General features: G+C 41.7%; 96 protein-coding genes. 59 read left to right on the forward strand and 37 right to left on the reverse strand.

The window, feature by feature from the left end; all coding sequences use genetic code 11:
• Window positions 1–365 precede the first annotated feature (365 nt).
• The 4 genes from IEW76_RS16740 to IEW76_RS16755 form a co-directional block, all read right to left on the reverse strand.
• Window positions 366–875 (reverse strand): GNAT family N-acetyltransferase, encoded by a 510-nt coding sequence (locus IEW76_RS16740; RefSeq protein ID WP_188655579.1) that lies wholly within the window; start codon window positions 873–875, stop codon window positions 366–368.
• 671 nt (window positions 876–1,546) lie between these two features.
• The gene (locus IEW76_RS16745; protein WP_188655580.1) at window positions 1,547–3,187 is read right to left on the reverse strand and encodes a putative ABC transporter permease subunit; all 1,641 of its coding nucleotides are present in this window, start codon (window positions 3,185–3,187) and stop codon (window positions 1,547–1,549) included.
• Window positions 3,180–3,905: an ABC transporter ATP-binding protein gene (locus IEW76_RS16750; protein ID WP_188655581.1), complete on the reverse strand. Its 726-nt coding sequence runs from the start codon at window positions 3,903–3,905 to the stop codon at window positions 3,180–3,182. The genes IEW76_RS16745 and IEW76_RS16750 overlap by 8 nt, the downstream gene beginning before the upstream one ends.
• A 106-nt stretch (window positions 3,906–4,011) precedes the next feature.
• Window positions 4,012–4,713, reverse strand: a complete 702-nt coding sequence (locus tag IEW76_RS16755; RefSeq protein WP_188655582.1) for a Type 1 glutamine amidotransferase-like domain-containing protein — start codon at window positions 4,711–4,713, stop codon at window positions 4,012–4,014.
• Window positions 4,714–4,994: 281 nt separating this feature from the next.
• Between IEW76_RS16755 and IEW76_RS16760 the strand changes: the two genes are divergently transcribed.
• Both IEW76_RS16760 and IEW76_RS16765 read left to right on the forward strand, forming a co-directional pair.
• Complete coding sequence (locus IEW76_RS16760; RefSeq protein WP_188655583.1) at window positions 4,995–5,819, forward strand: cobalamin-binding protein; 825 nt, start codon at window positions 4,995–4,997, stop codon at window positions 5,817–5,819.
• Between the two features lie 41 nt (window positions 5,820–5,860).
• Window positions 5,861–7,012: a thiolase family protein gene (locus tag IEW76_RS16765; protein ID WP_188655584.1), complete on the forward strand. Its 1,152-nt coding sequence runs from the start codon at window positions 5,861–5,863 to the stop codon at window positions 7,010–7,012.
• Between the two features lie 64 nt (window positions 7,013–7,076).
• Here the strand turns inward: IEW76_RS16765 and IEW76_RS16770 are convergent, their stop codons facing one another.
• Window positions 7,077–7,532 (reverse strand): hypothetical protein, encoded by a 456-nt coding sequence (locus IEW76_RS16770; RefSeq protein ID WP_188655585.1) that lies wholly within the window; start codon window positions 7,530–7,532, stop codon window positions 7,077–7,079.
• A gap of 131 nt (window positions 7,533–7,663) precedes the next feature.
• On the opposite strand from IEW76_RS16770, the gene IEW76_RS16775 reads away from it, so the two are divergent.
• The 4 genes from IEW76_RS16775 to IEW76_RS16790 all read left to right on the forward strand — a co-directional run bounded on the left by IEW76_RS16775 (window position 7,664) and on the right by IEW76_RS16790 (window position 9,868).
• On the forward strand, window positions 7,664–8,404 hold the full coding sequence (locus IEW76_RS16775) for an AzlC family ABC transporter permease (RefSeq protein ID WP_188655586.1): 741 nt from the start codon (window positions 7,664–7,666) through the stop codon (window positions 8,402–8,404).
• Window positions 8,401–8,694, forward strand: coding sequence for an AzlD domain-containing protein (locus tag IEW76_RS16780; protein ID WP_188655587.1), 294 nt, complete (start codon window positions 8,401–8,403; stop codon window positions 8,692–8,694). Before IEW76_RS16775 ends, IEW76_RS16780 begins: the two co-directional genes overlap by 4 nt.
• Before the next feature lie 72 nt (window positions 8,695–8,766).
• Window positions 8,767–9,219, forward strand: a complete 453-nt coding sequence (locus IEW76_RS16785; RefSeq protein WP_188655588.1) for a hypothetical protein — start codon at window positions 8,767–8,769, stop codon at window positions 9,217–9,219.
• A 106-nt stretch (window positions 9,220–9,325) separates the two neighbouring features.
• The gene (locus tag IEW76_RS16790; RefSeq protein ID WP_188655589.1) at window positions 9,326–9,868 is read left to right on the forward strand and encodes a GNAT family N-acetyltransferase; all 543 of its coding nucleotides are present in this window, start codon (window positions 9,326–9,328) and stop codon (window positions 9,866–9,868) included.
• Between the two features lie 154 nt (window positions 9,869–10,022).
• Here the strand turns inward: IEW76_RS16790 and IEW76_RS16795 are convergent, their stop codons facing one another.
• Window positions 10,023–10,901 (reverse strand): cation diffusion facilitator family transporter, encoded by an 879-nt coding sequence (locus IEW76_RS16795; protein ID WP_188655590.1) that lies wholly within the window; start codon window positions 10,899–10,901, stop codon window positions 10,023–10,025.
• Between the two features lie 332 nt (window positions 10,902–11,233).
• On the opposite strand from IEW76_RS16795, the gene IEW76_RS16800 reads away from it, so the two are divergent.
• Window positions 11,234–11,449 carry a hypothetical protein gene (locus IEW76_RS16800; RefSeq protein ID WP_188655591.1) on the forward strand — a complete coding sequence of 72 codons (216 nt, stop codon included), beginning with the start codon at window positions 11,234–11,236 and terminating at the stop codon, window positions 11,447–11,449.
• 681 nt (window positions 11,450–12,130) lie between these two features.
• A complete protein-coding gene (gene wrbA, locus IEW76_RS16805) occupies window positions 12,131–12,730 on the forward strand; it encodes an NAD(P)H:quinone oxidoreductase (protein WP_373286014.1) in 600 nt (199 codons plus the stop codon).
• A 38-nt stretch (window positions 12,731–12,768) separates the two neighbouring features.
• Here wrbA and IEW76_RS16810 read toward each other — a convergent pair whose 3' ends face one another.
• Window positions 12,769–13,221, reverse strand: a complete 453-nt coding sequence (locus tag IEW76_RS16810; protein ID WP_188655592.1) for a staygreen family protein — start codon at window positions 13,219–13,221, stop codon at window positions 12,769–12,771.
• 221 nt (window positions 13,222–13,442) lie between these two features.
• Here IEW76_RS16810 and IEW76_RS16815 point away from each other — a divergent pair, with 221 nt between their 5' ends.
• Window positions 13,443–13,685 (forward strand): hypothetical protein, encoded by a 243-nt coding sequence (locus tag IEW76_RS16815; protein WP_188655593.1) that lies wholly within the window; start codon window positions 13,443–13,445, stop codon window positions 13,683–13,685.
• A 70-nt stretch (window positions 13,686–13,755) separates the two neighbouring features.
• Here the strand turns inward: IEW76_RS16815 and IEW76_RS16820 are convergent, their stop codons facing one another.
• Window positions 13,756–14,877, reverse strand: a complete 1,122-nt coding sequence (locus IEW76_RS16820; RefSeq protein ID WP_188655594.1) for a CapA family protein — start codon at window positions 14,875–14,877, stop codon at window positions 13,756–13,758.
• 390 nt (window positions 14,878–15,267) lie between these two features.
• Here IEW76_RS16820 and IEW76_RS16825 point away from each other — a divergent pair, with 390 nt between their 5' ends.
• The 4 genes from IEW76_RS16825 (at window position 15,268) to IEW76_RS16840 (ending at window position 17,894) form a co-directional block, all read left to right on the forward strand.
• Window positions 15,268–15,837: an RNA polymerase sigma factor gene (locus IEW76_RS16825; protein ID WP_188655595.1), complete on the forward strand. Its 570-nt coding sequence runs from the start codon at window positions 15,268–15,270 to the stop codon at window positions 15,835–15,837.
• A gap of 17 nt (window positions 15,838–15,854) precedes the next feature.
• Complete coding sequence (locus IEW76_RS16830; RefSeq protein WP_188655596.1) at window positions 15,855–16,085, forward strand: hypothetical protein; 231 nt, start codon at window positions 15,855–15,857, stop codon at window positions 16,083–16,085.
• A gap of 14 nt (window positions 16,086–16,099) precedes the next feature.
• Window positions 16,100–16,264, forward strand: a complete 165-nt coding sequence (locus IEW76_RS16835) for a YvrJ family protein (RefSeq protein ID WP_188655597.1) — start codon at window positions 16,100–16,102, stop codon at window positions 16,262–16,264.
• A gap of 709 nt (window positions 16,265–16,973) precedes the next feature.
• On the forward strand, window positions 16,974–17,894 hold the full coding sequence (locus IEW76_RS16840; RefSeq protein WP_229721281.1) for a M15 family metallopeptidase: 921 nt from the start codon (window positions 16,974–16,976) through the stop codon (window positions 17,892–17,894).
• Between the two features lie 52 nt (window positions 17,895–17,946).
• Here the strand turns inward: IEW76_RS16840 and IEW76_RS16845 are convergent, their stop codons facing one another.
• Window positions 17,947–18,567, reverse strand: coding sequence for an NAD(P)-dependent oxidoreductase (locus IEW76_RS16845; protein ID WP_188655598.1), 621 nt, complete (start codon window positions 18,565–18,567; stop codon window positions 17,947–17,949).
• Between the two features lie 113 nt (window positions 18,568–18,680).
• On the opposite strand from IEW76_RS16845, the gene IEW76_RS16850 reads away from it, so the two are divergent.
• Entirely contained in the window at window positions 18,681–19,979 is a 1,299-nt protein-coding gene (locus tag IEW76_RS16850; protein WP_188655599.1) for an MFS transporter, read from the forward strand.
• 48 nt (window positions 19,980–20,027) lie between these two features.
• Here IEW76_RS16850 and IEW76_RS16855 read toward each other — a convergent pair whose 3' ends face one another.
• Window positions 20,028–20,945: a zinc dependent phospholipase C family protein gene (locus IEW76_RS16855; protein ID WP_188655600.1), complete on the reverse strand. Its 918-nt coding sequence runs from the start codon at window positions 20,943–20,945 to the stop codon at window positions 20,028–20,030.
• A gap of 193 nt (window positions 20,946–21,138) precedes the next feature.
• Here IEW76_RS16855 and fumC point away from each other — a divergent pair, with 193 nt between their 5' ends.
• A complete protein-coding gene (gene fumC / locus IEW76_RS16860) occupies window positions 21,139–22,527 on the forward strand; it encodes a class II fumarate hydratase (protein WP_188655601.1) in 1,389 nt (462 codons plus the stop codon).
• A 56-nt stretch (window positions 22,528–22,583) separates the two neighbouring features.
• Here the strand turns inward: fumC and IEW76_RS16865 are convergent, their stop codons facing one another.
• A complete protein-coding gene (locus IEW76_RS16865) occupies window positions 22,584–22,778 on the reverse strand; it encodes an alpha/beta-type small acid-soluble spore protein (RefSeq protein ID WP_188655602.1) in 195 nt (64 codons plus the stop codon).
• 231 nt (window positions 22,779–23,009) lie between these two features.
• Here IEW76_RS16865 and IEW76_RS16870 point away from each other — a divergent pair, with 231 nt between their 5' ends.
• On the forward strand, window positions 23,010–23,213 hold the full coding sequence (locus IEW76_RS16870; protein WP_036786801.1) for an alpha/beta-type small acid-soluble spore protein: 204 nt from the start codon (window positions 23,010–23,012) through the stop codon (window positions 23,211–23,213).
• A 97-nt stretch (window positions 23,214–23,310) separates the two neighbouring features.
• Window positions 23,311–23,562, forward strand: a complete 252-nt coding sequence (locus IEW76_RS16875; RefSeq protein ID WP_188655603.1) for a hypothetical protein — start codon at window positions 23,311–23,313, stop codon at window positions 23,560–23,562.
• Between the two features lie 402 nt (window positions 23,563–23,964).
• Here the strand turns inward: IEW76_RS16875 and IEW76_RS16880 are convergent, their stop codons facing one another.
• Window positions 23,965–25,062: an ABC transporter ATP-binding protein gene (locus IEW76_RS16880; RefSeq protein ID WP_188655604.1), complete on the reverse strand. Its 1,098-nt coding sequence runs from the start codon at window positions 25,060–25,062 to the stop codon at window positions 23,965–23,967.
• A gap of 124 nt (window positions 25,063–25,186) precedes the next feature.
• The gene (locus tag IEW76_RS16885) at window positions 25,187–26,083 is read right to left on the reverse strand and encodes a PucR family transcriptional regulator (protein WP_188655605.1); all 897 of its coding nucleotides are present in this window, start codon (window positions 26,081–26,083) and stop codon (window positions 25,187–25,189) included.
• Between the two features lie 189 nt (window positions 26,084–26,272).
• Here IEW76_RS16885 and IEW76_RS16890 point away from each other — a divergent pair, with 189 nt between their 5' ends.
• The gene (locus IEW76_RS16890; RefSeq protein WP_229721282.1) at window positions 26,273–26,560 is read left to right on the forward strand and encodes a metal-sensitive transcriptional regulator; all 288 of its coding nucleotides are present in this window, start codon (window positions 26,273–26,275) and stop codon (window positions 26,558–26,560) included.
• A gap of 118 nt (window positions 26,561–26,678) precedes the next feature.
• Here the strand turns inward: IEW76_RS16890 and IEW76_RS16895 are convergent, their stop codons facing one another.
• Window positions 26,679–26,873, reverse strand: coding sequence for a hypothetical protein (locus IEW76_RS16895; RefSeq protein WP_188655606.1), 195 nt, complete (start codon window positions 26,871–26,873; stop codon window positions 26,679–26,681).
• Window positions 26,874–26,982: 109 nt separating this feature from the next.
• Between IEW76_RS16895 and IEW76_RS16900 the strand changes: the two genes are divergently transcribed.
• Window positions 26,983–27,387 carry a ferritin family protein gene (locus IEW76_RS16900; protein ID WP_188655607.1) on the forward strand — a complete coding sequence of 135 codons (405 nt, stop codon included), beginning with the start codon at window positions 26,983–26,985 and terminating at the stop codon, window positions 27,385–27,387.
• An 80-nt stretch (window positions 27,388–27,467) separates the two neighbouring features.
• Here IEW76_RS16900 and IEW76_RS16905 read toward each other — a convergent pair whose 3' ends face one another.
• Window positions 27,468–28,829, reverse strand: coding sequence for a YheC/YheD family endospore coat-associated protein (locus tag IEW76_RS16905; protein ID WP_188655608.1), 1,362 nt, complete (start codon window positions 28,827–28,829; stop codon window positions 27,468–27,470).
• Between the two features lie 139 nt (window positions 28,830–28,968).
• On the opposite strand from IEW76_RS16905, the gene IEW76_RS16910 reads away from it, so the two are divergent.
• The 4 genes from IEW76_RS16910 (at window position 28,969) to IEW76_RS16925 (ending at window position 32,110) form a co-directional block, all read left to right on the forward strand.
• Window positions 28,969–30,105, forward strand: a complete 1,137-nt coding sequence (locus tag IEW76_RS16910) for a DUF445 domain-containing protein (protein ID WP_188655609.1) — start codon at window positions 28,969–28,971, stop codon at window positions 30,103–30,105.
• Between the two features lie 84 nt (window positions 30,106–30,189).
• Entirely contained in the window at window positions 30,190–30,549 is a 360-nt protein-coding gene (locus IEW76_RS16915) for a YlbF/YmcA family competence regulator (protein ID WP_188655610.1), read from the forward strand.
• A 431-nt stretch (window positions 30,550–30,980) separates the two neighbouring features.
• Window positions 30,981–31,145, forward strand: coding sequence for a hypothetical protein (locus IEW76_RS16920; RefSeq protein ID WP_188655611.1), 165 nt, complete (start codon window positions 30,981–30,983; stop codon window positions 31,143–31,145).
• A gap of 194 nt (window positions 31,146–31,339) precedes the next feature.
• On the forward strand, window positions 31,340–32,110 hold the full coding sequence (locus tag IEW76_RS16925; RefSeq protein WP_188655612.1) for an enoyl-CoA hydratase: 771 nt from the start codon (window positions 31,340–31,342) through the stop codon (window positions 32,108–32,110).
• A 45-nt stretch (window positions 32,111–32,155) separates the two neighbouring features.
• On the opposite strand, the gene IEW76_RS16930 is transcribed toward IEW76_RS16925, so the two are convergent.
• Entirely contained in the window at window positions 32,156–32,341 is a 186-nt protein-coding gene (locus tag IEW76_RS16930; protein WP_188655613.1) for a YhzD family protein, read from the reverse strand.
• A 122-nt stretch (window positions 32,342–32,463) separates the two neighbouring features.
• Between IEW76_RS16930 and IEW76_RS16935 the strand changes: the two genes are divergently transcribed.
• Window positions 32,464–33,363: an ABC transporter ATP-binding protein gene (locus tag IEW76_RS16935; protein WP_188655614.1), complete on the forward strand. Its 900-nt coding sequence runs from the start codon at window positions 32,464–32,466 to the stop codon at window positions 33,361–33,363.
• Entirely contained in the window at window positions 33,356–34,618 is a 1,263-nt protein-coding gene (locus IEW76_RS16940; protein WP_188655615.1) for an ABC transporter permease, read from the forward strand. The genes IEW76_RS16935 and IEW76_RS16940 overlap by 8 nt, the downstream gene beginning before the upstream one ends.
• Window positions 34,619–34,638: 20 nt before the next feature.
• Here IEW76_RS16940 and IEW76_RS16945 read toward each other — a convergent pair whose 3' ends face one another.
• Entirely contained in the window at window positions 34,639–34,794 is a 156-nt protein-coding gene (locus IEW76_RS16945; RefSeq protein ID WP_156969222.1) for a YuzL family protein, read from the reverse strand.
• A 117-nt stretch (window positions 34,795–34,911) separates the two neighbouring features.
• On the opposite strand from IEW76_RS16945, the gene IEW76_RS16950 reads away from it, so the two are divergent.
• The 4 genes from IEW76_RS16950 to IEW76_RS16965 all read left to right on the forward strand — a co-directional run bounded on the left by IEW76_RS16950 (window position 34,912) and on the right by IEW76_RS16965 (window position 40,632).
• Window positions 34,912–36,150 (forward strand): metallophosphoesterase family protein, encoded by a 1,239-nt coding sequence (locus IEW76_RS16950; RefSeq protein WP_188655616.1) that lies wholly within the window; start codon window positions 34,912–34,914, stop codon window positions 36,148–36,150.
• Window positions 36,147–39,065 (forward strand): ATP-binding protein, encoded by a 2,919-nt coding sequence (locus IEW76_RS16955; protein WP_188655617.1) that lies wholly within the window; start codon window positions 36,147–36,149, stop codon window positions 39,063–39,065. Before IEW76_RS16950 ends, IEW76_RS16955 begins: the two co-directional genes overlap by 4 nt.
• Before the next feature lie 97 nt (window positions 39,066–39,162).
• Window positions 39,163–39,711 carry a GbsR/MarR family transcriptional regulator gene (locus IEW76_RS16960; RefSeq protein WP_188655618.1) on the forward strand — a complete coding sequence of 183 codons (549 nt, stop codon included), beginning with the start codon at window positions 39,163–39,165 and terminating at the stop codon, window positions 39,709–39,711.
• Between the two features lie 735 nt (window positions 39,712–40,446).
• On the forward strand, window positions 40,447–40,632 hold the full coding sequence (locus tag IEW76_RS16965) for a sporulation YhaL family protein (RefSeq protein ID WP_188655619.1): 186 nt from the start codon (window positions 40,447–40,449) through the stop codon (window positions 40,630–40,632).
• 53 nt (window positions 40,633–40,685) lie between these two features.
• On the opposite strand, the gene IEW76_RS16970 is transcribed toward IEW76_RS16965, so the two are convergent.
• Complete coding sequence (locus IEW76_RS16970; RefSeq protein WP_188655620.1) at window positions 40,686–41,588, reverse strand: peptidylprolyl isomerase; 903 nt, start codon at window positions 41,586–41,588, stop codon at window positions 40,686–40,688.
• A gap of 255 nt (window positions 41,589–41,843) precedes the next feature.
• Here IEW76_RS16970 and IEW76_RS16975 point away from each other — a divergent pair, with 255 nt between their 5' ends.
• A complete protein-coding gene (locus IEW76_RS16975) occupies window positions 41,844–41,933 on the forward strand; it encodes a YjcZ family sporulation protein (RefSeq protein WP_036786834.1) in 90 nt (29 codons plus the stop codon).
• A 558-nt stretch (window positions 41,934–42,491) separates the two neighbouring features.
• Here IEW76_RS16975 and IEW76_RS16980 read toward each other — a convergent pair.
• Both IEW76_RS16980 and IEW76_RS16985 read right to left on the reverse strand, forming a co-directional pair.
• Window positions 42,492–42,671, reverse strand: a complete 180-nt coding sequence (locus IEW76_RS16980) for a hypothetical protein (protein WP_036786836.1) — start codon at window positions 42,669–42,671, stop codon at window positions 42,492–42,494.
• Window positions 42,672–42,835: 164 nt separating this feature from the next.
• Entirely contained in the window at window positions 42,836–43,390 is a 555-nt protein-coding gene (locus IEW76_RS16985; RefSeq protein ID WP_188655621.1) for a DUF3267 domain-containing protein, read from the reverse strand.
• Window positions 43,391–43,606: 216 nt separating this feature from the next.
• Here IEW76_RS16985 and IEW76_RS16990 point away from each other — a divergent pair, with 216 nt between their 5' ends.
• The gene (locus tag IEW76_RS16990) at window positions 43,607–43,945 is read left to right on the forward strand and encodes a DUF1878 family protein (protein WP_188655622.1); all 339 of its coding nucleotides are present in this window, start codon (window positions 43,607–43,609) and stop codon (window positions 43,943–43,945) included.
• Here IEW76_RS16990 and IEW76_RS16995 read toward each other — a convergent pair.
• Window positions 43,942–44,517 carry an HTH-type transcriptional regulator Hpr gene (locus IEW76_RS16995; protein ID WP_188655623.1) on the reverse strand — a complete coding sequence of 192 codons (576 nt, stop codon included), beginning with the start codon at window positions 44,515–44,517 and terminating at the stop codon, window positions 43,942–43,944. The genes IEW76_RS16990 and IEW76_RS16995 overlap by 4 nt on opposite strands.
• A 245-nt stretch (window positions 44,518–44,762) precedes the next feature.
• The gene (locus IEW76_RS17000) at window positions 44,763–45,272 is read right to left on the reverse strand and encodes a GbsR/MarR family transcriptional regulator (RefSeq protein ID WP_229721283.1); all 510 of its coding nucleotides are present in this window, start codon (window positions 45,270–45,272) and stop codon (window positions 44,763–44,765) included.
• A gap of 288 nt (window positions 45,273–45,560) precedes the next feature.
• On the opposite strand from IEW76_RS17000, the gene IEW76_RS17005 reads away from it, so the two are divergent.
• The 4 genes from IEW76_RS17005 (at window position 45,561) to IEW76_RS17020 (ending at window position 49,612) form a co-directional block, all read left to right on the forward strand.
• Window positions 45,561–46,754: a quaternary amine ABC transporter ATP-binding protein gene (locus IEW76_RS17005; protein ID WP_188655624.1), complete on the forward strand. Its 1,194-nt coding sequence runs from the start codon at window positions 45,561–45,563 to the stop codon at window positions 46,752–46,754.
• A complete protein-coding gene (locus IEW76_RS17010; protein WP_188655625.1) occupies window positions 46,747–47,595 on the forward strand; it encodes an ABC transporter permease in 849 nt (282 codons plus the stop codon). The genes IEW76_RS17005 and IEW76_RS17010 overlap by 8 nt, the downstream gene beginning before the upstream one ends.
• A 79-nt stretch (window positions 47,596–47,674) precedes the next feature.
• The gene (locus IEW76_RS17015) at window positions 47,675–48,613 is read left to right on the forward strand and encodes a glycine betaine ABC transporter substrate-binding protein (protein WP_188655626.1); all 939 of its coding nucleotides are present in this window, start codon (window positions 47,675–47,677) and stop codon (window positions 48,611–48,613) included.
• Between the two features lie 90 nt (window positions 48,614–48,703).
• Window positions 48,704–49,612 carry a glycine betaine ABC transporter substrate-binding protein gene (locus IEW76_RS17020; RefSeq protein ID WP_188655627.1) on the forward strand — a complete coding sequence of 303 codons (909 nt, stop codon included), beginning with the start codon at window positions 48,704–48,706 and terminating at the stop codon, window positions 49,610–49,612.
• A gap of 57 nt (window positions 49,613–49,669) precedes the next feature.
• On the opposite strand, the gene IEW76_RS17025 is transcribed toward IEW76_RS17020, so the two are convergent.
• The 3 genes from IEW76_RS17025 to IEW76_RS17035 form a co-directional block, all read right to left on the reverse strand.
• Window positions 49,670–50,029, reverse strand: coding sequence for a YtxH domain-containing protein (locus tag IEW76_RS17025; protein WP_188655628.1), 360 nt, complete (start codon window positions 50,027–50,029; stop codon window positions 49,670–49,672).
• A gap of 538 nt (window positions 50,030–50,567) precedes the next feature.
• Window positions 50,568–51,098, reverse strand: a complete 531-nt coding sequence (locus IEW76_RS17030; RefSeq protein WP_188655629.1) for a tryptophan transporter — start codon at window positions 51,096–51,098, stop codon at window positions 50,568–50,570.
• Window positions 51,099–51,233: 135 nt separating this feature from the next.
• Entirely contained in the window at window positions 51,234–51,659 is a 426-nt protein-coding gene (locus IEW76_RS17035) for an HIT family protein (RefSeq protein WP_188655630.1), read from the reverse strand.
• A gap of 988 nt (window positions 51,660–52,647) precedes the next feature.
• Between IEW76_RS17035 and IEW76_RS17040 the strand changes: the two genes are divergently transcribed.
• From IEW76_RS17040 to IEW76_RS17050, 3 genes are read left to right on the forward strand one after another with little or no spacing between them, the layout of a single operon-like run.
• Window positions 52,648–53,391, forward strand: a complete 744-nt coding sequence (locus IEW76_RS17040) for an ABC transporter ATP-binding protein (RefSeq protein ID WP_188655631.1) — start codon at window positions 52,648–52,650, stop codon at window positions 53,389–53,391.
• Window positions 53,384–54,604, forward strand: coding sequence for an ABC transporter permease (locus IEW76_RS17045; RefSeq protein ID WP_188655632.1), 1,221 nt, complete (start codon window positions 53,384–53,386; stop codon window positions 54,602–54,604). Before IEW76_RS17040 ends, IEW76_RS17045 begins: the two co-directional genes overlap by 8 nt.
• A gap of 56 nt (window positions 54,605–54,660) precedes the next feature.
• Complete coding sequence (locus IEW76_RS17050) at window positions 54,661–55,374, forward strand: EcsC family protein (RefSeq protein ID WP_188655633.1); 714 nt, start codon at window positions 54,661–54,663, stop codon at window positions 55,372–55,374.
• On the opposite strand, the gene IEW76_RS17055 is transcribed toward IEW76_RS17050, so the two are convergent.
• Together IEW76_RS17055 and IEW76_RS17060 are read right to left on the reverse strand one after the other, a co-directional pair.
• A complete protein-coding gene (locus tag IEW76_RS17055; protein ID WP_188655634.1) occupies window positions 55,368–56,546 on the reverse strand; it encodes a M20 family metallopeptidase in 1,179 nt (392 codons plus the stop codon). The two genes, IEW76_RS17050 and IEW76_RS17055, sit on opposite strands and share 7 nt — an antisense overlap.
• Window positions 56,547–56,981: 435 nt before the next feature.
• Window positions 56,982–57,416, reverse strand: a complete 435-nt coding sequence (locus tag IEW76_RS17060) for a ferritin-like domain-containing protein (protein WP_036786867.1) — start codon at window positions 57,414–57,416, stop codon at window positions 56,982–56,984.
• A 128-nt stretch (window positions 57,417–57,544) separates the two neighbouring features.
• Here IEW76_RS17060 and IEW76_RS17065 point away from each other — a divergent pair, with 128 nt between their 5' ends.
• The 5 genes from IEW76_RS17065 to IEW76_RS17085 all read left to right on the forward strand — a co-directional run bounded on the left by IEW76_RS17065 (window position 57,545) and on the right by IEW76_RS17085 (window position 61,357).
• A complete protein-coding gene (locus IEW76_RS17065; protein WP_188655635.1) occupies window positions 57,545–58,189 on the forward strand; it encodes a phosphatase PAP2 family protein in 645 nt (214 codons plus the stop codon).
• A 93-nt stretch (window positions 58,190–58,282) separates the two neighbouring features.
• Window positions 58,283–59,041: a cell wall-active antibiotics response protein LiaF gene (gene liaF, locus IEW76_RS17070; RefSeq protein WP_188655636.1), complete on the forward strand. Its 759-nt coding sequence runs from the start codon at window positions 58,283–58,285 to the stop codon at window positions 59,039–59,041.
• Window positions 59,042–59,050: 9 nt separating this feature from the next.
• On the forward strand, window positions 59,051–60,103 hold the full coding sequence (locus IEW76_RS17075) for a sensor histidine kinase (protein WP_188655637.1): 1,053 nt from the start codon (window positions 59,051–59,053) through the stop codon (window positions 60,101–60,103).
• The gene (locus IEW76_RS17080) at window positions 60,096–60,746 is read left to right on the forward strand and encodes a response regulator (RefSeq protein WP_188655638.1); all 651 of its coding nucleotides are present in this window, start codon (window positions 60,096–60,098) and stop codon (window positions 60,744–60,746) included. Before IEW76_RS17075 ends, IEW76_RS17080 begins: the two co-directional genes overlap by 8 nt.
• Window positions 60,747–60,937: 191 nt before the next feature.
• Window positions 60,938–61,357: a disulfide oxidoreductase gene (locus IEW76_RS17085; protein WP_308422090.1), complete on the forward strand. Its 420-nt coding sequence runs from the start codon at window positions 60,938–60,940 to the stop codon at window positions 61,355–61,357.
• 50 nt (window positions 61,358–61,407) lie between these two features.
• Here the strand turns inward: IEW76_RS17085 and IEW76_RS17090 are convergent, their stop codons facing one another.
• The 3 genes from IEW76_RS17090 to IEW76_RS17100 form a co-directional block, all read right to left on the reverse strand.
• Window positions 61,408–62,106: an amino acid ABC transporter permease gene (locus tag IEW76_RS17090; protein WP_188655639.1), complete on the reverse strand. Its 699-nt coding sequence runs from the start codon at window positions 62,104–62,106 to the stop codon at window positions 61,408–61,410.
• A 15-nt stretch (window positions 62,107–62,121) separates the two neighbouring features.
• Window positions 62,122–62,979, reverse strand: coding sequence for a transporter substrate-binding domain-containing protein (locus IEW76_RS17095; RefSeq protein ID WP_188655640.1), 858 nt, complete (start codon window positions 62,977–62,979; stop codon window positions 62,122–62,124).
• Window positions 62,980–63,267: 288 nt separating this feature from the next.
• Entirely contained in the window at window positions 63,268–63,762 is a 495-nt protein-coding gene (locus tag IEW76_RS17100; RefSeq protein ID WP_188655641.1) for an antibiotic biosynthesis monooxygenase family protein, read from the reverse strand.
• Window positions 63,763–63,912: 150 nt separating this feature from the next.
• Here IEW76_RS17100 and IEW76_RS17105 point away from each other — a divergent pair, with 150 nt between their 5' ends.
• The 5 genes from IEW76_RS17105 (at window position 63,913) to IEW76_RS17125 (ending at window position 71,780) form a co-directional block, all read left to right on the forward strand.
• Window positions 63,913–66,075 (forward strand): transglycosylase domain-containing protein, encoded by a 2,163-nt coding sequence (locus IEW76_RS17105; protein WP_188655642.1) that lies wholly within the window; start codon window positions 63,913–63,915, stop codon window positions 66,073–66,075.
• Between the two features lie 623 nt (window positions 66,076–66,698).
• Window positions 66,699–67,736 (forward strand): uroporphyrinogen decarboxylase, encoded by a 1,038-nt coding sequence (gene hemE, locus IEW76_RS17110; RefSeq protein ID WP_188655643.1) that lies wholly within the window; start codon window positions 66,699–66,701, stop codon window positions 67,734–67,736.
• A 34-nt stretch (window positions 67,737–67,770) separates the two neighbouring features.
• On the forward strand, window positions 67,771–68,703 hold the full coding sequence (hemH, locus tag IEW76_RS17115; protein ID WP_188655644.1) for a ferrochelatase: 933 nt from the start codon (window positions 67,771–67,773) through the stop codon (window positions 68,701–68,703).
• A 9-nt stretch (window positions 68,704–68,712) separates the two neighbouring features.
• A complete protein-coding gene (hemY, locus tag IEW76_RS17120; protein WP_188655645.1) occupies window positions 68,713–70,122 on the forward strand; it encodes a protoporphyrinogen oxidase in 1,410 nt (469 codons plus the stop codon).
• A 641-nt stretch (window positions 70,123–70,763) separates the two neighbouring features.
• Complete coding sequence (locus IEW76_RS17125; protein ID WP_188655646.1) at window positions 70,764–71,780, forward strand: LacI family DNA-binding transcriptional regulator; 1,017 nt, start codon at window positions 70,764–70,766, stop codon at window positions 71,778–71,780.
• 220 nt (window positions 71,781–72,000) lie between these two features.
• On the opposite strand, the gene yhfH is transcribed toward IEW76_RS17125, so the two are convergent.
• Window positions 72,001–72,129, reverse strand: a complete 129-nt coding sequence (yhfH, locus tag IEW76_RS17130; protein WP_084599712.1) for a protein YhfH — start codon at window positions 72,127–72,129, stop codon at window positions 72,001–72,003.
• A 121-nt stretch (window positions 72,130–72,250) separates the two neighbouring features.
• Here yhfH and IEW76_RS17135 point away from each other — a divergent pair, with 121 nt between their 5' ends.
• The gene (locus tag IEW76_RS17135) at window positions 72,251–72,982 is read left to right on the forward strand and encodes an MBL fold metallo-hydrolase (RefSeq protein WP_188655647.1); all 732 of its coding nucleotides are present in this window, start codon (window positions 72,251–72,253) and stop codon (window positions 72,980–72,982) included.
• An 80-nt stretch (window positions 72,983–73,062) separates the two neighbouring features.
• Complete coding sequence (lplA, locus tag IEW76_RS17140) at window positions 73,063–74,067, forward strand: lipoate--protein ligase (RefSeq protein WP_188655666.1); 1,005 nt, start codon at window positions 73,063–73,065, stop codon at window positions 74,065–74,067.
• Between the two features lie 39 nt (window positions 74,068–74,106).
• Here lplA and IEW76_RS17145 read toward each other — a convergent pair whose 3' ends face one another.
• Window positions 74,107–74,454, reverse strand: a complete 348-nt coding sequence (locus tag IEW76_RS17145) for a YrhK family protein (RefSeq protein ID WP_229721284.1) — start codon at window positions 74,452–74,454, stop codon at window positions 74,107–74,109.
• 148 nt (window positions 74,455–74,602) lie between these two features.
• Here IEW76_RS17145 and IEW76_RS17150 point away from each other — a divergent pair, with 148 nt between their 5' ends.
• From IEW76_RS17150 to IEW76_RS17165, 4 genes are all read left to right on the forward strand, one after another.
• A complete protein-coding gene (locus IEW76_RS17150) occupies window positions 74,603–76,138 on the forward strand; it encodes a fatty acid--CoA ligase family protein (RefSeq protein WP_188655648.1) in 1,536 nt (511 codons plus the stop codon).
• Window positions 76,139–76,786: 648 nt separating this feature from the next.
• Window positions 76,787–77,770 carry an ABC transporter substrate-binding protein gene (locus tag IEW76_RS17155; RefSeq protein ID WP_188655649.1) on the forward strand — a complete coding sequence of 328 codons (984 nt, stop codon included), beginning with the start codon at window positions 76,787–76,789 and terminating at the stop codon, window positions 77,768–77,770.
• Between the two features lie 12 nt (window positions 77,771–77,782).
• Window positions 77,783–78,802, forward strand: a complete 1,020-nt coding sequence (locus IEW76_RS17160) for an ABC transporter permease (protein WP_188655650.1) — start codon at window positions 77,783–77,785, stop codon at window positions 78,800–78,802.
• Window positions 78,780–79,577, forward strand: coding sequence for an ABC transporter ATP-binding protein (locus IEW76_RS17165; protein ID WP_188655651.1), 798 nt, complete (start codon window positions 78,780–78,782; stop codon window positions 79,575–79,577). The genes IEW76_RS17160 and IEW76_RS17165 overlap by 23 nt, the downstream gene beginning before the upstream one ends.
• Before the next feature lie 337 nt (window positions 79,578–79,914).
• Here IEW76_RS17165 and IEW76_RS17170 read toward each other — a convergent pair whose 3' ends face one another.
• From IEW76_RS17170 to IEW76_RS17180, 3 genes are all read right to left on the reverse strand, one after another.
• Window positions 79,915–80,334, reverse strand: coding sequence for a universal stress protein (locus IEW76_RS17170; RefSeq protein ID WP_188655652.1), 420 nt, complete (start codon window positions 80,332–80,334; stop codon window positions 79,915–79,917).
• 14 nt (window positions 80,335–80,348) lie between these two features.
• Window positions 80,349–81,800, reverse strand: a complete 1,452-nt coding sequence (locus IEW76_RS17175; RefSeq protein ID WP_188655653.1) for a SulP family inorganic anion transporter — start codon at window positions 81,798–81,800, stop codon at window positions 80,349–80,351.
• A 593-nt stretch (window positions 81,801–82,393) separates the two neighbouring features.
• On the reverse strand, window positions 82,394–82,981 hold the full coding sequence (locus IEW76_RS17180) for an SCO family protein (protein WP_188655654.1): 588 nt from the start codon (window positions 82,979–82,981) through the stop codon (window positions 82,394–82,396).
• A 160-nt stretch (window positions 82,982–83,141) separates the two neighbouring features.
• On the opposite strand from IEW76_RS17180, the gene IEW76_RS17185 reads away from it, so the two are divergent.
• Window positions 83,142–84,341: a M48 family metallopeptidase gene (locus IEW76_RS17185; RefSeq protein ID WP_188655655.1), complete on the forward strand. Its 1,200-nt coding sequence runs from the start codon at window positions 83,142–83,144 to the stop codon at window positions 84,339–84,341.
• Between the two features lie 694 nt (window positions 84,342–85,035).
• Here IEW76_RS17185 and IEW76_RS17190 read toward each other — a convergent pair.
• On the reverse strand, window positions 85,036–85,491 hold the full coding sequence (locus tag IEW76_RS17190; protein ID WP_188655656.1) for a DUF3939 domain-containing protein: 456 nt from the start codon (window positions 85,489–85,491) through the stop codon (window positions 85,036–85,038).
• A gap of 71 nt (window positions 85,492–85,562) precedes the next feature.
• Between IEW76_RS17190 and IEW76_RS17195 the strand changes: the two genes are divergently transcribed.
• On the forward strand, window positions 85,563–85,706 hold the full coding sequence (locus IEW76_RS17195; RefSeq protein ID WP_188655657.1) for a hypothetical protein: 144 nt from the start codon (window positions 85,563–85,565) through the stop codon (window positions 85,704–85,706).
• Between the two features lie 139 nt (window positions 85,707–85,845).
• The gene (locus tag IEW76_RS17200) at window positions 85,846–86,376 is read left to right on the forward strand and encodes a competence protein ComK (protein ID WP_229721285.1); all 531 of its coding nucleotides are present in this window, start codon (window positions 85,846–85,848) and stop codon (window positions 86,374–86,376) included.
• Window positions 86,377–86,437: 61 nt separating this feature from the next.
• Here the strand turns inward: IEW76_RS17200 and IEW76_RS17205 are convergent, their stop codons facing one another.
• Entirely contained in the window at window positions 86,438–86,842 is a 405-nt protein-coding gene (locus IEW76_RS17205; RefSeq protein ID WP_188655658.1) for a YhjD family protein, read from the reverse strand.
• A 234-nt stretch (window positions 86,843–87,076) separates the two neighbouring features.
• Here IEW76_RS17205 and IEW76_RS17210 point away from each other — a divergent pair, with 234 nt between their 5' ends.
• Together IEW76_RS17210 and lepB are read left to right on the forward strand one after the other, a co-directional pair.
• Window positions 87,077–87,724 carry a TVP38/TMEM64 family protein gene (locus tag IEW76_RS17210; RefSeq protein ID WP_188655659.1) on the forward strand — a complete coding sequence of 216 codons (648 nt, stop codon included), beginning with the start codon at window positions 87,077–87,079 and terminating at the stop codon, window positions 87,722–87,724.
• Window positions 87,725–87,776: 52 nt separating this feature from the next.
• Window positions 87,777–88,322: a signal peptidase I gene (gene lepB / locus IEW76_RS17215; protein ID WP_188655660.1), complete on the forward strand. Its 546-nt coding sequence runs from the start codon at window positions 87,777–87,779 to the stop codon at window positions 88,320–88,322.
• The last annotated feature ends 197 nt before the right edge of the window (window positions 88,323–88,519 follow it).

Below are 88,519 nucleotides of genomic sequence, written 5' to 3' on the forward strand. Positions count from 1 at the left end.
CTAGGGCTTCGTAGTTTATCTCATCGATATAAACTTTTACGTCAAACTTAAGGAAACCGCCGAGTACGGACCCGTACGCTCGGTGGTGTGAGAGGACGGAGGTTAGTCACCTCCTCCTACTCGATTAGGTATAGATTACTTGGAATGACGTAACGGTCAACGGAATGTCGTAAGAGTGGGGAGCAGTGACCAAAGTCATGCGCTGAATGACGAAAGCTTAGGCTGGAGTGACGAAACGGTCAACGGAATGTCGTAAGAGTGGAGAGCAGTGACCAAAGTCATGCGCTGAATGACGAAAGCTTAGGCTGAAGTGACGAAACGGCTATAGGAATGACGTAAAAAAGCACGCAGTTCTAAACTGCGTGCTACTCCGTTATCTCTTTATACATCAATTCTTCATCTAAATAGTGACATTCTTTAAGCTTTATGGCGCGTGGTTCGTGTCCGTATTTAGTGAAACCATATTTTCGATAAAGGTCGATCGCTGGTTGGTTCGTAGCGACAACGCTTAGATGGAGTTGTTCAATATGTAGAGATCGGGCTTTTTCTGTGCAGGCATCCAATAAGGCAGTACCGACACCTAGACCTCTTGTTTGCGGGGATACATACATGGCCAGAATGTGTCCTTTATGTTTGAATTTTGTGTGGGTTTCTGGGTGAAGGGTAACCACTCCACGAAGATGGCCATCTATAAAAGCTCCGTACGTGTGTGTACTTTGGTTGCTTAATTGATCAGCAGTGCGTTCTACAGGATTTGCCCTTTGTTTCGCTTCATCGTAAGTGGTAATAAAGGCTTCTGGGTTAGTGAGTAGAGATTCAAGGCGTAGGTTCCAATAATTTTCTGCGTCAATGGAGCCTAATCGTTTAATGTCCATACCATACCTCCTCATGAATAGCAGTTGATCTTATTATACTGTTTTTATTCGAGTGGCGAAATACCAATATAATTTATTCCTTATAAGCCCCCTTATATGGAACACTTGAATTCAAGAAGATTCCTTCTTACGATGAATAGAAAAACGCTCCCGTCAACTTTTATGGAACTTAAGGTGGTCCTGGAAATCACTCGCTTTCCGCGGGCGAGCTGTCGAGCTTCCTCGTTCGCTTCGCTCTCTGCGGGATCTCGTCTAGCTCTTTCTCCCGCAGGAGTCTCGCAATTTCCAGGACCACCTTTGCGTAACAGGGAGAGACGGGAGCGAGCCATATATGGTATGCGGTGCTATAATACAACCATTTGAGGGGCCGTTCATCCAATAAACGTTAGGGCAGGCTTGGGGACTGCGAGACTCCCGCGGGGTAAGGAGCTTAGGGGAGACCCCGGAAAGCGCGTAGCGATTGAGGAGGCTTCCTAGCTCCCCGCAGGAAAGCGAGTTGTCCCCAAGCCTGCCTAGCACTTATAAACATAACGGCCCCATACACCATAAAGTGTCTCAGTTTCGAGTCTTCAACAATTCTGCCCTATTCTTGAACACTTTGTTAGATGGAATTGCTTTTTTTGGGGTGAGGGAACTTAAAAAGAAAATAGCACCTGGCCAATGCCAGGTGCTTATTGTATACGGTGAAATTCATTTTTAGCGATAGAGTGTAACAAGCGTTGGGTTAGGTAAATCGCGGCACATATGCCTAATAGAAGCAATCCCATTGTGAGTGCTACGCTTGTAAAAGGGAGTTTCCATACGATCACCAAAAATATTCCAAAACCGCATGCTTGTATCAGCATACTTTGTAGCGGTACAAATCTTGCTTTGAATACTTGTTGTTCATCGCTCCAATTGAGCTTAGGCTGTTTAGCGTCTAGATATACACCGAACAGGTTAGAGAACCAACTCGTTCCTAAGGCTAAACATAACCATAGGATTATATAAATCAAAGGAATGTTAATGACAAAGGCGAATACGGCAAAAAGGATAACGAGTGAGATCCCTTGAATTAGGAAAGCGGAAAATGCCTTACTGAAAAGAATGGTTTTCGGATGAACTGGCATGTATAAGTTCGTAAACCAACTTCGGCCTTCGCGTGAGATGGCGGTTGTAGCGGTTGGATTGGTTCCAAGCACAAATAAAGTGAATCCAATCATACCGATTAATAAATATTTTCCATCAACGGTCCCGATTTGATCAGTGAGTTCTCCAATTCCGTTGTCGAGAAAAAGCATGATGGCCAAAAAAATCGGCGCAAACAGATTTTGAACAACGCAATTGATAAAGAAAGAAGGGGTACGAAAAACAAGTTTAACCTCTTTCCTTGTGTAGCTCCAAAATGGTGTGAGGTTCTTATTGCTTGAATGAATATCGACGGATTTTCTGCTCTTACCTCCTCCTGATACTCCTCTAACTCCATGGTAGTATAGCTTCTGTCCAGCTAGTAAGAAAATGGTCGCACTCATCAAGGTAATTAGAATAAATGCGATGAAAGCGAGTAGAGATTGCCACAAAGGAAGTTGTCCATTTAGTGATTCTGTAGCTAAGAAGACGTTTGGCAGAAATTTTGTCGTATTCCATAATACATGCTCTTGCTCTGCTAGCCACTTGCCGACATCTTGAGAAACATTCCCTGCATCTTGGTTAAGTCGAATGACCACATTAATCCCGATAATGAACACTAGCGAGAAAACACCAGCAAATACTTTAGTACGATCCTTATTCTTTGAAATGTTGGCATAACGCATAACAATCATCATGAGTATGCTAGCAAGGATAAAAGGAACAATCGGGAATAAAAGCAACGTAATTAGGGCTATTAAGTAATAACCGATTGAAGCACCTGAATACATGCCATATAGCAAAAATACAGGTCCAAGGCCAAATAGTGTAAAACCATATACCGATACAAGAGGCCCAATTGATTTTCCTAATATGATTTGATAAGGATGCAAAGGGAGTGGAATATAAGTTTCGATATCATCAGAGAAATAAAAGGATGTCAGAATCGAAGGAAGACTGGTAAACAGCAGTAAAATGCTGACGAGTAACAATGCTAAACCTAAGATCATATTGGATAACCCAGCTGGAGATAAAATAGTATAAAGACCAGCAATGATACTATCTAAAAACCAAAACCAAATCACCAACATCAATAACGTAAGGACTCCTATAATGGCTGTGTTCATCTTCTGCCCGGTACTTTTACTCGACCAAGAGAAATGCATCTTCATCATGATTTTACTAAGTTGGATTGTTTTATTCATGCTCTGTCAGCTCCAGGAAAATATGCTCAAGCGTTTCGTCTGACTGGTATTTCTCCCGCATAGCATTCATCGTTCCGTAAAATTGAAGTGTACCATCTTGTATAATCGCAACTTCATCACACAGCTGTTCCACAACTTCGAGTACATGAGTAGAGAAAAACACCGTTTTGCCTTTTGCTGCATGCTCGCGCATCATTTCCTTTACAGCATAAGATGATTTAGGATCGAGTCCTGTAAGAGGTTCATCTAGTATCCATACATCAGGATCATGAAGAAGAACGCCTGTAATGACGATCTTTTGGCGCATGCCATGTGAATAGGTTTGGATGGTGTCATTTAAGACGTCGTAGATCCCGAAGGTTTTCGTAATACGCTCAATTGTCTCTTGGCGTATATCTTTTGGAACGTCATACATGTCTCCTATGAATTGGAGATACTCTATTCCCTTTAAGCGCAAGAATTGATCAGGGTGGTCCGGCACGTAGCCGAAGGAGCGCTTAGCTTCAATTGGATTTTCTGAAATATTATGTCCATTGATTGTAATGGATCCTTCATCAATTGGAAGGATGCCTGTAATCATCTTGATTGTTGTTGATTTCCCCGCCCCGTTAGGCCCTAGAAAACCAATAATCTTTCCGTCTGGGATGGAAAGATCAAGTTGACTAACAGCGGTTTTATTTTGATTGTACTTTTTAGTAACATGATTGATCTCAATCATATAGGCCCACCTTTATAAACTATTACTCGTTCATACGAATGAGTGAAGAAAATGTTTCGTAATTTATCATAGCAGATAAAGAGGAGGGCTACTATTAAAGGTTAGATTATTGGTTAAGTGAAAGCTCCGTCATTTCTAGTGTGTCTACTGTTGCTTCTTGGTCTCCAGGGGTAATCCGGTAAGCAGCTGATTCTGGTCGTGATGTAATGGCAACATGAATATCCCTTCCTACAAAATGAATGGCTGCTCCATCATCTAGAGCAAATCCCGTTAGAATTTGCTTTTCTTGAATGAAATCTAGATAGTTTTCTTTCCATTTTGGTTCTCCGTTATAATGAGGGCACAGACTTCCGGGTAAGAAATCGAGTCCTTTAACTGTGCTCATTCCTCCTGGGGTGGAGTCTGAAAGTCCTTCATTAAACCAACACATGGCTCCTGCGCTTAGACCAGCTAGAATGATGTCCTCATTCCAAGCTTTCTCCAAAATTTTATCCAGTCCCCATTCCTTCCAAAGGGCTAGCATGTTGCGCGTGTTTCCGCCACCTACATAAATGATATCTTGTGATAGAAGAAATGCCTCATAGTCCGTTACTTCTGGTTTTAGTAATGATAAATGAGCCGGTTCGCAATCTTCTTGGTTAAAGAAATCATAAAACTTTTGGATATAAGCTTCGTCATCTCCACTAGCCGTTGCTAAAAAGCAGATTTTCGGACGAAGTTGTTCAGATTGATTTAAAATATATCGGTCGAGTAAAGGGTTATTGTCCTCTGCAGAAAATCCCCCACCGCCCATAGCAATTATATTCATGTTACTTTCCTCCTCTTCGATGTTCGTGTTTGCTACCTTAAATGTTATAATATTAAGAAAAATGATATATGAAATTCCCTATCTAGTGCAAGCTATATTATTTAATTCTTTCAATCTGCTAACCTGTAATGTTGTTATTTATTTAAACGCCTCAAGTTCTCATCAAACGTAACGGACCTATATACACAAAAGTCTCTCAACTTAGAGTCTGCCTCATAAGGGTGCTTATATGGAAGAATCAACATGAACAGATTCTAATTCTTATAGAAAGGAGAACGAGTATGAGATTAGTGTCAATCTGCCCGAGTAATACGGAACTTCTTGCTTACCTCGGATTGATCGATCAGTTGGTCGGTGTGGATCAATATTCTGATTGGCCTGAGGAGGTAAAGGAGTTGCCACAACTTGGTCCTGATTTATCGATTGATATGGATCATGTTGAAAGCCTACAGCCTGATTTGGTTCTTGCTTCTTTAAGTGTGCCGGGGATGGAGCGGAATATTGAAGAGTTAGAAAGACGGAACGTACCTTATATCATTCTTAATCCAAATTCTCTTGAAGAAATAGCAGAGGATTTAATGAAGATTGGGGCTCATACGCAAACGGAACAAAGGGCTAAAGAGGTGGTTCATGCCTACCGTTCAATCATTGCACAATACCAACAGTTAACAGATACGATTAAGGATAAGCCGACACTCTATTGGGAGTGGTGGCCAAAGCCCATTTTCTCACCGGGTGGCCCTAATTGGTTAACAAAGATCAGTGAATTAGCCGGTGGTCTAAATGTGTTTTCAAATGAAAAGGAAGCAAGCGTGAAGCGATCGTGGGAAGATGTGCGAATGATTGATCCGGAGGTTGTCTGTATGGCCTGGGTTGGAGTGAAAGAGGATAAAATGAAGCCAGAGGCTATTCGTAAACGCCCAGGATGGGAAGAGGTGCAAGCTGTAAAAACGAATCGGATTTTTATACTGCAAGAAGCATTATACTGTCGTCCATCCCCCCGTTTGCTATGGGGGTTGCAGAAATTAGCGTATCTCCTTCATCCAGAAGTGTATCCAGTGCCTGATGATAAAGATCCGTTGTTGAAGATTTTGGTGAATCGTTAGAGGATAGTTTTTGTAATAGAGCATGGGAGAGGAGTGGGAGAATGGGGCGAGAAGTTGTCATTGTTGAAGCCGTCAGAACAGCAGTAGGAAAAAGGAAAGGTGTTTTTCGAGACGTACACCCTGTTCATATGGCAAGTACCGTCTTACATGAACTTGTTCAACGAGCGGGCGTAAGTAAAGCGCATATTGAGGATATTGTGATGGGGTGTGTATCACCAATTGGGGAGCAGGGATATAACATCGGTCGTCTCGCGGGACTAGAAGCAGGTTTTCCTGTAGAAGTTCCGGCGGTGCAATTAAACCGAATGTGCGGCTCGGGTCAGCAAGCAATTCATTTTGCAGCTCAAGAAATCTTGGCTGGAGATATGGATGTCGCGATTGGAGCAGGCGTTGAAAATATGTCGAAGGTTCCTATCTTAAGTGATGGGGATGAACGAACGATTCCTGACTCTCTACATGATAAATATGAATTTATTCATCAAGGTCTTTCAGCGGAGCGAATCGCTCTGAAATATGGTTTCACAAGAGAGCAGCTAGATGAATACGCTTATGAAAGCCATCGGCGTGCGGTTCATGCGATCGATTCTGGCACATTTGACAGGGAGATTATGCCTTTAAAGGGGTTATCCAAAGAAGGGGACTCGATACTAGTCCAGCAGGATGAGGGCCCCCGTAGAGGTACATCAATCTCAAAGCTTCAGAAGCTTCAGCCAGTTTTTAAGGATGATGGATTGATTACAGCAGGAAATGCGAGCCAGATGAGTGACGGAGCAGCAGCTGTACTATTGATGAATAAAGACAAGGCCAATGAGCTAGGATTAAAAGCAAGAGCTCGGATTGTTAAGCGAGTTGTAGTAGGGTCTGATCCGACGATGATGTTAGATGGGGTTATTCCTGCTACCAAGAAAGTTCTCCTTCAAGCTGGTTTGACAATTGACGATATTGATTTAGTGGAAATTAACGAGGCGTTCGCACCTGTTGTCCTTGCATGGCAAAAAGAGTTACAAGCAGATTTGAAAAAGGTTAATGTAAACGGAGGAGCGATTGCTCTAGGGCATCCTCTTGGTGCCACTGGTGCGAAGCTTATGACCACTCTTCTTCATGAGTTAGAACGTAGTAATGGACGTTTCGGACTCTTAACGATTTGTATTGGTCATGGCATGGCGACTGCTGCTATTATTGAACGATTATAAAGATTGCTATAAACGGGGGCACGTATGCATGAAGAACCTGCCAATTAGGCAGGTTCTTTTACATTTATTCGTCTAAGGAATCTGTACATAGAGCTGATAGTATCGTTTTTTTGAACTGAGGAGTGTTCTCTCGCAGATCTTTAACGCTATAAATTCCTGTGTAGTATTGAACGATTAATCCGTCTACAAAGGCTACTAGAATAGAAGCACCGAGATTATGATGGATCATAGGATACTTATTGTCTTTGTCGAGCTTAGACAACATAGACTGAAGGTGATCGACCATTTCGTTAAAAGCGCCTGCAAAAGTAGTTTGGTAAACCTTACCTTGGGTGTAACGGCTCATTACGGATTTTATCATATCAATGTTTCGATCATTATAGTCCCAAGAATCGTATAAGAATTGCTCAATAAAATCTTCCACGTTTTCGCATTGGTTATTATTTAACGCATGAATATAGTCGTCTTCTAGCTGTTTTAATATATCATCCATATTGTCATGGGAAATGCGGTGTTCCATGTATAACCCTCCTTTTTTCTGATGGAGAGAAATTACCCGGAAGGACTGAGAAAGAAACGTAACTTTTTTATGTCTCTTCTCATATCCATTGATCTGGATTATAATGGTTTAAATTTGAATGATGAAGAGGGATGAAAGTGCAGGCAAATTCAGAGGTTGTAGAAAGGTCTAATGCGGGGATTAGCCATTCTTTAAAAAGAGGGGCAATGGCTGGGCTTCCGATTATGTTTGGGTATCTTCCGATTGCGATTACATATGGTGTATTAGCAAGTGAAGCAGGTTTAAATCTTTTTGAGATCACTATGATGAGTGTGATGGTTTTTGCTGGGGCAAGCCAGTTTGTAGCAACCAATATGATTTTAACTAGTGTAAGTGCAATTGAGATTATACTAGCCACCTTTGTTCTTAACTTCCGTCATTTTGTAATGAGCTTTTCATTTATGAATCAAATTCGCTCGTTTTCACTTAAATGGAAAATACCGCTCTCATTGGGGTTAACAGATGAAACTTTTGCTGTTGGTTCACTGCATAAAAAAGAATCTAAGGATCCCTATGGAGGTTGGTTTTATGCGGCTATGATTCTAGTATCTTATTCTTCATGGGTTGGAGGTTCATTTTTAGGAGGGGTGCTTGGAGAAGTGATTCCAACTGCCCTAAGTCAAAGTATGGTAGTGGCTTTGTATGCGATGTTTATCGCTCTTTTAGTACCATCTATCAGAAGGGAATGGAAAATTGGGATTATTGCTATCATTAGTATGGGTGTTAATTATATATTATCAGCTTTAGGGGTTAGTAATGGATGGGCCATAGTTGTAGCGACTCTTGTCGGTGGAGCGAGTGGTATTGGACTGTTAAAGGAGGAAGAAGCATGATGTTGGTTATCATTGGTATGGCGATTGTAACCATGGTCCCTCGTGTATTGCCTGCGTTTGTCGTAGATCGATGGACGTTCCCTGACTGGGTTTCCCGTTGGCTTAATGCGATCCCATACGCTGCCCTTGGAGCTCTTATTTTCCCTGGTATTACTACTGTCATTGAGGGGAAGCCTCATATTGGCCTCCTAGCAGGCGGGGTAGCCATAGCGCTTGCGTTCTTTCGTGCGCACACCATTGTAACCGTGTTGGCCGCGATTGGAACGGTATATATCCTTACCATTCTATAAAAAGGCTTCTGTCACGCTGTAGGGCTATGAGCATATAGTATAGTGAGCTTATTACGGAAGGAGCCAGACAGCATGGATTATAGACAGAATGACGGGTTAAATTGGCTTGTTGGTCAATTACTTCCAGGTCAAGGCGGATTCGGAGGCGGTTTTGGAGGGGGATATCCTCAACAACAGCCACCATTTGGTCCACCACCTGGGCAAGGCGGGGGAGGTCAGCCGCCGTTCGGCCCACCACCTGGGCAAGGCGGGGGCGGTCAACCGCCATTCGGCCCACCACCAGGTCAGGGACAATTTAATGGTTACGGCGGCCAGCCGAGTGTTTTCGCAGTAGACCCAGGCTCGTTTTATGGGTGTTTGTACCGTTACACACGTGTTCGTTTAAATAATGGGAGAAGATTCTGGTACTACCCAACGTTCATTGGAAGAACCTCTGTTGGAGGATATCGCTGGCGATCAAGCCAAAATCGCTGGGTATATTTTGTTATTGATACGGACCGCATTGCCTCGTTTTCTTGCTCATAAAATAAAAAACGTCATCGAAAGGTGGCGTTTTTCTATACATAATAGCAAATACCGAATACAATGAAAGTAAGCGTTTGCAAATGCTTGATCAGGGGAGGGGAAGCAGTTGTATACAATTCGAAGAGCGACCCAGGAAGACGCTAGAGCAATAGCTTATGTTCATGTGGAAAGTTGGAGAACGACCTATAAACCGCTTCTCGAGGAAGAGGACATTCAGAGTTTAACACTTGAGAACCGCATAACGTTATGGGAAACAATCTTAAAAACTCCTATTAACAATCAAACCATTTTTGTGGCCACTGATGAAACGGATCGGGTGGTAGGATTTATATCTGGTGGAAAAGAACGTACGAAGGTTTACGGATATGACGGAGAGATCTATGCAATATATTTACTAGATGAAGTAAGAATGAAAGGCCTTGGTACAGAATTATTAAAAGCGTTCACGAATGATATGGCTCAAAAAGGGTATGGTTCGATATTAGTTTGGGTACTAACGCGTAATCCGAATAAGAGATTTTATGAACGATACGGGGCTATTGCGGTAGAAGCAGAAAATATAACGATTGGGAAAGGTACTTACGAAGAAACAGCTTACGGATGGAAACACCTCGATCACTTGCTTGAGACGTTACCTGCTTCATCATAATAGGACCAATGCGCATGGCGAACGAGTTTGTTCATGCACACGTTAAAAGAGCTTGGGATATCCCAAGCTCTTTTGTATACTTATAAAAAAATGATGAAAACGTCCAAAGGGAATTTGAGATTGAATGGATGTAAGGTTCTCTAAATTAAGATATCTACTTTTCTTCTTCGTGATACGGCTCAATGTGAATGTGTGCATAATGAATACCATGTTCATCAGCTAATGAGTTTTCAAGGCGATCTGTTATATCATGACCTTCCTGAACACTTAGCTGTGGATCGACTAAAATCGTCGCATCAACAAGCACTTGATTTCCGTGTAAGCGTGCTTTCACATCTTCTACCACTTTCACATCGGTATCTTGCTTGAGTGTATCTTTTACTTGATCAAGAAGTTCCTCATCAACACCGTCTGTTAACGTATGGGAAGCGTCACGGAATATTTCATAAGCGGTTTTACAAATAATGAGTCCTACGATGAAACCAGCTACTGGATCCAGCCAATAGGCCCCAAATTGTGCACCTATAATTCCGATAAAAGCACCTATACTAACAAGGGCGTCGGATCGATTGTCTTGAGCTGCTGCGTAGAGTGAATGACTATTAATCCGTTTAGATAAGCGTAAATTATAGCGATAGACACCGTACATCACTACAGCTGCACCAGCTGCAGTCCAAGCGGTAAGTAAACTAGGTTGTTCGTCGTGACCGGCAAATATTTGTTGAATGGTTTCGTATATAACTTGTAGGCCGACTGTCATCATAATGAAAGCGGCAATGAGTGAGCCGATCGTTTCGGCGCGGAAATGTCCATAGTGGTGGTCTTTGTCAGGTGGCTTTCTGGAGATCCGTAACCCGATTAAGACGGCTAAAGATGCGATGACATCTGTTACGTTGTTCAAACCATCTGCGCGTAACGCTTCAGATTGACCGACTGAAGCAATAATTAACTTTGTAGCAGACAATATGAGATAAGCACATATGCTAATCCATGCACCCTGCTCACCTTTTTTTAGGTTCTCATATTCATTCATAAATTGATCCTCCGTTCCCTTTCAATAAACCTTATATAGCTTACCAAAAGGGGTTCATATGAGTCTAGAGAAAAAAACGTTGCTATCTTCACTTCTATTGTCACCATAAAATAATGTTTCCTTAACCCAATTTTATATCCTGAAGCAAACAATAGGTAAAAAGACCTGATTTTTGTCATATTTGTAATCAAAATGTCGAATAGGGGATTAATCTACTCTCAAAAGGGTACCTGCTTATTAAGATATTATTTATATGTTTTAGGTAACAGAAACAAGATCGGTAAACGGCAGATTCGGCTTTTGGAAATTTCAATGACAAAGGAGTGAGGCTATTGGTTAAGGAAACGGTAATCATTGAAGGCTCTGTACGTGGTATGAAGTTCTCAAAGCCTGTGTTATTGCAGTACAATCCTTCTGAGGAGAACATAGAAGAGGCTATTATTAAATTCTTTAACAGTCGTGCCCAATCATTTGAAGAACTAGCCGTGCAACGCGGTTGGAGAGATTCATACTGGACGTTCCCGCAATATTACGAACTCGTCATTTAATACATTATTAAGTAAAGGGCAACCCTATCAGGGTTGCCTTTACTTATGCTCGATTTTCTTCACGATCGATGTGGCAGGACAAGTATTCCAAATTTGCTTGTTAGGAAGAATTGAAGCTAAGAGAATGTTTCCTTAACTTTAATTGAGCGTAAGGTGGTGCGGGAAATCACTCGCTTTCCGCGGCGAGCTGGGGAGCCTCCTCAATCGCTCCGCGCTTTGCGGGGTCTCCCCTAGGCTCCTTCTGCCGCAGGAGTCTCGCGATTTCCCACACCACCTTTACCATATGTATAACTGACGGAAACATGCCGGATAAAGAAGTAGCATTGCCAAAGACCCCTCGCAATATATCAGGTTTGGGGCCGTTCGTAAAACTTCTGCCAGGGGTGTCTGGGGAACGGGGAGACTCCTACGGGAGAAAGAGGTCGACGAGACCCCGCAGGATGGTTTTCCCGAGGAGGCTCGACAGCTCGCCCGTGGAAAGCGAGTCGTTCCCCAGACACCCCTACCACTCAATAATCGTAGAGGCCCGGTCAATACTCAGATTACCAAAAAATATCTCGATATTGAAACTCTTTGTTTTGAAGTAAGTGTGTGGTGGGTATATACTATAGGTATCCCATTTATTTCATGATGTGGAAATGATGGGTGGACTATACTGATTGGATAAAAGGAGAGATAAGTTTGACAAACATTGCAGTGATTTACTACAGTTCGACCGGTACGAATTACAAATTAGCTAAGTGGGCAGAAGAGGCAGCTAAGGAAGCTGGTGCTGAGGTGAAGCTTGTTCGTGTTGCAGAAACGGCACCTGAAGAAGCGATTGCTCAAAATCCAGCCTGGAAGCAGCATATAGAAGAAACGAAAGATGTACCTGTCGCTTCAAATGATGATCTTGAATGGGCTGATGGTTTTATTTTTAGTGTACCAACCCGCTTTGGTAACGTTCCAGCTCAAGTGAAATCATTTTTAGATGCAACGGGTGGTCTATGGTTTAACGGGAAACTTGTCAACAAAGTAGTAAGTGCAATGTCTTCCGCTCAAAACCCTCATGGCGGTCAAGAGCAAACAATCACAAACCTTTACACCACGATGTTTCACTGGGGAGCAATTGTAGCTGCACCAGGTTACTCAGATCAGTCTGTCTTTGCTAGTGGCGGAAATCCTTATGGGACTTCCGTGACAGTTGATGGGGATGGAAATATGCAAGAAGATGTAGAATCGGCTGTAAAACACCAAGCGAAACGTACGGTTGATATTGCAAGCCGTATTCATGGTAAATAAATAAAACATGGTAGGCCATCCCCCTGAGGATGGCCTTTTTACATATAATCTTTTACTTTTCCAAAATAAACATTTCCTCTGTATTTGGCCAGATTACTATTAAATTGGATCCATACAGGAGCTTCAGAGAGGAATGGATTCATCTCTACTAACCACCGTTCTCCGTAAAAGATCCCTTTTAGAGCCGTCCCCATCTCGCGCATAAAAATTTGATAGCGAATATCTTGTTGAGTTTCAGGAAAGGCATTTGTCCCCACTAATACGCTTCCTTGAAATACTACAGAGGTGTTTGGCTGTTGTAATGACCACCAGCCAAACACCTCGTCACGCATCTCGTTCGTCTGGTCGAATGCAAGCTCCTTTGAAACCGTTAGAAATAAGTCACCTGTTTGATCCGAGTGAGTGAGTGTATAGATACGTTCAGAAAAAGGTGTGAAGTGGGCAATATCAGGGCGGTATTGAGTGTAAACTTTGTAAGGAGAGAAACTCATCTATTGTCCCCCTATTCTTTAAATTGGAATGACTTGAAAGATTGATGTACATTATCTTATTCACGTTACTGTAATAGGGAACAATTTAGAGTGAAAACATACGTATTTCAAAGGTTTAATAGAGAAAATCATGGGGAAGATAGAATTAATAGTTATTTTATCAGAAAATTGTTTCAATTTAGAAAGATCTATCATATACTACTTAAAAGGGGGAGAGTTCCATGAGAAAGGAAAAAGTGTCGTACGCCCTAACTTGGTTCCCGATGAAAGATCGAGATGTGATTCATGCCAAACGTGATGTGCCTTACGAGATTAGATTAGCAAGCACTTTAGCATTAGATGAGCTTTGCTACAAGTGGAACAAATCAAACCTGGAATCTCAGATCAACGAAGCAATTGACCAAGGTGATCATGAACGACTCGTTGAATTAAGTGAACTTTACAGACCATACACATATGAATAATCATGTATACATGCAAAAAGCGCTTAGAGCTCAAACTCTAAGCGCTTTTTTTTTGCTAGAACATAAACGTTTACCTAGAATAGAGGTTCCCTTCTTGATCTAGAAGAGCTTTGAAAGAAATGGAATTCAAATAATTATATTGAGCTCTCTTTTCTTGTTCTGTATATGGACTGATTTTATCGTTCTTTATGACAAAAGGGTGAAACGTCATGGATGTACGTTCCTCTTTAAGGGTCACTTCAAGAACTCCTGTTTCTGCTGTTTTCCCAGTTACATAGTTTGGGAACAGGAAATTCCCTAGTGAGTAAGCGATTGGTTTCCCATTATACACCTCAAAACCTTGTAGTACGTGAGGGTGTGAACCAATTACCGCATCCACTCCATGGTCAACTAAGGTGCGAGCAATATGGGTTTGGTCTTCGTTCGGTAAATTAACCTTCTCATCACCCCAATGGTAATAGACGAGCACATAATCGACTTCTTTTTTCACTTTATCTACGATAGAGAGCACTCGATCAAGTTGATACCCGCTTGCGACACCTGGAGTATGCTTCCCTGCATACCAGCTTAGGTCAGGTAAAACTTCAGAAAAGGCTAATATGGCAACGGTTTGATTTTTTATAGAGATTCGCTGCTCCTGATAAGCTTCTTTTTGATTGTGACCAGCGCCTATGTAATCGATGTTTTTATCTTCTAGTGCTTTGAAGGTGTCTAAAAGTCCTTGTACGTTATAATCCAGTGTATGATTGTTCGCAAGACTGACCAGGTCCACTCCTGCATTTGATAACCCATCTAACAGAAGGGGAGAGGCTTTGAAATTATAGAGCTTTGGGAAAGGGGTCGTTGTATTTGTAATAGGTGTTTCTAAATTGACCACGGTATAATCACTCTTTTTAAATAAAGGAGCTACATGTTGAAAAGGGTAATCCGGACCTGAATCTTTCATTGTGGTCACAAGGGAATACTCCATTAATACATCTCCACCAAATGTAATAGAGATTGGTTTTTTAGATTCAGAAGATACATGTAATAAATGACAAAGGGGAGTCCAACTTGAAAGGAGCCATCCATATTCTTTACAAGTTGATTGTAAATCATCGGCATTCTTGACCTTTGCTTCAGAAAACGTAGGAAGCAAAAGAATAAATAAAAGTAGGGAAAGTACAATGGTAATGTATGATTTCCGTTTCATAATGAAGATAATCCTCTCTTAAGTGATTTAGGAAAAATAAACCAAATAATTGTTCAAACGTATTATAATAGAATCTAAGCTTCAGTGGTATCCGGAATTGGACCTATCCATTAGCGCCCATACTTCCTGAGTTACATGAAGCGAGTCGAACTTGTAACCTTGATGAACGTATGGTATTTAGAAAAATTAGGTCTATAACCTCTTTATTTCCAGTTAATGCTGTGATGTAATATATAGTACAAATGAACGATTTAAAAAGGTGAGGTTGTAATTTGAGCGGTCACGCTTTCTTTATAGAGTAATAGATTAAGCAAAAGAGTTTGTTCTCCTTTTGCTTCTTTTTTTAAAAATAAACCGAACATATGTTCTTGTTTTTGGGGGTGGTGAAGAATGAGAGAGGTAGAAGAGAAGTTTTATAAGGAGTTTCCGAATTTAAGAGGGAATCAGGCTGTAGAGGCATTTTTGCGGAAGCCGGAACACCAGGAAATGTTAAAAGAATTCGTTGATTCACCTAGTCAAACTAGAAAAGAACATTTAGACCATGCTTTTAAGGTGTATTACTTCGGTCTTCGTTTCACTTCCTATTTAAATACATCCTTATATTTTCAAAGTGTGAACTATGATAAAAGGATGAGGCGATTCGCTGAACATAATGCGCTAACTCTCGATCAGTCAGTTGGGGATGAGGACGGAACTACTTTTAAGGATCAGCTGCTGAATGAAGGGGAGATTTTATATATGGAGTCTCCTACTTCTTTGAAAGATTGTATAGAGGATGATCGGTTGCTAGAAGCTTATTTCTTGCTAACGGACAAGCAAAGAGAGGTTCTTGATATGGCGTACCTCTTTGAACTCAAGGATACAGAAATTGCTAAAAGAATGAATACATCTCAACAAGCTGTTTCAAAATCCCGTAAAAAAGCTTTAAAAAAATTGAGGTGTTTATTAACGAACGGATAAGAAAGGGGGGAGATCTTATGGTTGCTTTATACAATTGGGTGAAGGAAGCACAAAGTGGATATGGGACAGAGGAGAAGGTTATTGATACATTCATACCAAAAATAAAAAAATCACTCCGACTGACGAAGCCGGCTAACAGAGAGGATCTGGAGCAAGAATTGAAGCTGTGCGTCATCCACTACGTTAGGAGCTATTCATTAGATAAAGTCCCAGGATTAGTGGATTTGAATGAACAAAGGAATTCGTAGAAAGGGGGATATTGATGGATTATTTGGTTTTTATTCAGCTACTCGGGAACTTTGGTTTTCCGATTGCAGTAACGATGTTCTTACTAGTAAAGTTTGATAAAAAGCTCGATAAATTAGAAGAGGCAGTATATTCCCTTCCCCAATCAGCAGACAAATTAAAAGAAAAGAAAAAGTCATAAATAGAGCGTTCTCCTTAGAGGAGGACGCTCTTTTCACTGTGCACCAATAAAAAAACGAACACCACTATTTGGTGTTCGTAAGTGCTAAACAACTTAGGGGACCCAACCATGTAAGAACCATCCTTGATCTTACTTATTGTTTCCGATTCATTAGCGCCGTGCTTGGAAGGATTATTCTTCATGAATCCGTTTCCTCCGACCTACCGTTCGATTTGTAAAATTGACGTCGCTGTTTTTACAAAATGTGAACGTCTTTCTCATCCTTAATCGCTTTTAGAGTGAAACGATCATTAGGCTACCGCATAAGGAGTAGATGTAACGTTTCCTTATGGGTCATCGTCTAAGAAAGTGAGGCGTACACTCTACTACCCAGTTGCTTCAACATGGCTTATTTGGGGCATTGGTTTAATCCTTTTCACAGGAGGCGTGTTCCCACTCTCAGGCCATATTCTTTGTTCGCTTGGAAACGAACTCGCGATGGTTGAGCCGCTTAATTTGTTTAGCTGTACTGTTTTTCTTTACACCTTTATTATACCACCCTTTCTTTTTTTGCAACGGAGTAATTGTGTCGCTTTTGTTAACGTTTTCACATTTTTGAGAGGAGTGTTAATGGAAGTAAAAGGGGAGAATAAAAGCCTTTATTCTTTTGTCATCTTTTTCTAAAACGTGTTATATTGTAAAGTAACTTGATACAGAAAGGAAACACATCATGAGGAGAATATTTCTGATCGGGTTCGTTAGTATGTTAGCTCTGACCGCGTGTCAATCCAGTACAGATGAAACCCAACAAGCAAAAGAAAATGCATCAAAAAATACGACTATAACACAAAAAGAAAACCGTTCTGAAGACGATTCAAACCAAGATCAAGATCATTCAGATGAGAGCCAACAAGATGAGAATCAAGAACAAACAAAAAAAGAAAACGAATTGAATGAAGAGAACAATGAATCTGAACAACCGAATGGAAATGAAGATTCTGACTCTGACGAACAAACGCCAAAGCAGGAAGATTCGAATCAAGAAGAATCCAGTGATTCAAATGCAGAGGTTGTGGATAACCCTACAAGTGTAGAGGTCGTTGTGAACAAACAACGTAAACTACCTGATGGGTATACGCCTCCTGATTTAACTGTTCCACAAGTGCCATTTTATTTTGATGAGTTCCATCAGAAAAAGCAAATGCGAGGAGTTGCCGCGAGTGCCCTTGAGGAGTTGTTTGAAGGCGCAGAACAAGCAGGTATTGATTTGGTGGCTGCTTCTGGATATAGGGCTTACGAGAGACAAGAAGTCATTTTTGCAAGCAATGTAGATAAGCATGGGGAAGAGCATGCTAGGCAGTTCTCAGCTGTTCCAGGACACAGTGAGCACCAAACAGGACTTGCAATGGATGTTACAGTTGCCAAGTTGTCATTTCAGTTGAGCCAAGACCTTGGAGATATGAAAGAAGGGGAATGGCTGGCGGAAAATGCTCACAACTATGGGTTTGTTATTCGTTATCCAGAAGGAAAGACACATATTACAGGGTATGAATATGAACCATGGCACTTACGGTATATTGGAAAAGATGTAGCAACTAAAGTATATAATCAAGATGTTACGCTTGAAGAATTTTATAACATGGTTCCATAAACGGAAAAACCAGTCATTCTAACAGAATGACTGGTTTTTTTTTGTCTTCATATTAGTAGCAGATGCCAACTCTTTTGTTGAAGAAAGAGGGGGAGTCAAGAACCTCATAGGCAAAGCGGGCAGTATCATTTGTGGATATCTTCTTCCCATCTTTAGGCAGGAGATCGAACTCGAATCGAACCCCACCCTCTTCTTCTCCATCTGGTAAATAAGTGGGGCATATTATCGTCCAGTTTAAAGATGATGATTGAAGTTCCAAATAAGCTTTAAGATGTTCTTCAGCTGCAAATGTTTTGGTTCGCTTCGATTCTGAAGATTGAAATCTGTATTTCCCTTCTTCATAACGACTATTAAGAATTCCTGCTGTTCCGATTGTAACAAGACGGTTGATCCCCTGCTTTTCCATCACTTCTCTAATAAGGGGCATGCTGTCTGATAGCGTAGTTGTCTTGTCTGTTCCTAGACTAGAAAAGACTACATCGCATCCATTAACTGTAGCACGAATGTCTTCTTCCTGTGTTGCATCACCGACGATATGGATTGCTTCAGGAATTAGCTCTTGAGCCTTATCCTGATCGCGAACGAGTGCTTGGATCGTGTGTCCCTGATGGTAGGCCAAGCGGATAAAGGAGCTGCCCACACGTCCGGTGCCTCCGAATACTGCAATTTTCAATATACGCACCTCATGTTCGTTAAAATTGTGTTAAAATTTAGAAAATAAAACGTTTTCTTAAAAGGGTTTCTGCTATGCTAGTTTAAAACTATGACGAAAGCGTGGGGGCAAAGATGAATCGTAAATTAATCCGAAGCTGGGCTCTTTATGATTGGGCGAACTCAGCATTTGCTACAACGATTATGGCGGCTGTATTGCCAATCTTTTATCAACAGGTAGCTGCTTCTAATTTAACGGGTAATCAAGCCACTAGCTACTGGGGATATTCCCAATCCATTGCGGTTTTAATCGTGGCAATCCTAGCTCCTATACTAGGAGCCATCAGTGACTATTCTGCTGCTAAGAAGAAATTCTTACGCTTCTTCGCCTATATGGGTATGATCGCAAGCGTAATGCTAGCATTTGTGGATAGTGGCGAGTATGTATTCGCATCCTTCCTTTTAATAATAGGTACGATCGGGTTTTCAGGGGCAAATATATTTTATGACGCATTTCTACCTGAAATTTCAAAGGGTACAGACATGGATAAAGTATCATCCCGAGGATTTGCCTTTGGATATATCGGCGGGGGACTGCTCTTAGCTATAAACTTGCTAATGATTCAAAAATATGAGTGGTTTGGCTTCTCCTCAGCAGAGATGGGTACTAAACTAGCCTTTGTTTCAGTCGGGATTTGGTGGTTTGTCTTTTCAATACCACTCTTTAAAAATGTAAAGGAAGAGAAGAAGGCGGGGCAAGTTAAAAGGAATCAATCTTATGCACGGATAGGCTTTTCTCGTGTAGCAAATACGTTTCGTGAGATTAATCAGTACAAACAACTCCTTGTTTTTTTGCTTGCTTTTTGGCTGTACAATGACGGGATTTCTACAATCATTAAAATGGCGACGATTTATGGGAGTGAAATAGGGATAGGGTCGAGCCATTTAATTGCAGCTCTTTTAATCACTCAATTTGTAGGAATTCCTTGTACGTTTTTCTTTGGCTGGCTGGCGACTAAAATCACTGCGAAGAGGGCTTTAACGATTACGCTGTTTGTTTATATAGGGATTGTCATTTTAGGTTATTTCATGAGTTCAGCTGCTCACTTTTATGCATTAGCGATATGCGTAGGCGTCGTGCAGGGGGGAGCTCAGTCCCTCAGTCGCTCGATATTCGGTCGGATGGTTCCTGACGATCGACATGCAGAATTCTTTGGTTTTTACGGTATTTCGGCTAAATTCTCTGCGATTGTTGGCCCTGCTTTATTTGGGTTCGTAGGCAGTGTAACGGGGTCAAGTAAGCTTGGGATCTTCAGCCTAGTCATTTTCTTTGTGGTGGGTTTGATCTTACTTCAAAGGGTTGATATTACAAAAGGGATGGAAGAAGCGAAAAAGAAGACTGTATCCAATGACAAAGTGGATGTGCACCTATAAAAGGAGCGGGACGACGGACTGAAGGTTGTCCCGCGTTTTACATATTGATTAGACGACCGGGTTGCTGAACTGGTTGACTGCTTGCTCGTCCAAGTGCTTGCCGGTATCATACGAAATATTATCAAGGAGGGATGCAATCTTTTTAAGCCCTTCACCCGAAGGATTCTCCCAGTAAAGGAGTATTTCAGAGCAGATCTCGAGTCCTTCACGTCGTGCTTCTTCATATAGATCAAGGAAGCTTTCTTGGAGAGGTTCGTTCGTCGCTGAGTGATACCATGTGTTTCGGTCTAAGTTTAAGTAGTCCTTATTGTATTTCAGGGGTTGGTGAGAAAATGGCGAAACAAGGTTACCGAGAAGTGTGTTTTTCCATCCGTATGGGTCATATAAAACGTGAAAAGCTCTTTTCATATCTTTGTATGCTGCATTGACGAAACAAAGAGGAAGATGGCTAACCACCGATGGGAAGAAAGATATAATTTTTTTGGTTAATAATGATGAGACTTCTACGTCGAGTGAAGGGCCAACATCGATTTCCTGATAAACGGGTGTTTTCCATGTCTTTAAATACCGAAAACGTTCCATCATAATCGTATCAACAATGACTTCAAATTCTTGATGTTTATTCTTCTCGTATCCTGAAAAGTAATGGACGAATGGATGTGTATTACGATCTAATACATGGTGAGTTACAAACCCCATTATATAAGCCTTGGCATATTTGTTTAAATCTTTAGATTCAGCAATAAGATCTATAAGAAAAGGGCCACAAGCTTCGTGGTGAAGTACGTTCCCGATTTCATTAATGGAAGTGTCTTTTTTCCAAGGCCAAAAATTGTGATAGAAGAATGGATCTGGACCTTGAGCTCCAAGATTCAAATAGTTTCCTGTTGCTTGATACTCTGTCGGAGCGTTTATTCCATCCATAATATCCTCAGCGAACAAGATGTGTGTCCATATATTGGGCATGAAGATCCCTCCTTTGTAGGCTACTTCCATTATAAGTCATTACTTTAAACCTGTCTTTTGATTGTGTGAACAAAGGAAGGAATTTTACTCCTTGTGGAGAATACGTAAGGGATAGAGTATATCTCTATAAAAACAAGTTTTAATTATGGACATCTGTGGTATAAACATGGAGTGTGAGAAAGGGAGGATCTTGATGGATTATCGTATTGAAAAGGATACGTTAGGCGAAATTAAAGTACCATCTGATAAATATTGGGGAGCCCAAACACAGCGAAGTAAGCAAAACTTCCCGATTGGCAACGAAAGAATGCCGAAAGAGGTTGTTCATGCGTTTGCTATCCTTAAGAAGAGCACAGCAAAGGCCAATTACGAACTAGGGCTTCTGGAAAAGGAAAAGGCGGAAGCAATTGCTCATGCAGCGGATCGTATTACAAATGAAGAGCTTGAAGAGCATTTTCCTCTTGTAGTATGGCAAACCGGAAGCGGTACTCAGTCCAACATGAACGTTAATGAAGTAATGGCGTATGTAGGGAATGAATGGCTGCAACAAAAAGGTTATGAAGCGCGCCTCCATCCTAATGATGACGTGAACAAATCGCAAAGCTCAAACGATACATATCCAACAGCTATGCACGTTGCTTCAGTACTTAAAGTAAAAGAAGCGGTATTACCTGCGTTGGCAACATTAAAGAAAACCTTAAAAGAAAAAATGGAAGCGTATAACGAAATCGTAAAGATTGGTCGCACGCATCTACAGGATGCCACACCTTTAACACTCGGCCAAGAAATTTCCGGATGGCATCGTATGCTTGAGAAAACGGAAAAGATGATTGAAGATAGTTTGACGTATGTACGTGAATTAGCTATTGGCGGAACAGCAGTTGGAACAGGTTTGAATGCTCATGTAGACTTTTCAGACAAAGTTTGTAAAGCCATCAGTGAGTTTACATCAGAAGAATTTGTTTCAGCATCCAATAAGTTTCATGCGCTAACAAGCCATGATGAGCTCGTCCACACCCACGGAGCTTTGAAAGCGTTAGCAGCGGATCTGATGAAGATTGCTAATGATGTGCGCTGGTTAGCTAGTGGTCCTCGTTGCGGTATTGGTGAAATTACCATTCCAGCAAATGAACCTGGAAGTTCCATTATGCCAGGGAAAGTGAACCCAACTCAAAGTGAAGCTGTCACAATGGTAGCGACTCAAGTTATGGGGAATGATGCAACAATTGGCATTGCTGCGAGCCAGGGGAACTTTGAACTGAATGTCTTCAAGCCTGTTATTGCTTATAACTTCCTGCAATCATGTCAGCTTTTAGCAGACAGTATGGAGTCGTTTAACGAGCGTTGTGTTGAAGGACTAGAGCCAAACCAAGAGAAAATTGATCAGTATCTAAAAGATTCTCTTATGCTCGTTACGGCGTTAAATCCACACATTGGTTATGAGAAAGCAGCTACGATCGCGAAGCATGCTTTTAAACACGAACAAACGTTGAAAGAAGCAGCAGTAGATACTGGCATTCTTACAGCAGAACAAGTAGATGAGTATATTGATCCAAAAGCGATGACACAACCTACCCAATAAACACACGAAGGAGCCCTCCGAGATGACTCGGGGGGCTCTTTTCCATACTTATTCAATTATTTTCCGCCATACTGTTGTTCAGCCATTTGTACAAGACGTTTAGTGATTTCTCCGCCTACTGAACCGTTTTGACGTGCTGTAGAGTCTGGACCTAATGTTACACCGAACTCTTGAGCGATCTCAGTTTTCATTTGGTCAAGTGCTTGTTGTACACCAGGTACTACAAGTTCGTTAGAGTTGTTATAAGCCATGTTTGTTCACCTCTTATCATCATGTATTGGTGGGCTCTTCTGGGATGTTTACCATGATGGCCCCTGCTTAAAAGTTGAGGTTTGTGTTTCTGTGTAATCCTATTGTGTGAAAATCTAGTCTTCTTATGAGAGGTAATTATCTCCAATGGTTTTAGAGGAAATTACCATTTCATTTTGTTCATAGTTTTTAGGGTGAGGGTCACAATAGATATCACAGGAGGTGAAAACATCATGGCTTACAACAACTCAAATGAATTAGTAGTACCAGGTGTACAACAAGCATTAGACCAAATGAAAACTGAAATTGCTCAAGAATTTGGCGTTCAACTTGGTCCAGACTCCACTTCCCGTCAAAATGGATCTGTTGGAGGAGAGATCACTAAGCGTCTAGTTCAAATGGCTGAACAGCAGTATGGTGGTTCTCAACAACAATAACAACTTCATACTATGGCTGAAGAGGGATGGGAAACCATCCCTCTTTTTATAGTAAGCTCGCACTTCTTTCTTATTATGAATTAAAGAAGGTGAAAACATGTTCATTTGTCCAGCTTGTAATGGATTTGAAGTCCTTTCTTTTTCTTGTCCTGAATGTGAGGGAGAAATGAAGGACCGAGGGAGATTAGTGGATTACTTAGATGAATACAGTCCTTATTTAGATGATGAAGGGTTGAAATTAGTAGATGGTCTAAAGCATTCAACAGATGAACATACGTGTCTTCATGTACTCTATTGTTCACAATGCGAAACAACGAGTGAGTACGCTGTTCAAGAAGAACATCAATAAGAGTAAATTAAAGGAGTGGGCTTTAGAAAAGCTCACTTTTTTGTGGGAGAGCATCGTTACGCGTATCGAAAGTGTCGGGACGGAAGTGGAATTGACATGACACGAGTTGTGAGTGTCAGGACGCGCGTGGAAAGTGACGGAACGCGCGCCTGGAGTGTCGAGACGTGCATGGAGAGTGACGAGACACGCGCCGGGAGTGTCAGGACGTGCGTGGAAAGTGCCAAGACACGTGCCCAAAGTGTCGAGACGCGCGCCCGAAGTGTCGAGATGCGCTTCCAAAGTGACGAGACACGCGCCCAAAGTGACGAGACGCGCTTCCGGAGCGTCATAACACCTCCATCATGCAACAAACACAAAAAGGCTGCCTCCCAAAAAGGGGGCAGCCTTCAATGCGTTTATCGTTTAGCGAATACGGATTTCAGTGTCTTTGTCGAAGAAGTGTGATTTGTTCATATCTAAAGCGAGGTCAATCTTTTGTCCGCCAGTAATGTCAGAGCGAGAGTCGACGCGGGCAATGAATTCTTGGCCTTTAACTGAAGAGTATAGATAGGACTCAGAACCCATAAGTTCAGCCACATCAATCGTTGCGTTAATTTTCGTATCCTGGCTGGATTCGATGAAAACAGGCTCATCGTGAATGTCTTCTGGACGGATTCCAAGAACAACTTCTTGATTCACATATCCACGTTCGCGTAGGATTTTCATTTTCCCTTCAGGAACTTTAATACGATAGTCCTCAATATAGAAGTCACCGTCTTTTAGTGTGCCATGGAAGAAGTTCATTGCAGGAGATCCGATGAATCCACCTACGAATACATTTTCAGGCTCATCGTACACATCTTTTGGACGGCCAACTTGCTGGATAAATCCATCTTTCATAACAACAAGACGTGTAGCCATCGTCATAGCTTCTGTTTGGTCGTGTGTAACGTAAATCGTAGTTGTTTGAAGGCGTTGGTGAAGTTTTTGAATCTCAGCACGCATCTGAACGCGAAGTTTTGCATCAAGGTTTGATAAAGGTTCGTCCATTAGGAATACCTTTGCATCACGAACGATCGCACGACCTAGTGCAACACGCTGGCGTTGTCCACCTGATAGCGCTTTTGGTTTACGGTCTAAGTATCCTTCTAGCCCTAAAATTTTAGCAGCATCTTGAACGCGACGATCGATTTCATCTTTTTTAAATTTACGAAGCTTAAGGCCAAACGCCATGTTATCGTAAACGTTCATATGTGGGTAAAGCGCGTAGTTCTGGAATACCATCGCGATATCACGATCTTTTGGCGCTACGTCGTTCATTCGTTTTTCGTCAATCATGAAGTCGCCACCTGAAATTTCTTCAAGTCCAGCAATCATACGAAGCGTAGTTGACTTACCGCAACCAGAAGGACCAACGAATACAATAAACTCTTTATCTTCAATATCAAGGTTAAAGTTATCTACTGCTGTGACTTTATTGTCATAAACTTTTTGAATGCCATTTAATTTTAATTCAGCCATTTTTTCTTCCCCCAATTTATGAAAGCGTTTTATTTACTAACTTTAGTGTAGATAATTCTTTTAAATTGGTAAATGGAATAAGTGCACAAAGATCGTCTGATCGTTTGTGCATTTTACCGAATGGCTAGTCCTTATGCTGAAGATTAAGAATGGCTAAGTAGGTAATGAGTGCACCTTGGAACTGTTTTACATCAATGCCTGTTTTCTCAATAAACTTATCAACACGGTACTGAAGACTGTTTCGGTGCATATATAAGTTCTTAGCAGCAAGAGTAGTGTTTGAGTTCGATTCAAGAAAGACTTGAATCGTATGTAAAAGGTCGGAATCTTCGATGACGGGTTGGAGCAATGTGTATGTGATGTTAGCTGCTTGTTCTTGGCTTAAACCATCTAAATACATATATGTAATCGCATCTTGATACGTAACGACAGGCTTAGGGTGATAGCGTAGCATCTTCTCAAAAAGCGTCTCGCCCCATGAATATGCATGGCGAATATCATTCTTTGAATGATAGTACGGTGTAATATAAAGGTTGAGTTTTGTATAGAAGTCACTCATTAAAACGTCAATCATTTGCTCGTATTCGATGTATTCCTTTTCTTTCTGAAATTGTTCTTCAATGATGATTCCCTCGTGCTGGTTATTCCAGATAATAGGCATTTGGTGGGGGAAAAGGCCTTGTATGGCTTCATGGAATACGTCTGGCTCAATTTCTTGATTGGTTAAAGAGAAATAGACAAATCGAAATGAGGACGGAAACAGAGTGTTATCATCGGGGAATTCGCTACCCAGAATCCATCCTTGCCAAAGTTTTTCCCTGGTTGTAAGAGTTGGGTGCTGTTCAACAAAAGGCGTGAGGAATGTATTTAATAGTTCGTGTTCTTTTTTAGTTATCGTACTTTTAGGGATACCAATAATCTCTTGTTCAGTGGTTTTGAACCAGTGGTACCGATCCCAGTCATCATTTGATTGGCTTAATAAAACGGCTTGTGGGAAGATCGCATGGATTTGTTCAAACATTAGAATCCCTCTTTCTTCTAGTAAGTGAGTGGTTAGCTATATATGTATTAAACCTATTATACCAATTGGATTAATAAGGTGACAGGCTATCGCTTTTTTTCCAAGCGATGGTAGTGTATAATATACTTATAAGGGTACTAAACCAATAAGCTTTTTATAGATAGATTTTCGAAAAGGGGGTACTTGACCATGGCAGATCAAGAAGTACAAGACATGAACCAATATACGCAAGATATGAAAAATCGCTTAAAGCGTATAGAAGGACAAGTTCGCGGTGTATTGAAAATGATGGAAGAAGATAAAGAATGTAAAGACGTTATTACTCAATTATCAGCTGCTCGCTCCGCGATTGATCGTTCTATTGGCTATATTGTAGCAAAGAATTTGGAGACGTGTCTGCGTGAATCTCAAGAAAATGGAGAACCAGCAGACGAACTTATTCAAGAAGCCGTTCAAATGATTGTAAAGAGTCGTTAATATAGGGAAAAAGGCGATCCGTTATGGATCGCCTTTTTTTCTGTAGGTTATTCGTGTTCCCTTTCGTTTGATTTAGCCTGGTCTGTACGATGTTGAACGGGAACTACTGCTTTTGGTTTTAATGTTTTTGGTGTTGGGTTTTATTTGAGAAGGCTTCGTTTTGTTTCGGTAGGTCGCGTGCCTCTTCGATTTGAGCACGGTTATATCTGGAATTAACAGTTCCGCCGGCCATTCCTTCATTAATCATACGGTCGACATCAACCTCATAGTTTTCACGGCTGTCTCGTTCTCTTTCATTTTTTGGATGTGCCATTCTTTTAGTCATCTCCTTTCTGTCTTTAGTTTTCCGTCGTATGAGAAGGGCTATGCATAGCCGATATCTTCTGTCATACATTTAGAAGTAGAAGGAGAGGTGATTTGCGTTGGATCAATCTGATTTTATGAAAAACTTAGAAGCTGCCATTGAAGCGGAGTGGACAGCTAATGATTTCTATAAACGATTACAAGAAGAAACACCGAATCCGCTTTTTAAGGAATTTATACAGCATGCTGAAGACGATGAAGAGAAGCACTACCATAGCTTTCAGAAACTGTATTATCAGCTGACGGGTCGTTATTATGAACATCCAATGAAGCGTAATGAGTTTGAGTCCTTTGAAGATGGGGTGGTCGAAGCTCTTAAAGATGAATTGGAAGCTTCGGAATTATATAGGGATATGCTTCTTCATATGCCGGTTCAATACGCCTATGAGCCGTTATTTATAGCCATGACAGATGAAATGGAACACGCCACGCGGTTCTCGACCATATACGGGCGCCTGAGATAAATCGAATGATCTATAATACGGTAAAGGGGTAAAGCGTGCCTGGCACGCTTTACCCCTTTAGTTTGTGAAAGATGCGCCCTTTATGTGAGCGAGCGTCTATCCTTATGTTTTGAGATGCGTTGTTGATAAAGGAATTTGGCGTATCGATATGGATAGGAGAGGATTACATTTTGTTCGCGCTTGAAAGTAGGGTGGTCATAAAGAACATATCCAGGCTTAGAGTTAGCTTCAAACATCCAGACTTGGCCCTCCTGATCGATCCCAAAGTCAAAACCAATTTCTCCGAGTGGTCCTTTAAGGGTGCGATCTAGCACTCGACTTATCTCTAGAGCGGATCGTTCAAGCTTCGTGTAAACTTGTTGACTTTCACGGTCGTCGAATAACTCCTCTAACGTATGGAGGGATCCCCCACGACGTACATGAGTGGTTAAGCTGCCTTTGCCAGCAAACTTCGTGCAAATTGCTGTAACTACCCATTCATTTTTTTCGTTTTTATTTGTATGCACCCTGTAGTCCATAGGGGTAGAGCGCTTTGTTTTGAGTTCTATTTCTGGCTGTACAATATACCCATACAGACCGTTAGGGAACTGCTGATTGATCATATTTTGACCATCTTGGTAGCGCTGATGGACGAGCTTTTCACCTTCATAGTACTGACATTCAATTTCCCCAGTTTCCTCTCTTAAGCGACACCGTTTAATCCCTGTCCCCTTACTTCCGTGGATGGGTTTAATATAAAGCTTTTTCTCTTGTTGGAGCATTTCAAGCACACGTTCTGGTGATGGGTGTAATGTCGTTTGAGGAAGGAAGTGAGAGACCTGATATGTGCGCTTTAATCGATCATAAACTTTCCACTTGTTAAAGAACCCTGAGTTGAACCAAATCGTTCTGCTTTGCAATTGTTTCCTTATACGGATGACGAGGGGATGATGTTCAATCTTACGGTTAGGGATTCGGTCATAGATAACATAGGGGAAAGGGTAGGTTTTTCGTTCCCATACGCCATTATGAAACACATAGCCATTGATCGTTTCATCTTCCAAGTTGACATGCTGATAGCCAAATACAATGGTTTCAAACCCGTAAGATTGTCCGGTTATTGACATGGCTTCAAAGATAGCTGTCCGATCCCCAATGGGGGTCTCTCGATTTTCTGTAAAACCTGCTGTGAATATGCCGAGTAGAGGCTGAAGCCATACATTTGCCTCTTCGACAGAACAAGAAAGGGTAGAAAGGTCAGGTAACTTTAACTCGTCTTGTAATTGAGACGATAAATAAATGGTGTCTTCATCTTTTTGATGTGTCATAACTTCTATCTCGTTCGATCTAACCCCGCACCAGATGGTTTGGACTTTATGAAAGGCAGGGTACACTTCTTTAGGCACAATGATTCTCATCTTTTGACTTGTATACGTTTTAACATAAAAATAATAGGTTTCCATGGCTTTCTGGCCTCCTAGATCACCGTTTCCCTATCATTTTATGAGGAGAGAAAACATTTCATGCGAAGGCTTTTCTTACCTTTTTGATTTGGGTATACTATACTTTTAGTGAGAAGTTGGAAGAAGAAAGGTAGATCTCATGAATACATTTTTATTAATCCTAATGATGATCGCAATTGGAGCCTTAATTGGTGGTATGACAAACTCCCTTGCGATTCGTATGTTATTTCGCCCGTTCAAGCCGAAATATATCTTTAACAAACGAGTTCCATTTACACCTGGTTTGATCCCAAAGCGCCATGATGAATTGGCGGAGCAATTGGGGAAAATGGTAACCGACCATTTGTTAACACCAGAAGGAATACAGCGAAAACTGGAAGATGATACATTTCAGCAGCAAGTGGTAGAGTACGCACAGAAAGAGGTTACATCGTTTTTATCTAGTGAGCGGTCCTTGCAGCATGTATTAAATGACTTTCACATCCCTGTAAATCAGCAAGTGATTGAAAGCAAACTAAAAGACTTTACAGAAGATAAAGTCGAGGCCTATATGAAAGATGCCAGAGCTAAATCAGTTCGGGAATTAATTGGTGACAACGCTTTCTATAAAGGGAAAGCGCAAGTGGGTAAAGCGAGTGAATACATTTTAAAGCAGATTGATGATTTTATCTCCAGCGAAGAGGGAAGAGCTAAAATCGGTGCAATTATTGAAGATTACCTAGAAGGACAAGGGTTTCTTGGCAATATGATCTCGTCCTTTATGGGGAATCAAGGTCTAGCTGATAAAGTGCAGCCTGCTGTTTCTGATTTCTTAAACTCAGAAGATGCACATTACTGGTTGAAAGAAGTGCTTCATACAGAATGGGATAAATGGATGGAAAAACCTTTCTCGGTATATGAAGAGAAACTAGGTATAGAAGGAATTCCTGATAAAATTAGCGAGCAAATCGTATCATCCATTCCAACTGATGTATGGCTTGAGCGTTCAATCGCTGAACATACCAAGAACCTTCAGCCTTATATTGTGGAGACTCTCGTGCCTCAGCTCGTTGGTCAGTTAGGGGGAGCTCTTTCGTCTCGGCTTCCATCCATTATGGAAACCTTGCATTTATCAGAAGTTGTCCGTAAAGAAGTGCAAGCTTTCCCAGTAGAGCGTCTAGAAGATATTGTATTAGGAATCTCCAAGCGTGAATTTAAGATGATTACGTATCTTGGAGCGTTACTCGGTGGGCTAATAGGCCTTATTCAGGCTGGAATTATCCTTTTACTAGGATGAATAATGGGAATTGCTATACACAGCTAGTCTCGTTTGTTATAGTGGAAAGGAATGAGAAGAAAAACAATTGTAGGAGGCTTATTCATGGCTAATATCTATGATCACGCTTATGAGCTAGAAACAGCTCTACGCAACAGTGAAGAATTCACACAATTACAAGAAGCATACAACGCAGTAATGGCTGACGAAGCTGCGAAGCAAATGTTCGATAACTTCCGCAACACTCAAATTGAACTTCAGCAGAAACAAATGCAAGGTCAAGAGATCTCTGAGGAAGAAGTTGAGCAAGCTCGTAAAGTAGTTGAGACAGTACAACAACACCCTCAAATTTCTAAACTTATGGAACAAGAGCAACACTTAAACCAAGTGATTAACGATGTTAGTCGCATCATCACGAAGCCTCTTGAAGACCTATACGGCGCTGGAGAAGGCGAACAACAATAAGATTATTAAAACCCGCTAACCTTTAAAGGTTAGCGGGTTTTTTTATGTTGGTTCTGTTCATTTTTTATTGTGAGTTTGTTCAAGAATAGGTCAGTGATCTTGAGGTCTCGAATCTGAGAGAATGTTTCCGCTAGCTTTAGTTGAGTGTAAGGTGGGCCTGGAAACTACTCGCTTTCCTGTGGGGAGCTGGTAAGCCTCCTCACCCGGCAAAGCCGGGCTCCGGGGCCTCACCTAGGCTCTTCTGCCCACGGGAGTCTCGCAGTTTCCAGGCCCACCTTTTCCATACTAGGGTGAACGGAAACATGTTGCCATATAGGGTTACATCAGATCTCCTGACGTGAACCTCAAGCCCAATCAATCATCAAACATAACAGCCCCTCCCGGCTCAAACATTCAACTTCGATTCCTCCATAAAAGGTGGCTTATATGAAATGAAAAAATTAAACAAGATCAAGCCTTTAGACATCACGACAAGTTCTCAAAAGGCTGTTACGGCATACATACCTCCCCAAAAATACAAAGCAGATAATAAACTTAAAAATCAACGCCCCATAGCTCAGCGCCTTGTGATTTCTCATCTAATCTCTTCTTCATAGAAGGTTCAAGTAAGGTTGATAGAAATATGGTGAATTTCTTGAACGATTCGTTTTCCAGGATATTGCACTAAGTTTAACGTATTCCCATACTATGTAAATTTTTAGATGAAAGCAGGATTTTTTAAGAAGTTCCTCGAATGTTGTTTGTACGATTGTAGCGGTTTATGACTTTATTAAACGAATGGGGGAGCTTTATGAGTTATTTTACGATAGAACGGGCAGATGGGATTACGCATTTGAAATTAAATCGACCGGATAAAATGAATGCTTTGAACCAGGAAAGTCTTAGGGAACTAAAGCATCAACTGCAAAGTATTGAAGATAACCAGGACTCCATTGTTATCCTTTCTGGTACTGGAAAAGGGTTCTGTGCTGGTGGGGATTTGGCGATGATGCAAGGAACAAGGGATAAACAAGCTTATGAGGAAGTGATGGACGACATAGAAGAGGTCATGATGCGCTTATTTTTAATGAAGAAACTGGTTATATCTGCAGTCCATGGTCCTGCTGTTGGATTGGGGCTTAGTTTAGCGTTAGCTTGTGATTATGTGCTTGCTCATAAGGAAGCGAGTTTATCTATGAACTTTATTGGTGTTGGTTTATTACCTGATGGAGGAGGGCATTTTTGGCTTCAAGAGCGGTTAGGTACTCAGAGAGCCAAATTGTTTGCATGGGAAGGAAAGGCTTTGTCCGGAGAAGAAGCTCTTACAAAAGGGTTAGTTGATGAGGTATGTGAAGGTGAAGTAGAAGATGCTGCTCAAAACCTTGCTGCTTATTGGAGTCGAAGACCACTACAAGCTATGATTCGCTCGAAGCGTGTTTACCATGGTCAGTCTGTTCAACGCTTGAAGCAATTAATGGATCAGGAACGACTTCATCAGTTTGAATTACGTCATACAGATGATCATAAAGAAGCGGTAGCTGCATTTATGGAGCATCGTTCCCCGGTTTTTAAAGGGGAATAACAATAGAGCGCCTGTCTGGATTGATCCAGTCAGGCGCTTTTCGTTTTAACGATGGAATAAAACCATACGACCATCTGGAGATACACAACGGTGAGTATGTTCACTATATCCGTTGTCTGCAAGAAGGTTTTGACCGATTTTCTTAGCGTCGTGATCGTCTTGTGCTTCAAAGGACTCTTCTAATAATTGAGTTCCATCTGGAGCGAAGACTGTTAAAATGTAAGCTTCCACAATTCATTCCTCCTATCTTCCTTACATATTCGTAATGGGTTTATTTTTCTCCTTCTTCCTAAATCATGAAACTTCTTGCCCATCTATACGTATTCATAATTGAGAAGGGGGAGTACACAAGAATGACATTATCTTTAAATCAAGTAACAAAGCACTTCGGAGCTCATACGGCTGTTGATCATTTGTCTCTAACGATACCAGAGAGCCAAATTTTTGGCTTCTTAGGCGCAAATGGAGCGGGGAAAACCACTACATTCCGAATGATTCTAGGTCTAATGGACGCTAGTGAAGGGTCCATCCAATGGAACAATGAGACAATTGATTACAGTAAAAGCCATCTTATTGGCTATTTACCCGAAGAACGAGGCTTGTATCCGAAATTAACTGTGAAAGATCAATTAATTTACCTTGGAAAACTAAGGGGCATGTCGAAGCAAGAGGTTTTAAGCGAGTTAGATCATTGGTTAGAGCGTTTTCGAGTCCCAGAATACAAGAATAAAAAAATCGAAGAGTTGTCTAAAGGGAATCAGCAAAAAATTCAATTTATATCTGCAGTCATTCATAAGCCGAAATTACTAATATTAGATGAACCATTCTCAGGACTAGATCCTGTTAATGTTGAGCAATTGAAGCAAGCAGTGGTGAACTTAAAGGAAAACGGAACATCTATCGTGTTCTCTTCGCATCGTATGGAACATGTTGAAGAACTTTGTGAACACTTATGTATTTTACATAAAGGGAAACCCGTCGTTCATGGAGGATTAAAAGAGATCAAACGCTCATTTGGAAAGAAAAATCTCGTCGTGCATGCGGATTTCGATTTAACCTACCTACGTGACATTCCGGGTGTTGTATCGTATCGGGCTGTTGGAGAAGGTTGTGAACTGCAGGTGGAAGCAGAAGAGGTAGCGGAGCGTGTATTTGAAGCGCTACAAGGTAAAGGGTTTGTTCGCACATTCGACCTTGAAGAGCCTTCTTTAAACGATATCTTTATAGAGAAAGTGGGGGCTTCTTATGAATAAGTTCTGGGTTGTTATGAGTCATACTTATTTCAGTCGGCTAAAGTCTAAGACGTTCCTAGTCACCACTGGAATTATCCTGTTATTGATCGTTGCACTGACGAATTTCCAGGGAATTATGGATTCGGTTGGAAGTGATGATGAAGGGAGCGCTCCAAAGGTTGCCATTATTGATGAGACTGGAGACTTCTTTAATCCATTAGAAGAACAACTGAATGCCCAGCAAGCTGAGTTAGAACTTGTATCCTTCCAAGAGGGGGAGGAAAAAGCGAAACAAGCTGTGCAGGACGGGGAGTATAGAGGAGTGCTAACTCTTCAACCGAGCGAGAATGGTACGCCATCTGGTACTTATTATACAAAACAGATTGCTGAGAATAGTATAAGCGGACGTCTCCAGCAAGCTTTACAGCAAGTGAAGGTATCTGTTGCAACAGAAAACACTGGTATTGACCAACAAACGGTGAACGGGATCTTTGCTCCTGTGGCCTTTGAGAAAGTGGCGCTTGATAAAGAGGCAAAGACAGAGGAAGAATTAAGTGAAGCACGAGGTCTTGTTTATATCATGCTATTTCTTCTCTATATAGGGGTCATTATGTATGGAAATATGATTGCTCAAGAAGTAGCGCAAGAAAAGTCTTCTCGTGTGATGGAGATCTTAATTTCAAGTGTGTCTCCTGTTACACAAATGTTTGGAAAGATTCTTGGAATTGCCCTACTAGGGGTTACTCAATTTGGCTTGATCTTAATTGTTGGAGTTCAATCGGTTAAAGCTAATATGGAGAACCTGGAAGGTGGGATATTCACCTACTTTGGACTTGGAGATGCGAATACTTCAACTCTAATCTATGCAGGTGTGTTCTTCTTGTTAGGCTATTTGTTGTATGCTACTCTTGCAGCGATGCTTGGCTCGCTTGTTAGCCGAACAGAGGATGCGCAACAAGTTGTCACTCCGATGGTTTTACTTATTGTAGCCGCATTTATGATTGCAATGTACGGATTAAATGCGCCTGAAACCATGTTGGTGACTGTCACTTCATTTATTCCTTTCTTTGCACCTATGTTGATGTTCCTTCGCGTAGGGATGCTTGACGTTCCGGTGTGGGAAGTAGGGATATCGATTGCCTTACTTATTGGTACGATTCTTCTACTTGCTGTTGTTGGAGGCCGTATTTACCGAGGAGGCGTCCTTATGTATGGAAAAGGAAATATTGTGAAGAGTTTTAAACGGGCATTCCAATTGTCTAAAAAAGAATCGTAGTAAAAAAACACGGCCGGGGGTTACTCCCCAGCTGTGTTTTCTTTTTTATACTGCATGTTTGTTGTTTGGTGATCAGGATCATCACGGAAGCGCTCGACTGGACCGCTATTAGGAGATCCTTTTACACTTGCCGCGCTTTTTGCACGTTCTGATGGATTCTTTTTTCGTTTAGCCATTGAAGTCACCTCCTCGATTAGCTTCCCCCGAACGTAGTTGAATTATGAGGCGAACGTGCATTCGGTGGTTACCTTTGGTAAAATACAAGCAAGTAGCATATGAAGGGAGTTTTGGTTATGAAGCCAACACTGCGTTTTATCCATTGTGCAGATCTTCATTTAGACAGCCCTTTTAAAGGGATCGGTTCAGGACTTTCATCTCGTCTTTCGAAGGATATAATGGAGAGTACATTTCAAGCATTTGAACGTGTAATCTCACACGCATTAGAGAATGAAGTTGACTTTGTATTAATGGTTGGAGATTTGTTTGATCAGGACGGTAGAAGTTTAAAGGCGCAAATTCGTCTTAAGAAAGGGTTTGAAACATTACATAAAGCAGGAATAGAAGTATTTCTATCCCATGGAAATCACGACCATACTGGGGGCAGTTTCTATCCTGTTAAATACCCAGCTAACGTGACGATTTTTAATGAAGAGTCGGTCTCTACAGTTCCTTTCTATAAAAATGGCGAGCATGCTGCTAATATTCAAGGATTTAGTTACTCGAGGCGAGCTATTTATGAAGAGAAAGCAGCTGAGTATGAGCGGACTAGTGAAGATGTTTATCACATCGGCCTTCTTCACGGGAGTATAGCAACAAATACAGATCATGATGTTTATGCACCCTTTCGAATCTCCCAATTAAATGAAGCAGGACACGATTATTGGGCTCTTGGTCATATTCACAAGCGACAGATCCTGCAAGAAGAGCCGCCAGTTGTCTATCCGGGGAACATACAAGGGCGCCATCATAAAGAAGACGGGGCTAAGGGTTGCTACCTCGTTGACCTAGAAGATACGGAGACAACCCTTACATTTTTACCCACGCATTCTGTCCTCTTTCAGCAAATTACATTTGATGTAAGTCATATACATACGTTTTCTGAACTCCACGATGAAGTAGATAAATGGAAGGAAGAGAATCGAAAGGTCTATGGTCCAATGATTTTCAAAATAAAGATAGAAGGCCATTTAGATGGGGATGAAATGAGGGAAGAGGCTCTTAACAGTCTTGTAGATGTTTGGAATGACAAAGAAGAAGAGGAAGAGGCATGGATGTGGCTTCAAGACATTGTCGTCCATTCTACCCCTTCATGGGATCGGGAAGAGTTAAAGCAAGGCGCTCATTTCGTCGCTGATTTAATTCGCCTCATTGATGAGAGTGATGAGGTCGACTCGATGCTAGCTGAACTCACAACTCATAAGCAAGGTCGAAGATATGTAGGAACCTTTTCAGAAGAAGAGAAGAAAGAAATAATAAGCGAAGCTGAATCTTATTTGCTCAAGTCCTTGTTGCAGGAGGGGCGATCTGAATGAAACTAAAACAAGCATTAATTTATGGTTTTGGCAAATGGCAGCACAAAACCGTGGATTTCCAAGATGATGGGTTAACGGTATTCTATGGTAAGAATGAAGCGGGGAAATCAACTCTTAGGCAATTTATCTTGTATGTTCTATTTAATTTTCCACCGAAAAAAGTGAAATCTTATGTACCAAAGATGGGAGGAACGGTTGGGGGACGTTTAATGGTCACCGATCTTCGATATGGCACGGTATACATTGAACGTGATTTCAATCAGAACAGCGGAGAGGCTCGGTGTTATTTTGAGGATGGAACTGAACAATCTGAAGAGTGGCTTCGCCATTATTTAAAAGGAATGGATAAGAACACGTTTGAAGCTATTTTTTCTTTTGATTTACATGATATCCAGCACATTCACGCAGTAGGTTCTAAAGCTATTGGGGATGTATTATTTGGGGTAGGTATGACAGGGTCCGAACAGATCTATAAACTTGAGACGAAGCTTGAGAAGGAACTTGAACGTCTCTTTAAGAAACAAGGGAGGAAACCGGTCTTAAATGAGCAGTTTGCACATGTGAAAGAAATGGAGCAGACTCTAACTCTTCTTAAACAAGAAGAACAAAAGTATGCTGGTTTAAAAGTGGAGGAGCAAGAGGTACAAGAGGAGCTTCATCAATTGAAGGAGAAGCGTCAAATGTACATGGTGAGAAAGGATCTATTAGAGAAACATCACCAAGCCTCACACATGATCTTTCGTTACCAACAACTCAAAGCTAAGCGTTCATCCTTACCGAAAACCGTTCCTTTTCCGGAACAAGGACTAGAACGTTACGACAAACTTAAAGATCAAGAGATGCCGATCCGTAGTGAAAAAGAGGTTGTTAAGCAGGAACTACAAAGAGCGGAGGCAAAGCAGAAAGAGGCGCCTTCATATGATATAGCTTGTGTTGAAGAACTATCGCAATGGATTGGCCATAAACAGGAGTATGACATCAACCGTGCACGCTTAGACGAACTCCTGGCTGAATCTGAACAAGAGCAAGAACGACTGGCCAATAAAATAGGAGAACTTGGGATACATCTTACTTTTGAAGATGTATTAGAGCTCTCATTACCGTTCTATATGGAAGAAGAGTGGCAACGGATGGGTCATGAGAAAGAAACACTCGAAGAAGAACGTGCTCGGCTAGAGCAGGAATTACGACTTAATCAGGAAGAAGAAACCCAGCTCCAAGATCAGCGGACTCGGGTGAAAGATCAAATGCTGTCAGAAGATGATGAGGTACACTTGAGAACATCCGCGGAGCGTGCTCGAGAAAAAGAATGGAAAAAAGAATTCGAAGAGGAACAATTGAAGAATCGCCGCCAAATGGTGGATCAACAATCAAGGTTTGCAAACCAAATCTTTTTAGTTGGGAGCATCCTGGCGGCGGCAGGAGCCATTGGGGGCTTTGTACTGTCTGATCCTTTATGGTTTATATTCAGTGCTTTATTATTACTTGCAACATTGTTCCTCGTTCGACAACTTAAACAAAGTTCAGTTACTAGCGCATCAAGTGAAGAACGTCAACACGTGGGGGATTCGATTGGAAGTCCGTGGGAGTGGGAAAGGCAGTTACAAGAACAAGATCAGCGGGCTCAAGAGCTCAAGCGATACGAACAAAGTATTCAACAGTGTAAAATGCGTGAAATTCAAATTGAAGAACAGCTTCATACCTTAAAGCAGCGTCAACAAAGAATTGGTCAAATGATAGACGAGAACGTCGGTCATTATCCATTCCTAAATCAAGTTTCTGTGTCTTACTGGCCCAAAGTATATCAACGACTTTCAAGTGTTCAAGTAAGGCAACAAGAATGGTTAAAAAAACAAGAGCAAATAGAAATCTTAGCCGCGCGACAAAAAACGATAGAAAATCAATTATTTTTATTTGCAGACCGTTTACGAATAGAGCGAGAAGGGGAAATAGATTCCATATGGAACAACTGCTTAGAAACTGTTAACAAGGTTGAGGAGCATAAACGAGACCTTCATAAATTAGATGAGCAAATGAACAATTTACGTAGCCAAATGAATCAATTAGAACAAAGACAGTTACCGATTCAAGAAGAGTTGCGTCAGTTGTATGAAAAAGCGGATGTTTCAGACTCAGATTCTTTCATTAAGCAAGGTGAACAAGCAAAGCATATAGAAGAAATAGAGGAAGAACTATGGCAGCTTCAGAAACAGATCGATACGGTCTATATGAACGAAGTGACATCCTCCCAAGCAATCCTTTCGCCTATAGATGAGCCTTCTCTAAAACGAGATTTGGCCCTGGCGACAGAAGAGTTGGAGAATACAGAGAGAGAACTAGAAGGGAAGCGTCAGCAATTAGCTGACCTCAGGTCCAGCATACAGCTACTTGAAAAAGATGAACGCTACTCAATGAAAAGGCATGAAGTGAGGTTAGAGAAAGACAAAAGCAAGCAAATGGCTAAAGAATGGGCAGTATATAAAGTAGCCCACAATTTATTGAAGCAGACGAAAGAAGTGTATCAAAAAGAAAGAATGCCTGCAGTAGTTGAATATTGTAGTCACTTTTTCTCCATCCTAACGAGAGATACCTATTTACGTGTATGGCTGCCAAGGGAAGAAGAGGAGATGACAGTTGAAAGAAAGGATGGAGTACGTTTCTCTGTAGAGTCATTGTCTCAAGGGACAAAAGAACAGTTATATGTTGCTCTACGGCTAGCTTTAAGTCAGACTATTAGAGATGAACATCCTTTACCGTTTATTATTGATGATGCGTTTGTAAATTTTGACGATGAACGAACCGATGAGGTACTAGAGCTTTTACAACAAATTGCACAGGAACAACAAGTCATTCTGTTCACTTGTAGTGATACAATTAATCAAAAAATAACAGAACGTAAAAAAATTTTTTTATAAAAATTAAGTTTTTATTTGTCATGACCTCGCACTTTTGGAATAATAGTGATAAAATACTTGAGGACAATGTCGAATAAAGCTAGTGGAGGGTCGTCCATTGGTAGATAAAGAAAGAAGTCAAGAATGGACAGAATATGAAGAAACAATCGAAAAATTTATTCAAGTGATCGCCAAAAATATGAGCCTGTACGGAATCACCTCTTCTGTTGGTCGATTGTACGGAACGCTTTACTTTGCAGATCAGCCAATGACGCTAGATAATATGCGTGATGCGCTTGAAATGAGTAAGACAAGTATGTCGACTGGTGTGAGATCTTTATCAGAGATGAAGATGGTCGAACCAGCATTCCGAAAGGGTGTGCGAAAAGATCTATACAAATCTGAAGAAGATTGGTATAAGTCCTTCACATCGTTATTTGGTAACCGCTGGAGACACCATACTGAAACGAACATCGAAGAAGCTGATGAAGCGATTTCCGAACTTCGTGCCATTATGGATGATACAGACGACGAAGAATTACAAGGCATGATCCAACGCGATATCGACCGATTAGAGTATGCGAAAGAATACTACCGCTGGCTCATGAAGTTTATACGTGTCGTTGAATCAGGCGAAATCTTTAAATACGTACCAAAGGGAGACTAAGTCTCCCTATTAGAAGGAGCATGTCTATAAAAGGACATGCTTTTTTTATGGCCTATGTTAATGCTTAGAGCCTTCCATATAAGCCCCCTTATTTGGAAGACTTGAAACTGAGATAGGGATGTTTTGCGGTAGATAGAGAGAGGTTTCCGTCAGCTTTAATGGAGCATAAGGTGGGCCTGGAAATCACTCGCTTTCCGCGGCCCCACACGACGTGGGGTCGTTCGACGTTGTCACAGGACGTGACGGCCTTAGTCGAACTTCCCCTTTCTTTTTTAGCCTCCTCGGGAAAACCATCCTGCGGGGTCTCGTCTACCTCTTTCTCCCGCAGGAGTCTCGCAATTTCCAGGCCCACCTTTGCCAAATGGGGAGAGACGGAAACGCCCCAAATTTGTGAGGTAGGGGGCTTAAGGGCAACTATAATAAGCGGGTCCGTTCACCTAATTAGCGTCAGGGCAGGCTTGGGGACTGCGAGACTCCCGCGGGGTAAGGAGCCTAGGGGAGACCCCGGAAAGCGCGTAGCGATTGAGGAGGCTTCCCAGCTCCCCGCAGGAAAGCGAGTGGTCCCCAAGCCTGCCCTAGCACTTATAAGCGTAACGGCCCATACATACTAAAGTGTCTCAGTTTCGGGTCTTCAACAATCCTGTCTTATTCTTGAACAAGCTAGTAGAGTGGGTTGGAATATTCACCTTTAACTCAGCATAGGCTTGTATTAAAAGGGGACAAGGGGGAGATTCCATGATTGCAGGAATTCCATGGTGGGTGTTAGCAATGGTAGTGTTTATTTTATTTAGTGGATATATGGCACTTCGAGCGATGAAAGCGGAACAGGAAATGGAACAAAAGTTTATTGAACAAGAAGGGCAAAAGTATATGGACCGAATTGATGATGCGAAGAAGAGGAAGCAGTCGGTCTCTAGTTAGAAATAGATATAAAAAGGCTGCACCTTAAAAAGGTGCAGCCTTTTGAAATGAGATTAGCCTTGGTCAGAATTTGATTCTTCTTTAGCTTTTTCTAAGATGTTCTCTAAACCTTCAGCTTTAACTTTTACATCAGCTTCTTCGATGAGCTTATCGATTGTTTTCTTCGCATTTTCTTGGTTAAGCTGGTTCGCTTTAAGGTCTTCTTTAATCTGGTCTTTCATTTCTTCTAGAGGTTTTACGTCTTCTTTTTCACGTTTATCCGTAACTTTGATGATGTGGAAGCCGAACTCTGTCTTGACAGGTTCACTCACTTCCCCTTTTTCAAGATCATATGCAGCATCTTCAAAGGCTGGCGTCATCTTACCCGGGCCAAAGAAATCAAGGTCGCCTCCGTTTGAAGCAGAAGGTCCTTCTGAATACTCTTTAGCTAGAGCTTCGAAGTCCTTGTTACCCTCTTCGATTTTTTGTTTAACTTCTTTAGCTTTTTCTTCACTACTTACAAGAATGTGGCTCGCGCGGATTTCTGTTTTCATACGATCATAGTAGTTCTGAACTTCTTCATCTGAAACGTTGATTTCGGCTTTTGCTGCTTTTTGTTGCATAAGACTTTGTTCAACTACTTTTCTGAAGTCTTCTTCAGTTTTGAAGCCCATCTGAGATAGAGCTTGATCGAACTGACCGCCAACTTGTTCTTTGTATTTTTCAACTTCTTCTTCAATTTCTTTTTCAGTTACTTCATATTTATCGTCAAGAACTTCTGTCACAACCATTTCATGAAGAACTTGTTCACCATAGCGATCCTTCAGCTCTTGGTAAAATTCATCTTTCGTGATATTTCCGTTCTTGGATTCAACGACTAGTTCTTTGCTCGCCTCATCGTCCCCTTGTGTACCGGAACATGCGGATAAAGCTAATACTCCTGCAGTTAGTGTCGTTGCCAAAGCAATCTTTTTCATCAGGTAAACACTCCTAATCATTTAATTGTGTCAAAAGTTTAGAGCCTAAAGTGCTCTTCACGAGGCGTTTTGGAAGCTCTGTGAATGTAGCTTCTAGACAACCTAATCCTTGAAATAATATAACATACTGAGGGTATAAAACACTAGGGCTATCGGGAATTGGAGGAAAACTTTTCAAAACCGGGTCATTCGCCTATCCAGACCAAGCCCCCCCTGCATATGATACGGTAGTAAGTTAGAAAAGGGGGTGGCTTCATGAGCAAAGGAGGTTACGGCGGCGGTTTCGCTTTAATCGTCGTTCTATTCATTTTGTTAATTATCGTTGGTGCATCTTGGTTGTACTAATCATCCCTGAGATCGGATATGAACAGAAAACCCTCTGCCATTTGGCAGAGGGTTTTCTGTTCAGCATAGAAGGATGATAAGACGAGCGTTTCCGTCTACGTTATTGAGCGTAAGGTGGTCCGGGAAACCACTCGCTTTCCGCGGGCGAGCTGTCGAGCCTCCTCGTTCGCTATCGCTCTCTGTGGGGTCTCGTCGACCTCTTCTTCCCGCAGGAGTCTCGCAGTTTCCCGGACCACCTTTGCTTAATGGGGAGGAACGGAAACGCGCCATATACGAAAAAGTGGCATTAGAAATAGTTTTAAGCGGTCCGTTCACTCCACTAACGCCAGGGTTGGTTGGGGGACTGCGAGACTCCCGCGGGAAGAGTAGCCTAGGGGAGACCCCGCAGAGAGCGATAGCGAACGAGGAGGCTTCCCAGCTACCCGCAGGAAAACGAGTTGTCCCCCAGCCAACCCAAGCACTAACTCTGTAACGGACCTATCCCGGTAGAAGGATACCCTTTGAGTCGAAAAGGTATCCAAACAAAAAAACAACGTCTTCTATGCAAGAGACGTTGTTTTAGGTATACAGGATTTCGACGTATGACGAAATCAATAGTATGGTGATTAAAATGTTAATCGTTCGAAACACTTTTGGTTGCTTTTCAACAGCCATTTCCGTTTTAAGGCAAAGGGAATGGGTTAAAGAGTTAAAGACGAATAATATAAAAAGCGCAAATGGTACAAAGAATACTGACATAAATAGAAACCTCCTTTTGCACCTATGAAATTACTGTATCAAAAAAACAAAAAGTTGAACAGTAAAAATGCTTATATGTATAGAAAAACCCTTTTAAATGCATTAGCAATGAGTACCATTCTGGAATAGTCTTCATTCCCTGCATCTAAAAGGGTTTACTGGGGTTACTTTTTGTATTTGTCAATTAAGATATCATACCCATCTCTTACATTCTCAATAATGCATTGTTTTGGTGCGCGCATAAATTGGTTAACGCACAAGAAGTCTGTGAATGATAGTCCAATATTTACAGCTGTGAACAGAATGATATAAGCGAAATAATTTGGGAATACAAAGCTTGTAATCAAACCTGGTACAGATAATAGGACTGTTGGTGCTAGAGCTACCATAATGGACGTCGTTTTTGATAACGTTGAGCAAGTTCTATAGGAAAACGTCGGCATAACGCCTCTTTTTAATTTCCAGCGAACACGAACACGTTTGTTCAAAAGCACAAGTGGAATCATATGCATCAATTTATGAATCGCAGGCAACAAGAATAGCGAAGCTGCTAGCGGAAGTAATCCGTAATCATGAACTTGATGACTTTGATGGACCATAGCCAGTGGTACATATAGCAGGATAAAAGAAATGACCCCTAGAATTGAGCTCAATAAATAAATACGGTTAGAGCCAAATTCTTTCGTGATGTTAAAGGATTTCCAGCAGTTAAGATTCATAATCAATAACCCCCTTATTTGTGACAAGAATAGTCTTGTATAGTAAAATTTTTATAGTGAATGAATCGCTCAAATAAGATTGGCATATCGAATGATACGATGTTTTATAGAAGAAATCAATAGGCTTTTTATAAAAAAATAAAAAAGTACTCTAAGCCTTGGGGGATGTGCCTTCAAAAGGGATTGAATGATAGGTGAATAGAGGGGGGAGTCTTGATGTGCGAAATGGATTTAAACATAAAAAAAATAGCCTTTCAAGTGCAGCTGTTAACGAACGCTGAGCAAATGAAAGACTATCCTTTTACAAGAATGGTCATTGAACGAGGATTAACAGAAGAAGAATGGCAGGAGGTAATGATGTTACTAGCTACTATAGACACTACTTTTAAAGAAGAAGTAGAAGAAGGTTTGCTAGATTTTACGGACCTCCTGATTCACTTTGCGGGGATGTTAAACATGAAACTTCATCCGGATGAGGCCATTTCGGCCATAAAAAAAGAAGGATATTATACGAATCTTATGATCGCATTCGAAAATGTTCCGAAGGAGGACTAGTTCTCCTCGTGATCTTCTCCACGCTTAACGGATTCCGTGAAATTGTTTTCTTTTTGAAATTCGGATTCGATATTCATCATAGAACGATCGAGAATTTCCATGTATTCATCTCCGTAAATCTCCCGAACCATTGAGATTAATTCTATAAATTCAGGGTATTTCCCGTAAATGTCTTTTAATGGCATACTGCCACGAATAACGGAATTGTTCTCTGGGTTATAGGACTTCATCGTTTCTAAAAGCAGCTCTTCTCCTTCTTCAGTGAGCTGAATGTACGTATTACGCTTATCATTTTCGCGTTTGGAAAACGAGAGTAAGCCCCGCTCTTCAAGCTTTTTGGAAAAGTTGAAGGCGGTAGAGACGTGCATCACCCCGAACTTAGAGATTTCAGAAACGCTTGCCCCTTTTAAATGATGGGCAATCCACAATATATGATGTTCATTTATATTTAAATGAAACGGTTTGATCCATTGTTGCCAATCTTTTTCAATCATTTTCCATAAGGCCTTGCTAAGCTGGGCCATTTTATGACTATAAAGAATGGCTTCTTGGATTGTAGTATCATCTCTCATAGCCTTCCCCCTCTCTTGATGATTACTGGATTTTTAGGTTTATATGGACAGTATTCACCATTATTATCGCAAGAAAACCCTTATAAGAGAAGATATAATATGCGCACAAAATAGGAAGTTTTACGCAAAAAAGCGTTTAATCCCGTCACAAAGGGGTATTTTAAAGTAAAGTTTTTTGTGAATAAGTTAAAAAATTTTTTTTAATTAAAGAAATCCCCGGTTCTTTAGTAGAACCGGGGAAGTTTTTATGAACCAGAAGTAGATGGATCTATTTCTGAAAAGGCTTTCGAAATCAAACAGTGAAAATCAATCATCTCATGTAACTTTTCCTCTAAATGATCTGCTTCCCCGCTCTTAATCTCTTTTCTCTCTTTTTCTAATAATAATTTCGTTTCTTCTAATGAATGTTTTTGGCGATTGGCAGCGTCTAGCCATTTGTGGATGTATGAGGACATAAATTTGTTGAACAAGTCTGAATTCGCGGTATAGAGGTCTTTGCGCACGCCCTTCTTCCAGACACGTTCAACTAAGTTGAGGTCAAGCAAGCTTCTAATACCTGTGCTCATCGACGTTTTGCTTTTTGCCAGTGCTTCACTCATTTCATCAAGAGTCATCGGTTCGCCTTCTATATAAAGGGTACTAAACAGTAACGCTTCTGAAGGTGTAAGACTAAACATCTCAATGGTTTTAGAGAATTCTGTTATTGCATGATACTGAACTTCACTCATTATACTGTTGTTCTCAGTTTCAGACATGAAGGAACCTCCTTCTCGTATACTACCCATCACATTACACTATTGCGATAAAATTTGGAAATATCAGATTGGGTAGCATTTTGGAGCAAAAAGGAGAAATTTAAAGGTTTTATTCGTGTCAGTATGTTCAGTTTAAACTGTACGAAAAATATGTTCTTAAATCAAAGAATTTATCGTTTGTACTAAACAAACAGACAGTATATAGTATAAAAGGTGAGTGATTGAACGAAACACAACAGAAAAATAGTTCATTAGAAATAGTAAAAATGTTTTAGAGGGGTGAATTAGGTGCCGATTATCAAAGTAGAAAACTTGTCAAAGATCTTCGGTAAGAATCCTTCCCAAGCACAAAAGTTGCTTGATCAAGGATTAAAGAAAGAAGAAATTTTAAAGAAAACAGGAAATACAGTCGGTGTAAATAGAGCTTCCTTTGAAGTCGAACAAGGCGAAATATTCGTCATTATGGGGCTTTCAGGTAGTGGTAAATCCACACTAGTTCGTTTGATTAATAGATTAATTGAACCGACTGAAGGTAGTGTATACATTAACGAAGAGAACTTAGCTGCAATGGATAGTAAAAACCTACGTCGTGTACGTCGTGAGAAAATGAGTATGGTTTTCCAGCGTTTTGCTTTGTTCCCTTACCGCACCGTGCTTCAAAACACTGAATTTGGTTTAGAAGTACAGGGCATTGATAAAACGGAACGTTCTAAAAAAGCAAAAGAGTCCTTAGAACTTGTTGGACTTGGAAGCTTTATTAACCAATTCCCTGGCCAATTATCTGGGGGAATGCAACAACGTGTAGGGCTTGCGCGAGCTCTAGCAAATGATCCTGAAGTTCTATTAATGGACGAAGCGTTCTCTGCTTTGGATCCACTTATTCGTAAAGAAATGCAAGATGAGCTTCTTGATCTCCAAGAACGCATGCAAAAAACGATTCTTTTCATTACACACGATCTTGATGAAGCACTTCGAATTGGTGATCGTATTGCGCTAATGAAAGATGGCTCCATTGTACAAATCGGTACCCCGGAAGACATTTTAGTAAACCCGGCAAACGATTATGTAGAGAAATTCGTTGAAGATGTAGATCGTTCAAAGGTTCTAACAGCGCAACATATTATGAAGCGTCCTGAAACGGTAAACATTGAAAAACACGGTCCTCGCGTAGCCCTAGAGCGTATGCGTGAAGAAGGTCTTTCTAGCATTTATGTGACAGATCGATCTCGTAATCTAAAAGGCTATGTAACAGCTGACGATGCATCTCAAGCTATAGAAGAGAATGTGAAAGATTTAACCAACGTAATTGAAACAAACGTACCAACATGCGATCTTGATACACCAATGAATGACATCTTTGATATGATCCATAATTCACCTGTACCGATTGCAGTAGTAGAAGACGGAAAGTTACGAGGTATTATCGTTCGCGGAGCCGTCATCGGAGCACTAGCAGGAAGCGAGGTGTCGATCAATGAGTAATACTTTATTGCCTATGATTCCGGTAAAGACATGGGTCGATCAATCTGTTGAATGGATTACAGATACATTTGAGTTTGTGTTTGATCCAATAAAGAATAATTTAGATACCTTTATTGAGTTTTTAAGTGAAACGCTGCAAGTGATTAACCCATGGATCTTTATAGCAGTGGTTGCGATTATTGCTTTCTTTGTAACTGGAAAGAGAATTGGTTTGGCTGCGTTCTCCATAGTAGGTTTATGGTTTATTCTCAACCAAGAGATGTGGGAGCAGTTAATGGATACGTTCTCACTTGTCATAACCGCCAGTTTGATTTCAGTCATAATCGGGGTTCCGTTTGGAATTTGGATGGCTAAGAGTAACATAGTGCAGGCAATCCTCACACCGATTTTAGACTTTATGCAGACAATGCCGGCGTTCGTTTACTTAATTCCTGCCGTAGCATTCTTTGGTATAGGAATGGTTCCAGGGGTATTCGCATCTGTTATTTTCGCAGTGCCTCCTACCGTTCGTTTTACAAACTTAGGAATTCGTCAGGTTTCAACTGAGTTAATCGAAGCTGCCGATGCCTTCGGTACAACAGGGATCCAAAAGCTATTTAAAGTTCAATTGCCAATGGCGAAGAAGACAATTATGGCTGGTATTAACCAAACCGTCATGCTAGCTCTTTCCATGGTTGTTATTGCATCCATGATCGGAGCAGAAGGTCTTGGAAAAGAAGTAATCACAGCCTTACAGCGTAATGATGTAGGTCTTGGTTTCGTAGCGGGTGTATCTATTGTAATCCTTGCGATTGTTATTGACCGCTTCACACAAAGCCTGAATACGCAAAAAGGTGAATAAATAAGTTTGGCACTTCCTATTCATGGAAGTTCAATAGAGTTCAATTAGTTATTATCTTATTAAAGGGGAGTTTATTAGTATGTTTAATTTTAACTGGAAACGTTTAGGTATTGCAGCAGGTCTTTCCTTATCTCTTGTCGCAGCAGGTTGTGGCTCATCAGAGGAAGGTTCAGAAGAAGAAAATACATCAGGTGGCGACGGTGAAAACACGGAACAAGCCGCTAATTATGGTGAAGAGCTTGATTATACCATTACAGGTGTCGATGCAGGAGCAGGTGTTGTAGGTGCCGCTAACGATGCAATTGAGACTTACGGATTAGACGGTTGGGAAGTTCAAACGTCTTCTAGTGGTGCGATGACACAAGCACTTACACAAGCAATCGAAGATGAAGAACCGATCATCGTTACAGGTTGGACTCCACACTGGAAATTCGCTGAGTTTGATTTACACTACCTTGAAGACCCAGAAGGTGTATTCGGTGGCGAAGAACAAATCAAAACGATGGCGAAGCAAGGTCTTAAAGATGAGAAGCCAAACCTTCATAAAATCTTAGATCAATTTAACTGGACAGCAGCTGATATGGAATCCGTAATGCTTGAAATCCGTAACGGTACTCCAGAAGAAGAAGCAGCGAAAAACTGGATTGATGAGAACCAGGATAAAGTTGATGAGTGGACAAAAGATACTGAAGAAGTCGACGGTACAACAGCTAAGCTTGCTTATGTAGCTTGGGACTCTGAAATTGCTTCTACAAACGTTGTCGGTGAAGTCCTTCGTCAGCAAGGATTTGAGGTAGAACTTAGCCAATTAGATAACGGTGTTATGTGGAAAGCCGTAGCTGAAGGCGAAGCTGATGGTATGGTAGCAGCTTGGTTACCAGGTACACACGGAGACCTTTATGAGTCTTATGAAGGTCAACTAGAAGATCTTGGAGCAAACCTTGAAGGTGCTAAGATTGGTTTAGTTGTTCCTGATTACATGGACGTAGAATCAATTGAAGATCTTCAAGCAGAATAAGAACTCTTAGTCACACATAGCCTGCCTACTTTTGTAGGTGGGCTGTCTTTATAAAACGTTATACACAATACATATCAAAGGGGTTATATCATGAATTGGAAAAAGCTTGGCTTAACAGCAGGTTTATCATTGTCGTTGGCATTAGCTGCATGTGGTTCAACAGAGGACGACTCAAGCGGAGACTCAGGTGATACAAAGGCATCAGTAGGTGAACAACTTGAATACACCCTTACAGGAATCGAATCAGGCGCAGGTATAATGGTCGCAACAGATAATGCATTAAAGGAATATGAAAATCTAGAAGGATGGGAAGTTTCTTCAAGCTCTTCAGCCGTTATGACAGAACAGCTAGGCAACGCTATTGATAACGAAGAACCGATCATCGTAACAGGTTGGACGCCACATTGGAAATTTGCTGAATACGATCTGAAGTACTTAGAAGATCCTAAGGAAGTATACGGTGGTACGGAACATATTAATACGATTGTACGTAAAGGATTCAAGGAAGATATGCCGGATGCTGCAAAAATTCTTGATAACTTTAAATGGTCTCCGGAGGACATGCAAAGCGTAATGCTTGAACTTCAGGAAGGAACAGAACCTGTCAAAGCTGCTCAAAACTGGATTGAAAATAACCAGGACAAAGTTGATGAGTGGACAAAAGGTGTAGAGGATGGAAGCGGAACAGTAAAACTAGCTTATGTTCCATGGCAGTCTGAAATTAGCTCAACGCATGTCATCTCAGAAGTTTTGAAACAAAAAGGATTTGAAACAGATTTAACTCAAGCAGGGATTGGACCTATGTTCCAAGCTATTGCTGAAGGCGATTCTGACGCTATGACCTCTGCATGGTTACCACGTACACACGGTGATCATTATGAAAGCTTCGAAGAAGAATTCGTCGATTTAGGGGCTAATCTGGAAGGGGCTAAAATTGGTTTAGTTGTACCAGATTACATGGATATCGAATCAATTGAAGACCTAGAGCCAAAAGAATAACCTAAAAGTAAAGGTGTACTCCCAATATGGGGAGTACACCTTTTTTACGTTTAGAAACTATTGTTGTTTAGCCTTCTCCTCGAGCTCTTTCAAGCTCTCTTCAATTTCCTGTAAGTGTTTTTGGATGTTTTTCTGGTGGGGTTCAATCGTTTGTTTCCAGCTTTCGATCGATTGTTTTACTTCCGTTGAGAGGTCTCGCAGTAACGAAGCACCTTCTTTAGATGTTTTCGCAATTTGTTCAGTTAATTGTTTGCCTTCACCTTGCAAGTTTGCAAGGGTAGTTTTAAGTTGGTCACTAGAATCTTTAACTTGTTGACGTACTCTGTTTCCGGATGAAGGAGCAGACAATAATGTAGCTGATGCACTTACGACTCCTCCTACGACAAATCCAAGTAGTAATGATTTCCCTTTACCCATAATCACAACTCCTTTCCTTACTATCTTCTATTATATCCGTTTTTCCTTTTTGTGTTGAGGTATAAACTTTATTTCTTGCAGAAAAGTCATGACAATGCAGGAACTAAGGCGGGAAAAGGGCAGGAATTAGGGGAAGTGACTAAAGCGAGCGCGGAGTTGCGAAAGAGGGGATCGAAGTGACTAAAGCGAATGTGGAGTTGCGAAAGAAGAGGAGGAAGTGACTAAAAATGAGCTCGGAGTTGCGAAAGAGGGGATCGAAGTGACTAAAGCGAGCGCGGAGTTGCGAAAGAGGGGATCTAAGTGACTAAAGCGAGTGCGGAGTTACGAAAGAAGAGGTCGAAGTGACTAAAAACGAGTGCGTAGTGACGAAAGAGAGGATCGAACTGACTAAAGGGAGCGAGGAGTTACGAAAGAAGAGACTGAAGTGATTAAAGAAGAATTTGAATTTACGAACGTCCGTGTGAATGCTCCGAAGGTAAAGTGGTTCTCTGTAATCAAAAAAGAGTGCGCTCCTTGTAAGGAACACACTCTTAACGTTTTATGCAGTTGCGATGCGGGATCGTTTTGAAATCTTTTCAACGATCGGGTAAATAACCGTCATGGCTACTGTGTTGAATGCAGCTGTCGGAAGGACAATGGTTGCGTACATGATCATAAAGCTTCCTTCTACAAGACCAATAATGTTAACAGCTACAAATAGGAATATAGCTCCGCTAATTAGCGTACCTACAAGCGTTACACTTGCAGCAAGAACTTTTTTATTTGTAAATTTACCGGCAGCCAGTACAATTCCGAAAGCGACAAGCGCTGTTAAAGGCTTATCGATTAAGTTTGCAATCTGACCTCCAGGTAATCCCGTAGTTAAAGCAGCAATCGCTCCCGTAACAAGGGATAGAAGCATTACATATTGGAACTTAGGAAATAGAATAATTCCGAGAAACATCATGATCAAGAGCATATCAGGCTTCATCCCATTCACAATAGGGGGAGCGAAAATATGCAATACAGCACCAATCCCAACAATTAACGACAACAATACCAACACACGCGTGTCTAGACGACTCTTCACGTTACATCTCTCCTCTTCTAAACTAGTCTCAACTTACCTTCCAGCTGTGTCCTTTTGACCAACTGCGAAAGTCTGATTCTATTATAACAAAACTCTCTCGAAAGCTAAACATCTCAGATTCTGACAGCTCGAAGTCTAACCGATGTTTGCCGCAATATCTCCTGCGATCGTCTGTAGTTGCTCAGGAGAATATTCCTTTGAATGCTCTTCCCATTTCGCGCCAAATCCATCATTCTTCCCGTATCGAGGAATAAGATGAATATGTAGGTGGAATACAGACTGCCCGGCTGCTTCCTCGTTATTATTAAGCACGTTTAAACCAACAGGTTCGTAGGTTGCCTTAATCGCATTGGCGATCTTTGGAACACGAGCGAATACTTTCTCGGCTACGTCAGAAGACGTTTCATAAACGTTTTTTACGTGTTCTTTAGGGATAACAAGTGTATGCCCTTTTGTGACTTGGCTAATGTCTAGAAAAGCATACACATCTTCATCCTCATACACTTTCGCAGATGGAATCTCTCCATCACGAATTTTACAAAAGATACAAACTTGGCTCATCTGATCTCCTCCATTTCAGCCCATGGCTATATTGTGTATATATCGTATCAGAAAATAGGACAAGTTCCAATTTGCAAGACAGCAAATCAGGCTCCTTATATCATGTTTATGGGAATGGGGCCATTACGTTTGTTGAGTGGAGGGGGTGTCTGGGGAACGACTCGCTTTCCGCGGGCGAGCTGCCGAGCCTCCTCGTTCGCTACGCTCTCTGTGGGGTCTCGTCGACCTCTTTCTCCCGCAGGAGTCTCCCCGTTCCCCAGACACCCCTTGCCATAAGGGATATGAATGGCCCCGTAGCTTTAGCTTCCGGGAAGAATTTCAGATGTGGCTATGTTTCCGTTACTTCTAATATGGATGGGTGGTTCGGGAAATTGCGAGACTCCTGTGGCAGTCGGAGCCTAGGGGAGACCCCGGAGGGAGCGTTAGCGAGTGAGGAGGCTCCCCAGCTCGCCACGGAAAGCGAGTGATTTCCCGAACCACCTTACGCTGAATCAAGCAAACGGAAACATTCTCTGCTATATAACAACTAATAAAAACCAAAAAGCAGAGTGCCTCATAAGAGACACCCTGCCTGTAAGAAGGTTTGGGAGACGTTGGTATCCTTAACGGATGTTTGGGAAACACTTTGGCACGCGTGGGGTTGCCACTAGTGTACAGAGATCATCGGAATGGACTCTGTAGAATCGTGTCTAAAGCTCGCGAATATACCTGCTGTCAACACCTCATTTAGTGAATGCGTGTTTTTATAAAGCTCTTACCAGATGGTGGAGTTTATCTCAGCTTGGTCTTTCACAGACACCTCATTTCAAATTTTAAGAAGAACTTAAACCTTGAACGTAGTGAACAGTGATTTGCTCCTGGACAACGTCTCCCGTTGCCTTCAAGAGTATTATGAGCAGAATGGACAGGTCTTATACAAAAAAGTAACGATTTTTTTGGCAAAGTGTCAGGGGAATGATAAAATTTGGAGAAGAAGAGAGGGATACAAATGAAATCACTATTACATATTCAAGATCTTGTAGGTGGATACACGCACAAAAACGTTTTACACGGCATTTCATTTGATATACAGCCGGGTGAAATTGTTGGCTTAATTGGATTAAATGGTGCCGGTAAAAGTACAACAATTAAACATATTATTGGATTGATGCAAGCGAAACAAGGAAGTGTCACAGTTAACGGAAAAACGTTTCAGGAGGACCCTGAGGGGTATAGAAGTCAATTTTCCTATATTCCAGAGATGCCGATTCTATATGAAGAGTTAACTCTTCGGGAACACCTTCGTTTGACTGCAATGGCGTATGGATTAACAGAAGAGGTTTTTGAAAAGCGCTTACAGCCATTGCTGAAGGAATTTCGTTTGGAGAAGAAATTAGATTTCTTTCCTGTGCATTTCTCTAAAGGGATGCGACAGAAAGTCATGATTATGTGTGCCTTTTTAGTGGAGCCTTCTTTATATATTGTGGATGAGCCTTTTGTTGGGTTGGATCCGTTAGGTATTCAATCGTATTTGCAGTTAATGAACGAGATGAAAGACCAGGGTGCAGGCGTACTCATGTCGACACATATACTAGCCACAGCGGAACGTTATTGTGATCGATTTGTTATTCTTCATGACGGAGAAATTCGTGCAAAAGGAACGCTTGAAGAACTGCGAAAGTCTTTCTCTATGCCAGATGCGACGTTAGATGATCTCTACGTGCAGCTTACAAAGGAAGATGATGATGCTTAAGATTGATCCTCAAAAGCTGTGGCGGGGCAGGCTCGACTCTCATACAAAAGAGATGGGTCGCTATTTACGATTAATGTTCAATGATCATTTTTCTTTTGCTATGTTTTTCTTCTTAGCGGGTTTGACTTATAATTACCAACAATGGTTGGCTACGTTAGACTCAAGTTTTCCAACGGCTCTTGTAATGGGAGTAGTTTTTGCGAGCCTTTTGACGTATAGTCCCATTCGTACATTTCTAAGGGAAGCTGACTTAGTCTTTTTACTCCCCGCTGAACATCGCTTAGCGAGCTTCTTTAGAAGCGGGATTCTTTATAGCTTCTTCTTACAAGTCTTTGGTTTGTTTTTTGTCGTTGTCGCTTTCGGTCCGCTTTATTTTACAACGTATTCAGGAAGGGCAACATCTGAATTTGTTTTATTTGGAATTGTGATTTTGATTCTAAAAGGATGGAACACGCTCTCTCATTGGTGGGAATTGAATAGCCGATTTGGAATGAGTGGATTCATTGATCCAATATTGCGCTTTTTATTAAACGGGCTGACGATTTTCTTCTTTGTTCGAGGAGACTGGATATTTGCAGGAGTAACCACCACCCTTTTCTTCGCTGTGATGATGTATGACTACACCTTAGCTAAGAAGCGTAAAGGCATTGCTTGGGACTTGTTAATTCAAAAGGATCAGCAGCGCATGCAAGTGTTTTATCGAATTGCCAATATGTTCACTGATGTACCACACCTAAAGAATAGTGTGAAGAAGCGACATTGGCTCGTTCGTCTAATTAAAAAACCGATTCCGTTTTCAAGTGATAAGACATTTGATTACTTGTACAGAATTACGTTTATCAGAAGTAGTGATTACTTAGGGTTATACATTCGTCTAGTTCTAATTGGCGGGGCTTTCGTCTATTTTGTGCCGAACATTTGGATGAAAATTGCGTTTAGCTTCTTGTTTCTTTACTTAAGTGGCTTTCAGATGGTTACGCTTTGGCACCATCATAGAGACGTATTGTGGCTTGATCTTTATCCTTTGCGAATAGAATCGAGGAGGAAAGCTATTACGAAATGGCTATTCCAACTGTTGATGGTGAAAACGGCATTATTAGGGGTTGTTTTCCTGCTTCTAGGGAACCTAATGGGGTTAGCCATCGTATTAATAGGTGGGGCGCTATTTAGTTACTTTATGTCTCACAAGTATTTAACAAAACGATTAACATAAACGTAGCCGACCCTTGAAATACGATTGGGTCGGCTTTTTGTATAGGAGGAAGTGTAATGAGAACGCCTTATGAAGAGAGAAAGTACCAGGAAGCCCTCCGCTTTGTAAAAGGGATGGAGAAGAGGAGCTCGATTGTACAAAGGAAATCGAAGGTGATTCAAACTACCATGAACAATTGGGTGCCAGAGCGTATTCATAAAGTAGTGTCAGGAAGCGTAAAGCAAATGATTGAGCTTTCGTTAACAGGCTCTCATTATATCTATCCGATTCAAGTGAAGGATGCGTGGACATTGAAAGAGCGGGAGGAGCAAGTTGAAGAGAGATTAAAGTATTATAAGCGTACCGCCGCCTTAGAAGGAGCTGGGACAGGAGCTGGTGGCATTGTGTTAGGGGTAGCCGATTTTCCACTGCTCCTTAGTATAAAGATGAAGTTTCTTTTTGATACAGCTCGAATCTATGGGTTTTCGGTTGAGGAGTATGAAGAACGGCTTTTCGTACTGCATGTGTTTATGCTAGCTTTCTCAAGTGATGAGAAGCGTAAAGAGGTATTAAGGCGCGTGTTGAACTGGTCAAATGAAAAAGAGACGATAAAAGATGTGGACTGGAAGACGTTGCAACTAGAATACCGAGACTCGATTGATTTCGTGAAGATGTTACAGCTGATTCCTGGTTTTGGAGCTTTTGTAGGAGCTTGGGCAAATACGAAGCTGTTGGAACAATTAGCGGAGACGGCTCAAAATGCGTACCGTCTCCGTTTAATGGGTTACTGATGATTTTGTTGATAGACAACGTATGACTGAAATAGTGTTTTCGCAGCAATAGGAAGGGCGCGTTCATCAATATCAAATTTCGGATGGTGATGAGGATAAACGTGTCCTTCTTTTTGTGCGCCTGTAAAGAAAAAGGCACCAGGTCGCTCGAGAATGTAGTAGGAGAAATCCTCTCCTGTCATAACGGGCTCAACATAATGAGCTCTTTCTACGCCTGGTGTGTTAGATGCGCCTTCGATCACCATCGCGGCTTCCTCAGGATGGTTCACGACTGGAGGATACCCTTTCATATAATTGAATTGATAACTTGCGTCGTGAGTGGTGCAAACTCCTTTAATGTGTTTTTCCATCTCGCGAATGACTAGCTCTTGAACATCAGGGCTAAACGTGCGAACGGTTCCTTTCAAGGTTGCTGTATCTGCGATTACGTTAAAAGTTGTACCGGCTTCGAATGTACCAACTGTTACCACTGCAGATTTTAATGGGTCGAGCTTGCGGCTCACAATTTGTTGGAGAGAAGTGACCAGTTCTGAGCCGATTACAATGGAGTCCTTTGTCTGATGAGGCTGTGCCCCGTGGCCGCCTTGACCTTGAATCGTAATTTCAAAAGCATCTGCTCCGGCAAAGAAAGCTTCAGGAGCCGTTTCAATGGTTCCTACTGGTGTATTACTCCAAAGGTGCGTACCGAATACAGCATCAACGCCTTCAAGAGCCCCGGCCTCAACCATCTGTGTGGCGCCACCTGGTGGATTTTCCTCAGCATGTTGATGTAAGAAGATTATGGTACCTGGTATGTTCTCCTGGTGAGCCTTTAGGGCTTTGGCAAGGCACAGTAAAGAAGCGGTATGTCCATCATGACCGCATGCGTGCATCACATTTGGTACTGTTGACTTGTAAGGGACATCTTTTTCATCTTGTATAGGAAGCGCATCAAAGTCAGCGCGTAACGCAACCGTCTTACCAGGTTTCCCGCCTTCTAATGTAGCCAGGATCCCATTTCCTCCGACTCCTGTCTGGTGGGGAATGTCTAATTCTTTATAGAAATTTGAGATATACTTAGATGTTTCAGTTTCTTGGAATGATAATTCAGGGTGTTGATGCAGGTAACGGCGAATATCAACCATTTCGTCGTAATGAGCATCGATGTCTTGTAAGATTTTTTGTAAGTCCATGGATTTCCCTCCTTGTGTTAGCCATATTATAACAAAGACGAAAAACTATGAATATACAGACAACTTAAAAGCGTTAGAGGCGTATTAGGTCCGTTACTTTAATAACTGCTTTGAGCTGGATGGGGGACAACTCGCTTTCCTGCGGGGAGCTGGGAAGCCTCCTCGTTCGCTTTCGCTCTCTGTGGGGTCTCCCCTAGGCTCCTTACCCCGCGGGAGTCTCGCAGTCCCCCATCCAGCTCTGGCTTTAGCAGTGCGAACGGACCGCCTATGAATGCTTGCCAGTAACCATATTCTAATTGAGAGAGAGCCAATGCGAACTTGTTTTTTTTAGAAATAAGACTTAGTCAAAAAAGTAACGATGGATTTCATTTTGTTCACGCAAAAAAGCCGAACCGCATATGCGCAGTTCGGCTTTTTCGTTATAAAGAATTATCCTTATTGTAGACGTGGGTCTGCTAATAGACGGTCCATTTCTTCCATGTGGCCCGTTTCGTCTGCGATCATGTCGTCTAGTTTGACAACTAGCTCTGTGTAACCAAGTTCTTCAGCTTGCTCTTTGCGCTCTTCGTAACGACGAATCGTGTCTTGTTCTGCGCGTTTAGCTTCTTCAAGCATATCTTTAACGTCTGATAGTTGTTTAACTTCAGCTGGTTTAGTAGTTGGTGTACCACCTAGAGTTTTAATCTTTTCAGCTAGGTAAAGTGCATGACCTTGTTCATCACCAATTTCAGATTCGAAGAATGGTTTTAACACTTGATAGTAAAGTCCTTGAACGGTAGCAGCATTATATGTGTACATAATGCTTGCCGCATATTCGTGTGCTAAGTCTTCGTTTAAGCCATCAATTAGATTTTGTACTTTTTGATCCATCATAATCACCCCTGTTTAGATTTGTTCGTTGTGTATATCATGTCGCACAATATAAATGTACCCTGGTGAAAAAAAACTAAACATATGGTTCAAGGCTTAGTAAAATAGAGGGGGAGGAGAGGAATAGAATGGAATCATACTTAAATTTTTCAAAAAAGCCTGTGTATATATCGGGGGCAGTCCTATTAGGATTATCGCTAACGTTAATGACCCTTGTTTTGACAGGGGAGGCTGGTTTGGTCGATGAATGGGCGGCTCAGTTTGCTGCAGGAGCTGGGGAGGAAGTGCACCAATTCTTTTCTGCGCTCACACCGCTTGGTTCAGGGAAAGTTCTTGGTCCTGTCGCGATTGTATTCGTGGTCCTTATTGGCTTACGAAAGAGAGACTGGCTTCAGGCGTTGATGATGTTTATGGGTGTACTTGTGGGATACGGAGTCAATATCTTACTAAAAAGTGTTATTGCGAGAGAGCGACCAGTTGTAAATGAAGGGGTAGAAGGGTTTAGTTTTCCAAGTGGTCACGCTATGGTTTCGTTAATTTGCGCTGTATTGGCTTTTTATTTTCTGAGCAGACAGGCGAATTCTAAGATTTTGGTCGCGTCTAGTTCGGTCGTAGGTTTTACGCTTGTGTTATTAATCGGAGTGAGTAGAGTGTTTGAAGGCGCGCACTATCTATCGGATGTATTGGCGGGTTTTACGTTTGGCCTTGTTTTTGCAGGGGTGTGGATTATGGTGTACGAATGGATTGAAAAGAAAGCCAATCTCCGTCTATAGACGGAGGAGAAGACCACCCGGAGCATGTTCTAAAACGTAAGTAAAAGCGCTAAGATAAATGTAGAGTTAGGTTTTAGGAAAAGGGTGGTTAAAATGAAACGCGTTAGTTTTACAAATTTTATCCTTGCATTAGCGTTGATTATTGGTGGAACTTTCCTATTATTAGCGAATCTTGACGTTATTTCCCTGGAAATGTGGCAATTATTTTCTTATAGTTATCCTTTCATACTCCTTGTTGTTGGGCTAAAGTTCATCCTGGATAGTATACTTAAAAGAGATGACCATTGGGGGTTAGGTGTTTTAACTTCTGTGTTTGCTACTCTTCTTATTATGGATCGTTTTGAATGGATTACCTTTACAGCGGGGGATATATGGTTACTGTGGCCTTTGATCCTTGTCATTATTGGTTTTAGGATCTTCCTTTCAAAAGGTACGAAGCCTAAAGTTGAAATCATATTTGATGACGATCATCATGATGAAAGTTTCAAAAGAAAGAAAAGTGCGATAGGAGACTACTCTTTTACGAACAGTGATTGGGCAGTGGAACCAATGAACTTATGGAATGCGGTTGGAGATTACAAGTTCGATTTTACAAAGGCGTTTATTCCTGAGAAAGACACTCCCTTTAAGCTTTCAGGAATTGTTGGGGATGTGAAGATTCTAATGCCTGAGAACGTAGCTTTTCGAGTAGAGGCAAATGTGAAGACAGGAGATATACGAATCCTTGACCAAAAGGCAGACGGGTTTAACCGTGTGATGAGTTACCAGACACCTGATTATGAAACTTCAACACGCAAAGTTACATTCTATATTAACTTAAAAGTCGGCAATATACGCCTGGACCGAGTGTAGGTGATGAGGATGTTAAAACGATTGAATAGTGTTCGATATGCTTTTATTCGCTCTCATTTTTATGGCATGTTTTTAACGGTGCTCATTTTAATGTCAGTTTTATTAGGTCTTTATGTGCTAAGAGAACCTAGTTGGCTAAGTCAGGGCGCCATTTTTTTCTTTGTTGGGTTGTTTATTGTAGTATCAGGACTCGTTTCCATTTATGTGGGGTTTCAGTCGAGCGGTGGCATTAAGGAAAATCTTGATGGGATGACAACCATGATCCGTGCATTAGCTCAAGGAAGCTACACTGCCAAGATTTATTTGAATACGGATGACGAATTTGAACATATCGCAGAAGAATTAAATGAGTTAGCAGGAAAATTGCAAAGCCAAGTAAAATCACTTCAGCGAATGGCAGATGAGAAATCAGAATTTGCCAAGACCGCTCATAAGGCAGCTACGATTGAAGAAAGACAACGTTTAGCACGTGACCTTCATGATGCAGTTAGTCAACAGTTATTTGCGTTAACTATGATGGCACAAGCTACCGAGCGTTTATTTGATCAGGATCCTGAACGAGCAAAAGCACAACTTGGGGAGATTACCACTATGTCACTTCAGGCTCAAACAGAAATGAGAGCCTTGCTTTTACATTTAAGGCCTGTTCATTTGTCTGGTGAGTCATTACATGAAGGGATCAGAACGCTCATTCATGAGTTGAAAGAGAAATGTCAAATCGAGTTTTCTGTCGAGCTAGATGACACCATCGACTTATCTGATGGGGCAGAGGAGCACCTGTTCCGTATTGTACAAGAGGCCTTATCAAACATTTTACGTCATGCTGAAGCGTCCGATGTTCACATTTCGTTAAAGGGCATGAGTGACCAAGTATTTTTACATATTCGTGATAACGGGAAAGGGTTCCATGTAAACCAAGATAAGAAAACCTCATATGGCTTGAAAACCATGCAGGAACGAACAGATGAGATTGGCGGTACATTCGCACTTCGTTCTAAGCCAGGAGAAGGGACTTACATTGATATAAGAATTCCAATTCAGGAGGCGGTTGTGGATGAGTGAGACGATCAGATTGGTGGTTGTAGATGACCATGATGTGGTTCGTAAAGGCGTGATTGCCTATTTAATGACAGAGCCGACATTTGATATTGTTGGAGAAGCGTCCAGTGGAAATGAAGGTGCGAAACTAGCTCTGAAAGAAAGACCAGATGTCGTGCTGATGGACCTTATGATGGAAAACGGGGATGGCATTGAAGCTACAAAGCAGATCATGGCCGAACACCCTGATTGTAAAATTATTATTCTCACGAGCTATTATGATGATGAGAAAGTGTTCCCGGCACTTGAAGCAGGAGCATTCAGCTATATGTTGAAAACATCTTCAGCAGATGAGATTGCTTCGGCGATTAAAAAGGCTGCAAAAGGTGAGACACACATTGAACCTAAAGTAGCGAACAAAATGATGACACGCTTTCGTTCTAAAGAAAAGAAGCTCCATGATGACCTGACTGGTCGGGAGTTAGAAGTGTTAATGTGTATTGGTGATGGATTAACGAACCAAGAAATTAGCGAAAAGCTATTCATTGGAATTAAAACGGTTAAGACACATGTAAGTAATGTCTTAAGTAAGTTAGCTGTGCAGGACCGTACCCAAGCGGCCGTTTATGCACATAAGAACGGTCTGATTCGCTCATCTAATGAGTAGTAGGGTTATAAAGGTTGAGTTAGCAATCGAGTATGAAATCGTAGCGATTTTATACTCGATTTTTTAGTGGAAAGAAGAAATGATGAACGGGTATGGTAAGTGGTAGAACGACCTTCCTCTCTTTTTTACTAGAATCCGTGATTCACCTTTATTATACTGAAGGAAGAATGTTTTGAATTGGGGATGTTTTGATGATGAGTGAACGTGTGCAGAAGGCTCTCTTTTTTACCTGGTTAACGTCCGTTTTAGCGACGTTTGGGAGTCTGTTTTTTTCAGAAGTAATGGACTTTATTCCTTGTGAAAAGTGTTGGTACCAACGGATTTTGATGTATCCACTTGTGATACTGTATGGAATTGCCTTGGCTCGTAAGGATCTTAGATATGGAGCAGCTGGACTTTTTATGAGTGGGTTAGGTGTATTAGTAGCAGCCTATCACTATGGAATGCAGAAGCTACCATTTTTAAAGGAAGCAGGGGATGGATGTAGCGTTGTTTCTTGTGGAAGTACGTATATTAACTGGGGAGGATTTATTACAATCCCTCTACTATCCTTCACAGCTTTCACGATTATATTTGTATGCCATCTATGGATGGTTCGCACCAATAAATAAAATGGCCCTGTGCTTTTTTCAAGCACGGGCCATTTTATTTTTAGGTTTCATTATTTTTTGTGAAAGTCATAGTGTGCCTCGAGACGCTCTTGGAAGGAGGCAATAATAATACAAATAGGCCAGTAGATAAACGCTACTAAAAGGTAGAGTGTCATAGCGTCACCTGTTCGACCGATTACGGTTTGAGCGCGCTGAATCATTTCAGGTACAGAAATAACTGCCGCTAGAGAAGTCGCTTTTACCAGGTCAAGCATCACGTTTGTTAGGGGTGGGAGAGCAATGCGTGTCGCTTGTGGAATGATGACGTGGCGAACCGTCTGCCAATAACTAAACCCTAGCGCTCTTGATGCTTCCCATTGTCCTGTTGAAACACTTTTTAGTGAAGCTCGAATAATCTCGGCGTTGTAAGCCGCGCTGTTTAAACCAAATCCTATAACAGCTGCTGTTACAGCGGATAACGTAAGTCCGATAAACGGTAATCCAAAATAAAGCAGGAAGAGGAAAACGAGAATAGGTGTCCCTCTCATAAAGGAAATGTATAAACGGGATGGCCAACGTAAATAGATCGCCGTTGAGGATCGGCCTAAGGCTAGAAAGAAACCTAGCAATAAACCAATTGCCATCCCAGCGAGTGAGATGGCAAGGGTATAAGGCAGTCCCTCTAAAACAGTAGGTAAGCTCTCCCATGCAAGGCGCGGGTTAAAGAGCTTATCGTATTCAATGTCTTGGAATAGTGTAGGACTGATCATAGAGTATCAACGCCTTTAGGATTCTATGCCTTCGATTTCGGTAATTTCACCTTCAGGTTGCTTCGATGCATCTTCGCCAAGGAAGAACTTCTTCGACAGCTCAGTTAATGTGCCGTCTTCTTGTAACTCTTTTAGTGCTTCATTCATTTTCTTCTGAAGTTCACTGTCTTCTTGTTCAAGAAGAATAGCTTGCTTCGTAGGATGCACCTTAATGTCTGGGTGAAGAACTAGGTCAAACTGAGGAAAGGCATTTATCCCGAGTTTGGATAAGTAATAGTCGTTAATGATGACATCTGTACGGCCGTTGTCAACATCACGAAGGTACACATCGTTTGTAGCGTTATCATACGTAATAACTTCAGCATCGTAATGACGAGCGATGTCACTAAATACAGATGTAGCAGCACCACCGGCTTTCTTTCCTTCAAGATCGTCAAGTGTTTCAATGCCACTTAGACCGTCTTCACGGACCACCAATGTTGTATATGAGTATTTGTAAGGGGTAGTAAACGCATATTTTTCTTTGCGTTTATCCGTTACTTCTATGTCGTTAATCGCTGCATCGATGCGGCCACTGTTCATAGCAGCAAATAGAGCGTCAAATCCCATCTCTTGAAACTTCACATCAACGCCAAGTTTTTCTCCAATCGCACGCATAACTTCGACGTCATAACCTGATAGTTTATCAGAATCTTTAGGGTAATAAGAGGTTGCTACAAGGGTCCCCGATGTCCCGACTACAATCTCTCCTTCTTCTTGAACTTTATCCCATGTAGTCGTTTCTTTTGCCTGGTCATCGCCATCGGTTGAACCACAAGCGGCTAAGATGAAAACAAAAGCTAAACTTACTACAAACATAAGTTGTTTTTTCATAGTTGCACGTTCCCTTCATGTTGATATGATATAAAAACCTATCTAACTATAACAACATACTCTCTCAATTTCAAAAGAAAGAAATTTACAATTCTCACAAATCCCTCACCATTGCTATACAAGAGTAAAGCGTGCCAGACACGCGTTAGTCTTATACAGCACGAAAGGGTGCCAGGCACGCTTTCATGCTGTGAAGCATTAATGGGTGTCTGGCACGCTTCTTCGCTTTAGAGTGGGAAAGTGTTTTGGCATTAAGAAAAGCCAGCTTTTTGCTGGCTTAGTGTATGTTTAGTCTGGTTTTGTCATATGATATTTCGTTAAGTAGGCTGGTCCTGCTGAGAAGGATGGTTTCTCTTTACTTTGAGGGCCGGAATTTTTGTGAGCCTTTTGGAAGGCTTGGGAATTCTTCCAGTCTTCAAAGCTTGATTCATCTTTCCACTGAGTGAAGACAACGTAGGTATTGCCTTCTTCTGGACGTAAGATTCTGATCGCCTGAAATCCAGGTGAATCTTCAATTGCGCCTGCACGGTTTTTGAAGCGATCTTCAAAAAGTGGGCGCCCTTCATCTGTTACAGGGATGTTGTTCATGACAACAAATCCTTCTTCTTGAAGATCTCCTTGGTGATCAACCGTTTCATAAGAGCGTGGCTCTTGGAAGATGTTTTCTCCTTCTGTATAAGCAAGGGCAGAACTTTCACCCTGCATAAGAAAGATCTTTTGATCGTGCTTTTCAGTTAAAGAAGCCAGGTAATCATAGGTGCCAAGTGTCATATATACATTCATGAAAACGTCTCCTTTCTATTAAGTTTAGTGTAGCAACGAAAGAATTTAAAAAGCAAGCAAGAAGGAAGCCTTTTTCTAAAACTTTGTGTTAGCGTATAATATTGGTAAGTATTCAAGCACTCCAATGTACAATAGGACGAGGTGAACGTTATGAATTGGAGAGAAATAAAAATCCCCGACTGGGTAAAGAGGTGGCGCTGGCTCATCATTGTTGTAGCAAGCATGGTGGTACTAGCTTTCGCTGGTTACTTTACTCTATTAATTGGTGGGAAGAGGATCGTAGATGAGCGTCTGCTTGTGCTAGATGAAGCATCTGTGATCGAAACAAGAAACGGTGATGAATTAACAAAATTATATAAAGAGAATCGAACAGTTGTCCCGATTGGGGATATACCAGATCATGTGGAGAATGCTTTTATTGCGATTGAAGACGGACGTTTCTATGAACATGCGGGTGTTGATGTTATAGCAACGGCTAGGGCTTTATACCGTGATTTAATTGCAATGGAAAAGGTGGAAGGCGGGAGTACGATTACCCAGCAGCTCTCGAAAAACTTATTCTTAACCCATGACAAGACGTGGACACGAAAGATCAAAGAAGTGATGGCATCCTTGTACTTAGAACGAAACGTGCCGAAGAAGAAAATTCTCGAATACTACTTAAACACGATCTATTTTGGAAACGGATTATATGGTATTGAATCTGCTTCTCAATACTTCTTTAGTAAACCTGTTTCAGACCTTTCGCTAACAGAAGGAGCGTTACTAGCAGCTTTGCCAAAAGGTCCGAATTACTATGATCCTATAGATCACCCAGAACGTGCGAAAGGTCGTCGCGATATCGTCATTAGCCGCATGCTTGCCGAAGGTTTTGTAACATCAGAAGAAGCTGTGCAGTTACAGCGAAAGAACTTGGGCATCAATCATGGCAGTCCTGAAGAGAAGCCTTGGCTGAATAGCTATCTAGATTATGTCGTAACAGAGGCTAAAGAACAACATGGACTTAGCGAAGATGAATTGTACCAGGGAGGCTATCGCATTGTTGTAAGCGTGGATGAAGACGTTCAACGGATCTCACACGAAGTGATGCAAATGGATCAGTACTTTCCTGGATCTGCTGAAGGAGTACAAGGAACCTTTCTATTAATGGATCAGGAAACAGGAGAGATTTTGGCCGCTCAAGGGGGGCGTAATAACGAGCGGGGAGACTTAAACCGTTTGTTAGAAAAACGGCAGCCTGGTTCTGTCATGAAGCCACTGGCTGTATATGGACCTGCCCTAGATCTAGAACAGTACACGCCGTACTCCCTTTTGGTAGATCAAAAGCTGTCATACGGAGATTACACTCCTACTAATTACGATGGTACGTATGATGACTATATCTCGATTTACAAGTCACTAATGTTATCTAAGAATGCTTCAGCAGTATGGCTGTTAAACGAGATTGGAATCGATTACTCCAAGAATTATTTAGAAAAGCTAGGCATGGACCTTGAAGACAATGGGTTATCCATTGCGCTAGGTGGTCTTAAAAAAGGCGTGACACCGGTAGATCTGGTTCGATCTTACAGAACGTTTATTCACGACGGGGAAATGATAGAGCCTCATTCCATTGTAGAAATTTACGACAAGGACGGGGAATTGGTCCACAAGTATGAGCCAAAGCCTGAGCAAATCTTCAATCCTCAAACAGCTTGGTCCATTACAAGGATGCTAGAATCCGTAGTGACTGAAGGTACTGGACGAAGCGGTACGTATGAGAAAGCTTTAGCTGGTAAAACCGGATCTACGCAGCACCCTTATGTGGATAAGAAAACAAAAGATGCCTGGTTTGTTGGTTTTACCCCTGAATATGTAGGTTCTGTATGGGTTGGCTATGATCAATCTGATGAGAAGCACTATTTAAATGATGGAAGTGCCTCCCCTACAAAAGTAATGAAAGAGGTACTAACTCGGGTCGATCAGGTAAAACAACTAGAAGATTCATTTACACAACCAGATGGAGTAGAAGACGTTCCACCACCGATCGATCTACCCGTCATAGATGACTTAGACGGAACCCTTTCATTTGGCTCCTTAACCCTTCTCCAAGCAGAACTGACATGGACACCAGCACAAGATGACCGTGTCGTCTATCGCATTTACAGAGAAGAGGATGGACAAGACGAACGAATCGGTGAAGTAGAAGGAAAAGGTCGTTATACGATTAAACGACTAACGCTGTTCCATGACGAAACCTATTACATCGTTCCATATGATCCACTAACTGATACAGAAGGATCACCTTCTAATCAAGTAAGAGTTGAATGGTAATATCAAAAGCGCAAGTCACCCGCCTAGCAACGTACAGACTGGACTGAACCGGCGTGAGATCAAGGAAACACGAAGAGCGTAAGCGAATCGATGTTGACTGATCGATCAGAGGTGAGGGAAGTCTGCTAGTTGGTGGGTGACAGGAGCTAGCCGAATCAAAAGCGCAAGTCACCCGCCTAGCCACGTACAGACTGGACTGAACCGGCGTGAGATCAAGGAAACACGAAGAGCGTAAGCGAATCGATGTTGACTGATCGATCAGAGGTGAGGGAAGTCTGCTAGTTGGTGGGTGACAGGAGCTAGCCGAATCAAAAGCGCAAGTCACCCGTTTAGCCACGTACAGACTGGACTGAACCGTGAGATCAAGGAAACACGAAGAAAAAGCTAGCCACATCAGGGCATTATTGCCTCTTGATGTGGCTTCTTTTATGAAAACGTTCGACAATATTTTTCATTTCGCATCAATGTTGTGTAAAATAGGAATAGGAAATAATTAAGTAATCGACAAAATCATGACAATCTGCTTCATAATCTATACATAAAAACCGTCAATGGGTATATTGGTAGATAGACAATTGATCACTGTCGACGTGCAAATGATCAATGTGAAAGGTGAGAACGGTATGACAAATTCATTTAATGACACGATTTTAAAAGCTTTCAGAGGCGAACAAACAGATCATGTACCTGTGTGGTATATGAGACAGGCGGGACGTTCCCAACCTGAATACAATAAATTGAAAGAGAAATACTCTTTATTTGAGATTACTCATCAACCAGAGTTATGCGCTTACGTGACCCGTTTACCAGTGGAAAACTATAACGTTGATGCGGCGGTTCTTTATAAAGATATCATGTCACCTCTACCGGCGATTGGGGTGGATGTTGAAATTAAAAAAGGAATAGGTCCAGTGATTCATAACCCAATTCGTTCCTTGGCTGACGTAGAGAAACTTGGTGAAATTGATCCACACTCCGACGTTCCTTACGTCTTAGATACCATTAAACTTCTAACAGAAGAGCAGCTAAACGTTCCGTTAATTGGCTTTAGTGGAGCGCCATTTACGCTAGCGAGCTATATGATTGAAGGTGGGCCATCTAAGAATTATCATAAGACAAAAGCGATGATGTACACAGATCCAAGAGCTTGGTTCTTATTAATGGACAAACTTGCTGATCTTGTGATTCGCTATGTGCGAGCCCAGATCCATTCAGGAGCTAAAGCTATCCAAATCTTTGATTCTTGGGTTGGGTCACTAAGTGTTCGAGACTATCGACAGTTTATTAAACCAGTAATGGAGCGGATCTTTTCAGAACTTCGCGAGGAGAACGTGCCACTCATTATGCATGGTGTTGGAGCTACTCACCTTGCGAAAGATTGGAATGACCTTCCGCTAGATGTTGTGGGTCTTGATTGGCGTACAACTATAAATGAAGCTCGTGATATGGGAATAAATAAATCGTTACAAGGGAATCTTGACCCGGCCCTATTGTTAGCCGATTGGGAGACGATAGAAGAACGCACAAAGGCTATACTAGACCAGGGGATGAGTCAGCCAGGTTTTGTGTTTAACCTTGGCCATGGTGTTTTCCCTGAGGTAAAACCTGAAACACTAAAGCGTTTGACGCAGTTTATTCACGATTACTCTAAGAGATCGTAAGAGACAACAAACTTTTTAAAAGAGGTGTTAACGAATGGCAAAGAAAACAATGGGACTTCTTGTAATGGCATATGGTACACCCTATAAAGAAGACGATTTAGAACGTTATTACACGCATATTCGTCGTGGACGAACTCCTTCTCAGGACATGATCGACGAATTGCGCGAGCGCTATGAAGCCATTGGAGGGATCTCTCCACTTGCTCGGATTACGCAAGAACAAGCAGACGCGTTAACAGCGAAGTTAAACGAAGTTCAAGATGACGTTGAATTCAAACTGTATTTAGGTCTTAAGCACATTGATCCATTTATTGAAGACGCTGTGGAGCAAATGGCGAACGATGGAATTGAAGAAGCTGTATCGATTGTACTTGCTCCTCACTATTCTACGTTTAGCGTGAAATCATATAACGGTCGTGCTCAGGAAGAAGCCGAAAAGCATGGCGTAACGAATATCACCTCTGTTGAGAGCTGGTACGACGAGGAAGGGTTTATCCAATACTGGACAGAGTCCCTCCGTAAAGTTTACGAAGAAATGACGGCAGAAGAACGTGAGAAAGCGGTCCTGATCGTTTCTGCACACAGTCTGCCTGAGAAGATTATTCAAAACGGTGATCCATACCCGGACCAACTTAAGAAAACAGCTGATCTAATCGCAGGCCAACTACAAATTCAAGACTATGAAATTGGTTGGCAAAGTGAAGGAAACACACCTGACCCTTGGATTGGACCGGATGTACAAGACTTAACAAGAGACTTATATCACGAAAAAGGCTATCGCACATTTGTCTATGCTCCGGTTGGATTTGTATCTGATCACTTAGAGGTACTATATGACAACGATTATGAGTGTAAAGTGGTATGCGATGAGCTAGGAGCATCTTATTACCGTCCTGAAATGCCGAATACTCATCCATTATTTATTAGCACATTAGCGGAAGTCGTTTTAAAACAAGCTAAAAAGTAGGGGATAGCGATGTCTGAACAGAAAAAAGTTGTTGTAATAGGTGGAGGGATCACTGGATTATCGACAGCCTATTATTTGCAAAAAGAAGCAAAAGAGCATAACTTGCCGTTAAACGTGCAGGTACTTGAAGGAAGCAACCGTTTAGGTGGAATGATTGAAACAGAGAAAAAGCAAGGGTTCACGATTGAGCGAGGTCCAGATTCACTATTGGCACGTAAGCCAAGCGTCTTTAGGTTAATTGATGAAGTTGGATTAACGAGTGATCTTGTGACGGTTGCAACAGGGAAATCATACGTGTTAGCAAACGAAAAACTTCATGAGATCCCGAGTGGGTCTTATATGGGAATTCCTGTTCAAGTCCGTCCATTTGTCTTCTCAAGTCTTTTCTCTCCACAAGGGAAATTGCGCGCGGCCGGTGATTTCATTAAGCCAAAAAGTAAGCCTCAAACGGATCAGTCATTAGGACACTTTTTCCGGAACCGTCTTGGAGATGAAGTGGTTGAAAATCTAATAGAACCGTTGTTATCCGGGATCTATTCAGGGGATATTGACAACTTAAGCTTAATGGCTACGTTCCCGAACTTCTATCAATTAGAGCAAAAGTATGGCGGAATCGTAAGAGGTCTCCAAAAAACCGTGCCAAAACCCTCTACTAATAAAACAGGCAAGAAACCGAGTCCATTCCGTACACTTCAAAATGGATTAGGTTCTCTTGTGGAAGCTGTCTCCGATTCACTCGAAGAAGGCTCTGTTCAATTGGAGACAAGCGTCACTCAAATTGAGAAAAAGGCAGAAAGGTATGAGCTAAAGCTCCATAACGGTGAAGTCATTCAGGCGGATAGTGTAGTTATTACTACACCACACTATGCTGCACAGTCGATGTTGAGCCAGTATTCCTTTATGGATTCCTTTAAGGAGATGCCTGCCACATCTGTCGCGAACGTAGCAATGGCCTTTGATCAATCCGCTATTCAACAAGACATTAATGGTTCAGGCTTCCTCGTTTCCAGAAATAGCGATTATCGAATTACAGCTTGTACGTGGACCCATAAGAAATGGCCACATACAACACCAGATGGAAAAGCACTCCTGCGCGCTTACGTAGGTAAACCTAGTGACCAGGGAGCGGTTGATCTATCAGATGAAGAGATTGCTGACATCGTTTTACAAGACTTAAATAAAACGATGAACATTACTCAAAAGCCAGAATTTACCGTGGTGACACGCTGGAGAGACTCCCGTGCCCAATATACAGTAGGTCACAAAGATCGCCTGAAACAAATCCAAGCCGACATGGCGGATGAACTACCCGGCGTTTACCTAGCAGGAGCCTCATACGAAGGCCTAGGCATACCAGACTGTATCGACCAAGGTGAAAAAGCTGTACAAAATGTTTTGGACTATTTAAAAGCTAAATAACTGTCAACAGGGCAGCTCATTATAATGAGCTGCCCTGTTTTAATATGTATAACATTCAGGGCTAGGGTGGGTCCGTTACCAGATTGGGGCTAGGTCCTCCACTCCGGAACTGGATAAGCTCCTCACCCCGCGGGAGTCTCCTCGTCCCACAGCAAGCCCTGATGTTAAGTGGCTGAACGGACCGCTTTAATATTATAAGTATTTTTAAGTGCCTTCCTTGCCATATATCGCGCGTTTCCGTCTCCTCCCTAATTCGGTAAAGGTTGGCCTGGAAATTGCGAGACTCCTGCGGGAGAGAGAGCTAGACGAGATCCCGCAGAGAGGTTTTCACGAGGAGGCTAAAAAAGAAAGGGGAAGTTCGACTAAGGCCGTCACGTCCTGTGACAACGTCGAACGACCCCACGTCGTGTGGGGCCGCGGAAAGCGAGTGATTTCCAGGCCAACCTTACGCTACATAAAAGCTGACGGAAACTTCTCTATATCTAAGCAGAGGGGAAGGAAGGCATTTAATAAGATTCAAACGGTTGCACTTTATTCTGATGTTGCAAGAAATTCCAAAGACTAGTAGAATCGTATACATGAAAACGATTTCATTAAAATGGAATTTATAGCTCGGATATTATCATCAGGGGGCGTTTACAGTGGCAACAATTGAGGATGTTGCAAAGTTTGCAGGGTTGTCTAGAACAACTGTTTCTCGAGTGATTAATGATCAGCCGTATGTATCAGAGGATAAGCGTGTAAGAGTAGAGGATGCGATGAAGGCTTTAGGATATGTTCCGAATTCCTCTGCAAGGCGCTTACGCAGTCAAAAGACTGAAACAATTGCCGTGTTACTTCCGAGGATTACGAATCCTTTCTTTAATCATTTAATCGAATCTATGGAAATGAAAGCCTCAGAATGGGGATACCAAGTCATTATTTGTCAGACTCATAACTTACCAGATAAAGAAAGAGATTATTTAGAACTCCTTCGTAAAAAACAGGTGGATGGAATTATTATGACCTCTCTTGAAAACGAATGGGAAGTTGTGGAGGAGTACTTACAATCTGGGCCGATAGTGTTGTGTAATGAGAATGTAAGTACAGCTCCTGTTCCGGTTGTTCATATTGATCAAGAAAAAGCAGCATATGAGGCAACGATTCATCTTATTGAGAATGGTGCATCAGAAATCGCCTTTTTACAAGGAGGTCACGATAGCTATGTCTTTCGTGATCGTGAAAAGGGTTTTTTGAAAGCGCTTAATGAACGGGGGATATCGCCTATTGAGACTGAGTTGTTTAGCTCCGCTGTCGATGTAAAAAGTGGACGAGAGTTGTTTCATCAAATCCAGGCTCATTACCCATCGATTAACGGGGTATTTGCAGGCTCTGACGAGATGGCTGCTGGTTTTATTTATGAAGCTGTTAAGGCAGGGGTTAAGGTGCCAGAAGATATTCTTGTTATCGGGTTTGATAATCAAGCCATTTCTATGTTGATGAATCCGTCCATTACGACGATCGAACAGCCCTTTCAGAAAATGGCCGGGCGCTGTGTGGAACTTTTAGTACAACAGGTGGAACAAGGGTATAATTTAAAGCATGAAGAGCATGTCTTTCCTCACCGTCTTCAATCGAGAGTATCGACAAGCCGTCAAACCAATTTAGTCCCTCTTTAGGGAGGGTGTACCTTTCTATTTTAATACATGAGATAATGAAAAAGCATTCCAATAAAATTGGGATGCTTTTTTTATGGAGAAACAGCCCAGATCTGTACTAGTACTGTTTTACATTAAGACAAGAAAAAAGAACAGCGGTTGCTGTTCTCTAGAGTAGAGTTTGTTATTGTTTGTTTAGGTTGTTAATCGTGAGGTACATTAAGTGTAGAGGTTCTTGGAGTTAGCGAGCTGGGTCGTCGCATTCTTCACAAACATCGCCATAGCAGTCAGCTTGCTCTTGGATTGCGTTGCCACATGCTGTGCATTTCTTTTCAGGAAGTGTCTTAAAAAACTCGATTGGGCTCATCATCGGAAAATCCCTCCAGTTAGTTTGTGTACCTTTATTGTATTATAACAGAACGAATAATACAACACTTTGTTTTATAACAACTTGTACTTTTTTTAAATACCCGATAGGAGGATCTATAAACATGAAAATAACAGTAAATGGATTTTGGGGTGGATACCCTGCTGTAAACAGTGCAACTTCAAGTTATCTTGTGACATCTGGAGATTTCACGCTGCTCGTCGATTGTGGAAGTGGGGCGTTATCGCGCTTGCAGTCTAAAGTAAATGTTATGGATATCGACGCTGTTATCTTATCTCATTATCATTTTGACCACGTAGCTGATATTGGTGTGATGCAGTATGCGTGGAAGGTACAAAATATTTTAAGAGAAACAGAAGAAGTTTTACCAATCTATGGTCATAAAGAAGATCAGGCAGGATTTGAGGCACTTACACATGATCGTACGGAAGGGATTGGGTATGATCCTGATCAAACACTTGAGATAGGACCTTTTTCGATACAATTTATGAAGACCGCACACCCTGTGCCATGTTATGCAATGCGTATATCAGATGGAACGTCTTCGTTTGTTTATACAGCAGATTCAAGCTATTTAGATGAATTCATTTCATTCAGTAAAGGAACGGACTTACTTATCACCGATTGTAACTTTTATAAAGGGATGGATGGAACGAATCCAGGTCATATGACGAGTGAAGAAGTAGGGAAGATTGCTCATGAAGCAGAGGTAGGCAAGCTTTGGCTCAGTCACCTTCCGCACTTTGGTAACGTCCAGGATTTAAAAGATCAGGCTGCTGAACAGTACGGAGGAGAGATTGAGCTAGCACAAGAAGGATTAAGCTTTGAGTCCTAGGCTTAGCCAATAGAATTGAATAGAGGAGAGGAATCTATTACAATAAGGTCGATAGAGACGAATAGGAGGAAGAGACTATGATGCTTTTTGTAGACCATGAGGGAATTAACGATCCGCGCATTAACTTAGCGATCGAAGAATATGTACTTAAGAATTTAGAGATTGATGATGATACAAGCTACTTGCTGTTCTATATCAATGAGCCTTCCATTATCATTGGTAAGAATCAGAATACCATTGAAGAGATTAATACCGATTATGTAGAGAACAATGGTATTCATGTTGTTCGCCGACTTTCTGGTGGTGGAGCTGTTTATCATGATCTTGGGAACTTGAACTTTAGCTTCTTAACGAAAGATGATGGAAACAGCTTTAATGACTTTGCTAAGTTCACAAAGCCTGTAACAGATGCTTTACAGAAGCTTGGTGTTAAGGCAGAACTATCAGGGCGTAATGATATCCAGCTAGAAGATGGCCGTAAAATTTCAGGGAATGCTCAGTTCTCTACCAAAGGCCGCATGTTTAGCCATGGTACATTAATGTTTGATTCAGAGATCGAAAACGTCGTTTCGGCTTTACGTGTGAAGTCAGAAAAAATCCGTTCTAAGGGGATCAAATCAATCCGAAGCCGTGTAGCCAATATCTCAGAATACGTAACTGAAGATTTATCAATGGAAGACTTTAAAGCAATGATCCTTCGTTATATTTTCGATGTAGAAAATGTTGAAGATGTACCTCAATATAAATTAACAGAACAAGATTGGAAGAACATTTACGCTCTTTCAGAAGAACGTTATCAGCAGTGGGATTGGAACTATGGGAAATCCCCAGCATCTAATATCCAGCATTCACATCGGTTCGACGGAGGTACAGTTGATGTACGTCTAGATGTGAAAAAAGGTATGATTGAAAATGCGAAGATTTATGGTGACTTCTTCGGTGTAGGCGATGTGAGTGAAATTGAGAATCGTTTAATTGGCACCCGCTATGAGCGTAGTGCAATTGATGAAGAGATTCAGGACTTAGATATTTCACATTATCTTGGGCGTATTTCAAAAGAAGATTTCTTATCACTTATCTACTAAAATGAAAACAAACCGCTTGGGCTTGTCGCTCAAGCGGTTTTATTTTTGCTGCTGTTCATATTCTTCTCTGTAGTAATTCTTTAAATGGATCCGATGGGCAAGGCGAATAGAGGGCCTGATTAATAATTGAACACTCCCTACAACAAATAATGTAACTCCCCAGGTCTTTACAGAACCTTCAAAATAAAAGCAAATACTCCCGATAAGAAACCAAAGACCTAAGAGAAAGTCGTTTAATGTATAAAGGATTTGATAAGGCTTTTTAAAAAATAAATCATGCTTTCCGACTTTTAAATCAACGTAATCTTGTTTACTTTGAGTTTGAGCATTAGCTTGCTGCTGTTCCTGGCTCATGGAAATCCCCCCTTTCTTTTTTTCTCTACTCAATTAATACCCCCTTCTACAAGGGGATTAATCTTATAGATTCTGAAGTATAGACTTGCTCAAAAATTGTCAGTATTTTATAATAAGTGTGACTGTTTTTTTACTTAAAAATGAATGATCATTCATTCATGATGAAGGGGAGTGGGCTTTTTTGAACATAAGTGATCAACTGTCGATAACAGCAAAGGGGAATCCATCAAAGACGGCTTATATTTTTCAAGGTGAGAAAACAAGCTACATGGAGTTAGAAGGTGCAGTTACGAAGTTTGCGTCCAGTTTGAAAGAGTTAGGGTATAAAAAAGGGGATCACATTGCACTTGTATCGGGGAATAGCCCATACTATGTTATTGGTCTATACGGGGCTTTGCGTTTGGGGCTTACAGTCATCCCAATTAACCCGATTTATACAGTGGAAGAGATGCGGTACATTTTAAAGAATGGTGATGTAAAAGGCGTTATTACAATGGATTTGTTTATGGATAAGTTCGTGGCTTTGGCTTCAGATTTTCCAGAGATCCACCACTATATCGTGGGAGACACAGGGGCAGATGTCTCAAATGCTCAAGAGTTTTTAAACGATAAAATGAAATCGTTTACAGGTTTGATGAGAACCGCTGAACTATCACTGGAGAGACCGGCGATTGACGATGAAGACATTGCGATCATCCTTTATACGTCCGGTACAACCGGAAAGCCAAAAGGAGCAATGCTTACCCATAAGAACGTGTATTCTAACGCCAAAGACGTGGCTGATTACTTGAAGTATAGTCCTGAAGATAAAGTTATAGCGACTCTTCCTATGTTTCATGTATTTTGTTTCACGGTAGCTTTAAATGCTCCTCTTATGAATGGTGGGACTGTTTTGATCCTTCCAAAGTTCTCTCCTGAGGACGTGTTTAAGGTGGCGAAGGATGAAGGGGCTACTGTATTTGCAGGAGTGCCTACCATGTACAACTATTTGCTTCAGGGAGGAGAGGCGCACAAGAGAGATTTCGAAAGTATACGCTTGTGTATTTCAGGAGGAGCCTCAATGCCGGTAGCATTGCTAAAGCAATTTGAGCAGGCCTTTCAGGTCATTGTTTCAGAAGGGTATGGGTTATCCGAGGCATCTCCAGTTACCTGTTTTAACCCTCTCGACCGTCCTAGAAAAGCCGGTTCCATTGGTCAAAACATATGGCACGTAGAAAATAAAGTAGTAGATGAACTAGGTGATGAGGTTCCTGTTGGAGAAGTAGGAGAACTTGTTGTTCGTGGACCTAACGTCATGAAGGGGTATTACAAGCTCCCAGAAGAAACAGCTGTAACGTTACGTGATGGTTGGCTGTATACAGGAGATATGGCCAAAGTTGATGAAGAGGGGTACTTCTACATCGTTGATCGAAAGAAAGACATGATACTCGTAGGAGGCTACAACGTCTACCCGCGTGAAGTAGAAGAAGTTCTGTACCAACACCCGAACGTAACAGAAGTCGCAGTAGTAGGCGCACCAGACCCAAATCTCGGAGAAGCGGTACAAGCCTTTGTAGTGGTAAATGACACGATTACGGAGGACCAGTTACTCGACTACTGTAGAGAGCACTTGGCCAAGTATAAACTACCAACGGTAATTGAATTCTTAGATGAACTACCAAAGAACACCACTGGTAAGATCCTAAGAAAGAACCTACGCGACCGGGTTACGCAATAATGCGGCATCGAAGTAATCAAATAAGTCCTAACGAGTATGAAATCCATTTTGGGTTTTATACTCGTTTTTTTGTTGAATGGCTCTGTTAATGTTTAGTGTTGATTTTGTCCCATAGCCCCCTTATATGGAATGGTTAAAGTTGAGATATTTCAGCAGGAAGGGGCCGCCTGCGTGTAAGAGTGCTTGGGATTGCTCGGGGACAACTATCTTTCCCGCGGGAGTCTCGCAGTCCCCGAGCAATCCCTGTCTTTATGGTGGGTGAACGGCCACGCATTTCACATCAGCGGGTCTGTTGTTACCCTATATGGCATGTTTTCGTTCCTCCTTGTATGGTAAAGGTGGGCCGGGAAACTGCGAGACTCCCGTGGGCAGAAGAGCCTAGGTGAGACCCCACAGTCCGGCTCTGCCGGGCGAGGAGGCTCACCAGCTCCCCACAGGAAAGCGAGTCGTTTCCTGGCCCAACTTACGCTCAATCAAAGGTAACGGAAACATTCTCCGAGCCCATATGATAAAAGAATTTTCTAACAAATTCACTCATCCCTCTTGCAATCTAGTAAAAAATTCGTTAGTTTAGAACATATCAAATTTTAGCGCATAAAAGCATAAAAGCATAAAAGTGCTAAAGTACATAACAGAGGGGGAACAACAATGAAGAAGTGGTTAATAGTAGCCAGTATCGTTGCCATCTTGGCGATTACAGGCTGTTCAAGTTCAGAAGCTAAAGAAGGAAATGAGAAAGAGGAATCATATGATTATACAGTAGGCATCACTCAAATTGTTGAACACCCATCGCTTGATGCAGCCCAAGAAGGGTTTAAAGCAGCGTTTGAGGAAGCAGGTCTTAATGTGAACTTCGACGTTCAGCTTGCACAAGGGGACGCAAAGAACAATCAGACCATTGCTGATAACTTTGTAGGGGACGATGTTGATTTAATATTTGCTAATTCAACAGGAAGTGCTCAAAGTGCACTGAACGCAACGAAAGATATTCCGATCGTCTTTACATCGGTTACAGATCCTGTTGGGTCAAACCTGGTTGATTCAATGGAATCCCCAGGTGGCAACGTAACAGGCACAACAGATACACACCCGGATGCTATTCCGAATACAATTTCATTTATGACAGAGAAAATGGATGTTCAAACAGTAGGAATGCTGTACAACCCAAGTGAACAGAATTCATCGTCTCAAATTGAACGTGTTAAAGAGATTGCAGGTGACAAGGTTGATATCAAGACAGCAACCGTTACGACATCCGCTGAAGTAAAGCAAGCAGCAGAATCTCTGACTGGAAAAGTGGACGCTCTTTACATTGTTACGGATAACACGGTTGTAAGTGCTCTTGAATCTGTTTTACTTGTAGGGCAAGAAGAAGATACTCCTGTTCTTGTAGGAGAGCTTGATTCAGTTGAGCGCGGAGGCTTTGCAGCTTATGGGTTTGATTACTACGACATCGGCTTTGAAGCTGGTCAAAAAGCCATTGAAATCCTGGAAGAAGGAAAGAACCCTGGAGAAATCCCTGTTTCTTACCCACAAAACTTAAAGCTTCAGATTAATAAAGATGCAGCGAACGAAATGGGTGTAGAGATTCAGGAAGGCTGGAAAGAAGAAGCAGAGATTGTAGAAAAGTAGAGGAGGATCATCATGACAGGAGCATTATTCGGCGCAATTGAGTCAGGGTTACTATACGCGATTATGGCCCTTGGCGTTTATATCAGTTTTCGCATTTTAGATTTCCCTGATCTAACCGTAGATGGCAGCTTTGTAACGGGTGGAGCCGTCGCATCCGTTCTTATGGTAAGTGGAACATCACCATTCTTGGCTACGCTAGCAGGAGGGGCTGCGGGTTTTATTGCAGGGTGTATGACAGGGTTCCTTCATACGAAGGGGAAGATCAACCCATTATTATCAGGCATTCTGATGATGATTGCTCTATATTCTATTAATCTCCGTATTATGGGACGTCCCAATATCCCTCTTCTAAACGAAGAGACGTTGTTCTCTCAAATCGAAAGCTGGTGGGCATCTACAGGGATTGATGCAGCTTTAATGACTCCATTTCAAGAACTAGGAATGGAAGGTGCTGCGCCGAATACATTTTATGTGCTTCTGTTTGGAACCCTTCTGATTATCGGTGTGAAGAAGGTTCTTGATTGGTTCTTGCAGACAGAGTCTGGTATTGCACTTAGGGCAACGGGTGACAATGCAAAGATGATCAAGAGTCTATCAGCGAACACTGGTCTTTATATAATGATTGGCTTAGGACTCTCAAATGCACTTGTTGCGATGAGCGGAGCTTTAATTGTTCAGTATAACGGTTTTGCTGATGTGGGTCTTGGAGTTGGGATGATTATTGTTGGTCTGGCTTCCGTTATTATCGGAGAAGGCGTATTTGGTCGTAAGTCCATTGCGAGAACAACGCTCGCTGTTGTACTAGGAGCAGTCTTGTATCGCATCATTCTAGCTGTAGCCATGCAACTTGAATTTGTAAAAGCAAGTGACCTTAAACTCATTACAGCAATTATCGTAACAGGAGCACTTGTTATTCCAACATTCTCTGGTCAAATCAAAGAGTGGATGGAGCGTAAACGCCAGCAGAAAGCCTTAACACAAGAACTTAAGCAGGAAAGGGGACAGGACGTTGCTAAACCTCAAACAGATTGAAAAAACCTTCTACAAAGGAACACCTGATGAAAAACGAGCGATCGACAACGTTTCTCTGACGCTAGAGGAGGGAGACTTCGTCACGGTGATCGGAAGTAATGGAGCAGGCAAGTCAACACTCCTTAACTTAATTGCAGGAGTCCTGTTTCCTGATCAAGGTCTTATGGCAGTAGATGACCTGAACATGACATACCTTCCGGAGCATAAGCGATCAAAATGGATTGGACGAGTGTTCCAGGATCCAATGGCGGGAACAGCGCCTCATATGACGATAGAAGAAAATTTAGCCTTAGCGCTAGGTCGTACGAAGAAACGGGGTCTTGGACGGGGAGTGAGTTCCTCTAGAAAGAAAGAATTTAAGAAGCTTCTTCAAGATATGAACGTTAATCTCCATGACCGCCTGACTACGCAAGTTGGGTTGCTCTCAGGTGGGGAACGACAAGCCTTATCTTTATTAATGGCTACGTTCACCGAACCGCGAATCCTGTTACTTGATGAGCACACGGCAGCACTTGATCCTGCACGCGCGGAACACATCACTTCAATTACAAGAGATGTCGTTGATCAGCACCAGCTCACAACGCTGATGGTCACCCATGACATGGAGCAGGCGCTCTCCCTTGGTAATCGTTTAATTATGATGGATGAAGGTAAAATTATCTTTCATGCCGATGCGGAAGAGAAGAAAAAGCTAACCGTCGCAGACTTACTAGAAGCCTTCCAAAAGGCTCGCGGTAAATCCTTAGCAGATGATAAAACGTTGTTGCAAAAATAATAAAAGAAAAAGATCTGCCCGATTCAGATGGATCGGGCAGATCTTTTTTATAGTGAACGTTACTATTCACATTCAATCCAGTTTGGGTCACTTGAGACTCTTCACTCTACCTTTGTTTGTTCGAAGCGCGGGACTTGAGCCGTTTTTCTTTGATCTTGAGCCTTTCACTGTCATCTTGAGTCATTCTTCTCTGACTTAAGCCTATACCTTATGGACTTGAGCTGTTATTTTAAGCACTTGAGCCGATTTTTCAAAAACTTGGGCCAGTATGATTGGTCTTGAGCCGTAACACCATAGCTTGAGCCGCGCAGAGCTTGAGATCAGACAAACAAGTACATTACTTTATAATTAATACCGGGCAATGAACTCGCTTGGCCACTTTATGGCTCACACTGCCTAACACCATTTCCTGCAGTCCATTCAGACCTCTACTCCCGATAACGACCACATCAAACTCCCCTTGATTTGCATACTCAACAATAGTAGGTCCTGGTTCTCCTTCGAGAGTTGTCACTTGGTAAGGAATATCAGCTTTCTTAGCTTTTAGTTCGATAGCAGATCGATTTTCTTCGTTAACATCGATTCCCTCCGGGCTATTCCAGTTTTGGAGTGTACTGGACTTTGCATGAGCTCGGTTGATCACATATAGAATTTCTACAACGGCTTCCTGGTTACAAGAGGCAAGATGAAAAGCATGATCACTCGCTCGTAAAGCGTGTTCTGAGCCATCCGAGGCTAATAAAATGTTCTTATACATTAGTCGATCACCTTTTAATGGTTATCTAATTTTCGTGCTAATTTTTGGTTTAAGTCTGAACTTAGTTTATTAAGTCCGATAATATAGGCGTTTATCCCTTGATCTTCAAAGCGGCGTATGATTTTATCAAGTACAGCGACAGCGGAATCATCCCATAAACGAGCTTCACTAAAATCAAGCACCACTTCTTTAGCTCCGTCCATCGTATAATCAAATTCATGAAACAGATCTGTAACAGAAGCAAAGAACAGTTCACCTTTAAAGTAAATCATCATCCGATTTCCATGAATAGAACGACGTATATGAACTTTAGAAATTTTATGAACAAAGAACATAGAACTGAGAAGAATTCCTGTTAATACCCCGATCGCTAGGTTATGGGTAAGAATGACCGTTATGACTGTAACGACCATCACGATGTTATCTGTTAGCGGAACGATTGGAATCGTTTTAATGGAATTCCAGTCAAACGTCCCGATTGAGACCATAATCATGACGCCAACTAGTGCGGCCATCGGAATTTGGGAAACGATATCTCCAAGGAAGACAATTAATAAGATAAGAACCACACCAGCTGTAAGAGAAGATAGTCTTCCTCTCCCGCCTGATTTGACGTTAATGACGGATTGACCAATCATCGCACATCCTGCCATGCCGCCGAAACATCCTGTTATAATATTAGCGATTCCTTGACCTTTTGATTCTTGGTTCTTGTTGCTATAGGTACCGGTTGATTCATCGACAATGCTAGCGGTTAAGAGCGATTCAACGAGGCCGACAACAGCTAATCCAAGCGCATAAGGAAAAATAATACGTAGCGTTTCAAATGTAAGTGGAACAGCGGGGAGGAAGAAGGAAGGAAAGGCCTTTGTAATTTCGCCCATATCGCCCACAGTACTAACCGTCGTATTCGTAAGGAATGCGATTGCTGTAACCACAACAATTGCAACGAGTGCAGAAGGGACCGCAGTACTTACACGAGGCAAGAGATAAATAATAGCTAACGTCCCAATGACCATCGCATACATCACCCACCCAGCCCCTGAAAAGTGTTCGAGTTGAGCTGTAAAGATCAGTATGGCCAGTGCATTCACAAACCCGACCATAACAGAACGAGGAATAAACCTCATGAACCTAGCAAGCTTTGCTATACCAAAAGCAATTTGTAAAACCCCTGTTAATAGGGTTGCTGCTAATAAATAAGAAAGACCGTACCCCGCAACAAGATCAACCATCAGTAAAGCCATTGCCCCGGTAGCACCTGAGATCATACCAGGTCGCCCACCAACGAAAGCGATCACCACTGCTATAATAAAAGAAGCGTACAACCCAACCATCGGATCAACCCCTGCAATAATAGAAAAAGCGATCGCCTCCGGTACAAGCGCAAGCGCCACAACAGTACCTGATAAGAGGTCCCCTTTTGTATTAATAAACCAAGATTCCTTAAAGCTCTGTACCTCCATCTGAAAAAACTCCCTTGCCAATATGCTACCCCTTATCATCCCCGAAACGTTGACAAACATGAGCAAGGATGGTCTTCCACATACGTACTTTTATGTGGATAGCTTAAAACTGAGATATGGAGTGGGGAGGGTCCGTTGCGGGGAAGAGTCGCTAGGTCTGACTGGAGGACCACTCGCTTTCCTGCGGGGAGCTGGGAAGCCTCCTCGTTCGCTAACGCTCTCTGTGGGTCTCCCCTAGGCTCCTTTCCCGCGGGAGTCTCGCAGTCCTCCAGTCAGACCTTCCATTATGGAGGTGAACGGACCTGGGCACAGGGGTTATGAAACTCTATGAAATCATTTCTGGCATGCTTCCGTTACTTTTAATATGGCAAAGGTGGTCCGGGAAACTGCGAGACTCCTGCGGGAAGAAGAGTTAGACGAGACCCCGCAGGGCATGCTTTTTGCCCGAGGAGGCTCGACAGCTCGCCCGCGGAAAGGGAGTAGTTTCCCGGACCACCTTGCTCTTACTACCGTTAACGGAAGTATTCTCTCAGCCCATGTCTTGAAAATTAAATAAGGGGGCCTTTTCCTTATTGGAAAAGGCCCCTTCTAGGTTAGTTCACTAGGTCCATCACGGTATTGTACACTTGGTCTTTGTTAAAGGCTTCGCCCATTGGGAATTTGCCAACGAGGTAATTGTCCTTGTCGAGGAGGTAAGCGTAAGATGTGTGGACAAGGTAGTCTGTGCCGTTATCTTTGAACAGGAAACGGAAAGGTTCTGCTAGCTTTTTGGTGTCTTCTACTGATCCTCTTAAAAAGATCCAGGACGGGTCTTCTTCTGCGCCAAAGCTTTTCATATACTGTTGTAGGCGTTCATTTGTATCATTTTCTGGATCGATGGTAACGGTTACAAATTCAACTTGATCCCCGTAAACCCCGTTATCTTTAAATTGTTCTTTTAAATGCATCATGCGTTGGGTGGTGAGTGGACATACATCTGGGCATTTGGTGTACATAAACTCAACAATGCGAACTTTTTCATCCATAGAAGCCAGATTGTATTCTTCACCTTGTGCGGTATTCATACGCACGTCTGTAGGTAGTTCTACCCCTGCGTCGCGCCAAAATTGCAAATATGATATTCCAAGGCCGATGCCAATTACTAATAAAGAAATAAAGACAATATACCATTTCTTTTTCATATCCATTCCCCCTGTAACCGTTCTGCTTACTTTTATATTACAAGAGTAACTACGGTGGTAATAGGGGTTTTGGTGAACAACTGGTTACAATATTATGGCAACAATTTGAATTTTTTAGGCTGATATTTGTACAATAGAGTTTAGAATGGGAGAGGATGCTTTGAAGAAGTTACTTGGAGTTTATGCTATCTTTTTAGTTGTGTTATGGGTCTATTTTGGCTGGGTTTATGAACTTGATACGTATGCTGATTCAAGATACGCAGCATACCGTTATGCTTATTCCTTTACACAATTAACGTTCCCCTGGATCGTATTATTGTCCTTCATTATAATGGACTGGCACAAAGGCATGTTGGATTGGATCGAAAAGCGGTTTAAGAAAAAGTGGGTTCAGTCATTTATCTTTGGTGTTGTATTTATGACAGCTCTTCAACTCATCTCCTTGCCATTAGATGGAGTTGGTTATTCAATGTCTAAAGCTGCTTCCATTAGTCATCAGCCCATCGGAGATTGGCTGGTAGAATGGAGTATTCAAAGCGTGCTTTTTATTGTGGTAGTAGCGGTATTAATTGCGGTCTTTCGCAGTATTGTCTCAAAGTTTCCGCAGAAATGGTGGCTTGTTTTGTGGCTGACTTCTCTCCCTGTCGCTTTTTTCATCATTTATGTGCAGCCGATCTGGATTGATCCCTTATTTGAAGATTTTACATCGCTTGAAGCAGGAAGCTTAAAAGATTCTATAGTAGAACTAGCTGGTGAAGCAGGGATTGAGGAGGATCATATTTTTCAAGTGAATATGAGTGAGAAGACGAGCACCTTCAACGCCTATGTGACCGGAATTGGCGGGCAGAAGCGAATAGTCTTATGGGATACAATGCTGAATGGGATGAGTCAAGGTGAAGTATTGTTTATACTGGCTCACGAAATTGCTCACTATGTGAAACACCATGTTTATATAGGTGTAGCTGGTTATTTATTATTGAGCGTTGTGCTTTTGTGGAGCCTTGCGCGCATTTATTCGCTTATCTATCGAAATGGGAAGGAACGTCTAGGTTTACGTGAACGTTCTGATCTCCGCAGTGTACCGGTCTTGTTGCTGGTTCTCACGTTTTTGATGTTTGCCACGCAACCCATTAACTTGTATGTTTCGAGAGTGATGGAACGCACAGCAGACCGTTATGCTATTGAACATACGGACGATTTGCAACCAGCGCTTGAAAGTTATCAGGCATTAGCAAGGGAATCAAAAAGTGACCTCTCGCCACATAATTGGATTGTTTGGCTTCGATATACTCATCCTCCGCTCGGGGAAAGGATTGAGCGCATTCAAAGTGAAATGGACCAGCGGACACAAAACGATTGACTTTTTAATTCGTTATATTAATATAACTTGTAAATATTCTCTCGAAATGAAAGACATTTACAGTATAAAGGCGTTGTCTTTTAACCGCCCTAGGTATAGTTGTTGGAATATTATGTGAAAACCGCAAACGGTTGCGTGATACCGCAAATGTTTTTCGGTTACTTTTGACCAAGATTATATTAGAATAGACTCAAGACAAATTAAACGACACCGCACTTTTGTAGGACATTCGTTGTCTCTCAAATCTCGGGGTTCGTTTATGGAGTCTTGTTGCATGTTTGTTGTTGAGCTTACATGCACTGTGAACGAGGTTTGTCGTCATGGACTAATCGTTCACAAGTAATTCCCTCACTCAAAAGTTAACCAGTCGTCTCTTTTTGGCCAATGCCTCGATCGCATTGGCCCTTTTTTTATGCTTTTTTAAGCTTATTGGGATTATCTTGTACGGTGTATGGATGATTATTGCGTGGATTGCGTTAAAGAGGGTTGGTAAGAAGGGCTTCTTAAACGTAAAATAGCTCCAATTCGTAACGTCGTAGGTTAGTCGGGTACTTGTTTAAGAATAAACAACCCAGACCAGAGCTATAATACGAATGGAGCTAGATGTTATATAGGTTATCCTGAAGTTTGAGAATTATACATAATAATATGTTTTTAATTTTGACTTAGTAAAAGTAACGGAAACACCATTTCATTATTCGCCCGGGCGCTTGTACGTAATCATGTGCTCGTCATCTGTAATATAAAAATCTCGGTCTGGCCTTTCGTGTATGAGGCCGGCTTTTTCAAGTTTGAAGTAGTTCACTTTAAAGTACGGGTCGTTTTCAATGATCGGTAGTTCATTGTTTTGCTTGATGTAGTAATCGACTGCGCGTTGGATATAATCTAGGTCGAGCGCGAGTTGACGATCTTTCTCTTCAAATAACTCGTACGTTTCTTTAGACATGTAGTACGTATCTTTTGGGATGCCTTTAAGGTAAGGGGCTAAGAGATTGTAATCGAGTGTGAGGTCCTCATTAATGACGGTTCGTAATTCGACTCCGTCTGGCAAATGATCTGTGAATTCATGGATGGCTCTTCGAACTTGTGAGAGCGATAAATCTTTTACTTCAAGCTGTTCTTGTTTCTTCTTTTTCTTATTCCACCACATTTTGTGTCACTCCAATTTGGTTAATTGTATTTGGATCGCGCAACCTAAGAGGGAGAAAGGAGGTGCGCGGTATGGGAGAAAGCCCTCTAACGGAACTTGAGATTGACACGGCATTGAATCCGGATTTTGGTATGAACGATGATGGGTTCTTATTCCATGTAAAGGATGTAGAAGAGTGGGATGTGCCCGCAGATTCTCATCAAATTGGGGTCTAGTTTTCAGTATAACAGAAATTTTTACCACTTAGTGTCTTGCAGAAATTCAATTTCTGTCTGATTTTCATATATCCACTTATTTAATGGTTAATTTTAGTATAATGAAGAAGCACCTTATTTCAGAAGAGAGGATGAATGTATGGATATGTGGAAAGACAGGTTCGAAGTTTCTCCGTTCACGCAAGCGATTGTTGCTGATGAAAGGGCAGATGGAAAGATTATCTCACTTGTTATGGAGGGGGAGGAATCTTTTTATGTTAATCAATCTCCAAAGCGCATAATTGATTATGCATGTAAGTACTTTGGGTCGAGTTTGAAAGGACGACAAGCTGGAACGAGAGATGTTACTGGTATTACACACAAAGCCCCGATTGCCATTGATCCAATGAGTGGCATGTATTTCTTCCCAACTATTTCCCCTCAGAATGTGTATTGCTCCTGGGTCGCTCACTCCCATGTTGATCTAATCGAATCAACCGGGCATCAGCAAACACGCTTAGTCTTCAAAAACCAACGATCCGTCATATTGGATGTTTCAAAGGGTACCATTTGGAACCAAATTCAGCGCACGGCACAGTTCCGCTATAAATTGAATGAGCGGCTTCAGTATGTGACAAAGCCTAGTTTCGATCATGTAGCTGAATCAGTTGCTTTTCATCCAAAATCATAAAAAACGAGAAGGAGACGCCTTTTGGGCGTCTCCTTTTTTGAGAAGAAATTAGAGGCGAGGGTTATGGCGAGTCTTCCATACCGCTTGAGGCTAATTTCCCTTGGGAAGGTTGAAGCACTTTGCGCATGAGTTCATACATAATGGTTTCTACATGCTTACGAATGGCAGGATTAAAGTAATTTCTTTTTTCTTCATGACCTCCTGATACAAATAGGTAGGAGGAGAAGGATTCATTTTTTGATAAAAGCATAACGTCCAGTTGGCGTGATTTCATAATTCCTCTTAGATATCTTCGTTCTGATTTTGCCTTATGGGCCATCTTTCTCAATAATTCCATATACGGTTCTTTAATTTTGAAAGAACCTTGCTCAATCGTGTGGATGTCTTTTTCAATAACGAGAATGGCCATGGATAAGAAGAGAAATCTTGAGGCGAGTTCTCGATCTTCTTCACTTAAGTACCGCATGTTCGTTCCCTCCTGTAATGAGAACATATGTTCTATTATAACGTAATTTTATGTAGAAACAAATAGGTGTATGATGGAAATGGTCTCCATGTTACAAAAAAACATACTAAAAGACCTCGGGAATGGGTTTCTTTTCACAACGATGTGGCTACCATTTATAATAGAAAGGTAAGTAGCATGAAGAAGTGGAAAGAGTCGCTGTTTGAGTTTATATCTCTGTTAGGAGTTAGATGGATGAATATTCAAGACTTAGATTATGAAGCGCTAAAAGAAATGATTAAAAACGATACGTTTGATGATTTTATTATGCAGTTGCTGCAAGAATATGAAGCGTTAGGTCCATTGCCAGGAATATTGCTCCCTTTGTTAGAGGCGATTTTGCCTTTTTTACCTTTGTTTATATTTGTGGTAGGGAACTCGATCGCATACGGGTTATTAAAGGGGTTTTTATTTTCCTGGTTTGGTGCAGTTCTTGGTGCGGTATTTGTCTTTTGGGTGATTCGAAGGCTCGGAGAGAAGAAATTCTTTCAGTTTATAAGGCGGAATAAGCAAGTGCAGCGGGTAACCTCATGGCTCGAGCGTCACGGATTTGGACCGTTATTCTTGTTAATGTGTTTCCCATTCTCTCCATCAGCGATTATTAATGTCGTCGGGGCATTGTCGAAAATAAGCTTTCAGCAGTTTGTGCTAGCTGTCGTGATGGGGAAAGCGGTGATGATTTTTACAATCTCTTATGTAGGTCACAGCATTACGGAGTTTGCTCAGAAACCTTTGAAAACTATCGTAGTAGGAATCTGTATTGCAATCTTTTGGGTAATCGGAAAGGTGATTGAACGTAAATTGCAACAACGTTCTCATGAAAACGTAAGCGCAAACGATTAGGCGAAAACGAATATGGGTAGAATGATAGTAGTACACTTCTGGAGGAGAAATCATGAATATGAAAAGTGCCTGGAGATGGCTTCGGACCATTGTATTTGCTATTGTTCTCGCTCTTATGTTTCGTTCGTTTTTGTTTGCAAGCTATGTGGTTGAAGGGGAATCCATGCAACCGACGCTTTTTGATGGGAATCTATTAATGGTCAATAAAGTGGTTTATGACTTACAGGATGTCAATCATACGGACGTCATTGTATTTCATGCTAATGAAAAAGAAGATTACGTGAAACGTGTAATTGGTTTACCTGGTGACACCATTCGATATGAAGACGATACATTATATTTAAATGGGCAAAAAGTAGACGAGCCCTACCTAGATCCTTATCGGGTTAACGATGGAAAGCCGTTAACTGAATCCTTCACCCTCGAAGAGATTGAAGGTGGCGCTAAAAAAGTGCCAGAAGGCCATATTTTCGTAATGGGAGATAACCGAAGAGAGAGTTTAGACAGTCGCTATTTCGGCTTTGTCCCTATTGATACGATTGTAGGGAAAGTTGACGTACGCTACTGGCCAATTAATAAGCTAGCTCTTAAATTTTAGACGGCAGATGAGTCATACACATAATATAGAACGTAGAAGAGCACTCCAATTAGCCCCTGGCTAGAGTGCTCTTTTTTGGTGTGCCCGGCATGGACGTAAGCTTTAGGGTTAAAGTCCCGAACGGTGAAGGTCGTTGTAGCCGTTAGCCAAAGACAAGGGTGTCTGGGGCGACCCAGAATCTAAAGGAAGTCGGAGGC

The sequence above is a fragment of the Pontibacillus salipaludis genome, from assembly GCF_014642405.1.
Classification (GTDB): domain Bacteria; phylum Bacillota; class Bacilli; order Bacillales; family BH030062; genus Pontibacillus; species Pontibacillus salipaludis.

Coding starts and splice junctions, on each gene's coding strand:
- IEW76_RS16740 (WP_188655579.1), bottom strand. CDS start 875: ATGGACATTAAACGATTAGGCTCCATTGACGCAGAAAATTATTGGAAC.
- IEW76_RS16745 (WP_188655580.1), bottom strand. CDS start 3,187: ATGAATAAAACAATCCAACTTAGTAAAATCATGATGAAGATGCATTTC.
- IEW76_RS16750 (WP_188655581.1), bottom strand. CDS start 3,905: ATGATTGAGATCAATCATGTTACTAAAAAGTACAATCAAAATAAAACC.
- IEW76_RS16755 (WP_188655582.1), bottom strand. CDS start 4,713: ATGAATATAATTGCTATGGGCGGTGGGGGATTTTCTGCAGAGGACAAT.
- IEW76_RS16760 (WP_188655583.1), top strand. CDS start 4,995: ATGAGATTAGTGTCAATCTGCCCGAGTAATACGGAACTTCTTGCTTAC.
- IEW76_RS16765 (WP_188655584.1), top strand. CDS start 5,861: ATGGGGCGAGAAGTTGTCATTGTTGAAGCCGTCAGAACAGCAGTAGGA.
- IEW76_RS16770 (WP_188655585.1), bottom strand. CDS start 7,532: ATGGAACACCGCATTTCCCATGACAATATGGATGATATATTAAAACAG.
- IEW76_RS16775 (WP_188655586.1), top strand. CDS start 7,664: ATGAAAGTGCAGGCAAATTCAGAGGTTGTAGAAAGGTCTAATGCGGGG.
- IEW76_RS16780 (WP_188655587.1), top strand. CDS start 8,401: ATGATGTTGGTTATCATTGGTATGGCGATTGTAACCATGGTCCCTCGT.
- IEW76_RS16785 (WP_188655588.1), top strand. CDS start 8,767: ATGGATTATAGACAGAATGACGGGTTAAATTGGCTTGTTGGTCAATTA.
- IEW76_RS16795 (WP_188655590.1), bottom strand. CDS start 10,901: ATGAATGAATATGAGAACCTAAAAAAAGGTGAGCAGGGTGCATGGATT.
- IEW76_RS16810 (WP_188655592.1), bottom strand. CDS start 13,221: ATGAGTTTCTCTCCTTACAAAGTTTACACTCAATACCGCCCTGATATT.
- IEW76_RS16815 (WP_188655593.1), top strand. CDS start 13,443: ATGAGAAAGGAAAAAGTGTCGTACGCCCTAACTTGGTTCCCGATGAAA.
- IEW76_RS16820 (WP_188655594.1), bottom strand. CDS start 14,877: ATGAAACGGAAATCATACATTACCATTGTACTTTCCCTACTTTTATTT.
- IEW76_RS16825 (WP_188655595.1), top strand. CDS start 15,268: ATGAGAGAGGTAGAAGAGAAGTTTTATAAGGAGTTTCCGAATTTAAGA.
- IEW76_RS16830 (WP_188655596.1), top strand. CDS start 15,855: ATGGTTGCTTTATACAATTGGGTGAAGGAAGCACAAAGTGGATATGGG.
- IEW76_RS16835 (WP_188655597.1), top strand. CDS start 16,100: ATGGATTATTTGGTTTTTATTCAGCTACTCGGGAACTTTGGTTTTCCG.
- IEW76_RS16840 (WP_229721281.1), top strand. CDS start 16,974: ATGAGGAGAATATTTCTGATCGGGTTCGTTAGTATGTTAGCTCTGACC.
- IEW76_RS16850 (WP_188655599.1), top strand. CDS start 18,681: ATGAATCGTAAATTAATCCGAAGCTGGGCTCTTTATGATTGGGCGAAC.
- IEW76_RS16855 (WP_188655600.1), bottom strand. CDS start 20,945: ATGCCCAATATATGGACACACATCTTGTTCGCTGAGGATATTATGGAT.
- fumC (WP_188655601.1), top strand. CDS start 21,139: ATGGATTATCGTATTGAAAAGGATACGTTAGGCGAAATTAAAGTACCA.
- IEW76_RS16865 (WP_188655602.1), bottom strand. CDS start 22,778: ATGGCTTATAACAACTCTAACGAACTTGTAGTACCTGGTGTACAACAA.
- IEW76_RS16870 (WP_036786801.1), top strand. CDS start 23,010: ATGGCTTACAACAACTCAAATGAATTAGTAGTACCAGGTGTACAACAA.
- IEW76_RS16875 (WP_188655603.1), top strand. CDS start 23,311: ATGTTCATTTGTCCAGCTTGTAATGGATTTGAAGTCCTTTCTTTTTCT.
- IEW76_RS16880 (WP_188655604.1), bottom strand. CDS start 25,062: ATGGCTGAATTAAAATTAAATGGCATTCAAAAAGTTTATGACAATAAA.
- IEW76_RS16885 (WP_188655605.1), bottom strand. CDS start 26,083: ATGTTTGAACAAATCCATGCGATCTTCCCACAAGCCGTTTTATTAAGC.
- IEW76_RS16890 (WP_229721282.1), top strand. CDS start 26,273: ATGGCAGATCAAGAAGTACAAGACATGAACCAATATACGCAAGATATG.
- IEW76_RS16895 (WP_188655606.1), bottom strand. CDS start 26,873: ATGGCACATCCAAAAAATGAAAGAGAACGAGACAGCCGTGAAAACTAT.
- IEW76_RS16905 (WP_188655608.1), bottom strand. CDS start 28,829: ATGGAAACCTATTATTTTTATGTTAAAACGTATACAAGTCAAAAGATG.
- IEW76_RS16910 (WP_188655609.1), top strand. CDS start 28,969: ATGAATACATTTTTATTAATCCTAATGATGATCGCAATTGGAGCCTTA.
- IEW76_RS16915 (WP_188655610.1), top strand. CDS start 30,190: ATGGCTAATATCTATGATCACGCTTATGAGCTAGAAACAGCTCTACGC.
- IEW76_RS16920 (WP_188655611.1), top strand. CDS start 30,981: ATGAAAAAATTAAACAAGATCAAGCCTTTAGACATCACGACAAGTTCT.
- IEW76_RS16925 (WP_188655612.1), top strand. CDS start 31,340: ATGAGTTATTTTACGATAGAACGGGCAGATGGGATTACGCATTTGAAA.
- IEW76_RS16935 (WP_188655614.1), top strand. CDS start 32,464: ATGACATTATCTTTAAATCAAGTAACAAAGCACTTCGGAGCTCATACG.
- IEW76_RS16940 (WP_188655615.1), top strand. CDS start 33,356: ATGAATAAGTTCTGGGTTGTTATGAGTCATACTTATTTCAGTCGGCTA.
- IEW76_RS16945 (WP_156969222.1), bottom strand. CDS start 34,794: ATGGCTAAACGAAAAAAGAATCCATCAGAACGTGCAAAAAGCGCGGCA.
- IEW76_RS16950 (WP_188655616.1), top strand. CDS start 34,912: ATGAAGCCAACACTGCGTTTTATCCATTGTGCAGATCTTCATTTAGAC.
- IEW76_RS16955 (WP_188655617.1), top strand. CDS start 36,147: ATGAAACTAAAACAAGCATTAATTTATGGTTTTGGCAAATGGCAGCAC.
- IEW76_RS16965 (WP_188655619.1), top strand. CDS start 40,447: ATGATTGCAGGAATTCCATGGTGGGTGTTAGCAATGGTAGTGTTTATT.
- IEW76_RS16970 (WP_188655620.1), bottom strand. CDS start 41,588: ATGAAAAAGATTGCTTTGGCAACGACACTAACTGCAGGAGTATTAGCT.
- IEW76_RS16975 (WP_036786834.1), top strand. CDS start 41,844: ATGAGCAAAGGAGGTTACGGCGGCGGTTTCGCTTTAATCGTCGTTCTA.
- IEW76_RS16980 (WP_036786836.1), bottom strand. CDS start 42,671: ATGTCAGTATTCTTTGTACCATTTGCGCTTTTTATATTATTCGTCTTT.
- IEW76_RS16985 (WP_188655621.1), bottom strand. CDS start 43,390: ATGAATCTTAACTGCTGGAAATCCTTTAACATCACGAAAGAATTTGGC.
- IEW76_RS16990 (WP_188655622.1), top strand. CDS start 43,607: ATGTGCGAAATGGATTTAAACATAAAAAAAATAGCCTTTCAAGTGCAG.
- IEW76_RS16995 (WP_188655623.1), bottom strand. CDS start 44,517: ATGAGAGATGATACTACAATCCAAGAAGCCATTCTTTATAGTCATAAA.
- IEW76_RS17000 (WP_229721283.1), bottom strand. CDS start 45,272: ATGTCTGAAACTGAGAACAACAGTATAATGAGTGAAGTTCAGTATCAT.
- IEW76_RS17010 (WP_188655625.1), top strand. CDS start 46,747: ATGAGTAATACTTTATTGCCTATGATTCCGGTAAAGACATGGGTCGAT.
- IEW76_RS17015 (WP_188655626.1), top strand. CDS start 47,675: ATGTTTAATTTTAACTGGAAACGTTTAGGTATTGCAGCAGGTCTTTCC.
- IEW76_RS17020 (WP_188655627.1), top strand. CDS start 48,704: ATGAATTGGAAAAAGCTTGGCTTAACAGCAGGTTTATCATTGTCGTTG.
- IEW76_RS17025 (WP_188655628.1), bottom strand. CDS start 50,029: ATGGGTAAAGGGAAATCATTACTACTTGGATTTGTCGTAGGAGGAGTC.
- IEW76_RS17035 (WP_188655630.1), bottom strand. CDS start 51,659: ATGAGCCAAGTTTGTATCTTTTGTAAAATTCGTGATGGAGAGATTCCA.
- IEW76_RS17040 (WP_188655631.1), top strand. CDS start 52,648: ATGAAATCACTATTACATATTCAAGATCTTGTAGGTGGATACACGCAC.
- IEW76_RS17045 (WP_188655632.1), top strand. CDS start 53,384: ATGCTTAAGATTGATCCTCAAAAGCTGTGGCGGGGCAGGCTCGACTCT.
- IEW76_RS17050 (WP_188655633.1), top strand. CDS start 54,661: ATGAGAACGCCTTATGAAGAGAGAAAGTACCAGGAAGCCCTCCGCTTT.
- IEW76_RS17055 (WP_188655634.1), bottom strand. CDS start 56,546: ATGGACTTACAAAAAATCTTACAAGACATCGATGCTCATTACGACGAA.
- IEW76_RS17060 (WP_036786867.1), bottom strand. CDS start 57,416: ATGGATCAAAAAGTACAAAATCTAATTGATGGCTTAAACGAAGACTTA.
- IEW76_RS17065 (WP_188655635.1), top strand. CDS start 57,545: ATGGAATCATACTTAAATTTTTCAAAAAAGCCTGTGTATATATCGGGG.
- liaF (WP_188655636.1), top strand. CDS start 58,283: ATGAAACGCGTTAGTTTTACAAATTTTATCCTTGCATTAGCGTTGATT.
- IEW76_RS17075 (WP_188655637.1), top strand. CDS start 59,051: ATGTTAAAACGATTGAATAGTGTTCGATATGCTTTTATTCGCTCTCAT.
- IEW76_RS17080 (WP_188655638.1), top strand. CDS start 60,096: ATGAGTGAGACGATCAGATTGGTGGTTGTAGATGACCATGATGTGGTT.
- IEW76_RS17085 (WP_308422090.1), top strand. CDS start 60,938: ATGATGAGTGAACGTGTGCAGAAGGCTCTCTTTTTTACCTGGTTAACG.
- IEW76_RS17090 (WP_188655639.1), bottom strand. CDS start 62,106: ATGATCAGTCCTACACTATTCCAAGACATTGAATACGATAAGCTCTTT.
- IEW76_RS17095 (WP_188655640.1), bottom strand. CDS start 62,979: ATGAAAAAACAACTTATGTTTGTAGTAAGTTTAGCTTTTGTTTTCATC.
- IEW76_RS17100 (WP_188655641.1), bottom strand. CDS start 63,762: ATGAATGTATATATGACACTTGGCACCTATGATTACCTGGCTTCTTTA.
- IEW76_RS17105 (WP_188655642.1), top strand. CDS start 63,913: ATGAATTGGAGAGAAATAAAAATCCCCGACTGGGTAAAGAGGTGGCGC.
- hemE (WP_188655643.1), top strand. CDS start 66,699: ATGACAAATTCATTTAATGACACGATTTTAAAAGCTTTCAGAGGCGAA.
- hemH (WP_188655644.1), top strand. CDS start 67,771: ATGGCAAAGAAAACAATGGGACTTCTTGTAATGGCATATGGTACACCC.
- hemY (WP_188655645.1), top strand. CDS start 68,713: ATGTCTGAACAGAAAAAAGTTGTTGTAATAGGTGGAGGGATCACTGGA.
- yhfH (WP_084599712.1), bottom strand. CDS start 72,129: ATGATGAGCCCAATCGAGTTTTTTAAGACACTTCCTGAAAAGAAATGC.
- IEW76_RS17135 (WP_188655647.1), top strand. CDS start 72,251: ATGAAAATAACAGTAAATGGATTTTGGGGTGGATACCCTGCTGTAAAC.
- lplA (WP_188655666.1), top strand. CDS start 73,063: ATGCTTTTTGTAGACCATGAGGGAATTAACGATCCGCGCATTAACTTA.
- IEW76_RS17155 (WP_188655649.1), top strand. CDS start 76,787: ATGAAGAAGTGGTTAATAGTAGCCAGTATCGTTGCCATCTTGGCGATT.
- IEW76_RS17160 (WP_188655650.1), top strand. CDS start 77,783: ATGACAGGAGCATTATTCGGCGCAATTGAGTCAGGGTTACTATACGCG.
- IEW76_RS17170 (WP_188655652.1), bottom strand. CDS start 80,334: ATGTATAAGAACATTTTATTAGCCTCGGATGGCTCAGAACACGCTTTA.
- IEW76_RS17175 (WP_188655653.1), bottom strand. CDS start 81,800: ATGGAGGTACAGAGCTTTAAGGAATCTTGGTTTATTAATACAAAAGGG.
- IEW76_RS17180 (WP_188655654.1), bottom strand. CDS start 82,981: ATGAAAAAGAAATGGTATATTGTCTTTATTTCTTTATTAGTAATTGGC.
- IEW76_RS17190 (WP_188655656.1), bottom strand. CDS start 85,491: ATGTGGTGGAATAAGAAAAAGAAGAAACAAGAACAGCTTGAAGTAAAA.
- IEW76_RS17195 (WP_188655657.1), top strand. CDS start 85,563: ATGGGAGAAAGCCCTCTAACGGAACTTGAGATTGACACGGCATTGAAT.
- IEW76_RS17200 (WP_229721285.1), top strand. CDS start 85,846: ATGGATATGTGGAAAGACAGGTTCGAAGTTTCTCCGTTCACGCAAGCG.
- IEW76_RS17205 (WP_188655658.1), bottom strand. CDS start 86,842: ATGCGGTACTTAAGTGAAGAAGATCGAGAACTCGCCTCAAGATTTCTC.
- IEW76_RS17210 (WP_188655659.1), top strand. CDS start 87,077: ATGAATATTCAAGACTTAGATTATGAAGCGCTAAAAGAAATGATTAAA.
- lepB (WP_188655660.1), top strand. CDS start 87,777: ATGAATATGAAAAGTGCCTGGAGATGGCTTCGGACCATTGTATTTGCT.